Source organism: Spirosoma endophyticum (assembly GCF_900112365.1).
Taxonomy (GTDB): domain Bacteria; phylum Bacteroidota; class Bacteroidia; order Cytophagales; family Spirosomataceae; genus Spirosoma; species Spirosoma endophyticum.
The window spans coordinates 230,687-346,029 of record NZ_FOLQ01000007.1; the positions used below are offsets into that span (position 1 = coordinate 230,687).

The window sequence follows — 115,343 nt, forward strand, 5'->3', positions numbered from 1 at the left end:
TGTCCAGCGGAATATTGGCCAGCACACCCGTGCCTTTATCAGTGATGAGCGTATTGGCTTTGTTCAGGTCGGCCCGCACGGCGCCAACAATACGCCAGTTGGGCGTTGATGGCGCAAAGGCGCTTAGGTCATTGAGCGGCAGAGGAATACCAGCCAAGGGGGCAGGTTGTGCCAGCACCAGCCGGGTACCGATAGCAAAGCAGGCGCTCAGTAACCAGCGAAAGTGAGTTTTAGGTGATAGGTTTACCATATACAGAAGGGAAATTAAGGGGCGAAATCTACCATTTTTTCTCAGAAAAAGGACGTAAATCCACATTTGCTCTATCTTTGAATGTTTTACCCGCGAATTCAATAACCCGATTACATTTCTATGAAAAACACCCCGTTATCGCTTGCTTTTTGCATTGGTCTTGTTGGCTTATCGGTTGCGGCTGTAGCTCAGACGCAGCCCAGCAAACAAACCCCCGAATCCACCGAAATCTGGGAACCCGTTCCCCCCGTTGTTACGCCCGGCACAGCGTCTGCCAATACAAGTGGCACGACGCCCCCTTCTGATGCCATCGTACTTTTTGACGGTAAAAACGCCGACGAATGGGTCGCTATTAAAGGCTATTCACCAGCCAGTTGGGAGAACAAGAATGAAGGCCCACTGAAGTGGCCAGTTAAGGACGGTGTTCTGTATTCGACACTTGGTTTTTCGGCCCGTTCCAAAAAGGAATTCAATGATTTTCAGCTTCATGTTGAATTTAAAACCCCGGAGAAAGTAGAGGGTAAGAGCCAGGGTCGCGGAAACAGTGGTATCTTTTTACAAGGCCGCTACGAGTTGCAGGTGCTTGATAACTACAACAACCCAACCTACGTAGATGGGATGGTGGGTTCTATTTACAAACAGGCAATTCCGCTGGCGAACCCAAGCCGCCCACCGGGTGAGTGGCAGACGTATGATATTGTTTATCAGGCGCCCCGTTTCAACAAAGCAGGCATGATGACCGACTACGCCTACGTAACGGTATTGCTCAATGGTGTGCTGGTGCAGAACCACGCGGCCATTCGTGGCACAACCGAGTACATCGGTTACCCGAAAGTGCAAGCCCACGGTGCCGGTCCGATTCTGTTGCAGGATCATGGTAACCCGGTTGGCTTCCGTAATATCTGGATACGGTCGTTGTAATAGCAATTCGTTCTTTACTAACTAGTTGATAATCGCCCTCGGTATTCGCCGGGGGCTTTTTTGTCGTATTGCATTCTCGGATTTTAATCCGTAATTAAGTCTTCTTTAATTAAATCGCGGACGCAAAGTCGTGGATACGTAGTATGCGCTTTTACCTGTTTATTGTTGCTCTTATCACAGTCATGACGGCCTGCTCGACTACCACCGTTTACATCGTTCGTCATGGTGAGAAAGTAAACGAATCTGATACCACAAACCTGAGTCCGGCGGGTTATGCTCGGGCAGTCGCACTGGCTGATACGTTGGCCAATCGGGGCATTGACTCGATCTTCTCGACACCTTTTCGACGGACTCGTCAAACGGTTGGACCCCTGGCTCAGCGACTTGGGGTTCGTGTGGTGGATTATCCCGCCAAACCGAATGAGGCTATTGTCAACCGAATCCGTCAAATTCGGAACAAGACCGTGCTGGTGGCGGGGCATAGTAACACCATTCTGGAGATTGCCAGAGGACTGGGCGCGAATCCAACCATGACTACCATTGCATCGGGAGATTTTGATAACCTGTTACGTGTTCGCATTCACTATGGACCGTTTCGTAAGTCGGTCACGCTTTCGGAAACGACCTATGGCCAGATGACGCCCCCATAAGGTAGCTGAAATACAGTATATTCCGGCCTGTAGATTGTTTTCATCAACTCATGCAAGACTGTAGTAATGGTCGTGTTGAGGATGGCTATTTTTATGGAAGTTTATTCCTGTATAGGTTGTCAAATGAAACGATTACTCCTAAGCCTGCTCACCTTCTTGTTGGTTTCAACTGGACTGTTCGTTCGGGCGCAGGGGATTCGTGCCACGGCCATCAACGTAGCGACGGAACGGAAAACGGTTCCAGTTAGCACACCTGCTACGTATCAGGGTCGTCAGATTTTAGTGGGAAATGGCGGTGGTTTCACGGGTTTTACAACGACCTATTATCTGTTGGAAAACGGTAAATTGTTTGGCCGACGCAGCCGCGACACTACGTTCACCTTGATCCGACAGCAAACACAGGTAATGACAAAGCGAATGTTTAGCCGGGTTGAGATTATGTGTAAGATCAGGAAGACGACGTTTAGCAACCCCGGCAACAGGTACAAGTTTGTCCGGTGGCGAAAAGGTAAGCTGGCGTATGCTGTAACCTGGGGTGAAGCTGGAAAAACGGTGCCGGCGAGTTACCCCAAATTCTACGACTCGTTTATGGCTATGATTCCAACTGCATCGCGATTGAAATAGAGTATAGATACTACGTCCAACTCTGGGTCATCAAAAGGGGGCTGCTATACTTTAATGAGCAAACAACAAACTGAACTACTCAATGAAAACATCTTTTCTTTTCCTGACACTCCTGATTGCTACGTTCGCTCAGGCACAAAAGCCTGGCGCTGGCTTTGATCGTAAGCATAAAACTACCTTGCCTTCAGGGGGGCTTGCCCAGCGGTTAGGTGCGGTAGTCGTGCCGCTACCGAAGGACCAGACAGGTCGCCAAACGTTGACCGCAACGGGCGGAATAAGACCAACGCTGGACGCTATGAAATTGCGGGTGGTACGTGATTCGGTGACGGATTTGCCTATTTTCATTGAGCGGAAAGTGGCCCGATCGACTAACTCAACTCAACCTAATGGAGCGCGTCTTTCGGCGGCTGCGGCCACGCTGGTTACCTACAAGTTTATGGGGCAGGTACGTGAACTGCTCAAACTCGATAATCCTGAAGATAATTTCTCAGTTGCCCGTACCGAAACCGACGAGCTTGGACAGATGCACGTTCGCCTGACCCAAACCCACCGGGGTATTCCCGTACTCGGTTCCGTACTCGTTGCCCACTTGACGGATGGGGACGTAGGACTTCTGAACGGCCGTTATCAGCCCATCCCGAATGATCTTTCTACGACGCCAAAACTGGTGTTGACCGACGCGTCGGAACGGGCCTTGAAAGATGTCCGAAAAACGTCGACGGTTCGGTCATTTGGCGATAATATCCTGAATTTGAAATCGTCGGAAGGGGCGCTGTGCGTTTTTGCCGAAAAAGGAGTCGCTAAGCTCGCGTATCAACTAACCGTAAGGCCGAATATGCTCGAACGGTGGGAATACGTTATTGATGCCCAGACGGGCGACGTTCTCGACAAATATAATCATACCTGTACGTTCGTAGGGCCAACGCCTGCATCGGGTCGCGACCTGAATGGCGTGACCCGCTCATTTCAAACGTATCAGCAGAGTGGCAACGCGTATTACATGATTGACGCGTCGCGGCCAATGTTCAACGCTACAGCATCCAGCATGCCCGGCAAACCGGTTGGCGCCCTCTGGACAGTGGACGCGAAAAACATAGTGGGTGATAATCCCAAAGCCTATCAGATCACGTCGGGTAACAATACGGACTGGAACGCGACGGCTGTTTCGGCTCACTACAACGCGGGTGTCGTTTACGATTATTACCGAAATACGTTTAAGCGTAACGCCATCACGGGCACTGGAGAAACGATTATTTCGCTTATCAACATCGTGGATGATGACGGTAAAGGCCTTGACAATGCTTACTGGAATGGCAAGTATATGGCGTATGGCAATGGCCGAAGCCTGAAACCACTTGCCGGAGCACTGGACGTAGCGGGGCATGAGATGACGCATGGCGTTATTCAGAATACGGCCAATTTGCAGTATAAAAGCCAATCGGGAGCCATAAACGAGTCATTTGCCGACGTATTCGGTATCCTCATCGACCGGGCTAACTGGACCATTGGCGAAGAGATTGCTACGCCAGCCTTGTTGCCATCGGGTGCTCTGCGTAATATGGCAAACCCCAATCAGGGTGGTAAGAGTAAAGATCCCAATGGTTATCAGCCCGCTACAATGTCACAATATGACAACACCAGCGACGATAACGGTGGGGTGCATAGCAATAGCGGGATTGCCAATTTTGCGTTCTATAAATTCGCTACCGCTGTTGGGAAAGACAAAGCCGAGAAGGTTTATTATCGAGCGTTGACAACCTACCTGGTCCGCACGTCCCAGTTTCTGGATTTGCGTTTAGCGATCATCCGAGCGGCTGGCGATGTGTACGGCACGCCGAGTGCTGAGGTTACGGCGGCCATAAATGCGTTCGACGCAGTAGGTATTGTAGAGGGCACACCCACAACACCCGGCAAACAACCCGACGTACCGGTGGCATCAGGCCAGGATTTGTTGTTATTGTCCGATGAGAGTACGGCTAAACTCTACTCGACGGTTGTTGGCGTAACGCCCGCCAAGTTCGATCAGAAAACGGCATTGGGCTTGGTGCATCGTCCCAGTGTGACCGACGATGGAAAAACGGCGTACTACGTAACAACCGACAAACGGATTCGGGCCGTAAATCTGACCGGGACGCCAACCGAAACGGTGATTTCCGACGAAGCCATTTGGGATAACGTAGCCATCTCGAAAGACGGCACAAAATTAGCCGCCCTCACTGCCGACCGCGACGGCTCCATTTACGTGTATAGTTATGCCAAAAAGAAATGGGCCGAGTTTAAATTGTATAATCCAACCTACTCAGAAGGCATCCAGACGGGTGACGTACAATACGCCGATTCGTTTGAGTGGGATTTCACCGGCGAAACCCTCGTTTATGATGCCTTGAATGCCCTTCAAAACAACAGCGGAGCCAGTGTTGATTACTGGGACGTTGGGTTTATCAAAGTTTGGGATAACAAAACAGGCAACTTTGCTACCGGGGATATTGAAAAACTATTCAGCAATCTGGACGAAGGAGAAAGCGTAGGCAATCCATCGTATTCCAAAAATTCGCCGGATATCATTGCTTTCGATTACTTTAACGAGAACGACAATGTCTACTATGTGATGGCTACTGACCTGAGTCAGGGCAATTTGAAAAGCATATACAGAAACTATACGTTAGGATTTCCAAGCTACTCGCGTTTAGACAATAAACTGGTATTCAGTACTAAATCTTCTTCAAGTGAGGATATATCCAGTATTGATCTGGGCGCTGATAAAATCTCGGTATCGGGCAACGCATCGGTATTATATACGGGTGCCAAATGGCCGGTCTGGTATACGCAGGGCGCTCGTACAATACCTACCAAAACGGCGCAAACCATTACGTTCGAGGCTATTGCTGATCGCTATACAAACCAGGGTGATTTAGTCCTAAAAGCCACGAGTTCATCTAATCTGGCCGTCAGCTTTCAGGTACGAACTGGCCCCGCTACGTTAACCGGAACAACCCTGAAACTTACGGGGGCGGGTGCTGTTACGGTACGTGCTTATCAGGACGGTAATGATCAGTTTTATGCCGCAACTGCTGTTGATCGGACGTTTAACGCATTGATTGTTACGGGCGATGAACCCCTCTGGAGTGATAAGCTGTCGGTTTATCCGAATCCTGCCCATACTACGTTGCAGGTCGAATTGCCCGGTACCGCAATCTTTGAAAGTTTGTCACTCAAAACAATTACGGGGGCTACGGTGGTACAACCGCTACTACGTTCCCGCCAGCGGACCGCTACATTAGAAATCGGTCATTTGCCAAAAGGGTTGTATTTGCTGCAAGTTCAGACGCCCGACGGAACGGCTCATCGAAAAGTAGTGAAGGAATAATGATTGACCTTATTCACTTTTTGCGTCTTAGTAGATAAATCAAATAAAATGTATATTTGAATATGTATTTGGAAGAGCGCGTAGGGCAGTTAGAAAACCTGTCCGTTGATCACGGCCGACAGATTGAAATCATCGCTAAAGGTGTTGCGGATTTAACCGTGACGGTGAACGAGCGATTTGATCAGGTGATTAATGAAATGAATCAACGCTTTAATCAGGTAGATCAGCGATTTTCGGAGGTAGATCGGCAATTCGATAAGGTTGATCGGCGATTCGATAAAATAAATGAGAATATTGCCGAGCTAAAAACCGGTCAGATCCGGCTGGAAACTACTGTAACCGATATTCAGCAGACGCAACAACTGATTCTGACTCTTTTGCAGGATCGGCTGAAATAGAAACTTGGCCTTGCCAAGAATGGCATAAAATAAGGGCTTATAGATGACTTGTAATTAGTCACTATAAGCCCTTATTCGTTAGCGTGTGAAGTTATTTTGTTGTGATGATAATCTCTGCTTTCTCTTTATTAACGTCCATACGGGCGATTTTATCAGGTGAAAGCGCCGTTATATCCCCCTCTGTAACTTCTTTTCCATCAATAATAAAGTGCTTTATGCCTTTATACAGAGCTGCTTTTTCAGCTACTTTATCTTCCTCTAATTGAAAGTTAATCGGTAAGTTATATTGTACGTTCACCGCTTGCCCCCCTTGTTTAGCCGGTTTCCAGCGGGGCATGCTTTTTACAACACGTACCGCTTCTGCATCGGCTCCGTATCCAATACCTTTTAGAATCTGAACATCGGTAATGTCGCCTTCTTTGGTGACGATAAAACGAACGAATACTCTTCCTTCAACTTCAGCTTTTTGGGCAGCTTCGGGGTATTTCAGATTCTTTTGCATAAACGCCCCCAGTCCTTCCATCCCACCCGGAAATTCCGGTTGATTTTCGACCACGGTATAAACTTCTCCGTCTACTTTCACCGGTTTACGGACCGACGTTTGAGCGCTGGCCTCGCTCTGAGGTTGATCGCGTTCTGATTGGGAACACATGGTTAGCAGAGCCGCCAATGGCAGCACGAGAACATAGCCGAGAAGCGCCCGGCGATGGGTCTGTGGTTTGTGTAACATAACGATACGTTGTTTAAGGGTAGATTTAGAAACAAAAGGGGTAATTAAGGCTGTCGTTGAGACGTTGAGGGCGTAGGCAACCAACTGGCGTGGGTAATCGGGTTGGGGCGTTTTCAGAACCGCCCGGTCGGCCAGAAATTCGTGTACTTCCTGTAATGCGCGTTTGTACAACCACAACACCGGATTGAACCAGAAAGCAACCTGCACGATTTCCAGAAACAGCACGTCAGATGTGTGGTGCTGCCGGATGTGCGCTTCTTCGTGACGTAGGAGCACGTCGGGTTCAGTGAGTGCGTCGGCATGATTCAGCACTAAATACTGTCCGAATGAAAACGATGGTGTTAGATTCAAATCTTTGGGGAGCCGAACGAGCGTATAAGCCGATTTGCGTTCGGCTGTACCTCGTTTGATGAGTCGGAAAATGGCTCGCAGATTTAATCCCAGTCGCAGACTCATGACTACTACGCCGAGCCCGTAGATTAGCCAGAACCATTGGTCCTGTGACCACGTAGCGCGTTCGCTTTTAACCGCAAATGCAGGTAATGTAATCGTGCCAACGGGTAGCGATTCAGCCGTTCCGCTCGGTAGTTCGATAAACGGCAGCGTTATTGACAGCCCTATCGACATCAGCAAGTATGCCCGGTTCAGGCTAAAAAATGTGTTCCGGCGCAGGAGCAATACGTAGCAGCCATAAAAAAGCAACAGATACAGACTGGCTGTGAGGAAGTAGGGGAGGGCGTTCATTTTTTCTTCGTGGTTGTAACAACGACGCCATTTTTGCCTTTCTCGCCATATACAGCAGTTGCTGACTCACCCTTCAATACGTTGATATTCAGAATATCTTTTGGGCTAACTTTATCCAGAGGCCTGGGTGCATCCTTTGCTATTACAACGCTATCAATGATATAAAGCGGTTGGGGGCCTAACTCACCTAAAGGGCCTCTACCACGTATTGTTACGGCAGCGGTCGGTTTTGGCATCAAACCTGACTGAGGTAAGGTATCTGCTTTGAAGGAGCTAGCAGGCACGGATACTTTGGTCATTGTCAGGTATGGCTGGTTTGGGTAATTTGCATCCCGCATGGTCGGAAACTCACCAATCAGACTGCCGGTCGGTTTGAAAATAGCTGGATCAACCTGCCCCGTTCGTTTGTCTACTTTCTTTTCCAGTGAAAACTGAATGGGGATCTGATACCGAACTGCGACCGTCTTCCCATTTTGGGTAGCTGGAATCCACTTAGGCATCTGACTAACGACTCGGATCGCTTCCTCCTCACAGCCACCACCCAGTCGCTTTATATTCTTATTGACCTTCACATCGCCGATGGTTCCTGTTGGTTGTATAGTAAACATGACATATACATCTCCCTGAATATCAGTGGCCTTAGCCTTAGTAGGATAGCGAAGGTTTTGGGCTACATACTGCATAAGCCCTATTATGCCAGTTGGGAAAACGGCTGGTTCTTCGACCGCCGTAAGTACCTTTCCATGAACAGTATCTGATGTTGGTGGTGTTCTGACAGGCATAGCAGGATTTAGCTTGATTGCTTTATAAACTGCTGATGCACCCATCGGAGGAAGCTCGTCCTGTAGATTCGGCGTTAGCCTGGGGCTTAACGTTAACTGATTTTTTTGAGCGCGATGGCTCAATGCTTTCAGTAGCAAAATGTCTGTGCGATACCCGATATGGCTATAAGCCAGCGTAGCAGAAACAGAGACGTTCTCTAGCTTGTAAAATCCATTCTGGTCGGTTGGCGTACCCTCGCCTGTATTGGCAATCACCACGTTCGCGCCCGGCAACGCCTTTCCGTCCACGTTAGTCACTCGCCCCGATACGGTGATCGTCTCTTCTGTTACCTGACCCACGACCGCTGCAATCTCTTCCCGCGCGGTGGTCATGGCTAACAGCCCAAACGCGAGTGGAAGCACTAGTACGTATTTGCCCAAGGCCCAGCGGTTCGTGGCTCTCTGGTGCAACATCAAAATACGCTGCTTTAAAAGCGACGGATTGAAAAAGCCATTGGTCAACGTATCGGTTTGAGCACCAAACGTATACTCGACCAGAAAACGGGCGTAAACCGTAGGGTGACTGGCTTGTTTATCGGCCAGAAACTCGTGTACCTGACGTAGCATTCGGTCGATTAACCACAGCGACGGGCTTACCCAGAACACAGCTCGCAACAAGGCCAGGGCCAGTACGTCGACGCTGTGTCCCTGGCGAATGTGTACCAGCTCATGCCGGAGAATCAGCTCATTATGAACATCTTCTGGGCTAAGAACCAAATACCGGAAAAAGGAAAAGGTGGGTGTTGACGCTTCCGATCCGCTTGACATGGGCGCCTGAATCAGTACGTAATCGTCGTACACTTGCCGAGGTGATTTCTGAATAAATCGTAACAGGCGTCCAACCCGAATCGCCAGACGCAGCAGCAACGCAAACGCAATGAATCCGTAAGCGAGCAACGCGATTTGCTCCCAGTCGGGGCCTGTTTCGACGGGCATGGTAGCGATCGCCGTCACGGGTAAGGCAATGACACCCACGGGCACCGGCCAGTCGGCCTCGACGGTTTGCGCGGGCAGACTCGTTAATGGCAAGATCAGCGACAGGATGACCGAGGCCAGTAAATACGCCCGATTCAACGTAAAAAACGTATGCCGACGTAGTAGTAACCAGTAACAACTCACAAACAGCAAGCCGTAGAGGTTAGCTTTCAGGATGTAATCGAGGGCGTTCATTGATCTTTATTTTTGTTTAGGAGCTTAATGATTTCGTCGGCTTCGTTGAGACTGATGTTTTTGTCCTGCACGAAAAACGAGACTAACTTTTTGAGCGAATTGTCGAAGTAGTTTGCCATCAGTTGTTCCGTCTGGAAGCGCCGGTATTGCTCTTCCGTAATGAGCGGGTAGTATTCGTGCGTTTTTCCGTAAGCGGTATAACCTACCAATTCCTTTTTCTCCAGAATGCGGATGATCGTTGAGACGGTATTGTAGGCAGGTTTCGGCTCGGGCAACTCGGCTAATACGTCCTTGACGAAGCCTTTCTTGAGCTGCCAAAGAACCCGCATAATCTCTTCTTCGGCCTTGGTAAGTTCGCGCACCTGCATGATTTCTGTAGTGATTGTAAAATGATGAACGAATGTATGACTAATGATTTAGTTTTACAACTAATTTATTAGTTAATAGGTTTAAAAAAAACAGTCAGCTACTTAGCTGACTGTTTTTTTGCTAAATAAAAGGCGCAATTAATCCTCTACTACGTCTGATTTATAGCCTATTACTCCCAGGAAAATTTCAGCAAGGATACGCCCTGGCGTGGTAGGTCGAAGGTAAGGGTTGCTTTACCGTCTTTTGCCGTAATCCATTCGGGTGAGGTGAGCAGCTGCAGTTGCCCGGCCTTTTCCAGGTCGGCTATTTGCTCAGGTGTGGGCGTTTTTGGGGAGCCCATTTTTTTCCAGGCTTCATACGAATTACTGAACTGCTTATCGATGCGATAATGCTGAAGGAGAACGCGCTGATTGGGCAGCCCCTCTACCTGAACGGAAATGGGCGCATCAGGAGCCGGTACGTTGTCATCATGATAATTCCAGACCATTATGGCGGCCGTTTTAGCATCTTTACTGGCCAGGGCATTGATGTCGGCTTCGGCGCGCACACTCTGATCCCGAACACGGATATAATCGTAAGCAAGCCCATTTTTTACGTCGGCCCGATTCCCCTGCATCATCCCGAACATGCGAAATACGCTCAACACGGGCTTGTCAACGCCATTGGTGGCCAGGTCGCGGAACCCTCTGAACCAGGCCTGATCTTCGAACTCAAACGCCCAGGTAACGGCTCCTGCCAGATTTACACCGCGCGCAGCCGCCAGATCATACTTGCGCGCAAACGAAGCGGCCGTGTAACTCGAATACATCGTACCATTTCGATACGCATTTTGCGGACTCAAATCTTCTGAGCAGGCGGCACAGCCTTCCGGGTCCGATTCGCCAATGATGATGGGTAGATTTTTCAGGCTGGGGTAGGAGGCCACAATTTCAAACCCCTTGTCGATGTCGCGTAGTTGGGTTCCCATATTCATCTGCACATGGCCATCAACCAGTTTTGGCGCTCCTTTAGCGTGAAAAGTGATAAAATCAATGGGAGTGCCGGTTTTGCCAGTCGCATAATTCTTGCCGTTTACAACATGATCCATAAACGCCTTGAAGAAAACCGGTGAATTGCCACCGCCGGGGCCGGTCACTTCTGGCCCGCCCACTTTGGCCGTTGGCAACGCCCGCTTGACCGCATCGGCCGTGTAGTCGTACAATTTGATGTATTCGTCAACGGTGCCTTTCCAGTAGCTGATGTTCGGTTCGTTCCACAGTTCCCAATACCAGCTTTCCACTTCTTTCTGCCCATACCGGCCAATGGAGTGCTTCACCCACTGATAGACCAGTTCACTCCATTTTTGATAATCTTTGGGCGGATACGCCCAACCCGTGTAAATATCGTTGTAATTATCGCCGGGTTTCCAGTAATGCCGGTAAGGTTGCGGCTTGGTCGACATTGCTTCGGGCATAAACCCGATTTGTGCAATGGGCTTCATTCCCCGCTGAATATACGTGTCGAAAATCTTGTCGATAATGGTCCAGTTGTAAATGGGATTGCCTTTGCTATCTTCGGTATAGGCGTTGGTTGACCCCCATTTCAGCGCTGCCGTTCCATCCCCCGTTACCAGCAGACTATGCACCCTGACATTGACGGGTACCTTGCTTAACTGTGAGATTTCAGTAAGCAGTTTTTGCCCATCCTTCATGTAAGTATAGTTTGGCTCATCGTAGCCAAACCAGGCCCATATGGGTTTAAGCGGGCCTTTGCTTTTGCCCAGATCCACCTGAATCGTTACGGGCTTGGGTGGACTCGACTGCGCCAGGCAAGTTGGGCTAGCTAGTAAATTGAACGCACATAGACTGAGCACTGAGGTCTTCAGCCAGGAAATAGAATTACGTTGACTCATAAATGAAGTAAGTGGCTATAGGGTCAAGGCTGGTTTGGGGTTACATCTACTCTGTTGCGCCAAATTCGGAACTTATGCCGGTTTAAATGGCCTATAACGAAGTAGGGCCTATACCAACTAACTTTTACTTGGGTAATTGTGCAGAAAGTTATAATACTGTTTTGATAGTTTTTGCATATTACCCCCAACCCCCTAAAGGGGGCTCAGCTCGACTATTATCAACCTGAGCCCCCTTCAGGGGGTTGGGGGTAATATGCAGTAATTAGTATAACGTGACTAAAAACCAGACTGAATCGCCCATTCCTATAACGCAGTATATAATGAAGACCTGGCCAGATAATCGTATTCAAACTCTCTTTGGCATTGAGTTACCCATTATTCTGGCGCCCATGGCCGGGCCGGTTTTATCGGACATGGTCATTGCCGTTGCTGAAGCGGGTGGACTTGGATCGCTGCCCTGTGCGTTGCTGAATGCCGAACAGATACGTAGTGAACTTAACCTTATCCGGCAACGTACTGCCCGGCCCATTAACCTTAATTTCTTCTGCCACAAACCACCCAAAATTGACGCAAATCGTGAGAATGAATGGCGAAAGCGTCTGGCCCCTTATTACCTTGAACTGGGCGTTGACCCCAAAGCGCCCATTCCAATGTCCAACCGTACGCCATTTGATGCCGCTATGTGCGATCTGGTGGAAGAGTTTAAACCAGAAGTGGTCAGTTTCCATTTCGGTCTTCCCCATAGAAAACTGCTGGATCGCGTTGCTGCAACGGGCGCTAAAATTATATCATCAGCAACATCGGTAGAAGAAGCCATTTGGCTTGAGCAGGAAGGTTGCGACGCCATTATTGCCCAGGGCGCCGAAGCGGGTGGTCATCAGGCTACGTTTCTACGTGATGATATTTCCCGGCAGATCGGCACCATGGCACTTGTGCCGCAGGTAGTCGATGCGGTGAACGTACCGGTTATTGCTGCCGGAGGCATTGGCGATGCGCGCGGTATTGTGGCTGCCTTTGCGCTGGGCGCTTCGGCTGTGCAACTGGGCACGGCTTACCTCTTCTGCCCGGAAGCAAAACTGCCGCCAATTCATCGGGAAGCCCTGCGAAAGGCGAAGAGCGATGATACGGTACTCACCAATGTATTTACGGGTCGTCCGGCGCGGGGCATTGTGAATCGGCTTATTCGGGAAGTTGGACCCATGTCTGACGTAGCACCAGAGTTTCCGCTGGCGGGTGGCGCCCTTGCTCCCTTGCGATTTAAATCTGAACCTACCGGATCGGGCGATTTTATGTCACTCTGGTCGGGACAGGCGGCTGCTTTAGGTCGTGAGCTGCCTGCTGGCGAATTAACTAAACTACTTGCCGAAGAAACGTTGGCTAAACTTGCCGCTTGTTAGGCTGAAATCATCGCGATTTCATAAAATTCCTAGCTGTAGTATTCGATAAGAAAATGGGCGTTATTGACCCATCCGTGTCTCTGTAAACAATTCTTGTTATTTAATTTTGCCAAATTACTTACAACCTAACTAGTCATCAACACACGTATGAAACTCAATACGTATCAATTGATTAGCAAACAGCAAAAAACGATGGGCCTTGTCCTATGCCTGTTGCTGTCTTTGCTGTTGCACAAAGTAGCCGCTCAGGGGCCGCAGGTGAATAAAGAAGATTCGATCTACGTCCGGGAAAACTATACCAAAATGGAGCGGATGATTCCCATGCGCGACGGGGTGAAGCTATTTACGTCGATCTACGTACCGAAAAACACCGATCAGAAATACCCGATCATGCTGGATCGCACGCCCTATAACGTAGCGCCCTACGGTGAGGATAAATACAAAACATCCATCGGCCCGTCGATGCTCTTTGCGCGGGATGGGTATATCATTGTCTATCAGGATGTTCGTGGCCGGTATATGTCGGAGGGAGACTTTGTGGCGGTAAAGCCATACATTCCCAACAAGAAAAAGAAAACCGACGTTGACGAAAGTTCTGATACGTACGATACCATTGAGTGGCTACTCAAAAACATTCCGAACAACAACGGGAAGGTTGGTACGTGGGGCATTTCGGCACCCGGTTTTTACACGACTGAAACCCTGCTCGATGCGCACCCGGCCCTGAAAGCCGTTTCGCCACAGGCGCCCGTAACGGACTGGTTCATGGGCGACGACCGGCACCACAACGGCGCTTTCTTTCTGATGGGAACGTTCGCTTTTCTTTCCTCCTATGGTCAGCCCCGGCCTGTACCCACACCCAAGAATAGCCCTGGTTATTCGGCTTACGGTACGCCTAGTGGTTACGAGTTTTATATGAATCTAGGACCAATCAAAAACGCCAACGAAACCATTTTCAAAGGAAAGAATGCGATTTGGAATGAGATGATGGACCACGATACGTACGATGAATTCTGGCAGGCCCGTACGCCCGTGCCGCATCTCAAGAACATCAAACCCGCCGTCATGACCGTAGGGGGCTGGTTCGATCAGGAGGATCTGTATGGCCCGCTGAAAGTCTACGCGGGTATCGAACGTAACAACCCAAAGTCGCCGAATTCATTGATTATGGGGCCGTGGATTCATGGTGGCTGGTCGCGGTCAACGGGGGAAGCGTTGGGGAATATTCGCTTCGATTCGAAGACGGCCCCATTTTATCGGGAAACGATCGAATTTCCATTTTTTGGCCATTACCTGAAAGACAAACCCGATCCGCAACTGCCGAAAGCCTACATTTTTGAGACCGGCACCAACCAATGGAAAAAGTACGATCAGTGGCCGCCCAAAACAGCGCAGGAGAAAAAACTGTACTTCCATCCGAACGGAAAGCTATCGTTTGATGTCCCCACGACTAGTCCAACCCCATTTGACGAGTATGTGAGCGACCCTAAAAAGCCTGTGCCCTACACAGCCGAAATTAGGAACATTCGGGGCAGCGATTTTATGTACGAAGACCAGCGTTTTGCCGCGTCTCGACCCGACGTCATGGTTTATGAATCCGATACGTTGACCGAAGATGTGACCATATCGGGTAGCGTAATGGCCGATCTGTTTGTGTCTACGACGGGCACAGATGCCGATTTTGTGGTCAAGCTTATCGATATGTACCCCGGTAATGCTCCGAACAATAGTCCCATTGCGGGCACAAAAATGGGTGGTTTTCAACTACTGGTGCGGGGCGAAGTCATGCGGGCCAAATTCCGGAACAGCTTCTCGAAACCCGAACCGATGAAGCCCGGTGAGGTTACGGAGGTGAAGTTCGATATGCAGGATGCGGCTCACACGTTCAAAAAAGGCCACAAAATGATGGTGCAGGTCCAAAGCTCCTGGTTCCCGCTGGTTGACCGCAATCCGCAGAAATTTGTGAATATCTATCAGGCTACCGAAGCCGACTTCCAGAAGGCTACGCACCGGGTTTATTTTTCTCCCCAACAGCCATCCAGCGTGATGGTAAGCATCATCAAAAAAGACCCGAATTAACATCTCTGCGACTCAATACGTAGCGGTTTTTTAGTTGACACCTCTCCGGTCAGTAAAATCTTTTTACTGACCGGAGAGGTGTTTGTTTTAGCCAATATTTATCTCCTCCTATAAATTAGGCTATCTAATAACCAAACAGGCATAGCGTATGGACATTTAATGTATAGCGTTATATTTGTTCGGAAATAACGACGCGCTATTTATTTACCCCTCTCATATGCTTAATATTGCTCTACTTATTACCGCTTTATCTACTGGCATAACCCCTGCCGACACCTTGCCCAAAGTCGATTCGCTACGGTCTGTGCAATTGACCGAAATTGTGGTGTCGGCATCACGCGTGGCTGAATCGGTACTACGTTCGCCCGTAAGTATAGAAGTGCTCGACGCCCGTCGAATCCGGCTATCGGCGCAACCGTCCTACTTCGATGCCATTGAAAATCTGAAAGGGGTTCAACTACTGACCTCCAGTATGGGGTTTAAAGTCTATAATACCCGCGGCTTTGCCGCCACCACCAACGTTCGGTTTGTCCAGCTCGTTGATGGGCGCGACAATCAGGCTCCGCACATTGGCGCGCCCATTGCCAGCGCGTTGGCGCCTTCCGATCTGGATATTCAGCAGGTTGAACTGGTACCAGGCGTGGCGTCGGCCCTCTACGGCATGAACGCATTGAATGGCTTGGTCAACGTACTGACCCGAAACCCGTTCGATTCGCCGGGGCTAAGCATCGGCCAGAAAACCGGCGTCAACCATGTGGAAGACGCCGACGTATCAGCCAAGCTTTTTTCGGAAACCAGTATTCGCTATGCCCGTCGAATTGGTGACCGGTTCGCGTTCAAAGTGAATCTGGTGTATCAGGCGGGCTACGACTGGGTGGCTGGTAATCGGGATGATTTGAACCCCAATGGCAATTCGTCGCTAGGCTTGTTCGGCGCTGACAATCCCGCGTATGATCCCGTCAACGGCTACGGCAATGAAGCGGCCAACAGGCGCACACTGACCCTGGGCGGTAAACGATACAGCATTGGCCGGACGGGGTATTACGAAGCGGAGGCTACTGATTACAGCTTACGGAATCTACGGGGTGATCTGTCCCTGCATTATCGTTTTTCACCGAATGTCGAACTGGCCTACACGTATCAGGGCGCTACGTTAAACAACGTTTACCAGCGGACCAACCGCTTTCGGCTGGAGAATTACCGACTCGATCAGCATAGTCTAACCTTGACCACACCTTCGATCCAGTTCCGGGCGTATCGAAGCAGCGAAAACACGGGCGATTCGTATAACATCCGGTCGATGGCCGAAAACATCGACAAGTCGTTTAAAACCGATAATCAGTGGTTTACTGATTTTACCAGTCAGTTCAATAAGGATACCCAGGCTGGCACGGCGGTACCTGATGCGCTTAGGGATGCTCGGGCTGTCGCCGACCAGGGACGGCCTGTTCCCGGAACACCGACCTTTAACGACCTGGTGGCTAAACTCCGTGATATTAACAACTGGGATATTGGCGCAGCCTTGCGGGTGCAGTCCTGGATGTACCATGTCGAAGGACAAGTCGAACCGACGCGGGTTCTCTGGAAACGGTTTCGCGAGCAGACCGGTCTGACGATTCAGGCCGGATTCGATTTTCGGCGATACGTAGTGTTTCCTGATGGCAATTATTTTATTAACCCAACGGAACCGGGCACCAACCTGGTTTACGGCAAAACGGGGGGCTTTGTCCAGGCTACCCGGACGTTCTTCGACGATAAGCTAAAGGTAGCTGCGTCGTTGCGACTCGACAAAAATTACTATTTCGATGCCCGGCTTAACCCCCGGTTGTCGCTTGTGTATTCGCCCACGAATGATCACAACATCCGCGTTTCTTATCAGAACGGTTATCGGTTCCCTTCCCTATTCGAAGGTTTTACGAATATCAATTCGGGTGGTGTGAAGCGCGTTGGCGGCTTGCCGATCATGTCGAAAGGGATTTACGAAAATGCCTACCTGGTCACCTCCATCAATGCTTTTCAGGCGGCTATCACCACGGATGTGAACACTAATGGGCTAACCACCAACGCGGCTATCCAGAAAAATAAAGGATTGCTTAAACAAAGTCCCTACACCTATCTGAAACCCGAACAGGTCAATAGTTTTGAAGTGGGGTATAAAGGCTTGTTGTTCCGGCAACGGCTTTTTGTTGATATCGACGCGTATTACATGGCCTATAAAAATTTTATCGCTCAGGTGAATGCCAACCTGGCCAAAGGCTCGAATCCCGATTCATTAGCGTATTATTTTTCGTCGGCGAACACGCAGGACCGTTACCGGCTCTGGACCAACTCCCAGACAAAAACATTTAATTATGGCGCCAGCTTAGGCCTTCGCTATAGCCTGACAACGAACTGGTCAGTAGGCGGGAATGCTTCGTATGCCAAACTTGACCGCGCCGAAAATGGTGATGGGTTAGAGAGTTCGTTCAACACACCCAAGTGGATTACCAACCTAAACGTATCAAACGGCAATTTGTGGAATGGCGTTGGCTTCTCCGTAAATTACAAACACCAGGACGCCTTTCTGTGGCAGTCGGAACTGGCCACTGGCAACGTATCGGCCATTAACACACTGGACGCTCAGGTCAGTTACCGACTCCCGAAACTGGGTCTTTTGCTGAAAGCAGGCGGTACTAATTTGGCTAACAAGCCCTACTACACCTTCATCGGTGGGCCAGCCGTCGGCGGCTTTTATTACACCAACATTGTCTGGGAAATGTAGTCGTCTGGTTTTTTATACTTGAAGGGATTGCCTAGCGGTTCAGACTAGGCAATCCCTTCAAGTATAAATTCACTACGTTATTTAAACAGCGGTGCATGAATCTGGTGGAGGGTTTCGATGGGAATCTTGATGACTTCGCGGTCGTAGGTCAGGAGTCCGTTTACTTCCCCCTCTACGTCCGTTGTCTGGGTATAGACGGCCGCTGACAAAGCCTGTTTCTGATAATACTCAACGATTTTGGCGTATTTCTTCTGGTACGCTTTCAGCACGGCATCGGCCGATTGATACGTTTGGTAGCCCCAGTTGCGCATGCCAGGATTCCAGAGATGCCCTTGAACCGGCCAGCCAATGCCCCCAAACTCACCAATAACCACCACGCGATTGGCTGTGGGCGTCGGTGATTTGGGCTCTTCTTCGTAGGTGTGAATGTCGTAGAAATCACCGGCACCGACGTCATTCCAACCGCTACTGGCGTTTATGGTCCGGCTTGGGTCGAGCGCTTTCACCCAATCGGCCAGTCGTTTATTTTCATACTGACCCCAGCCCTCGTTATGCACGACCCACGTAACAATGCTGGGGTGATTATGCAGGCGATTCATCATCCGCCGAAGTTCCAGCTCAAACTGCTCTTTTCCCTTCGACCGACGTATCGGTTCCGACTGATCGCCGGGGTACTCGTTCTGTCCTTCCAGAAAGCCCGACGGCATATCCTGCCAGACCAAAATCCCTAGTTTATCGCAGAGGTAATAATAGCGATCGGGTTCAACCTTAATGTGCTTACGTAGCATGTTGAAGCCCGATTTCTTCAGGAAATCAATCTCAAACGTCATTGCTTCGTCAGAAGGTGGGGTTAGTAATCCACCCGGCCACCAGCCCTGATCGAGCGGGCCGTTCTGAAAGACAAATTTGTTGTTCAGCAGCAGCACAGGCTGGTTTGCTACCGGACCTTGCCCGACCGATATTTTACGCATCGCGAAATAGCCCGTTACCACGTCAAGCGGTGTGCCCGTCACTGTTGCTTTAGCGAAAGCGGTCTCAATGGCCGCGTCCTGGCGGGAGCGCTTGTTGCGGGGTGTATCGCCAAACGGGTCAGTCACTGTCACCAATTCAGCCTTGATGTCGTACAGAAATGGACTGTCGGGCGACCAGAGTTTGGGATTTTTAACATTTAGGTACCCGGTTCTGCCCGCCCGAATTAACGCTGTTGCTATGGTCTGCGTGCCATCTAAAGCCGTCAACCGAACCGCTGTTGTGTAATTGTCTGCCGGTTTGTCGAGCAATACGTCCACCCGAACGCGTCCTGAATCAAGTTCGGGCGTCATCTTAACTTCTTCAATGTACGTTTGCCTCGGTACGGGTTCCATCCAGACCGTTTGCCAGATGCCCGATACCGGTGTGTACCAAATGCCATGTGGATTGAGCAACTGCTTGCCGCGTGGCTGTTCTCCAGTTGAACTAGGGTCAGTTACGCCCAATACCAATTGATTCTGCCCAGCTTTCATGTAATCCGTGATATCGAAACTGAATGCGTCCGAGCCGCCCGTATGTGAACCGACCAGCCCGCCATTAATCCACAAACTGCACTCGTAATCTACCGCGCCGAAATGAAGCAGCACCCGTTGATCGCCCCAGTCTTTGGGCACGCTCATGGTTCGGCGATACCACAATCGTTGATCAGCGGTTAGCGATTTGTTGACTTTCGATACGGTTGATTCCAGACAAAACGGAACCAGAATCTGGCCGTCGTATTTGGTCGGTTGCGGGGCCGTTTTAGCCGTAATGGCGTATTCCCACAGACCATTCAGGTTCTGCCATTGTTTCCGTACCAGTTGTGGGCGTGGGTATTCACGCCAGGCATTGTCGGCTGTTACCTGTTTCTCCCATCGGCTCATGATGGGTGCCGGTTGAAGCTGGGGAGTGGGTGAAGTCTGCGCCGAAACGAGCCCAGTGGCAGTTAACGAAATCGAAAGGGTAATAAGTTGGATTGAACGCATGAAATTGCGGAATTGGTTTAGGATGTTACTTGCTCAATTTTCCGTCGAGCATTTTTATGAAATACCCACCCACGACTGACCGTGCCTGAAAACCGACCTGTTTGGCGTTGGTGGTTTCGTGCCAGTCGGAAAGAGGCACGCGGGATGGGGTTTCGTTAACGTAGCGCCAGACCGGCTTGATGAAATCCTTGAAGTCGCCGTTCGATTTGGCAAGCGTGGCCGTCCAGATAATCCAGTCGGACTTGGTGTAGGTTTTGCGGCTGTCTAGAGGCAGTCCATAGGGTTCCTGTTTCTTGAGGTAATACGCAATTTCGGTTTGCGCTACCTCTTTCGGGAAGATGTTCAGTCCCAGAATTTTATCCCACACCAGGTTGTATTTCTGGCTCCACGTATCACCCGCATTCTCGAACGTCAGATCGTAGTGTGGTTTGTCGTGGCCTTTGTCAATAGCCAGCTCCTGCCACTTCGTAGCCATGTCGCGGGCAGCTTTCAAATAGCTGTCAGCGGTTGCTTTATCGCCGAGCTGACCGGCCATTTTTCCGTAAGCGGCAATGCCCATAATCGCTTTTACCGACAGGTTTGCATTTCGGGCGATGTGTCCGGCGAAGTCATCAGTACATAACTGATTAGCGGGATCGAACCCATCTTTTTTGAGGTATTCTACCCAGGTTGTCAGCGTTTTCCAGTGTTTCCTGGCGTAGTTGGCGTTTCCTTCGGCTGCGGCAATGGCTCCGGTCAGAATAAGCATGTTTCCGGATTCTTCAACCGGCATATCCTCGCCGTAGGTTTGGCCATTGGCTTGCGGATACGTACCGACGTCATGCGCGGCAAAGGGCTTTTTCCAGCGACCGCTCTCCGAATATTGGAAAATGGGCTCCATCATTCCCTTCAGCAGGGTTGTATTATACAGCAAAAACAACGGGGCCGATGGGTACGTAATGTCTACGGTGCCGATGGAGCCGTTGGAGAAATTTTCTTTCGATAGAAAGAGTACCTCGCCCTTTGGTCCAGCCACAATCTTGTGGGCTGCAATGGCTTGCCGATACGCCAGAACGCATAAGTCGGCGTAGTCTTTACCTCCGGCTTTCTGCGCATCGGCGCGGAGCTGCGCATCGAAGGCCGTACACTTATGAAAAAGCCGGGGATAGTCTTTTTCGGCCGTTTGCAGCAACTCGGGCATCGATGTTTTCTCATCCCGACGCCACCACGGCCGTAGATTTTGCTTGAAATACTGCACGGAATAGATGTCGTCGTAGGCAAGCATCACGTGTTTGCTAACGGTCTTTGTGGTTACGTTGCTGAAATCCAGTACGGTAGCAATGGCAATATCGACGGCCGCCCGTGGCGATACGTTACCCCCGGCGGCTCGTAACTGGCCCGTCGACAGAAATGCCTTTTTTAAGCCATCGGCCATGCCCGATGCCGTTTTATTGCCTGCCTGCTGTGGCACCGCCAGGTATGCATACCCCCAGTCAATACGGACGTTATCACCTTTTTTGACCAGAATTTCCTGCGCCTGCGTACCCACCGTCTGATACGTTAAACCGGTTACCTGCCCGGCTTTCATGACCACTTCCTGCCCGATCGTGTTCGTGGCCATCGTGCCGGATTCGCTCAGAAATATCTGCACGGAATGCGGCTTACTATCGCCCGAATGAACATCGAACGAAACGTAGCTAATGGGTCGGGCAACTACTTCCAGTTCATCCAGCAACAGGGGCGACAGGAAATTCACCGCCAGCTTGATCGGCCCAGCCGTGAAGGTGTAATTAGTTTGCGTAGCCGACACGGTTACACCCGTTTGGATCGCCGTTTCCAAGGCCGATGGCGTAATGGGGTTGAGGATGCCCACATCAACGAATGAGCCGCCCCGTGGACTCACGCAATGGACGGCCAGTACGTTTTTTCCGGTACGTAGCGCTTTTTGCCCCGCTGCTGACAACGGCAGGTTAACGTATTCATTGACATAATCGGGTTTGTCTAAGATCTTGCTGCCGTTGAGGTAAACCACTACGTCATCGTCGTGATTGATAGACAGCAAGAGCTTCTCGGGATCAGATTTTCCGTCGTATGAAAACTCTCGCCGGAAGTAAATTCCGTCTTTCATACCTGCGTTGTCGCTGTTGGTCCACTTCGTTTTGGCCTCGGGCGTATCGCCAAATGGTCCTTGTCCCGATGACCAGCCAGCGGCATTATAGTCCGGTTTTTCCCAACCGGGACCGGGTTTATTCATCGTGTATTGAGCCGTGTAGGGATGTGTTTCGCCCGTCGCTAAAATGGGTTCGTAGGTGGTCGGTACGGCGCCGAGAAACTGGTACACTTTCCCATCAACCCGAATCATCCCTTCCAGCGATTGCGGCTTGCCCGTCCAGTGGCGCGTGGGCGAATCGGTCAATTTATCCGTCGTGCTCCAGAGGCTAAAATAGGGATCATGGGTGATGAGTGGGTAAGCCGGTGGACGTAGGTCCTGGGCGGAAAGGTGACCGAGAAAAAAGAGGGTAATCGAAACGCAAAGAGCCGTAATTTTTTGCATTGGGACTGTTGATTTGCAGCTATTGAGGAAAATATCCGTAATATAAACCAGATGACGGATAACCTTTACTTATTAAAAGCTGGTGGGCCGACATTTCTCACGCTGGATAATTACACGCACCACCATCGGTGTATTTAGTAGGAGAAGGGATTTGCCTTAAAAATTATCCCTGACTAGTAGAAAGATTCCTGACCCTCAGGAAGGGTAGAAGCATCTGGTATGCTCCTTATTTTATCCGAAACCTAAATCCCTTAATTTCTTGCTATTTTCTATGAAACAGGTAATGGTAGTCGCGGCTATGTTGTTGCTGGCAGGATCGGCAACGGTATCGGTCGCACAGCAAATTTCCAAGGAAGAACTCATTTTTCTAACCCCCGACTGGAAAGGCGAACGGTTTCCGGATGGGCGTCCCAAAGTGCCGGATGCCATTCTGAAACGCATGAAAAAAGTTACTCAGGAAGAAGCCTGGGCGGTGTTGAAAGGTGAAAATTACCGGTATCAGTTTACGGGCGACTGGCAGACGATCAACCCGGACAGCGTGCTGGTTGGCCGGGCGTTAACCGCTACGTTTATGCCCGGTCGGCCCGATGTTCACCGGGTGACGGATGACAAAGGACATACCAAAGATGGTCGGGTGAAATCGCAGAATGCCTGGCCGATCGACATGCTGGTCAAGGGCGATGTATACGTAGTGGATCAGTTCGGGATGCACGAAGATGGGCCAACGATAGGCGATAATTTGGGCAACTCCATTTATGCTAAAACCGGCAACGGTATTGTCTATGAAGGGGCCGTTCGGGATGTAGCTGGTCTGAAAGAGATTGGCGGGTTTACGTCCTATTTTCGAAGCTATCACCCATCGCACCACAATCCCGAAGGCAACCTGAACACTACGTTGGTGGGCATTAACCGCCCGACACGTATCGGTAAGGTAATGGTCATGCCGGGCGATATTGTGTTGGGCCGCGATGGCGGTGTTTGTTTTATTCCGCCCCATCTGGCCGAAAAGGTGGTCAAGACCTCCGAAATTATTCGCCTGCGCGACATGTTCGGGCATCTGCGCTTGCGCGAACAGAAGTACACGCCGGGCCAGATCGACACGCGTTGGTCAGATGAGATCGAGAAGGATTTCTCGCAGTGGCTAAACGCTCACGTCAGCGAACTGCCCGTTCCGAAAGAGCAGATACAGGAATACCTGAAAACCCGAACGTGGTAATTAAATGTGTTGAGCGTAGTCTGAGACTACGCTCAAGTGTTATCCGGTCTCCGACCGGTAATTATAATTCGTTCAATACCGGTCAGAGACCGGGTAACGCGCGAACGTAGTTTCAGACTACGCTCAGCAATTCACTAAATTCCATAGCCCCTTTTCCTTCAAAGTTATATGACAACATCTCGTCGTTCCTTCTTGACTAAGAGCGCTATCGCCAGTACCTTAGCCGCAACAACTTTTTCAACGTTCGGGGAAGGTCTCGAAACCGCCGTTCATAATGCGCCCCTATCCTCAGCACCATCCGATCTGAAAATCACCGATATCAAATGCGGTTATACGCGGGGTGGCCATAGCCTGTTCGTAAAAATCCATACCAATCAGGGCATTTGGGGGTGTGGCGAAGCCGTCGATGCGTCTGTTGGAACGTATCATCTGGTTAAGCTGATGGGCGAACGGATCAAAGGCAAAAGCCCGCTCAACGTCAATCGTTTGTTTGAAGATGTCCGGAAATCCGGCTTTTTCGAAGGAGCACAGGCGGGCATGTATATTTCGGTGCTCTCGGCGGTTGAAACGGCGCTCTGGGACTTAACCGGCAAAGCCCTCGGTATGCCGGTTTATCAATTACTGGGTGGCAAATTCAGGGACAAAATCCGCGTTTACTGCGACACGGGCGCGTATCGGGAAACGGATACCAGCGCCGAAGCCTTCGGTAAGAGTGCCAAAAAAGCCGTTGATATGGGGTTTACCGCCGTGAAATATGACATCGACGAACGGAATGACCCAAACAAATATGATGCCTACAACTGGACCGCCAGCCAGGGCGAACTGGAACGGATGTACAACCAGATTGCCGGTGTTCGCAAGGCGGTCGGTCCGAAAATCGACATTTGTGTCGACATGCACGGGCGGTATGACGTAACGACCGGCCGACGCGTGGCCAAGATGATGGAGCCGCTGAATCTGCTGTTTCTCGAAGAGCCCATTCCCGCCGAAAACCCCGAAGCGTACAAACAAATCCGGGAAGCGTCCAACACGCCAATCTGCGCTGGTGAGAATCATTATCTGGCGCATGGTTTCCGAAAACTCCTCGAAATTGGGGCTGTCGACATCATTATGCCCGACTTGCAGAAAGCGGGTGGTTTGGGCGAAGCACAACGGATTGCCAATTTAGCGAATCTCTACTACGTACCATTTGCCCCACACATGGTAGCGTCGTATCTGGGCGCAATGGCGTCGAGCCATGTGTGTGCATCGGTGCCAAATTTTCTGATTCTGGAGTGGCAGATTTATTTCCATGAGGAGCCGATGTTCAAAGAAATCGTTACGTTCGACGGACCGATGGTGGAAAAGGGATTCATACCCTTATCCAATAAACCGGGTATCGGCGTGGAAATTAACGAAGAGGGCATGAAAAAATATGCGCCGAAAGACGTACCATTCTTCGTGTAAGAACTGATTGCTGGTCATCTGAAACTACTTGACCGTTGTTCATCACGATGCGTTGAACAGTAGCTCGATGAGACTACCGTGTTTTAGTAGCGTCTATCTGACAAATTCATCACTCAATCTAATTCCTCCGTTACGTTGACGCCCAAATCCGCTCCCGAACCTGCCGAATTCACGAGTTCCGCCACGAACTCGCTGTTGAAGCAGACGAATTATCGCTGGGTAATTGTTGCCCTTCTCTTTTTTGCAACAACCATCAATTACCTCGACCGGCAGGTTATCAGTCTGTTGAAGCCCATTTTGGAAAAAGAGTTTAGCTGGACCGAATCCGATTATGGTAACATCGTAACGGTTTTCACCTTTTTCTACGGGGCCAGTACCCTGCTTGCCGGATACATTATCGACCGGGTTGGTACTAAACTGGGCTACATTGGCGCCATTCTGGTCTGGAGTTTTGCCGCTATGGCCCATGCATTGGCGGGTAGTACGTTCGGGTTCATGATTGCGCGGGCGTTTCTGGGTATTGGCGAGGCTGGCAATTTTCCGGCTTCCATCAAGACCGTAGCGGAGTGGTTTCCGAAGAAAGAGCGAGCATTGGCCGTTGGTATTTTCAATGCTGGTGCTAACATCGGGGCGGTGGCCGCTCCGGCGGTGGTGCCCTGGCTGGCGCTTGTGGCAGGCTGGCAAACGGCTTTCATCGTAACGGGCGCTTTGGGCTTTGTCTGGATTATTGCCTGGTGGTTCTATTACGAGATTCCGAGTCGGCACAAACGCGTCAATGCCGCAGAACTGGCACATATTACGGCAGAACCATCGGTTGAAGCGGCCACGGCTGGTGATGCGGCTTCGACCAATATGATTGATGGCGCTCCTGTTACTAAATATCCCATTTTTGCTAACAGAGCCATCTGGGGATTCATGAGCGGCAAGCTTCTGACCGACCCCATCTGGTGGTTTTTCCTGTTCTGGCTGCCATCCTACTTAGCCAATATCTACCACCTTGACTTGAAAAAACTGGGTGCTCCGCTGATCGTCATTTACCTGGCGGCCACCATTGGCAGCGTTGGGGGTGGCTGGTTGTCGTCTAAACTTATCCAGCAGGGGTGGCATCCAACACGGGCGCGGCAATGGGCGATGGCTCTGTTCGCTATCTGTGTTACGCCCGTTATGTTGATTAGCCAGATGGATAGCATGTGGCCGGTTATTGCGATTCTTTCATTAGCCGTGGCGGCTCACCAGGCATGGTCTGCTAATATTTTCACCGTAGCTGCCGACCAGTTTCCAAAACAGGTGCTCAGCCGCGTCGTAGGCTTAGGCACAATGGCGGGAACGCTGGGTGGGGCCGTTTTTCCGCTACTAGTGGGTCGGATTCTGGACCATTTCAAAGCGTTGGATAAACTGTCTGAAGGATACTATATCATCTTTTACATCGCTGGTCTGGCGTACTTAGTGGCCTGGAGTATGCTGTATATTTTTGTTTTCCGTCGGGTAAACGTCAAGTAAGAAATTCATGGAAAATCGTATGTTTTCGTTCTGGTTCAACCAGTCAATTGCTTGGGTTTGCCTGATCGGATGCTTGTCCATCGGCAGCATTCAGGCACAAGCGCCCGATTTTCAGAAAATGACACCGGCTGAACGAACGGCATATATGACTAAAATGCGGGAAGCCAGTCAGGCCGATTGGCAGGTGATGATGGACAAGCTCAGCCTGAAATTGCCGACGCTCCCTCCGCCCGCCGAAGATCCCAAACGCCCGCAGCATCTAAAGCAAAAAGAAGGCTCCACTAACTGGTTCGATGAGGCAGGTAATAACCATGTTCGGTCGGGGTGGGGCAACTGGACGAATTATGACGATGCCAAAGCGAACGACTACAAACTGCTCAATCCGCTGGTATTGAAAAACGGGAAGTCCGTAAAGGATGCCGCTACGTGGTGGAAACAGCGTCGCCCCGAAATTCTAAATGATTATCTGACCGAGATTTTTGGCAAGACTCCTGAAAACACACCAACTGTAACTTTTGCCCCAACGGGAACGGACAGTACGGTACTAGCCGGGAAAGCCATCCGAAAAACGATACTGGGACGAATTGATAACACCCGTTATCCGTCGGTAAACCCAGGTATTCCCGTTACGTACTACCGACCGGTCAATACGTCGGGGAAAATTCCGATGATGGTCATTGTGTGGGGTTCATTTCCGCAGCCCATGCCAAGTATCGAGAAACTGATCGACGCAGGCTGGGCCGTCGCTTTGGTCAATACGGGGAGTATCCAGATGGACAGCGGAGCTGGTTTGCACGAAGGAATTATTGGCCTTATGAACGGCGGTAAAGACCGGAAGCCCGATGAATGGGGCGTGTTGTCGGCCTGGAGTTGGGGATTAAGCCGGGTACTCGATCACTTCGAAAAAGATAACGGCATTAATGCAAAACAGATTGGTATTGAAGGCCATTCACGTTGGGGCAAAACCGCTCTGCTAGCGGGTGCGCTGGACGCTCGTTGGGCTATCGTATTTGCCAGTTGCTCAGGTTCGCTGGGTGCTTCGCTGGAGAAACGTAACTTCGGCGAAACGATTGACAACGTAGCAAGTTCGGGAGAATATCACTGGATGGCCGGTAACTTTCTGAAATACGGTGGTCATTGGGACGCTATGCCTGTTGATTCTCACGAATTAATGGCGCTCATTGCACCTCGTCCTTTGTTCATTACGGGTGGCACGAAAGACCTTTGGGCGGACCCAAAGGGCGAATTTCTGGCCTGTGTTGCGGCCAGCCCAGTTTATACCTTACTCGGTAAAAAAGGATTAAGTACGACTGAAATGCCTACGCCCGACGTAGCGTTAATTGATAGCGATATTGCGTTTCGCAATCACGAAGGCGGCCACGTAGACATTCTCGACTGGCCGACTTTTCTGGAATTCGCGCAGCGACAGTTTAAGTTAAAGAAGTAATTAAATTGTTGTCCACAAAGTGGTCCGCCGTTGCGGCACAGAGTGCACGAAGAAATATGTTTAGAAAAAAAATTTAAACTCTATGTACTCTGTGCCGCAACGGCGGACTGCTCTGTGGACAACTAATCTAGCATAAATGGGAATGTTACAAACCATGCGGTGGTTCGGGTCGAACGATCCGGTTTCGTTGATGGATATTCGGCAGGCTGGTTGCGCGGGCGTCGTGACGGCGCTTCACCAGATTCCGGTGGGCGAACTGTGGTCAGTGGAGGCAATCGAGGAACGTAAACGATTAGTGGAAGCGCAAAATGATACGTATTCGCCTTTGCGATGGGCGGTGGTCGAGAGTTTGCCGGTACACGAAGACATCAAAAAAGGTCGGCCAAGTCGTACTACGTATATTGAGAATTATAAACAGTCGATACGTAATCTGGCGGCTTGTGGCATCAGAACCGTTTGCTACAATTTCATGCCCGTGCTGGACTGGTCGCGTACGAACCTCAAGTATGAAATGCCCGACGGTTCACGGGCGCTTCGGTTTGTCTGGGAGGATTTTGCCGTATTTGATCTGTGTATCCTGAAACGACCCGGCGCTGAATCGGATTACGAACCCGAAATCATTGAATCGGCTCACCAGAAATTCGGGCAGATGACACCGGAGCAGATTGCCGAATTGTCGAACATTGTTCTGCTGGGTTTGCCCGGTTCAGAAGAGGCTTTTACGCTCGATACGTTCCAGGGATTATTGAACGAATATGCCACGATTGGCGATGCAGAACTTCGCAAGAATCTGTATTATTTCATTCAGCAGGTCGCGCCCGTTGCGCAGGAGGTGGGCGTTGACCTGTGTATTCACCCCGATGATCCTCCGCGTCCGTTGTTGGGCTTGCCCCGCGTGGTGAGCACCGAAGTGGATCTAGCACAGCTGATGGCCGCCAGCGACGTAACGGCCAATGGCATTACGTTCTGTACCGGCTCATTAGGTATTCGTCCCGACAACGATTTGCCCGGTATGATCCAACGTTTCGGCGAACGGATTCACTTTATTCATTTACGGACAACGAAGCGCGAAGACGATCAACGCAACTTCCACGAAGCGGATCATCTGGCGGGCGATGTCGATATGTACGCCGTTATAAAAGCCATTGTGCTGGAACAGAAACGGCGGAAACAAGCAGGTATTGGTGAAACATCCATTCCCATGCGCCCCGACCACGGCCACCAGATGCTCGACGATTTGCACAAAAAGACGTATCCCGGCTATTCAGCCATCGGTCGGCTGCGGGGACTGGCCGAATTGCGAGGGTTAGAATACGGTATCGAGCGAAGTTTGTAGCGCCAGAAAAAATGAAACGATTAACAATACTCTTTCTTCTTTTATCAAGCATTGGTTACGCCGACGACGGTTACCGCTTGTGGCTGAAATATGACTTGATTAAAGACGTAGCAAAACGGGAAGGTTATGCTCGTTCGGCGCAATTCATCGTTCTAAACGGTACAAGTCCTGTTCTCAAATCAGCCGCCAATGAACTACAAACAGGCTTACAGGGCTTGCTGGGAAAGTCTGTTCCGATTATTACGAACGCTGGAAACCGAACGGGCGGCATTGTATTAACGGAAAGCAAAGGTCCGGATGCTGATATACAGCAATTGAATCGGGAGGGCTATCGGATCATTAAAAAACAAAATAACATTACCATTGCGAGCAAGTCTGATGCGGGTGTATTGTACGGCGCTTTTGCGTTACTCCGGCAAATTCAAACGGGGCAATCGATTGATAATCTTGCCTTGACCAGCAACCCAAAAATTCAGTATCGGTTACTAAATCACTGGGACAATACAAACGGTACGATCGAGCGGGGCTATGCAGGTGGAACACTCTGGAAATGGTACGAGCTTCCCGCAACCGTTGACCCGCGCTATGTTGACTACGCTCGCGCGAATGCGTCGCTGGGCATCAACGGAACCGTCGTAAACAACGTCAATGCCAGCGCTCGTTTCCTGACAGATGAGTACATTCAGAAGGTAGCTGCCTTGGCGAATGTATTTCGGTCCTATGGGATTCGAGTCTATTTATCGGTGTACTTCCCGGCTCCGAAAACCATTGGTGGCCTGAAAACAGCCGATCCGCTCGACCCGGATGTGAAAAAATGGTGGGTTGATAAAACCAAAGAAATTTATAAAGCCATCCCCGATTTTGGTGGGTATCTGGTTAAAGCCAATTCCGAAGGTGAACCCGGCCCGCAGGATTATGACCGTACTCATGCTGACGGCGCGAACACGCTGGCCGAAGCGCTGAAACCCTACGATGGCATTGTTATGTGGCGGGCATTCGTCTACAAAGCCGATCCTAAAGCTGATCGCTTCAAAGCTGCTTATGAAGAGTTTACGCCGTTGGACGGTAAGTTCGATAAGAAAGTAATCGTTCAGGTAAAGAACGGGCCGATTGATTTTCAGCCGCGTGAGCCGTTTTCGCCCTTGTTCGGCGCGATGCCCAAAACACCCCTGTCGATGGAGTTTCAGATCACGCAGGAGTACACTGGTTTTGCCACGCACTGGGTGTATGAAGCTCCGATTTTCAAGGAATGCCTGGACACCGATACGTATGCAAAAGGCAAAGCCGGTGGGTCTACCGTCGCGAACGTTATTGATGGAAGCCTGCACGGATACGCCATGACGGCCATTGCGAGCGTGGCCAACACCGGTGCTGACCGAAACTGGACCGGAAATCCGATGGCCCAGGCGAACTGGTACGCGTTCGGGCGGCTGGCGTGGGATCATACATTAACGTCGGAAGGTATTGCCAATGAATGGGTTAGGATGACGCTCACGAGCGACCCGAACGCAGTTAAAACGATCACCGATTTGATGCTCAAGTCGCGGGGAATTTACGTCGATTATAATACGCCAATTGGTTTGTCGCGTCCCTGGTCGGGCATTCACTTTGCGCCCGAACCCTGGCAGGAAAAAAGCGCTCGTCCCGACTGGACCGCCATTTATTACCACCGCGCCGACTCTATCGGCCTAGGCTTCGACCGGACGGCAACGGGTAGCAATGCATTAGCCCAGTACAGCCCGGAAGTACAACGGAAATGGAATAATCCCGAAACCTGCCCACTGCCGTATCTGCTTTGGTTTCATCACGTTCCGTGGACAAAGAAACTAAACACGGGACGAACCCTTTGGGATGAACTCTGCACCCGTTTCTACACGGGTGCCGATTCTGTCGGCTGGATGCAGCAGCAGTGGGCGCAGGTTAAACCGGCCATTGATCCCGAGATCTTTGCGGACGTGACGGGTCGGTTGGCAACGCAGCGTATGGAGGCCATCTGGTGGAGGGATTCCTGGGTTTTATACCTCCAGACCTATTCTAAGAAACCCATTCCGGCTCCGTTCAAGAAGCCTGAACGCACCCTGGAAGATGTTAAACGCTTATCCGAAATTTACAAATTACGCTAGTGGAACAAACACAAACTGCACAAACCGACGCTCAATCGTCGCCCAGTAAAAATGTTTTCTCGCTCGAAGGCAAACTCGCTCTGATTACCGGCGGGGGCAGTGGTATCGGCTATGATATTGCGAAATGCATGATACAGGCCGGGGGCAGCGTAGTGATAACGGGTCGACGGGAGCAACCGCTTAGAGAAGCCACTGAGTCTCTTGGCGAGCGAGCGCACTACGTAGTGAACGACGTAACGGAACGCGACTCGTTAGACAGCTTGGTTGCCGGTATTGAAGCAACCCATGGGCCAATTGATATTCTGGTTAACAACGCCGGCATTAACATGAAAAAACCGGCATTGGAAGTTACCGACGCCGATTTCGACCGGATTGTGTACACCAACTTAAACTCCGTTTTTAGCCTGACACGCGTTTGTGCCCAGCGAATGATGGACCGTAAGAGCGGTTCTATCATCATGATTTCGTCGATGGCGGCCTACTATGGTATCGATCGGGTGGCCGCGTATGCTGCGTCGAAATCGGGCGTTGAGGGGATGGTGAAAGTGCTGGCGTCGGAGTTTTCGGGCAATGGTGTTCGCGTTAATGCCATCGCACCGGGATTCATTGAAACAGCGATGAGCAAAACCGCTATGGGGGGTGATCCTGATCGCTTCGCCCGCGCCATGCGTCGGACGCCCATGGGGAAATTTGGAAAGCCCGACGACATCGGCTGGGCCGCTGTTTTTCTGGCTTCCGAAGCCGCTAAATACATCACTGGTGCATCGTTGCCCGTTGATGGCGGCAATTCGATTGGGTTTTAAGGTCGTACTGTTAAACCGAATCACGTTTTTAACTCCCCCAAAACTTAGAGCTTTGGGGAGTTTTTTTACAAAGCGTATTATGAAGTTGTAAAATTATGAATCGACGCTTTATCCATAAGCCAGGGTGCACTTATTTTGAGCGCCATTCGGGTCTTTAATACGTTGGCCTATGTATATGAAACGGAATTCCATACTACAATCGCTTGTTACTTTTTGTCTGCTCTTTGCTCAATCCAGTTGGGCGCAGTCGAAACCTAAAAAAGCGATTTTTGTGATTGTCGATGGCATTCCGGCCGATGTCATTGAAAAGCAACCAACGCCTAATCTGGACGCGATTGCCAAAGAAGGAGGCTACGCACGCGCTTATGTGGGGGGACAAAAAAACACGTATTCCCAAACGCCCACCATTTCGGCCGTTGGCTACAACAGCCTGCTGACCGGTACGTGGGTGAATAAACACAACGTATGGGACAACAGCATCAAAGACCCCAACTACGCTTACTGGACTATATTCCGCTTTTTTGAAAGTCAATATCCGGCAAAGAAAAGCGCCGTATTTTCGACTTGGCTCGACAATCGAACCAAACTAATTGGCGAAAATCTGCCGCAGACGGGGCATCTTCGAATGGATTATTCGTTTGATGGCCTTGAACGCGATACGTTGCTTTTTCCGCATGATAAAGTCTCGGAATATATTCACAAGATTGACGAGAAAGTAGTGGACGAAGCTAGCCGTTATATTCAGGACGAGAGCCCGGATTTATCGTGGGTGTACCTGGAATATACCGACGATATGGGCCATAAGTACGGCGATAGCGAACCGTTCTACAAGGCAGTCAAAATAATGGACGAGCAGATGGGTCGTCTATGGAAGTCCATCCAATACCGTCAGAAAACCTTTGGCGAAGATTGGCAACTGTTCATTACCACCGACCACGGACGTAGCGCTGATACGGGTAAAAATCATGGTGGGCAATCGGATCGGGAACGTAGCACCTGGATCGTGACTAATGCCAAAGACCTGAACAGTCAATTCAAAACCAACACCCCTGGCATTGTGGACATTATGCCGACAATGGCCCGTCATTTGCAATTAACCATACCAAAAGAACAGGCCTTTGAGCTTGATGGTATTCCGCTAACCGGAAAATTATCTATTGCTGAGCCGGTAGCCAAAAAAGAAGGGAATCAACTAATGCTCAACTGGAAAGCCGTCGAGTCAGAGGGAAATGTGAAAATCTGGGTCTCAACAACTAATCATTTCGAAGAAGGAAAACGGGATGATTATCTTATGCTGGCAGAGGTTCCCACTAAAACTGGAACCGCTACGATTGATGTATCGAAACTTTCCTCTGGTTTCTTTAAGATTGTGCTGCAAGGGCGTTACAATAACTTAACACGCTGGATTGTGGAGAAATAAATTCCACAAAAAACTCCGATTTGAATTGGATCGCCGATACATTTCAATAAGTTAGGGAAGTTTCTCCCGCAGGAACTGCATGATGGCCTCTTGCCCAGGTTTCAACTCTTCATATTGGCGTTGGGTAGAAACAGTTAACTCTGAAAATTGACGTTGAGTAGAAACGGTTAAATCTGCCACGCCCTTAACCACTGTATCAACTTTTCGATCTACGACATCGACTTTTTGATCCACTATATCAACTTTTCGATCTACAGCATCGACTTTGCGATCTATTTTGTCGGCTTTACGATCTACGACATCGACTTTCTGGTCCGTATTAGTAGCTAGCTCAACAAGTTTTCCCTGTCCTTCAATAAGACGATCAATTTTTTGAAGTGAATCGGCCATAAGTGGCTCAAGTTGGTCAAGTCTGCGGTCTGGTGTCATGAAGCGAATGTAGTGATTGAAATCCGACAATTGGATACTTAGTTGGTGCAAATTCCAAATAAGCCACGTTCCGAAATGTTATCACTTTCTTTATGGCACCCGTGTCCAGATTTTGGATTTGCCCAGAAAACTTATGCCCATTACGTAGCCGCGCAAATCAATCGAGTTGGCATCTCGGAGCGACACTTCGCAGTTGTAGGTCTTGCCGTCTTCGGGGTTGTAAATCTCCCCATCTCCCCAGGTGTTGTTGCCCTTATAGGTCAAATTAGTCACTAATACGGTGTACATAAGTGGACGGGAACGCAGCTTTTCATCGGGGTTTTCTTTATCAAGTTTAGGCTTATTTGTAGCTGGGTCGTTTGGTTCCAGCATCCAGACCAGTTTGCCAAAATACTTGGTTCCCTGCTTATAAATCAGCACCTGATTTCTCTTTTTGGAACTGAGCCACTTACCCACTATAGCGTCGGGATCATCCGTAGTAGCGGCCATTGAGCTTAGGGTGACACAGACTAAGCAGAGAAGAACGATAAGGCGGGACAGGTTCATAAAGGGCTATACAACAGTTAATGCATTGGTTTTGATATATAACGTTTTACTAAGCGTATTGGTCGAATGGAAGCTAAAAAATCACCGGACCGATCAATAGGTAACGAATCGAGCGATCTTTTTATCGTAGAAGTAAACTTTGTCGGATTGACCCTTTTGCAACCTGTTGTTTGTCCATATTACATTCCCTTTTTGCTTTATGCCTATTTATAAACAAGTTAATCGCCTATGTTTTAAGTTGGGCCTATGCGTACTCTCTATAGTATGCCACGCTACGTTTGCACAGCAAAAATCTGTTGGTGTTTTTGACGGACAGTCCGACATTGGCGCTGTGTTGCATCCTGGTTCATGCACGTATAAAACGACTACCCATGATTACGAAATCAGCGGATCAGGCACGAATATCTGGGCAAATCAGGATGAATTTCATTTCGTCTGGAAGCGAATCAAGGGAGATTTTATTGTTTACGCACGGGCTGATTTCATAGGGAAAGGCACCGATCCGCACCGGAAAATTGGCTGGATGGCCCGTAGTAGTTTAGATGAAAATGCCGCGCATGTAAGCGCTGCTGTGCATGGCGATGGGCTTACTTCGTTACAATTTCGTCGGGCGGCCGGAGCCGTTACAGAAGAAAATCGGGCGACGATTACGCATGCCGATATTATTCAGTTAGAACGGCACGGTACTACGTTCACCATGCGAGCCGCCAAATTTGGGGAGCCATTTCAGACACGCGAAATCGCGGATGTTACGGTAGGAGACGACCTCTACGTCGGTCTGTTCATTAGTGCGCATAACAAAGATGTGGTCGAGAAAGCGATGTGTCAGGATGTACGGATTAGTGTGCCTGTCAGTCCAGGTGAAAAACCGGGTCAGATGAATCTGGCGAGTCGTCTGGAACTGCTGGACGTAGCCACAGGCAAGCGAAATGTGATTCATACTGAACCGTACTCCATTCAGGCACCCAACTGGACAAAAGATGGCAAAACGCTCATCTACAATGGTAAGGGCTTGATTTATGCGTTCGATTTAGCCAGGCGCCAACCGAAAGAGCTGAATACCGGCGACATCAAAAACAATAATAACGACCACGTACTGGCCTTCGATGGAAAAATGCTGGGCCTGAGTAGCGGTGTCAGTGACTTGGGTGGGTCAATCATTTACACCGTTCCATTAACCGGGGGCGTGCCTAAACAGATTACGCCCAAAGGACCATCGTATCTACACGGCTGGTCGCCGGATGGTAAGGAGCTGGTATTTTGTGGAGCACGTAACAACGAGTATGATGTGTACAAGGTACCTGCCAGGGGTGGGGAGGAAATCCGCCTGACCGATGCCAAGGGCTTAGATGATGGCCCGGAGTACACGCCTGACGGCAAATACATCTATTTCAACTCCAACCGAACCGGCACCATGCAAATCTGGCGTATGAAACCCGACGGGAGCCAGCAGGAGGCCGTTACCGATGGGGAGTTCCACGACTGGTTTGCGCACGTTTCTCCCGATGGCAAATGGATTGTGTTCCTATCGTTCCTGAAAGACGAAGTGGCGGCTGGCGACCATCCGGCCTACAAGCATGTGTACCTGCGCCTGATGCCTGTTTCGGGCGGGAAGCCCAAAGTGATCGCCTACATTTACGGCGGTCAGGGTACCATCAATACGCCATCCTGGTCGCCCGATAGTAAACGTGTCGCCTTCGTGAGTAATACCGATGTCAGCGTGTTAAGCCCGGTTGATATAAGCTCTAAATGAGCGGTCAATGCATTTCCTTCGACGACACCCAGTACAGACCCGCAAATAACATACTGAAAAACACGCCGAAGGACGTATTGAGGGCGACAAATCCTACCAGCACAACAGGCAGCACTAAACCAACGGCAATGCCAGCCACATAAATCCAGAAGCCAATCTTTCGGAGTCGGAACATCAGTATAGCTCCGAGTAGCGTCAATAAGGCGTAGGCAAGCTGCGCAAAGGCTAAGTTTCGCACTACAACAGGGTCGTTTGGCATGGGCGCGTCGCCGGACGAGCGATCTTCAAAATACTTTTTTTGTAGTTTATCCTCCTGGTTCTTTTCGGCGGATGGCTTTGGTTCGACGTATAGCGTCTCCGAGACGGCATCCGTTTGTGTAAGTGAAACAACGGCATCCGAAATGCCTATTGCACAACTGACAAATGTGAGGATGCAGAGAACGGTTAAAAATTGAGAACGCATGTGTAGTGCGGGGAGCCCGCATTTTTATAAGTCTGAAGCAGGTTTCCACCCGCACTACTCCTTTAAAAAACCTTATTTTAGCGGCAGAGTTTGCTTTCTACAACTAAAACCAAGCAAGATGACCCTGCAAGAACTAACGGAACAGATCCGCTCCAAAGTTACGCATGCCGACAACATTAACGCCACGATTAAACTGGTGACGGATAAAGGAGCCATATTTATCGACGCTACTCAATCGCCTGCGCTGGTATCCAACGAAGATAAAGAGGCCGATTGCGCGCTTCATGTGAGCGTAGATAACCTGGTCAAAATGGGTACGGGAGACCTGAATCCGATGATGGCCGTTATGACGGGAAAGCTCAAAATTAAGGGCGATATGGGTATTGCCATGAAAATGGGGCAGGTGATGGGCTAACGTAGCGCTCCAATCCGTAACGAATACACGAATCTCCCTTCAGCTACTGCCTGAGGGGAGATTTTCTTTATATTGCCCTTCCTCCTGAACACGCCAAACGCTTCCGTAAATGAGAAACAAATACGACCCGTTCGTAAATACGCTTGCGCTACTGTATGGTTTAATTCCGATCACTATCTTCTTTATCGGCTGGCTGCGGCCCACAATTTCAATTCCTGCTACGTTAGTAGTGGGCTATTCGGCCTTCGTTTACACAAAACGAGCGGACCAATCGGGCGCTGTATCCAATTTGACAATAAACTGGCTGAAGACAGGGTTAATTGCCCTGCTTGGTTTTGCCTGGGTTTATTGTTCGGGAATTGGTGGCTACACCAATCAGGATTGGGATCACCACGGGCGCAACGCTATATTTTACGATTTGATTACGTTTGACTGGCCAATCTATTATGACTTTTCCGCCGACTATCATTTTCGGGAATTGGCGGGTAAACACTCGTCCCTGAATTATTATTTTACGTTCTGGCTACCGGCCGCCTGCGTCGGAAAACTCTTCGGTCATAAGGCGGGCGGTGATTTCTTACTGCTTTGGTCGTATATCGGCATATTGCTTTCGTTTTATTACCTGAATCGCTTATTCGAGTTTAAATACTCCCTGATCTGTGTTGGGCTTTTTATTTTCTGGAGTGGGTTCGACTTATTAGGTTATCTGCTTATCCGACAAACACTTCCGCCAATTGACGCGCTCTCCGAGACGTATTATTACTATTTCTACACCTCGTTTACGGCCGATTTGTTTAACCCGTTTAATCAGGCTATTCCGGCCTGGCTTTTTATTCTGTACGTACTGAATGCGGGTAAAAAAATACAGGTTTTTCCGGTCGTCATTTTGTTCGCGTATTCGCCATTTGTGTTCATCGGACTGGTACTGGCGCACGGCCTTCACTACGTCTTCACTACGTATCGACCGGACAAAAAACTGCTGGATTACGGCCATGAATTCGGTCAGGCCATCTGGCGACCCGACCTTATTGGGGCGTTGCTTATTCTGGTAAGTTATGGTTTGTTTTATCAGGCACACTCGGGTTCGGTCCAGAATACGTCGTTTTGGGATCGTTACCTGACGCGCGGCCCCAGACTGAATACACTGTTGGTGATTAGCTATTTCGTGACGTTTTTTCTGGAAGTTGGCATTTATCTATCCTTCATTTATTTCCTGGCCAGACGCACCTACGAAACTAATAAACTATGGTTCTGGCTAATTTTCAGCGTACTGCTGGTGCTGCCACTTTGGATCATTGGAACGTATAACGATCTGGCGTCCAGAGGGTCGATGCCTTTCCTGACCGTGCTTTTGATTTTAATGCTAAAGGCGCTCATTGAACTGTACGAAACACGTAGCAGACGACCGCTATTTTATGCCGTTGTGCTGGTGCTGCTCATCTCGTTCCAAACACCGGTTTATAGCCTGATTCGGAGTCTGTCCTTTACCGATAAACCCAGGATTCTGAATGGGGTGGGTTCGCTGGCTGATCCGAAAATTGACGAATTGCATGACCCGGATAATATGCTGAGCAGCGTAAATAATTTTTACTCGCACGAGCCTCAGCACTATATTTTCTATCGGTATCTGGCGAAGCAGTGAACTGGACATTAACGTGAATAAGTAGTACGCAACGTATCTGAGCTTACTACGTTTTATTCATAACTCTTTCGCTCTTGCACCTCTATGTCCAGGCATTCTCGTCGTAAATTTCTGAAATCCAGCGCGCTAGCGGCAGCTGCCGTATCTACAGGAAGTTTTTTCATTGTACCACGGCATGTTCTGGGTGGTAGATCGTCGGATGGTTCACGCATCATTGCCCCATCCGATAAACTCAACATCGCGGCTGTAGGTTGTGGTGGTAAGGCCGATGTCAACATTCGACTGGCGTATAATAACGGTTCCGATAACTTCGTCGCTTTGTGTGATGTCGATGACCGACAAGCTAAAAAATTCCGGGCCCAGTTTCCCAATGCACCCTATTTTCAGGACTATCGGGAGATGTTCGATAAGGCAGGTAAAACCTTTGATGCCGTCATCGTCAGTACGCCCGATCATATGCACGCGCCCATCGCGATGGCGGCTATGCAACTGGGTAAACACGTTTATGTTGAAAAACCATTGACGCACGACATCTACGAAGCCCGCATGATGACACAGGCGGCACAGAAGTACAAGGTCGTGACGCAGATGGGCAATCAGGGCAGTTCAGGCGATGCTACGCGAGTTATCGAGACGGCTATCCAGAACAAACTGATTGGCCATGTCCATACGGTTTACTGCTGGACCAATCGGCCGGTATGGCCGCAGGGTGTCAGGTCGCCCAAAGATAAAGGCGAGTCGCAGCCCGTTCCACCGGAGGTCAACTGGCCGCTCTGGCTCGGTACGGCTCCTCCTCGTCAGTACCACGAAGCCTACATGCCAACCCGCTGGCGGGGTTACTGGGATTTCGGCACGGGTGCCCTTGGCGATATGGGATGCCACTTCATGGACGTACCGTTTCGTGCGCTGAAACTCAACTACCCAACGTCGGTAGAATGTAGTGTGGGATCGGTCTATTCCGATTTTTTCAAAGAAGCTTTTTACGATGATGTCTGTCCGCCGTCGTCGGCTATTCACCTGACCTTTCCGTCCGACGATAAAAAGGTGAAGGAAATCAAATTTTCGTGGTTCGATGGTGGTATCCGGCCGCAACTTCCGGAGGGCGTTGAGTACAGCGACGTATTCCGCGAAATTGACGGGGGCATCCTGTTCATCGGTACGAAAGGAATGCTGACGGGCGGGTTGTTCGGGAACAACCCGAAATTGCTGCCGACCAGCAAATTTGCAGACAAAGCCTTGCCAACTCCCGACCGACCGCTGGTTGAGGGCAAAACCGAAGGTCATCAGCAGCAATGGGTCAAAGCCTGCAAGCAGGGATTTGGTGCCTACACGTCTTCGTCGTTCGATCAGTCGGGACCACTAACTGAAACTGTACTGATGGGTAACCTGGCGACACGCTCCTACCTGGCTCGTGAAGATGGCAAATTCACCGGCCGCAAAAAGCTCATATGGGATGGCGACAACATGAAAATTACCAACTTCGATTACGCCAATCAGTTTGTGAAACGGCAGTACAATGGGGGATATACGTTGTAGTCGTTAGTCAATAGTTGATGGTCGTCAGTTACTAATCACTTGCGACTATTGACTGACGACTATCAACTATTGACTTATTTATTTTACATTAGTGGCTCACCCGTCTGCTGATGAGACGCTTTTTCCAACTCGTACTGCTGATTTTTCAACTGGCACTGCTCAGCAGCGGTCCATGGGCGATGCGTGTGGTGGCTCAGCCACTACGTAACCAGCCGGTTGTTGTCTTGCCTGATGATAAAGACGATAAGTCTCTGGAAGGAAGTATGGCCTATTTCCGGGATTCGTTGGGGAACCGGACCATTACGGATATCAATAAACTGGCTGGCTCATCGGCTTTTCAGCCCATTACAACACCCACGCCTAATTTTGGTGTTATCGGGGGCATACAATCGGCTAAGCCTGTCTGGCTACGGTTCCGGATGAAAAATGCGACCACCCAACCGCAGGAGTGGTATGCCGAAATTGACTTCTGGTGCTTCGACGAACTGCAACTGTTTGTGGTGGACGAAACCGGTAACGTACTTTCTACGTCACCGGTAATGGGCTGGAAAACGCCCACGTCGCAACGTTTTCGGCAACACCGACATTTCTGGTTTCCATTTACGGTATTCGCCGGGCAGAACGTAACGGCCTACCTGCGTATGCTGAAACACCGGGGAACCCAGATTGTACCCATTCGGCTCGTTCGGGCATCGGCCTACGAGTCAGCCGTTCAGAAGGGGTATTTATTTTGGGGGGGCGTTTTGTTCACGCTGACGTTCGTGGCCATTATGAGCTTGATTTTCTTCCTGATAACCCTTCATCGTGTTTACTCAAAATACATATTCTGTTTGTTGGGCCTGGTAGGTTTTTTCGTCATCAATGATGGGTTCCTGAATCAATTCGGGTTTTACGAGCAATTTCTAATGCCCCGGCAGAATGTTTATTTTTTGTTTCCACTCATTCTGTTTTACTCTCAGCTAACGTTCATCCGCACGTTTCTTTCGCTACGTAATACCCCATCGCATCGCTGGCATACGGTTGGAACCGTGGTGCTCTATTGTGGGCTGCTTTGCCTGCTGGCCCTGACGGCCGAGTGGTTCATCCCCCTAACACCCACTCTGGAACTGATTCTGACCCGAATCTTCGTTGTGCTGTATTGGTTGCCCATGCCGGTCATTATCGCATACATCGTGGTCAATATTATCCGGAGGTATCATCCGCGCGAAGCCTGGCTGTATCTGGTTGCCATCTTACCCTTCTATGCGCTGAATCTGGGACTGGTGTTTGCCAATTTTGGTCTGCTTCCAACCTATAAAGCGCTGGCTGATTTCGCCTATTATGCACCAGCAGCCTTGTTTGAAGTACTGGTGCTTACGGTTGGGATAGCGTACCGCTACAAAATAGATCGGGATCAGACAGAGCGGCTCATTAAGGAACGAAACGATCAGCAGCAGCGAGCTTACGAAGCTGAAGTGCAGACACTGGCCCTGACAAATAGTCTATTGGTCGAAAAGGGACGTATTGCCCGCGATCTGCACGATAACGTGGGGGCACATCTGGCTTTTATCGTAACCAACCTGACGCACATCAGCGATCAGGCCGAGAAACATCCGGTTAAAGAGGGCAAGCATTGGGCCAGTCAGTTACGTACCTTAGTGATGCACACCCGTGAGGCCGTCAAGCTCCTTCGCGAAACCATCTGGGCGATTCATCAGGAGAGTTTTACGGTCGAGGAGTTTGCCGAGCGGCTCAATCAGTACATCAATCGCTACGTTCACGAAACCAACGGATTGCACGTTGATGTGGACGTGACGGGTTCACAAACGCAGCGACTCACCTCCGCACAGGTCCTGAATCTGTTTCGGATCGTTCAGGAAGCGCTCAACAACGTTATTAAACACGCTCAGGCTACACACGCCAACGTGCAACTCAATGTACATTCCGACAGGCATATCAACCTGCGTATTCACGATAACGGGCGAGGCTTCAACTGGTCTAACGGTGCTGTTTCGGAACAACATTACGGCCTTAAAAATATGCAAACCCGCGCGCATGAGCTCGGTGGTATTTTTCGGGTTTTTGCCGAGGAGGGAACAACCGTAGAAGTTGACGTCTGACCTGCTGGGGCGTCAGCCAGAGCAACGTAGCGAATAAACAATTCCGTTCTCTTTTTTGCTCATTCCTAACACATACCGGGAACTGCTTGTTGTCATCCTAACCTCTTTTCTCAAGGTATGAATCAAGCAGTAATCAATCAGCGGACGCTTGGCGTTACGTTCTCGCCCGATGGCGCAACGGTGCGGGTCTGGGCACCTCTGGCGCAAACGGTCGCTATCCACCTTTTTCATCAGAATCTGACCATTCCACTCCAGAAGGATGGTTATTACTGGCAGATAACCACCAGCCAGCTTCAACCGGGCGATACGTATAAATTTATCCTGAATGACACGGCCGAACGACCTGATCCGGTTTCGTTGTCGCAACCCGAGGGCGTTCATGGGCCATCGCAGGCTGTCGATACGTCTCGGTTTGTCTGGACGGATGCCAACTGGTCTAACCTGCCGCTGGAAGATTACCTGCTTTATGAACTCCACACGGGTACATTTACACCAGAGGGGACATTTGCGGGTATCGAAAATCGACTGGATTATCTGCTCACACTGGGTGTCAATGCAATTGAAATTATGCCGGTCGCGCAGTTTCCCGGTACGCGTAACTGGGGCTACGACGGCGTATTTCCCTATGCCGTGCAGCATTCCTATGGTGGGGCTGCCGGACTTCAGCAACTGGTCGATGCCTGCCATCGTCGGGGGCTGGCCGTAGTGCTCGACGTCGTCTATAATCACATGGGTCCGGAGGGGAATTATTTCGCCGATTATGGCCCGTACTTCACCAATAAATACATAACCCCCTGGGGAAACGCCCTGAACTTCGACGATGATTACAACGATAGCGTTCGGCGGTATTTCATCGAAAATGTGCTGATGTGGTTTCGTGATTTCCACATCGACGCGCTACGTCTGGATGCCGTTCACGCTATTCACGACGCCAGCGAAATCCATCTGATGCGTGACATCAAACAACACGTCGATCAGTTGATGCTGGAAACGGGTCGGCAGCATTATTTGATTATTGAGTCAGACCAGAACGAAACGAAGTTCATTCAGCCATTGACCGACGAAGGCTACGGCATGGATGCGCAGTGGAACGACGAATTTCACCATGCTTTGCGCGTGACGGCCGGCGGGGAACGTAGTGGGTACTATGCTGACTACGACGGCATTCAGCATCTGGCGAAATCGTACCGCGATGCCTACGTGTATGACGGGACTTACATGCCCCGGCGCGCCCGGATTGTGGGCAAATCGACGAGTGGTCATGCGGGGCGGCAATTTGTAGTTTTCTCGCAGAATCACGACCAGATTGGCAACCGGATGCTGGGCGAACGACCAAGCCAGCTGGTGAGCTTTGCGATGCAAAAGCTGATGGCGGGCGCGGTGATGAGCAGCCCCTATTTACCGATGCTGTTCATGGGGGAGGAGTGGGGCGAGCTAAACCCGTTTCTCTATTTCGTGAGTCATTCGGACCCTGATCTGGTGGAGGCCGTGCGTCAGGGGCGGAAAAAAGAGTTTGCGGCCTTTCAGACAACCGTAGAAGCACCCGACCCGCAGGACGAACGGACCTTCGAGCGGTCGAAACTCCAATGGGCGCGGCTAACTCAACAACCTCACAGTACGCTTTTTCGCTATTATCAGACGCTGCTGGCACTACGTAAACAATCGCCCCTGCGTCACCCGAATCGTGAGTCGGTGGCGGTAGTCGTTGATGAAGCGAAGCAAACACTTACCCTGTTTCGCCGGCCTAAACAACCGGCCACACCCACGCAGCTATCAGATGGGTCTGTGGCCGAAGGAACGGTCGTTTGCCTGATGAATTTCTCCGCAGACCCGCAATCCTTCGTCCTGCCAATCAATGACAAGCCCTGGCAAAAATTAGTAGACTCGGCTGATCCACAGTGGAATGGTCCCGTTGCGGCCGCTTCGTCAGTCGACGGTAACGGGACCGTTATTGTGCAGGCCGAATCCATTTTAATCTATACCAACACGCATGTATAATCCAGTATCAACGTATCGTATTCAATTTAATAAAGAGTTTACGTTTACCCATCTCGACGCGCTGATTCCCTACCTACAGAAGCTAGGTATCCAGACCATTTATGCATCACCAATTTTTGCGGCTGTCCCCGAAAGTGTGCACGGATACGATGGGGTGAATCCTAACCGGATTAACCCTGAAATTGGCACGGAGGAGCAACTTAGAACAATTAGCCAACGGCTTCAACAGGCAGGTATGGGTTGGGTGCAGGATATTGTGCCGAACCACATGGCCTATCACATCAATAATGAGTGGTTGACGGATATGCTCGAAAAAGGGAACCTGTCGCGCTATGCCTCATTTTTCGATACGTCGTTGGCCAGCTCGTTTTTTCACGGACGTATCGTGGCTCCGGTTTTGCCCGAACCCCTGGATGAAGCATTGGCGAAAGGGGATTTGACGCTGGTTTTTGAAGAGGGGCGGTTTATGATAAAGACCGGCGAAAATCTGTTCCCCTTAAAAGCGGGGAGTTATGCGACGGTTCTGCAAGCGACTACGGACGTTCTTAATGACGCCATTCGGCAACTGCTGGATCAACTCGATCAGGTCCACCGTCTTGATGAGCCGGAAGCGTATGCTCTGGCCTGGGATGAATTTCGGAATCAGTTGCTGGCGTTGACAAAGAACGCTATGATCAGTGAATATGTGCAGAACTGCATTAAGGCAGTGAATACTGACCTGACCCGACTACAGCAACTTGCCAGTGAGCAGCATTATCGGTTTTGTGACGAACCAGAAACGCGGCAGGCGATCAACTATCGTCGGTTTTTCGCGGTAAACAGCCTGATTTGTCTGAACATCAATGACGAAACGGTATTTCAACATGTGCACAGCTTAACGAAATCGCTGGTAAACGACGGCGTTTTCCAGGGTCTGCGCGTTGATCATATCGACGGTTTATTTGATCCTGAACGCTATGTGGACCGACTTCGTAAACTGGTCGGTGACGATACGTATATCGTGGTCGAGAAAATTCTTCAGGCGGATGAGGACCTTCCCGCATCGTGGCCTGTGGAAGGCACTACGGGGTACGATTTTCTGGCCATGGTCAATAATTTGTTGACTGACGGACGTAGTGAACATCTATTTCGAGATTTTTATACGAAACTAATTGATAGTGATACGTCTCTGCCCGATCGTATTCGGGGGCGGAAAGCCTATTTTCTAGCTCAATTTATGGGGGGCGAACAGGCTAACCTGCATCAGTATTTTTTAGACCTGAATCTGGCGGAAGACGATCAACTGACTGAGCTGTCGGTGGGTGAATTGAAAGTCGCCATCGGTGAACTGCTAGTGGAGTGCCCGGTCTATCGATATTACGGGAATCAATTTCCGCTGCCAGATAACGAAGCGAAAATTATCCGGAAACTGCTCGAAACGATCCGTAAGGCCAATCCCAACTTAGCAACAGCTGTTGATGTATTGGAGGATGCGCTCATCCGCAAACCGCCGGTGGCCGATGAAGCCTATAACAGCCGGGCATTACGTTTCTACCAGCGGCTGATGCAATTCTCGGGACCACTCATGGCCAAAGGCGTGGAAGATACATTGCTGTACACATACAATTGCTTCATCGGTCATAATGAAGTGGGGGATTCACCCGAGCGATTTGGCTTGTCAGTCGATGATTTTCATAAAGTGATGCAGACGCGCCAGCAACACTGGCCACTGGCCCAGAACACAACCGCTACGCACGATACCAAACGGGGCGAAGACGCCCGCGCCCGGCTCAACGTATTGACCGATCTGGCCGATGAATGGCTAACCGAAGTGCAGCACTGGCAACAGCTGAATGGTACACTCAAACGCAACGACACGCCCGACCCGAATGATGAGTATTTTATTTATCAGAACCTTATCGGTACGTATCCTATGTCCGGCGAATCGAAACAGGACGAAGACGACTTCGATCCGCGATTTCAGCAGTATCTGGAGAAGGCATTACAGGAAGCTAAACGACATACGACAGGCTGGACAGTTGATGATTCTTACCATGAAAATGTTCAGGTCTTTACGGCCCAATTGTTAGATAAAAAAGGTCCATTCTGGGAGCGTTTTCAGGCCTTTCATCGAGCGGTTGCTGATTTCGGGGTAGTTAATTCGCTCGTGCAGGTACTGCTTAAGTTCACCTGTCCTGGTGTTCCAGACGTGTATCAGGGCGGGGAAGGCTGGGATTTTAGCCTGGTTGACCCCGACAATCGTCGTCCCGTTGATTTCAACAAACGGACGGAGTGGCTGGCGGATGAAGTCAACTGGGCAGACCTCTGGCAGCATCGTTTTGATGGACGTATCAAAGGCAGGCTTACGCGGGCATTACTTCGTGAGCGTCAGCAAAATCAGGCCTTATTTGCTGAAGGTCAATATATACCGCTGACGGTTGAAGGTGAGTTTCGCGACTACGTCATGGCGTTTGCCCGGCAACATGATTCCATGTGCTACGTAGTGATTGTGCCTCTCCATACAGCGCAACTTTGTCGGCAACAAAATAAAAACGTGCTTGCCCTCGATTGGCAGGATACACGGGTTGTACTACCAGCTTCGGCGCCAACGTCGTGGACCAGTTTGTTGCTAGGAACGAGCGGTGACAATACGTCAAGCTTACCCGTCCAAAAGTTTTTAACTCACTTGCCGCTTGACCTGCTGAGGCTGGGTTAATTATACCAATTTTTATATAAACATAGGAAACTAAGGAACGAGTCGTCTTTGCGGGCTACATCACTGTAGCCCGCAAAGACGACTCGTTTTGTTGAAATGACTACAGGCATTAGTATATATACTACGATTAAGTAAAAATTATTTAGTGACGTATCGGAAGAAAATATGTCTTAATACGATGGTAAAGCTTGAGTTTAACAAGTGGTATTAACGTAAACAAATTCCAGGGAAAAGTAGCAATGAATCAGGCGATGTATCGGCATACTGAACCAGATGCCGTCATCTTGACTAGTTACGTTTAAATGAATCCGTGAATTGTACTAAGACTATGAGAAAACTTTATTTTTTTGCTGTATTTATCTACTTCCTGCTGGTAACGCCGATCACCCTTTGGGCCCAATGCACTATACCTCCTCTGCCAAGTTGCGGTGGCTGTATTGCAGTTACTGAAAATGGTAACAAGAACCTCAGCTCAGGTACTTATTGTATTACTACAGCTATTACGAATCTAAACGTAAGCGGCTCTGCAGTGGTCTGTATATCGGGTGACGGTCAAATTGTTAGCGGAAACCTGAATGGCGGTACGATTATCTACAACGGCGGTACGGTTAGCAATCCCATCAACGTGGGTAATCTTGGGGGAGGTACGTTGCGTATACGAAGCAGTGTTAGTTTAACTAACATGACGACCATTAATTCCAGTTCAACGCTCATTGTCGAAAACGGCGCGACGCTAACCGTTAATAATCTCGATGTGAATGGTACATTAGTCGTTGACCGATCTGTTTTATATGTCAATAATGCATTTGCCGTGAACAATGGGGGACACGTATGCTTTAATAATGGCCTTGTCAATACGTCTCAATTTCGTTCAAACGATCAAACAAACTCGTCTGGTGTGACTAACGCGACGGCGAAAGGCTGTTTTGCCGTTCGGAGTAGTTTCAACGGATTTAACAATTCGTTGACGAATAGCAGCAACGTATCTATTTGCCTGCCGGGTGCCAGCATACCCAACAATATAGGTAGCGCAACCGTTAACACCAGCTGCTCGGGTGCTTCACCCGATGGGGGCTGTTACAAAGCGTTGCCTGTACGATTGATTTCTTTCCAGGCTCGGTCGCTTGGCGAAGGTATACGCCTGGATTGGGCAACCTCGCTGGAACAGAATTTCGATTATTTCCTGGTCGAGCGAAGTCTGGATGCGGTTGGGTTTGAGGCTGTCAGTCCCCGTATCGCTTCCCTAGCAGATAAATCGGGCAATCGTCAATACACCTGGACGGACATTAACGCTAAAAACGGTACGTTCTATTACCGTCTGAAGCAAGTTGATCTGGATAATACGTATTCCTATTCCAAAATTGCTGGCGTCGTATTTGCCAGCGAGGATAAGGGCGTTACCATAAAACCCAATCCTTTCTCCAACGAGCTGGCCATCACGATCAATACGCCGATCGCCGGGACTTACGTCATTCAGCTTTACTCAGCCTCGGGCAAACTGCAACTGGCGGCAACGGGAGAAAAGAGCGAATCAGTGGTAACACATACGCTGGCAGCGGCCAACCTTCCGGCGGGTATCTACTTTGCCAATGTTCGACTTGGTGATCAGCACTTTGTGCGCAAAGTGATCAAACCCTAAGGAGGATCTACTTTTTTGAATGAACAAAAATCCCTCTGTACGGCGTATGAGGGATTTTTGTTGATCTGATTTTTCATTTCATCCGAAAAACTTAACTCATCTGGATAAAGGAGCAGCTCGGTTATATGACCGAAACAAGACTTTCTACTTAAATGATACGTAGTTATCCTGCTTGATCACGGACATCGTGGATAAATTTAATAATTTGGTAATGAGATAGACCTGTCCTGGCGGGTTATAAGAACACGACTAGTCAAAACGATCTGATTAGTTATACCCCATGAATGATGGAAGACCACAATCAGTACACAGACCGGGATTTGAGTTGGTTGTCGTTTAATTACCGCGTCCTGATGGAAGCCACAGACCCAACGGTTCCTCTAGCAGACCGGGTCAAATTTCTGGCTATTTATTCCGCCAATCTGGATGAATTCTTTCGGGTACGCGTAAGTTCGCTGCGGAGTTTGATTTCCCTGCATAAGAAAAAAATAACCAAACGACTGGGTAGCGATCCTCAGCAGACACTGACACAGGTGCTGGAGGTGGTAGATCGGCAGCAGAACTACTATAACAGGCTCTTTCAGGAACAGTTACTGCCTCAGTTGCAGCAACACGGAATCATTCTCTATCAGCAACAACCGCTCCTGGAAGTCCATCGGCTGGAAGTGGATCGGTTTTTTCGGAGTACGGTAATGGCCTATCTACAACCGGTATTTATTGGCTCCTGGCAGTCTGCAAAAGGTAAACGTCGACTCCCGTTTCTTGATAGCCATGCCCTGTATTTAGCAGTGATCCTTCGACCTAAAGCAGACGGGTTTACCAGCCAGCGTGATCAGGTTGAGGAGTCTTTAGATGGCCATCAGTTTGCCTACGTAAATATTCCGGTCGATAAACTCGCCCGGTTCGTGACCCTTTCGGTCATCGACGAACAACACTATTTCACCTTTCTGGATGAAGTAATCCGAGCCAATCTGTCCGTTATCTTCCCCGGTTATGAATTACTGGGCTCTTTTAGTTTTAAGCTCAACCGGTCAGAAGACATTGATATCAAAGATGAATACCGGGGTAATCTGGTCAAAAAAATTAAACGACAACTAAAAAAACGGCAAACAGCCCCACCCGTCCGGTTTTTATACGATGGAAGTATAGATAAAGATTTACTGAATCCGTTTACCCGCCTTTTCAACGTGCTGCCCGACGAACTACAGGCGGGTGGCCGCTACCATAGCCTCAGCGCCTTACTGAAATTACCTTTACCCGCAGGACCTGACATGGTGTCTCCCGCCATGGTACCCCTGCTAAGGCCTGAATTGGATCAACAGGAGTCTATGCTAGCGGCTATCAACCTGAAAGACCGTATCCTGCATTTTCCTTATCAGTCCTACGAGTATGTTCTTCGCTTGTTCAATGAAGCGGCCATCGATCCACTGGTGCATCAGATTGACGTAACACTTTACCGGATTGCCGCCGATTCGCTCATCGCCAACGCCCTGATCAGTGCCGCTCACAATGGCAAGCGGGTGAGTGTGTTTGTGGAAGTCAAAGCCCGGTTTGATGAAGCCAATAATTTGCAGTGGGCTGAGCAGCTAAAAGCGGCTGGTGTCCGTATTTTCTATAGCCTGCCAGGCATAAAAGTACACGCTAAGATGGCGTTAATTAAACGACGGCCCCAGACGGCAACGGACAAGCCGACCCAGTACGCTTACCTGGCCACGGGTAATTTTAATGAAGTGACGGCCGAAATTTACGCTGACCACGGTTTGATGACCAGTCATAAGCCCCTGGTACGGGAGGTGAAAAAGGTGTTTGATTACCTGGAAAAACAGAAACCCATCGGAAAATTGCGCCATTTGCTGGTGTCTCCCTTTACGCTTCAGGATCGTTACCTGGACCTTATTGATCGGGAAATCAGCTTTGCCAGAAAAGGACGTACCGCCCGACTCACGCTTAAGGTAAACGGCCTGGAAGAGTCCGTGCTGATCGACAAGCTTTACGAAGCCAGCCGAGCTGGTGTCGTTATCGATCTGCTCGTTCGAGGAATTTGTTGTCTGGTACCAGGTGTCCCAGGCATGAGTGAAACCATTCGGGTGATTCGTTTGGTTGATCGGTTTCTGGAACATGCCCGGGTGGCGATCTTCCATAACGATGGCCAGGAGGAAATCTTTCTGGCGTCCGCCGATTGGATGACGCGCAACATCTACCACCGCGTGGAGGTGGGCTTTCCCATTTATGATCCTGAGGTACGAACGGAAATCCGGCAACTCATTGCTTTCCAGCTAGCGGATAACACCAAAGCCTGCCTGATTGACCAGCAGGGTACTAATCAACCTATTCGGAACCCGGAAGCAACTCCTGTGCGCGCTCAATACGCTAGTTACGATTGGCTAAAGCAACGAGCATCACCGGAAAGCGAACCGGGCATACGTGAATCTACAGCGCCTTCATAAACGCTACTAAGGACTTCTTTTCTGCGCTTGTGAGATGCAATGAATCGAAGGGCAACGTTTGATTCTCAAGGCCGAACCCTAACCCATTTCCTCCTCCTTTATCATAAAAATCCACGACCTCTTCCAGCGTCCTATACACCCCATTGTGCATATACGGTGCCGTTTTTACTACGTGGCGAACGGTTGGCGTTTTAAATGCATAACGGTGTGGCTCCCGTTTGGTCAGGATGAATTTGCCTACATCGGTGTCCACGTGTCGACCAGCCGCTGTGGCGGGCGTTCCAATGACTTCACTTTCGGTTTCCTGATAGGCGGGGGGAACTGTTCCATTAAACAGTGGAAAGAAGTGGCACGTAGCGCACTTGGCTTTGCCCATAAACAAGTTGAATCCGAGTTTTTCGTCGGCTGTCAGTGCTACAGTCTGTCCCCGCAACTGCCGATCAATTCGAGAGTCCAGGCTGGTCAATGAGCGAATATAACTAGCCAGGGCGTTCTTGAGGGAAGCCTCACTGACGCCTTCCGGGTAAGCTTTGGCGAAGAGAGCCTGATATGGCGGATGCTGTTGTAATGCCTCGACCGCCTTGGGCAACGATCCGTGCATTTCATCTTTATTTTGAATCACATCGCTGGCCTGATCTTCCAGGAACACGACCCGGGAATCGGCAAATTGAACGGCTTGCAGAGCCGCGTTGAGCAATGTTGGCGCGTTACGAGCGATTCTCCGACCTGCGAAACCAACGGCCAGGCTCGCAGGCTCACCGTCCGTAAACGCGCGCGCTGGCTGATGGCAGCTGGCGCACGTGCGCCCTGGGTGTCCGGATAAAATGGGATCAAAAAACAGCAACTTTCCTAACGCAGTCCGTTCTGGGGTGACTCGCTGCTGACTAAAGTTGACAAAATAGCTGGGATCAAAGGCCCCGGAATCGGTCAGTGTGCGTGCCGACGGATTCAATAACCGACTCTCCGTAAATGTGGTAACATTCAATACGTTCTGAGCATCCAGCAGTAAGCCACTTAGTACATTGGCCTGCTGAGCAATGAAGCTCAGCCGGTCGAACCGATCGAAATCGGGTGCTGAGGAAAGTGTATGCTGAGCCATATTGAACGCCCGATCGAGACGACTGGCCAGATTGGCATCGTGCGTGTCAAGATCATAGTGGCCAACCTGCTTTTGTAAGCTCTCAATGGCGCTGGCTGTCTCAGGAAGTGAATAAAAGGCTACCGGGGAGTCGAATCCAGTAATGCCCAGCGTAATCAGGCGAAACACCTCCAGTCGCATCGCATCGAACACATGACTGTCGGTTACCTCGTTGCCCTGCGAAATCAATCGAAGGCGGTTGACGTTCGAACGCAAGACAGCCGCATGCTGCACCGCTTCTGCCTGCCGGGCCGAATCAACTATGGGAAATAGCAACTCTTCCAGCACCTGAAATCCCTCCGGCGCATTCACGCGCAAATCGTCGTCGACTTCGGGAATGTTCGCTCCATTGAGGGCTTTGGTGGTCTCGGGACTGTAATAGGCCGACAAGAATTCGACGCGCTTGTAGGCTAATCGGGCTCGCCGAAACGCAGCCTGCTGGATGGGACTGGTTTGCCTGGCCAGGATGGCTCGTTGTAATTGATTGACTGTGCTGTCGAGCAGGTCGGTATCCTGCATGAATTGCACCTTAACGGCCTGGGCGGGCGTCGGTCTGGATTGTAGCCAGAAGTATACACCAAGACCCAACCCTACTCCCAACAAACACCCGATCAGCAGGCGAAGCCAGTTTTGCTTTTTGGGTGAGGTGTAGATAGAATCGGAAACCATTTTGAAAATGGAGTTAGTATAGAAAGCCTGACCGGAAACGTTTCCGGTCAGGCAGGCAAAAGCACGTAGTGACAGTTAACGGGGTAAGCCTTCAATCAGAATAAGTTGGCTAGCCTGATTTTCGGCCTTCCGAACCGAGCCACCATCAACGCCCAGGTATTTATCCCCTCTCCAGGTATGCGCCTGAATGCCCAGCATGAATGTATTCGGACGACCTGTTACGTCGGACACGTCAATCATGCCACTACTTTCCCACGAGCCAAATTTCGATACACCCCCCACATTGTACTTAGCTGCGTCAGCTTCGGTCCGGCGATGGTCCAGCACCAGAATCGGTGTTAGTTTGCCTGAACTCAGTTCGTATTGATACACATAAGCATCGTGTTTCTCATCCCCGTATTCGTTGGGATCTTCCATGATATAGGCATAATTGGTAGTGACGCAGATGTTGTCCGGGTCCTGGAACATATTCGCGGGACCAGTACGATCGTCACCATTGAGTACTACCTCCAGTTTCCCCTTTGTAGGATCAGCTGCGTCCAGTGTCAACCGGTAGATACGGCCATATTTCGACCGTGAATAATCCGCATTGACGCCTGTATTATTCTGCCCGGTCACCGTAAAAAATACTTCCCGGCCATTTGCTCCACTCCCTTTGCGATAATCCACATCTTCTACACGGCCGAATTTAATGGCTTTTAACTCGTTCACTTTCCCGTTGATCTGGGCTCCAGTCAGGGTTTTGTGGTTATCGATCTTGACGAATTCGACGTCGTATTTTACGCCCGTTGTCATATCCATTTCCCGTTGATTGCCATCCGTACGTTTGAGCATGTGTAGAGCACCATTTTCCAGGTCACCTACCGTATTGGTCAGATATAGCGCTACCTGTCCACCATTCACATCCGAATCATCATCCCCGATGACAATGGCGGTTTTGCCCGGATAGGCGGTTTTGGGGAGAGGTAATGCATTCTCAGCGCTCCAGCGTCCTAGCGCTGGTACTTCCCGCGAGATGGCAGCCTGCTGCGCATCCGCGTTCACCGGCAGGGCATGCGTACGGGATTCCTGACCGCTTTCGCCACAGGTCAGAAAGACGGGGCCAAATCCATGCTCCAGCGGGGTAACTAACGTAGCAGAGCAAAGCCGCCAGGTTCCCCCATCTGAGTTAAGGATGTATTCACCCTTGACCGGTTTAAAGGACGCATCGAGCTTGATACGCTAAACCGCAAAATTGTCTTCGTTGTTCACCAGGACCGTGTAGGTTTTATCGGGATTCTGAAAAATACCCGCTCCATCCGCCGAACCACCAAATACGTAGCCTGGCGACTGCTCCAGTTGATCGTCACTGCTCAGCAGCGAGTATAGTTTAATGCCGTCGGCGGCCAATCGGCCACCCGCCCCTGGCAGTACTTTAGCTAGGACGGGAGTGACCGAGCGGTTTTGAACGGTGATGGCCGGGCTATCGGGTGCCCGATGATCCTGACAGGCAGCCAGTGCCAGTACGGAAAATGCCGATGTAGCCGATAAGAACAGGTGATTCAGATTCATAATTTGTGTTAGTAGATTATTCCACAAAAAAACGAATATGCTTTGGGCTGACTGAATCAATCGGATTACGATTCTGCTACCAATTTAACGGCGTATTAATACAATTTTAATATCTCTGTAGTGGGTCAGACCAATAGGTTCAGTCCAATGGTAATTGCCAGAAAAAGAACTACGAACAGCACAAACCGGAGTTTAGCCCCCCGGTCGTAGTGGACATAGACACTATTACCCGCCAGTAAATTCATGAGTTCATTGATCCAATGAGTCAACATAGGTAAACAGACACACGACTGAGTGAGAAGGACCGCAAATATATTAGATGGTACGGCTTCCCAGATTACCTAATTATTATCTTCCTGAGTAAGAAACTGAATTCGCCAGGATACGCCATTGGCCTGGACCAGAAGGTCGACAGAAACTCCGTCCGACTATTGAAAACGCTACTACTGTCTGAATGAATTGTTACGTAACGTCCTCACAATATAACAATTAGGTAACAAAAAGGAGGAGTGGGCTAAACTAGCTTTGTGCCTGAATAACTCATTACTCTTTCATGAAAAAAACGTTACGAAAGCCTCTCTTCCGGCCCTTATCCATATGCCTGGCTCTACTGCTCAACTGGGCCTTCCTGTCAGGCGTACAGGCACAGACAACGGTAGTGCAATGGAATTTTAACTCGCCAACGCCAGATGCCAATACAGCTACCGGCACAACAACGCCCTCGACAGGAACCGGCTCCCTGACAACGGTGGGCGGAACAACCGCTTCCTTCGCCAGTGGCGATGCGAGTGGGGGCTCTACTGACCCCGCCACCGGTGATGACAGTGGGCTTGGCATTACCGCCTTTTCGGCTCAGGGAACTGGCGACAAGACACGTGGCATCGAATTCAGTACCAGCACGACCAGTTTTCAGAGCCTTACTGTTTCCTGGGATCAGCGGTTTAGTAACACAGCGCCAAACCTGGCCCGGCTCCAATATTCCGTTGATGGCGGGGTTACCTATCTCGATACGCCAGTGGCCGTTACGGCCACTTCTGGTGATACCTGGTTCAACGCCCGTTCAGTCGACCTGTCAGCCATCACGGCTCTCAACAATCTTGCCGTAGTACGTTTTCGAATTCTGGCTGAATTCTCTCTGCCTGCATCATCTCCCAACAGTTACGCAGCGGCTGGTCCTACTGCCACTTACGGTACCACCGGTACCTGGCGATTCGACATGCTTACCGTTCGAGCTGCTTCCTTTGTGGCTCCCCAGCCTGACCTGACGGTTTCACTCAGCGCACCCGTTTCGGCGACACTTAATCAACCATTCAATTACTCGCTGGTGGTGAGCAATCCGGGCAATGCCAATGCGTCGGGAATTTTGGCTCAGTTTGAGCTTCCGGCTCCAACCAGTCTAACCTACAGTTCGGCAACGGAAGCCAGTGGTTTTACGGCTAGCCAGACGGGGAGTATCATCACATTTTCAGGTGGCTCCCTAACAGCAGGTACCAGTACGACGCTGACGATCAACGTAACACCCATCATAACGGGGAATGTAACCAGTGGCACAGCACTGGTTGACCCGTCAAATACGGTGGCCGAAAGCAACGACGTGAATAACTCCGCACCGGCGGTAACGGTCAATGTGGGCGTAGCGCCGGTTGGTCAGATGCGGATCACCGAATATGCCTACGATGGCGCAGGAACGGGTGGTGAGTTTATTGAGCTAACTAATGTCGGGACGGCCGCTGTCGATCTGACGGGCTGGAGTTTTGACGATAGTAGCCGCCAGCCTGGCTCATTCGCGATAGGTGGATTGGGCGTCGTGCAGCCGGGTGAATCGGTTATTATTGCTGAAAATGCAGCCAACGCCTTCCGTACCGCCTGGTATCTGCCCGCTACGGTCAGGGTGATTGGTGGAAATGACCAGAATTTGGGACGCGGTGATGAGATCAATATCTATGACGCATCGAACGCCCTGGTTGATCGATTGACGTATGGTGATAACGTAGCGGGAGTAGGTGGACCGCGTACGCAAAACATAAGTGCCTGGACAATGCCCGGTAACCTCGGTGCTAACACCGTCACTAACTGGCAGTTATCGACTGTAAACGATGCCCAACATTCATATGCCTCCGTGTCAGGCAACGTAGGTAATCCGGGTGGCTACAACGTTCCGCTCAATCGGGTTATCGTGCGTGAATCGGGCAATACGACCAACATAGCGGAGGGTGGCGCATCGGATACGTATACGATGGTGTTAAACAGTCAGCCAACGGCCGACGTCGTGGTGACCCTTGCGTCCGGTTCGCAACTGGCAACCAACCCGACTACCTTGACGTTTACGCCAGCTAATTACAATGTCACACAAACCATCTCCGTTTCGGCGGTGGATGACAACGTAGTGGAGGGCATTCATTCAGGCATTATTACGCATAGCGCCATCAGTTCGGATGCAGCCTACAACGGGATTACCATCAATCCGGTTTCTGTAACCATTACCGATAACGACGTAGCAGTGGGTACTTCGCCCACGATCGCTGTTGCCAGTACGACAACGGCTTACCTGAGCGCATCGGCTGTTAGTGGCATTATCAGTGACCCAACCGATCCCGCCCGTACGCTCGGTATTGATTTCATCATCAATGATACCGACACCCCCGTTAGCAGCCTGAGCGTAACGGCCAGCACCAACAACACCAGCGTTGTGCCGACGGCTAATCTGAACCTGACGGGGAATGATGCCAGCCGAAACCTCAAAATTACACCCACTGGTATTGGGTATGCCACCATCACCGTGACGGTTACAGACGGCAGTAACGCGACCTCCTATGTAATTAACTATGCCGCTTCGGCCGCGTCGACCAGCACCAGCCGTTTCCATACGGGCTCTAGTGATGCATCGACCGCCGTTGATGCCGGTGGAGGCTACATGCTGGTGGCGGATGATGAGAATCAGGTACTTCGACTTTACAACCGGACCAATTCAGGGTTGCCCGTCAATGGATTTGATTATACGTCCTCGCTGGGGTTGACCGATATATCGGGTGGTGTCCCCCGCGAAGTGGATATTGAATCGTCTGTGCGGGTTGGCGACCGGATCTACTGGCTTGGTTCGCACAGCAATTCGTCGGGTGGCGCCAACCGTCCTAACCGTAGCCGCCTGTTTGCTACGGACGTAGTAGGCAGCGGAGCCAGCACGACTCTTAGCTACATCGGTCGATACGATGGCTTGAAAACAGACCTGATCAATTGGGATGTCAACAATGGGCATGGTCTCGGAGCAAACTATTTTGGTTTACAGGCGAGCGCGGCAACGGGTATAGCGCCGGAAGCCGACGGCGGTACTGGGTTCAATATCGAAGGGCTCACTATCGCACCCGATGGCACCACCGGCTATCTATCGTTCCGTGCTCCCATCTCGCCCGCATCGAACCGAACAAAAGCGTTGATTGTGCCGGTTACAAACTTTACCTCGCTGGTGTCAGGGAATCCATCCAACACGCTGGCTACGTTCGGTGCTCCCATTTTATTCGATCTGGGAGGGCGCGGCATTCGGGAAATCAAAGGGAATGGTAACGGACAGTACCTGATTGTGGCAGGCCCATCGGGCGGTGCCGGCGCGGACCCGAATGCGTTTAAACTCTATACCTGGACGGGTAACGCGGCCGATGCGCCTGTTCTTCGGGCGGCCGATCTGAGTGGATTGAGCGGAACGAGTGGCAGCAGCAGCATCGAGTCCATTGTAGAAGTACCGGCTTCACTGGACGAAACCAGCTCGATTCAGTTCGTACTGGACAACGGCGATCAGGTCTTTTACAACGACGGCACCATTGCTAAAGAGCTGTCGCAAAATACATTCAAGAAGTCTCGCAGTGACTATGCCACGGTAGGGGCGGCTATCCTGCCCGATCTGACATCCATTCTATCTACGCTTCCCTCTACCGTCTACGCTACGTCGCCCGTGACGTTGGTGATGGATGTATTTGAAGTGAACAACGTAGCCACCAGCGGACCAGCCACGGTTTATATCACCAAAGATCTGCTGGTCAGCTTGAGCTTCGATCAAACGGCGACCTTCGTTGGAGGCAAAATGGTGCAAAATAGCAACTGGACTTTCGATGCGGTATCGAACAAAAACTTTTATGTATTGACCACAACCCAACCAATAGGGCCAAAAGGCAAAGAGTCGGTCGGGCTAACGGGCGTGCTGAGTCCTGGTAATACTAAGGGTAGCCTGACCCTGAGTTCGCTGGTTGTTGGTGGCAATGAACTGAACATCACCAACAACGCCGATGCCGACAAGATTGACTATTTCAATAAGTAAGGTGCTGATTGGCAGGCTAAAAAATAGTAACGGCACTTAACCTACAATTACGCGGACTGGAGTTGGGTGCCACACCCCCTTACTACAAAAATAAACTCTGAACCTAACTGCCGACTCTATCAGGGTCGGCAGTTAGGTTTTACAAATCGGCCTGTTGATTGGTTATCTTCTTATAATCTTCCTGCGCTTTCTCCAGAAATTTCCTGGATTGATCAAGGCCTGTCATCATAGTTTGACGTAACGTAGTAACCGCTTCATCTTCCTCCATTCGGTTCACTTTTTCTAGCTGAACCTCCATTTTTACAATTACCTTTTCGTACGTCCTGATTACTTTTTGCAGTCGTTTCTTTAGTTTATTTAAAACCTGGCGCTCCGGTAGTTGGGTTGTTTTCATGGGTTGGGAATACGACTAGTTCATACTAAAAAGACCGGCCAAATCAAGTAGCCGATCTTTCGTTGTTTACTGCAAGTGTCTGGAATTGAAACTCAAATGTAGATGTTCACGCAAATAAATTTACCCCAGAACGGATTAATAACCTTTTGATAATATGCTCTTTTATAGCCTCAATATAAGGCAAAAATCTAGAAGGATAGATCTTAGAATGAGCGGATGGCTACGTTCATTGGCTAGTTGCCGGCGGGATGGTATTTCTGCAAAATGGTCATGATTTTATGCTGGATTTCGGTGTTTTCATAGACGCCCCGAAAATCCAGAGAATGCGGCCCGTACGCGAAAACGGGTACCATGATTCCCGAGTGATCGTTGGTGCTGAAGCTGCCATCGACATAACCGCGTTTCAGGTCACCATCTAGCAGACTAAGTCCGCCCGTTTCGTGGTCGGCGGTGATGATGACCAGCGTTTCGCCGTTTGAGTCGGCAAACCGTATGGCATCCCCAATAGTCCGATCGAAGTCCAGCATTTCCTGAACGACGTAGCGCACATCATTGGCATGACCACCGTAATCAATCTGGGCACCCTCCGCCATGACAAAAAAGCCTGCTTTGTTGGGCTGAAGCTCATGAATCGTTTTCTGAAGGCTTTCTTGTAAAAAGCCCTTCCGTCCCTTGCTGACCGCCACTACTGACGAGTCGTCGAGCAGCACAAAGGGGGATTTCAGACTTTCCAACTGGTTGAACGTAGTACTGATCCGATACCCACGCTGACGTAGCGTATCCAGCACTTTTTCTTCCTGAAAATACCGATACCCGCCCCCAATCAGAATGTCTACCGGATTGCGAAGAAAGTCGGATGCAATTTCCCGCTCGAACACGCGGTCGGGTTGGTGGGCATAAAAAGCGGCTGGCGTGGCGTCAGTAATCGCACCCGCCGAAATGAGTCCGCTACCCATGTTCCATTTCTTGATCAGTGCCGGAATTGCCGGGAGTGATTTACCCATCGAGTCGACACCGATGGCTCGATTATTCGTTTTTTGACCCGTAGCCATCGCCGTTCCTCCGGCTGCCGAATCGGTGATATACGTATCGGCTGCACTGGTTTTGGAAAAGCCAATGTTCAGAAGTTTAGCCAGATTTAAATCACCCCGGTTCGCCGTAAGGCCAGCATAAATCTGGGCCAGGCCCATGCCGTCGCCAATTAGCAGAATCACATTCTTGACGCGGCTCCGGCTATCGTTATTGCGGTACGTTGGCTGGTACGGGGCATGGGGCGCTGGATTCTGGTATTCAGCCGTTTGGCGCAGGCTGAGAAAATGCCCGAGAGCGGCAATCTGATCGGTATTGATGTAATCGACACCGAGATTCATCAGGGATTTCCAGGTATTGACGTTATCGGGCGTTGCCCAGAACCGGATTTTCTTGCCCTGTCGATGCACCTGCTGAACGACCTCCTGAATCTTCATCCGCTCTTTTTTGACAATCAATCCTTTGCCATTCCAGCGGGTATACTGTTTGAAGTCCTGACTGATCAGGCCGACATGCGTCAGCTGGTCGGGCGTGTAGGCAACAGCAGGCCGACCGTCGAACTGAAGCCAGGTTGGATAAGTAGCAAACTGGTCAGGTGATGGTACATTGCCACTCACAACAACCTTTACAACCCCGCCAGTCCCAAAAATGTCTGGATAGGCGCTTAAGGCACGTACCAGAATTGGTAATGACAGGCTGGCTGGCGTTTTTAAGTCGATCAGCCATTGTAGTCCATACTTGCCATCGGCGTAGATTTTCCCTTTGTTAGCGCGTACTTTTTCGACGATGGGCTTGACGTACAACGCTTCCAGTGTCCGGGCGGGCGAAATGTCGGCGGAGTCGTGAGCCACATAAAGCTGACCGTCACGAGCGTATATGTCCGCTTCGATGGACCCAAATCCCTGGTCGTAGGCTTGCCAGAATGGAATCGTCTGTTCATAGTCGTTGTGTGAATGCGCCTGAGCAGGCGCATAGGCAATGCCCGTCTGGGCCTGGCCAATAGACGCTGAGATAAGCCAGGCGATAAAAGATACAAGAAGTTGTTTCTGCATAAACTTATCAGAAAAATGCCCGGCTGAATGGCGTCACTCAGCCGAGCATTTGGGAAGTTCGTTTTTCTGCGCAAAACTAGGTGTGGATCATCTGGCAGGAAGGTGTATCCGCATTCTTAATAGATTGATAATATGACGATGCCTGTTTTATAGCTGGCTATTTTATCGTTCGCTGCGCTTCCCGTTTATAAAGTTGTAAACGGCCTCTGGCCACGCTCATCGCCTGATTCAATTGCTTATAGAGTTGATTCTGGGCGAATTGCATACTGCGTAATTTTTCTGATTCAACCATTGCCTGTTGCGATAGCGCATTGAACTGACTGGCCCGCAGCCGAAGTTCGTGCAGGCAATAAGCGGAGCGAACGGGCGTAAAATTGATCATTGGCAACAGATCAACCAACCAGCTAAAGTACCTGCCCAGCAAGGCGTAGGTATCCTCGTGCAGGCGAACGTCTTTATGAAGTACCGGTTTTCGTTTGTCAATCGGGAAGGTGTGGAGTGGTAAGCGATTAATTTTTCGGTGCAGGCTCTTGATCAGGTCGTTGGTTAACGTACCATCCTTAAACTGGTAATCAATGTCTTCCCATAGTTTATCCGTCAACTGTTTTATACAGCCATCTGTTCCGTTCGACAGTCGCATACGCTTTTCATAAAGGTCCCGGTAACGAAGCAACTGATTGTCGAATTGTTGATTGGTGGCTTCAATCTGTCTGATAAGTGCCTGTAGAATTGGCTCTTCGTCAACAGTCTTATTCCCGATTGATTTCACCAATGTCGACAGGTTGTCGGTAAGTTCAATTGCCTGCGTGAGTTTCTTCGACAGGACGCATTCGTAAGGTGTCATGTATTAACAATTTTCGCGGGGTACAGCCTGCCTTATTCTCGCAACAGATTTATAGTTTTTCCTTTATTGACAGAAAGACTTGCTGATCCGATTTTCATATTTTCCTGTATTTTTAGTGTTATCTATCAGATTAATAGCTAGTTAACGTAGTGAGGTGGCTACTGTGGGTCAACTGATCAACAAATTAACGGTAACAAGTTTGAGATTAAAACCAGATTAAAAAAAGTTAACACAAATGACCTATGAACATAACATTGGGGTAATCCCGGAGAAATCTCGGGCCGGTAGTTTTGCGGTGCGAAAGCGACATCCGAGCTACCATGATGAATCGAAGTATTTTATTTCTCCTCCTTTTTCTTTCATATGTTGCCGCCGTTGCGGCTAAAGATGCGCCCCTGGGCACTGTTCGTGGCACCATCCGGGATGAAAAAACGAAAGAAGCCCTCATCGGCTGCACAGTACGTATTGATGGTACGCAACTGGGCGTCACCACTGATGTTGAGGGTAATTTTGTCATCCCCAACGTACCCGCTGGAACCCAGAAAATTGTCATCTCCTACATTTCCTATAAGACGAAGGAAATTCCGAATGTTCGTGTCGAATCCGGGAATACAACGGTTGTTGAAACGGAATTAACGGTGGAAGGGCAAGCTCTTCAGGAAGTGGTTGTTCGGGGGAATCGAGCTACCAATACGGAGATAGCCGTAATTACCGAAATTAAACAGTTGAAGCCGATTGCGGTGGGGATTTCAGCCATGCAGATTCAGAAATCGCAGGATCGCGATGCGGCTGCCGCCATCCGCCGGGTGCCGGGCGTGAGCATTGTCGACAACCGGTTCGTGCTGATTCGTGGTTTGGGTACGCGCTACAACAACGTACTGATCAACGATGTAATCGCACCCTCCACCGAGGTGGAATCCCGCTCCTTTTCATTTGATATTGTGCCCAGCAACATCCTCGACCGGATGATTGTCTACAAGTCCGGCTCGGCTGAACTGCCGGGCGATTTTGCGGGTGGAGTGATCAAAATTTATACGAAACGTCGGCCCGAACAAAACTTTACGGATGTTGGCGTAACGGTTGGTTACCGGGCGAATACTACGTTCCAGAACGTTCAGACGCATTCGCGGGGCGGGTTGAGTTTCCTGGGCTTATGGGATGCCAAAAGTCAGTTGCCCAGTAGTTTTCCCGCTAAAGCGAGTGAATTTAACGGCTTAAGTTCGGTACGTCGGGCTTCCTACGCTCGTCTGTTGCCAAACGATTGGGCCTTGAAAAGTATATCGGTTGCCCCCGACGTACGGATTGCCGTTAATACCGGTCGTCGGTTCGAGCTGGGCAACGTACGTGTGAGCAATCTGACCAGCATCAACTACGCACTGACCAATCAATTCCAAGACGTCAACCTACGGCTGTATGAAAATACGACAGCCAACGACGTTCAGCAGGAATACAATGATGCTACGTATGCTCAGAATACCCGGTTAGGTATTTTACATAACTGGACTTTTCGATTCTCTCCCCGATTTACATTGGAATGGAAAACGCTGTATAATCAGTTAGGTGCAACGGAAACGGTTGTACGAAACGGAAGCTTTGTCATTGACGGAGTCGATGTGCGAAGTTATTCCGAGCGTTTCGAGAACCGTAGTATTCTGAACACACAGGTGTCGGGAGAGCATTCCCTTAGCGAATTAAGCAAGGTAAACTGGATTGCCAGTTATGGCTATTCGGGTCGTTGGGAGCCGGATTGGAAGCGGGCTCAATATACCCGGCCCGTTGGCGCAACGGGTCCCGATGGCCAGCCGGAACCCTTCCGGCTCAATGTCCCTGTTCAGCCAAGTCCGCTCAACCTAGGCCGATTCTACTCAAAGTTGAATGAGCAGGTGGTTTCAATGATTGGTAATTATGATCACACCTTCGGGAATCCAACAGACCGGGAGCCAAACCGCATTAAAGCGGGTTTCTACGGGGAGCGCCGTAATCGGGATTTTGCCGCCCGTTTCTACGGCTACGAACGGGTTGGGCTGATTAACAATATCAGTGGCCTGGCAATTGGACAGGCGTTAGCGCCCGAGAATGTAACGGGTCGGGAGGGTAGTTTCAGTCTTCAGGATGGCACGGTTGATAATGACTCCTATAATGGCCAGACGACCTACGCGGCTGGCTATGTATCGGGTGATGTGAATATCGGGTCACGGGCCAACCTGACGCTTGGTTTTCGGGGTGAGTTCTATAACCAGACCCTTCGGTTAACATCGGCGGTTAAACCGTTGGTAGACAATAACATTTTCAGCCCGCTACCGTCGGTTAACTTTACGTACAAACTGACTGAACAGCAAAATCTGCGATTTGCATACTCCTCTACGGTCAACCGGCCTGAACTGCGGGAGTTAGCTCCTTTCCGGTATTACGATTTTGCCCGACAGATTGAAGTCATAGGGAATCCGCGTCTCAAAACCGCTACCATCCAGAACTTCGATGCGAAGTATGAATTCTACCCGACTCCGAATGAATTAATCTCAATCACGGCTTTCTATAAAAGCTTTAAAGACCCAATCGAATCATTCCTGATTCCAATTCCCGGAAACTTCATATTCACCTTCACCAACGCACTGGCCGCCCGGAATTATGGGGTAGAAATTGAATTCCGGAAAGGCTTTGCCAACTCTGGTAGCACCTTTCTCCAGAATCTTCAGATCGTTGGGAATGCCTCCTACATAAATAGCCGGGTTACAACGGCCGATTTCATTGAAGCGCCGGGCGCGGGTGGCGCTATTGAGCTTGTCGGTAACAGTACCGACCGGAAGCGAGCGTTGGCTAATCAGTCGCCATACCTCATAAACCTGGGTTTGTACTACGCTAATCCTACATCTGGCTGGCAGTACAACCTGCTGTACAATGTAGCGGGACCACGTATTTTCCTGGTGGGTAATATTGAAGACCCAACCACTTACGAAATGCCCCGGCACGTAGTGGATTTCAACATTAGCAAGACTATCAAACAGCAATTTGAAGTCCGGTTAGGTATCCAGGACATCCTTAACGCCCCTTTCCGTTTCGCTCAGGATTATAACGGCGATCGTAAGATCGGTAAAGACGTAACGTCCCGCAGTGCCGATGCGGACCAGAACTACATCAACTACCGACGGGGTCAATACGTAACCCTGACGGGTGTGTACACCTTCGGCCGACGAACCGTAGTGCCCTGATAATAACTACTCAACAAAAAATAATAATCAAATTAAACCAATCAACTTATGCTTTTTATCAAACGCTTCCAGTACATACTGCTTTGCGCATTGGGCTTGACGATGTTCATCTCAGCCTGTAAGAACAACGATACGCCAGGACCTGATCCACTTTCTATTACGAGCATCAATCCAACACAGGCTCCGGTGGGTGCGTCAATTGTGATTACCGGAACGAGTTTTAATACCACACCCACCAGCAATTCGGTTGTGTTTACCGGCAACGCCGTCGCGCAGGTAACGGCAGCTACGACAACCTCGATGACCGTGATTGTACCGACAACTGCACAGAACGGTCCTATTTCGCTTTCGTCGGGAGGTACGACGGTACAGTCACCATCTTTCACTATCTCGAATCGCGAGGTTGTTACGTTAGCTAATTCGATCACAGCCAGCCAGACCTTAACGGCGAACAAGATTTACGCGCTGAAGGGCTACGTTTACGTATCGAACAATGCCGTGCTGACCATTGAGCCAGGGACTATTATCCGGGGGTACAATGCCAGTCAGGACCCTGAAAATCAGAACCACCCCGGCACGCTGATCATTGAAAGAGGAGCGCGTCTGGAAGCCAAGGGAACAGCGGCTGCTCCCATTATTTTTACGTCGTCTCAGGCAGTAGGTGCTCGTAAATATGGCGACTGGGGCGGTATTGTCCTGATCGGTCGTGCACCCGTCAACCGAGGTAGCACAATTGGCTTCGAAGGAGGTATCCGAGGTACGTTCGATTCAAACCTGAATACGGCCAATGACAATTCGGGTACATTGCAATACGTTCGGATTGAGTTTCCGGGAGTTGCTTTGTCCACTACGGCCAATAGCGAAATTAACGGATTGACAATGTATCAGGTTGGCTCGGGTACGACCATCGACCACGTGCAGGTTTCGTATAGCGGTGACGATGCGTTCGAATGGTTTGGTGGTACGGTTAACGCCAAATACCTGGTTGCGCTACGTACGTTCGATGATGATTTCGATACAGATTATGGATACTCAGGTAAAGCGCAGTTTGGTGTTGCCCTGCGTGACCCGAATGTGGCCGACCAATCGGGTTCAGAAGCGTTTGAATCGGACAATTTCGATCCGGGTGTACCAGCCCCTGCCGGGCTTCCTCAGACAGCCCCAGTTTTCGCTAACTTTAGTGCGTTTGCATTCAATCCTGGCGTGCCCAGCAGTGCCAATACGGCGGGTGGTTCAGGCGCTTACCGGGCGGCCATGCACCTGCGTCGGAATACGTCGATCAGCATTTATAACTCCGTCTTTACCGGATTTCCAGAAGGTCTACGGCTGGAAGGTACGACGGCGGGTACGTTAGCAAACACGGCGAACGGCGGTCTGGAGTTACAAGGCATTGTATTGGGCAATTCTGAAATTCCAAATTCAACGACCGTGGTACGTGGTGTTGGCGACATTACGACGGACGTTGCTCAGACGTATTTCAATCTGGCTGCTCGTAAGAACCTGATTATAGGTACCGACATCACGTCGTTACTATTGAACGCGCAGAACTTCAACTTAACCGCCCCTAACTTCCTGCCACAGGCAACTTCCCCTTTATTGGTGGCGGCTAATGCGGTAACCGGTGGTAAACTGGCCGACGCGTTCTTCACGGCGGCTCCTTACCGGGGTGCTTTCAATACGGAGAACTGGCTGACTGGCTGGACTAATTTTGATCCACAGAATACGAATTACGATAAGTAATCTGCATAGCTAACCTTCAATAAAGACAGGAAAAGGCCGGGGCAATGCTCTGGCCTTTTCCTGTCTTATACTGCTATAAGTTGTCAATTTTGGATGAAAATTGACAACTATGCAAGACCATATTCACAACCTGCTCAATCGTTTCCAATACAGTGAGCAAGGGCAAGAAACCGCTGTCTTTCGTGTTCTTTTCAGTTATGAAGATCCGAGTCAGGTAATGTCTGATCTGGATATTCATAATGGCTACACACTTCGCAACCGGGTTAGCGTTTATTCGCCGGGTTTTAACCCGGCGATTCATCAACGCTAGAACGTAGCTCGTATAGAAACAATCAGGTTTCGACCCGGTGCCACCAGCCCTGAGCTATAAGGCCGGTATCGTTGATCGGTCAAGTTTTCCAGCCCAGCGTTGATCGACAGGTAATTCAGGAGCTGGTATTGAGCCTTTACATTGAGGGTGTACCAACTTGGCGAATACGGCTTTCCATCAGCGTCTATAGCATACATGTAATCTTTGCCCTGTTCTTCCTGCGCTAATCCTTTGTTCGTCACACCGCCGTTATATACGCCATATAGCTCAGCCCGTAGCCGGTTCGCTGTATAACTGAGCCGGGTAATGCCAAAATAAGGAGCCGCGTGCCGGATGGGGCTGGTTGTGCCATCATCCAGTTCTTCGTCGCCTTTCTGATACGTAAACTGCGACGCTAACCGGAAACCATTTCGCAGGTTGATTTCGAGACCGGCCTGCAACCCATACACCCTGGCTTGCGCTGCGTTCTGGATCGCCTGTACCTGACTGAGTTCACCATTGTAGACGATGCTGTCGCGACCGTTCAGCGTAAAGTTGCGTCGTACCAGCGCATTGTCCAGCAAGGTATAATAGCCCGTTACGTCCACTTTCACCGAATTGCCAATTGTTTTGGCGATGCCAATCTCCGCGTTATACGCATACTCGGCTTTTAGTGACGGATTGGGAATCACGACCGAACCGGGTGCCGAATCGAATACTTTGCCGATGTCATCTACGTTTGGTGAACGGAAACCTGTCGACAAATTGGCACTTAGCATCCAGGATTCCGACGGGCTATAAACGAGTCCGGCGCTACCCGTAAGCGCTCCGTTATTGAGTTTCGCCGAGGTAAATGGGAACGGATAGAATGTAGTTTCAAACTGAGAATTCAGGACAAACTGGTTATACCGGGCACCCGCCTGAAACGTCAATTGATCACTGGCTTTCAATTGATACGTCAGATAAGCCGCGTAGGACGCCCAGTTCGATTTGGGATAACGGGGAGCGCCGGGTGTCGTAACATTGGTAACAATATCCAGATTGGTAGCGGTGGAAATAACATCGTTATAGATTGCTTCAACGCCATAAAATACGCGCTGTTTCTGGTCAACTTGCTTATTGAAATCAACGCTGGCCGAGAAGGCATTGACTTTCTCCAGCGTAGTCCGGCGCTGGGGCGTATTTAAATCGCGGTCAATCCGGCTTTCTTCAAAAAACTGATGGGCCAGCCGAATCGCCATCTGATCGTAGATACCCGCCGATTTGGTGTGCGTCATCGTTAGGTTGTTCATCATCCATTCCTGCGGCCCGTAATTCCATTCGGCACTACGGGGTAGATTACGCCGGTAACGCAGTAAACGGTCATAGCGTGCATAATCGGAGGTGTTCGAGTAATGAAACCCATAATCAAACGTCCACTTTTCGTTTGGTTTGAAGCGTACTTTCTGAGTCAAATTGATCTGTGAATATCCACTTGGACGCTGTACCTGAGGATCGGGATTAGTAATAACCACATCTTTCCCATCGATTCGTTCCACGTATTCCTTCCGCAGGTACTCATTCGGGCCGTTCGTGCCCATGCGCAAATCGCCAAAATTGTTGTGGGATATACTGGTGGCGATAGCCCACTTTTGCCAGCCGACATTCACATCAACATGACCCGTAAGTTCACTATTAGCCGACGAATAACGACCCACGGCAGAACCCGATACGAACGTTTTGGCACCCGTTGCTAGTTTGGGCGTCAGCGTGTAAAAGCTCATCACACCCGCAATGGCGTCGCTCCCGTACATGACCGATCCCGGCCCAAACAGTACTTCGGTATTACTGATTGCGAACGGGTCGAGTGAGATCACGTTTTGCAGGTTACCACTCCGAAAAATAGCCGTATTCATGCGCACACCATCGACGGTGATCAACAGCCGGTTGGTCGAAAAGCCCCGAATCATGGGACTGCCGCCCCCTTGCTGACTTTTCTGGATAAACACCTCGCCCGACATACCCAACAAATCAGCCGCCGTTTGTGGATTCTGAAAGGCTACGTCCTTAGCTGAAATCGTAGTGATTTTAGCGGGAATATCACGTCTCGACTGATTCCATCGGTTGGCTGTTACCACCACCTGATCCAGCGAAACATAGGTTGGTTTTACGTAGATAGACCCGTTAGGTTTGGCTAACTCATCATACGTCAGGAGTTGTGTTTCGTATCCAACTGTCCGAACCTGAATTTGGGTAGCGCCTTTAAATGCCGAAATATTTACTTTCCCATTCGCGTCCGTAACGGCTGACGCCTTGGGGTTTTCGCTCGTAAGCGTTGCCCGTTCGAGCGGTCTGTAATCCTGTTGATCTTTCACAGTTATCTCCTGAGCGTAGCTTGTGAGGCATGCGCCCAGCAAAAAGCCGAGAATTATATGTTTTTTCATCTCTCCTGAATTAGTTTCATAACATGCAGATAAATAGAGGCTTAGCTGGCTTCATTTTCAGACGCTAGCAAGTGTAAATCCAGTACATGAAACTATACTTCCGGCGGGAGAAGGGGCGGAGCCAGAGCGATACGTATTAGCGGAAGGTTGGTAAAATCGTAACGAACGTGGGCCATATACAAACAAGCCGACCTTGCCTGCCAATGGGTGAGTTCCTGATAATAGAGCGGCTTCAAGAAAATAAACTGCTCATCCGAGCCACCTGTTTCGGCAGTGGAACCGACCACCCACGTCATTAACTTTTCGAGTTGCCTGTTCAGGCGGGTTTCTTCTTTATCCCACAGGCATTTATACCAGATACTGTCGCCTTTTACGGTTGTTTCGATCAGGTCATACATCTGACCTTTATATTCAAATTCCCAATCGTGTTCCCAATGAAGTTGTTTTTTACTGGCTGAAACCGAAAATTTAAGCAGCACAAGTTCATTGGTATCGATGCCCTTGCTAAGCTGCTCGGTAACCTCCTCTTTGACCTCTTTTTTTTGGGCTTGCAGAATCGTGTACGTTCCCCAGAAAGGAACGCCCAGCGAAAATAACAGCAGTATGATAATCAGGATTTTCAATCCGTATGATTGAGTTGATAAGGGAGGGTTGTGGATATTGGTTATCCAAATTGCCCATTAGCTCGGTATAACCCCACCGGGGTTATACCGAGCCGAAAGCCATCCACTACGTTCAATAAATAGTTTAAACCAGCAGGCTATTTGTAACCGTCGTTCTGAACCAGTTTCTTGTTCGAGTCGATGTCGGCCAGGGGAATTGGAAAGATTTGCCGACCAACATTGCTCAACGTAACAGGTGGCCCGTTTTTCCGGCTTACCTGCACCAGTTTCGTCAATGCCTGGTTCGTACGAACGAGGTCAAAAAAGCGGTGACCTTCAAACGCCAGTTCCAGTTTACGTTCCTGCCAGATGGCTTCCAGGGTTGGCTGGACGCCCGTAACCGTCAGACTTTCAACACCGGCCCGGTTTCTGATTTTATTCAGATCGGCCAGCGCGCCCGGTAAATCGCCCGATTGCGCCCGCGCTTCGGCCCGGTTCAGATAAATTTCCGCAATCCGAATGATGTGGGCGTTGTCGATATTGCCCGCCTTTTGATACTTAGTTGAATAATAGACGTTTACGGTATTATCTCGGGCCACCATTTTTCCCCGAACGTCCTTTGGGTTGGCGATCAACTCCTGGTAAAAACTTTCGTGGATGGCAATGTCACCCCGACCGCCCAGACTCGATGGGAAATACCAGTTACGCATACCACTCTGGTCGGTACTGCCAAAGTTTAGTTCAAAGATAGATTCTGCGGTGAACTTCCCTGAGAAGATACTTTCGTAGGATGTTTGCAGTACGTATTTCGGGTCGGCAATCACTTCATTTGCGTATTGCAAAACCTTGGCAGGTTGCTTAAGGTACAGATAAAGCCGTGAGAGCAGGGCTTTGGCCGTGCCTTTAACCGCCTGTGCCCGTGTGGTGATATCCGACGCATAGGCCTCCGGCAGCAATTCAAGCGATTTTATAAGATCGCTTTCCACCTGATCGTAGGAGGCTTTCAAGGTAGGCCGACTTGGATACAACGTTTCATCGACCGTTTTGGAGGGCGTCAGAACAATGGGAATTCCCAACGTACCTACGACGTCGGGCACGCCCGCATACACCCGGGTCAGGTCGAAATAAACCAGTCCTCTCAGGAAATATGCCTGGCCCAGTAACGCATTTTTTTCGGCAGTGGTCAGGTCTGCCAGGTTGGGCACATTGGCGATCAGTGTATTGGCAATGTTGATGGCCCGATAGCCGCGTGTCCAGAGCGCTGCGTTTTCCCGATTGGCGGGTGCCGTTACGTAGGTATCCATTTCCCGGTAAAAATCCCAGGTGCCCACACTCTGCGAAATGTCGGACGCTACGTCGCTGATCAGCTGAAAGTTACGGCCGTAGTAATTGCCGTCCTGAAGCTGGTTATACAAGCCCGCCAGAGCTGCATTGGCTCCCTTTTTGTTCGTTACGGCAATCGATTCGGCGACTTCGGCCTGTGGCAACTGATCGAGTACGTTGCAGGCAGAAAATACGCTGACCAGCCCTGCCAGTAAAAGTGTATTAATAGGTTTCATGATACAAAGTCGGTTAGTGAATGGCCTGATAAAGAAGCCATTCATAAAAAATAGCGTCAATTGGAGTTAGAAACTAACATTGAGTCCAGCCATGTATACCTTCGGTTGTGGCATCGTAAAGAACTCGATTCCCTGAGTCAGATTGGTCGATGCGGTACCGGTCATTTCGGGGTCCAGGCCGGTGTATTTCGTAAACGTGAGTACGTTCTGCCCCGACACGTAGATCCGCAAATTCGACAGGTGGATTTTATCCAGCAGCGGTTTCGGCAGTGTATACCCCAGCGAAATATTCTTCAACCGCATATACGACCCATCTTCCAGAAACCGCGATGGACGAAGGTTGCCCGCGTAGTTTTCGGCACTCATTTTAGGGATCATTGTCTGATCGCCCGACTTCTGCCAACGGTCGAGCTGGCTGGTCATGAAGTTCGTGTTTCGTGTTCCGCCGTGCTCGCCAAAGAATCGGTTCCAGTGCAGTTGTTTATTGCCCGACGAATACTGGAAGAAGAACATCAGGTCAAAACCCTTGAAGTTCAGCGTATTTGTGATGCCCCCGAAGAATTTAGGATTGGCATTGCCCACAATTTTTCGGTCAACGTTCGCGTCAAACTTGCCATCGCCGTTTACATCGGTCCAAATGGGTGCGCCTGTTTCCGGATTTACGCCCGTTTGCTCGTGCAGGTAAAACGAGTACATCGAATAGCCTTCCTCGTAGCGGTAGATGTCCCGGTTATAGACCGTAAACGGGGCCGCCAGTTTGGTTAGTTTGTTCGTGTTGGTGGCAATGTTGAAGTTCACATTCCAGCCGATTTTTCGGTCATCGCCTTTTAAAATGTCAGCGTTGATACCCAGTTCAAACCCTTTATTTTGAACGGCACCGTAGTTCTGCACCAACGTGTTGAACCCTGATGTGCGCGGCACCGGAACGGCCAGCAACAGATCGGTCGTGTTTTTAACGTAGTAGTCGGCGGTAATTTTCACCCGATTCTTGATGATACCCAAGTCTAAACCAACGTTGGTTTGGGTCGTTGTTTCCCATTTCAGATCCTGGTTGGCCAACTGGATAGGCGCCGTGCCCGGCAGATCAACGTAAGCTGATGAACCAGACGGCGCACCCAGATCGTCCAGATTGCCCCCCCATAAGCCAATCGACTGGAAGTTGGTGATACCGCTCTGGTTACCGGTAAGCCCATAACTCCCCCGAATTTTAAGCACGTTCAGGAACGACATATCCTTCATAAATGACTCTTCGGAGAGTAACCAACCTACAGCCACCGATGGGAACGTACCCCAGCGATTGTCGCGGCCAAAGCGGGAGGAGCCATCACGCCGGACATTGACCGTTGCCAGGTACCGGCTTTTGTAATCGTAAACGATACGTCCAAACAGCGAAGAAATGCCCCAACTGGTGCCCTCAGATGTACCCCGTTGCACAGCCGCCGAAATAATGCGGGTGAAGTCATTGCTGGGAAACTGCTCGCCAGTGGCCGTAGTACGCTCAAAGGTTGATTCCTGCATAGACGTACCAACCAGCGCATTGATGGAATGATCGCCAAACGAACGCTGGTACGTCAATACGTTCTCCTGAATCCAGTTGTTATCCCGCGAGTTAAGCGATTGGCCAAACCCGTTACGGGAAGCGCCGTTATTCAGAAACGTGTTGTCGTATAGGTCTTCCTGAATGTTCGAATAATCAAGGCTAAAGGTACTGCGTAGATTCAGGCCGGGTAGAATATCATATTGGGCATATACGTTGGCCAGAAACCGATTCGTATTCATCTTGATATTGTTGTTCTCAACGGCGGCAATGGGGTTCTCGAACGTACCGAATTTAGTGTAGGAGCCGTCGGCCTGATAAAAGGGCAGATTCGGTGGCAGGAAGAATGCACCCGACAAGGCACCGGATATATTATCGTCGCTTCGGATGAGATTGCGCGTGCTTCGGGCGAACAGGACGCTCGTTCCTACCTTGACCTTGTCAATCGGTGTAAAATCAAGATTGACACGTCCACTGGTTCGTTTGAAGTCTGATCCCTTTACGACCGCTTCCTGAAAGAAATTATTGGCCGAAACCAGGTATTGCACTTTCTCGCTGCCCCCGGCAATTGACAAATCATAGTTACGAAGTGCGCCATCCTGAAAAATGCGTTCGCTCCAGTTGCTGTTTGTCGTACCAGCCGGATTCGCATACGTGGGCCGTTGCCCGTTGTTTACGTTCGCTTCGTTAATGAGTGTTTCAAACGTAGGACCGTCAACAACAGCGGGTCTGCGCCACAATTGTTGCGTACCCTGATACGTACCGAAACTGATCTTTGCTTTTTTGTTGGCACCGCGCTTGGTGGTAATCAGCACGACCCCGTTGGCTGCCCGGGCGCCATAAATAGCGGTTGCCGAGGCATCCTTGAGGATTTCCATCGAGGCAATATCGGCCGGGTTGATATCCGCGATCGGATTCGTGGTACTACCGCCCAGCCCAATACCAGACAGGTTATTAGACTGTATAGGAATACCATCTACTACGTATAAAGGGTCGCTGGAGCCATTGATGGAGGTAGTCCCCCGTACGCGTACCTGCATCCCGCCACCGGGCGTACCGGAATTGGCGCTTACCTGAACACCGGCCGCGCGCCCTTGCAGAAGTTGATCGCTGCTGGGTGCCGGGATGTTTTCGATGGATTTACCACTCACCGACGCGATGGAGCCCGTTAACGTTTTCTGCGCTTGAGTGCCGTAGCCCGTGATGATCACTTCCGACAGTTGCTTGGTGTCGGGCAACAGTTTGATCGTCACTTTACTGAGGTTGCCAATAACTACTTCCTGCGCCTGAAATCCGATCGATGAGAAGAGTAGCGTTCCCCCCTGATTTGGAACGGCCAGCTTGAACGCCCCACTGGCATCGGTGGTTACCCCCGTACTTGTCCCTTTCAAAACCACGTTTACGCCTGGCAAGTCGGTGCCGTCTTCGCTGTTGGTTACGTTGCCAGTAAGCGTACGCGTCTGACCAAACAGGGACATGGTTGACAGGCACAATAGGAAAATGAGTAGAGATGTTTGTCTCATAATGTAGACTGCTGCCATAAGGCGATTTTTAGATTAAAACTAGATTAAAAAAGGGTGATATAAGCCGACGATTTTTAGTCCACACTAGTTACAGTTTGGAATTTGTCTAAAAAAGAATAAGCGCACTATTAACACGTAGTATCGAGGGTAGTGCAAAACCGTATTGCCCTATTCTTATCCAAGAATAGACATAAAACAAGAAAATACTATTTTATGCGTAGGCAAAATAGTATTTTGCTAAATGCGGAATGGCAAAGGATTTTCGCTTGCTAATGTAGGGACTCGCCGTAGGTAACGCAAATTTTATCCCACAAAATCACTTAGCCTTCTTCAGAAATGCTGGTCGTATTTATCGTCGATTATACTGTTAAAAGCAGTTGTAATTAATGCTAGAGTAATTTCTAGTTGTGGTTGTTTTAGAACTATTTTATTTATTTATATAATTTTTACTGTCGATTGGTTTTAATATTAGATTAAATAATTATTAAAATTGGGTTTACTGAAAATAGTAATGAATATTTGAATCGGGTTTGCGGAAGGTGTAGATTGACGTATTGGTATAAGTAGATTTTTTGGACCCATTTCCCAAAAAAGGATCACAATGACCGTTTCCAGTCAAGCGGAGTCAGGCATGGCGTTTCGCCTACCCAAACCTGGCTTGTGTGCCCTATGCACAAGTAGTTAACGTACAGCTATACCCAGCGACGATAGTAATTCTGTAACTCTGGAGGTACTGCTGAGCCTGGTATGCTTGCCAATAGGAATACACTTTTTTTTCTTGTACCATAAGCCAAACTACGCAGCCCTGTACATGAACTCTCCCTAACAATTCCTCAACAGGAAGTTCTCAACCACTCCAGGTATCCGAGAATTTAATTGCTGATCAAGCCCCTCGCCCTGCCGCGGGGAAATTACTTAACCCAATCTCTATGTCTCATTACTTTACTTCCTTTGCCGGAGCTGTGGTAGCGGCCCTACTGCTTACCGACCCTGCACTGGCTCAACGAAAACCTAAACCGACGGCTGCGTCTGTTCAGCCATCCTCCGACAGTCTCTTTAATGGCTTGAAATGGCGGAACATTGGTCCGTTTCGGGGTGGGCGCTCGCTGGCAGCAGCGGGTCATTCCGACCAGCCACTTACCTACTACTTTGGCGCTACGGGCGGTGGCGTCTGGAAAACGACCGATGGCGGTGCCAACTGGAACAGTATTTCAGATAGTACGTTTAAATCCAGTTCGGTAGGCGCTATTGCCGTTGCCCAGTCTGACCCAAACATCATTTATGTAGGTATGGGTGAACCGGATATCCGTAGCAACATCGCCAACGGTGACGGTATCTACAAGTCAACAGATGCCGGAAAAACCTGGAAACACGTGGGGCTGAAGCTGGCCGATGCCGTGAGTAACATCGAAATACATCCTAAAAATCCTGATATCGCCTATGTCGGTGCGCTGGGAAACCCATTTGTGCCAAACAAGGAACGGGGCGTTTTTCGGACCATCGACGGGGGTAAAACCTGGAAACATATTCTGGCTAAAGGCGACAGTATAGGTGCGGCCTGCATTGAACTTGATCCCAATAATCCGTCGATTCTGTACGCGTCCATGTGGAAGGCGTACCGGAACAGCTACATGATGAGTAGCGGTGGAACGGGCGGTGGCTTGTATAAATCAACCGATGGGGGCGATACGTGGACCAGCCTGCATGATAAGCCAGGTATGCCGAAAGGCTTGCTGGGTAAGATTGGTATCACGGTTTCGCCGGTTAACTCCAATCGCCTGTATGCCATGGTTGAAAATGCGAAAGGTGGTTTGTATCGCTCCGATGACGCGGGCGAGAACTGGCAGTTGATCAACGAAGACAAAAACCTGTGGCAGCGCCCCTGGTACTACATGATGCTGGCCGCCGATCCGCAGAATGAGAATGGCCTCATTATTCTGAACGTGAATGCGCTGAAGTCGTATGATGGTGGGAAGACATTTAAGACTATAGAGGTTCACCACGGTGATACGCACGATATCTGGTGGAATCCAAAAAATGCCCAGAACTTCATTATCGCCGATGACGGTGGTGCCGAAGTGACTTACAATGGCGGTGCTACGTTCTCGGACATCGACATTCCGACGTCGCAGTTTTACCACGTTTCGCTGGATAATGATTTCCCGTATAATTTGTATGGCGCTCAGCAGGATAACTCGGCCATTCGCATTGCCAGCCGGACAACGGAATTCTCCATTGGGCCAAGTGCCTGGTATACAGTGGCGGGTGGTGAGTCGGGTTACATTACACCGGACCCCAACAACTCACAAATTACATTTGGTGGTAGCTACGACGGATTGATTACTCGATACGACAAGGATACGGACCAGAACCAGCGGATTAACGTGTACCCTGATTACAGCATGGGGGCGCCTTCATCCGATCGGAAGTATCGCTTTCAATGGACGTTCCCCATTGTGTTCTCTCCGCACGACAGTAAAGCGCTCTACGTTACGTCGCAGTACGTACACCGGAGTATGGATTATGGGCATTCGTGGGAGGACCTCAGCCCCGACTTAACCCGCAACGACCCCAAAACGCAGGGTGATACGGGTGGCCCAATCACGAAAGACAATACGGGTGCCGAGACGTTTCCAACGATATTTACCTTCGCCGAATCACCGGTGGAGAAAGACATATTCTGGGCGGGTTCTGACGACGGCTTGATGCACATCAGCCGCGACGGGGCCAAAAGCTGGCAGAAAATCACGCCCCCAACGTCCATGCTGCCGGAGTGGGCCATCATGAGCATGGTACACCCGTCCGATCATGTGAAAGGCAAGGCGTATCTGGCCGCTAAACGCTATATGTCGGGTGATCGCAAACCGTATATGTTCAAGACTACGGATTATGGTAAAACCTGGACGTCGATCTCGGCGGGTATACCTGCTGATGACTATTGCCACGTTGTGCGCGAAGACCCGAACAAAGCTGGCTTGTTATATGCCGGTACCGAACGCGGTATTTACGTTTCCTTCAACGATGGAGCGTCCTGGCAAAAGCTGAGTTTGAATTTACCGGTTACGCCGGTCCGCGACTTGCAGGTTCACAAACGCGATAAGGATTTGGTCATTGCTACGCACGGACGTTCGTTCTGGGTTATGGATGACGTAACGCCGTTGCACGAAATCGCTGATCAGCAGCCCGCGCTAATCAAAAAAACGGCCCATTTATACAAACCCCGCCCGGCTTATCGCATGGAAGGTGGTGCGGGCGGTGGCCGGGGTGGCCCGATTCTGGACGAAGGTGAAAATGCGCCGAATGGAGTCATTGTTCGGTATTACCTGAAAAAGGCACCGACAAAAGAATTGAAGTTGCTGTTTATGACCAGCACGAACGATACAATCATTACGTATTCGAGCACGAAAGACAAAAAAGGACAGCCGCTGAAAATTGCGAAAGAGTTTTACAACGATCCAGCCATGATGCGCCCCGGAACGGCTCCGGCGGTGGCAGGTATGAATGCCTTTGTGTGGGACATGCGCTACCCGGACGTAACGGCCGTCGATGGCATCAACGTCATGTGGACGGGTCGGGGCATTGGCGCGAAGGCCGTGCCCGGAAAATACAAAGTTCGGCTGTTGCTGGGCGACTCGCTGGTGGCTGAACAACCAGTTGAAATCTTGAAAGATCCACGTCTTAAACTGACCGACGCTGATTATAAGGAACAGTTCGATCTGTTGATGAAGATCAACAATAAGTTGTCGGAGACGCACAAGTCGATCAACAAACTACGCCAGATTCGGAACCAGATCAGCAGCTACATGAAAGAGGTTAAAGACACCGTAACGATCGCTAAGTTCAAGAAAGTGACGCAACCTATTCTGGACAAACTGGATAAGCTGGAATCGACCATGATGCAGCCCAAGTCGAAAGCAGGTCAGGATGCATTAGCGTATCCAATCCGGTTGAACGATAAAATGTCAGGTGTTAGCTCGGTTGTGTCTTCGGCTGATACGAAGCCAACCAAGTCGTCTTACGTAGTGTATGAAACGCTGGAAAAGCAGGTTAATACATCAATAGGACAATTGAAGGAAGTTATCGAGCGAGAGGTGCCTGAATTCAACAGGCTTGTAACCGAGCAACATATACCGGCAATTATCCCATAAACAAACATTTTCGACGTCACTCTACGTTACATGAGGTTGTCTAAACCGCTGATCAGCGGTTTAGACAACCTTTTTTGTTGTTCTGAGTACCTGAGCGGCCGATGCGCCAACATCGTAGGTAGCTAGTTTGATACTACTTGTTATTTTTAAGAAGCGTCCACTGAGCTACCATTTTTTTCAAGGTAGTCTGTGCTTCGTTGACAGCCGCTATCGCTTGCGTGGTTGGTGGCATGTCGGCATCCTGAAGCACGCCAAAGATAGAGTTGAATGCCCGATTCAAACTTGTTAAACTGGTTTTGAGGGCATTGAGACTTTTTTTCTGCGTGTCAGAAGCAGCAGGGGTTTGTATTTTCTGCATTTCGCCCAATAATCCAATTACCTGTTTCCGGCCTTCGTAGGCAGCTACCGACAGGTCATGTTGCTGCTTCAATACAACCGGACTTGCCTTACTACGCGGGTCCATTGTGATGGTAAGCGGTTGGGTATTTACTTTACCATTGACTGTCAGTTTAACTGTATAGGTTCCGGGCAGCACCCAGGGCGATGTAGGGTCGGGAGCCGTCTGATGATACGTAGCCGAAATTGGATACGAAGGTGGCATATCCAGCGGGGTATAATGCATATCCCATAGAAAGCGGTGGGCACCCGCCTTGCCCGATAAAATTTGCTGCGGCCGAATCCAGTACGACGGCAGATTCACATCCGGTACGTTGTAGGGCTTTTCATCACTGCGGTATTGACGAATTACGTTACCGCCTGCATCCAGGATGTCCAGCGTAACAATTGAGTTAGCCTCTGTAGCGAGGTAGTAATTAATGATCGCCCCATCTGGTGGGTTTTGCCCAGCCGGTTCTTCCTGCGGGAGTGGTGTATCAGTGTTCATGTTCCACCGAACGCGGTAAGCCCGTTGAGGTTTATAAAGAATAGTAGCATTTTTTGTCAGATCGGTAGTCAACTGGCGCAAAGGGCTAATATCGTCCAGAATCCAGAACGACCGGCCGTGGGTGCCAATTACCAGATCATCGTCTTTTATGACCAGATCACGAATCGACGTAGCAGGCATATTCAGTCGAAGCGACTGCCAGTGATCGCCATCATCAAACGAGATGTAAACAGCGGTTTCTGACCCGGCAAATAACAAGCCTTTACGGACAGGGTCTTCGCGAACGGTATTAATTGGATCGTTGGGTAAACCGACTACGATCTCTTGCCACGTTTTACCCCCATCGTGTGTCCGATAGATGTGTGGACGCATGTCATCACACCGGATGCGATTCACGGCGGCATAAGCGGTATTTACATCGAAATGCCCAGCCTCCATAATTGACACTTTACTCCAGGAACCAACACCGACAGGAGTCACATTCTTCCAGGCTTTACCTCCATCGCGGGTGACCTGAATATAGCCATCGTCAGTGCCGATCCAAATCGTATTCACGTCCTTGAACGACGGGGCTATAGTATAAATAACGCCCCGTTGAGGCATAGTTTTCATAGCCTCGGTTCTATATGTTCCCACGCTTTCGGGAATGTCAGGATAGGTCTCGCGGGTGAGATCGGGACTGATTACCTGCCAGGCGTTTCCACCGTTCTGTGTTTTAAACAGTACGTTGCCTGCAAAATAAAGCGTTTTTGGATCAATGGGCGAAAACAGAACTGGGGCCGTCCGCACAAATCGGTACTTACCACTACGTACCGCTTCGGGCGCGATGTTCTGCACCTGGCCGGTTCGTTTGTCGAATCTGGTGATTTTTCCCCCATAAATAATATTGGGGTTGAGTGGGTCGGCGGCTACGTAGCCATATTCTTCGACACCTACTGGATGCCACTCCCGAAAGGTAATCTGCCCATCGTTGCCCCGGCTGGCAATGCCTACCGATCCGCTTTCCTGCTGGCCACCAAGTACGTTATAGGGGAAACTGTTATCGGTGCTCACGTGGTAAAACTGCGCTGTTGCCTGGTTGTACCACGAGCTAAATGTTTGGCCGCCATTTACTGTAATGATCCCTCCCTGATCGCCAGCCAGCAACATCATGTTGGGGTCGTTCGGATTGATCCAGAGCCGGTGATAGTCGTCGCCACCCGGTGCGCCCCGAAAATCATTCCAGGTTTTGCCCCCATCTTCAGATTTCCACGCAGATACATCGGCAATGAATAGGATATCGGGGTTGGTAGGATGCGCTTTTACTTCGGCGAAATCGCTGCCACGGCCCCATAATCGAGGATCTTTATTGAAGCGTGTCCAGGTTTCGCCTGCATCGTCCGATCGATAGACCCCGCCAAGTTCGGGCGCATCGACGGTAGCGTAGAGCCGATTGGGGGCGCTGGGCGCGATACAAAACCCAATGCGCCCCAGTCCCTGCTCAACTGTGGGCAGGCCTTTGGTAAGTTTTTGCCAGCTTGTGCCACCATCTGTTGATTTATATAGACCGCTTTCCTTTCCCTGCCAGGCACCATTTTCCCATGGGCCTTCCTGTGCTGTCCAGAGATCAGCGTAAACAATCGCTGGATTTTTGGGGTCGATGGTTACCTGAATGGCTCCCGTATCCTGGTCTTTATACAGTACTTTTTCCCACGTTTTACCGCCATCTGTGGTGCGATAGACACCCCGTTCGGTATTCGGACCGTAGGGATGCCCCAATACAGCGGCAAAAACACGGTTTTCATTAGTGGGATCTATGGATATACCGCCAATTTGCTGACCATCGCTTAAGCCCAGGTGCGTCCAGGTTTTGCCCGCATCGGTCGATTTGTACATCCCATTGCCCACTGATAAATCCGGGCGATGGAGCCCTTCGCCACTCGCTACGTAAACAACATTGGAGTTTGAGGGTGCCACCGCTACGTCACCAATAGAACCGGTGGACTGATCATCGAAAATGGGAATCCAGGTACGTCCATAATCCGTTGTTTTCCAGACACCCCCATTGTTGACACCGATGTAAAAAACATTTGGTTGTTGCGGCACGCCCGCTGCCCCAACCGTACGGCCACCCCGATGCGGCCCAATCATCCGCCACTTCATGGCATTAAATAGATTGGGCGTGAAGGGTTGTGCCTGAAGGTTAGCCAGTGAAACGAATAGAATAAGCGACCCCAATAGACGCTTTGTGCCCATGAAAATACCCATTAGAAAACGTGCGGTTAGTTCCGCTTTAGAAACCAGATGATCAGACCTGTAACTGTAACGACGGCTGTCGCCAGTGCCAGAAGAATATAGATTATCTGAGAAATCCAGCCACCGTAGCGGCCGAAATGCAGTTCTTCGAAAATGTGTTCGGCGATGTATTCCAGATCGGCGTCCCGCGCGTTGAAGCCGCTCACATATTGACCGGTTCGAGCATCCATCGTAGCCGAAACATTGTACTTACCCAGCATACGGATACTACCTGGCATATTTCCGCGAATCACTAACGTAGTGTCGCCTGGTTTAGGAAAATCAATTAGCTCAGGCTGGAAATTAGCAATGGACGCCCTGGCAGCGGCAAGGGCAGTATCGACTGAAATTGCTGAAAGCGGGATCGATGAAGATTGGGATTGGTTTTGTGGAGCGCCGTCACCGAATTTGCGTTCAATTTGCTCCCAGTGAAAGAAAATACCCGTTGCACTCATCATTAGCATAAAAAGAAGGGCAACTACGCCAAGCCATTTATGAATGTCAGCATATACGATACGTGCCGATTTATTCCATCGAACGCCGATTTTGAAAACGCTCAGTAGCGACCGTCGATAATACCAGGTTCCCGTTAGTACAGATGCCAGTAAACAAATGCCCGCTAACCCCATAACAAACCCGCCAACGGGCTCCAGAAGCAGATTTTCGTGAAGTTCCCGCGCTCGTCGGACAAGCGTGGCATCGGCATTGCGCGTACTGATAACAGCGCCGGTATACGGGTTCAGCACCACCCATTTCCAAACACCCTGATCGATCAAATCCACTCGGGTAGCCCTTGTTTTATCCGTATCGGCTACTTGGAGCCTAAGCAGTTGAGCTGAGGGATATTGCTGATTCACTTTTGCCAGCAACTGGTTGTAGGATAGGCGTTTGCCAACGACTTCAATATTGACCTGATTCGGGTTCAGTAAGTTATCGAGCTGTTTATCAACAACCAGGATTGAACCGGTAATGGTAATGATCAGAATAAATAGGCCACCCACCAGACCCGAAATTCGGTGTAGGCTATAAACGGTTTTGTCGGAAAGCGAGAACATAGAAAGAAAAGTGACGATAAATAGGGCGTTTTTAGCGATTGGAAACCTTCTCCAGAACAATTGAATAAAGTTGCCTGACTTAGTAGGGCTAAATTAAAGGGGCCACGACGGTTGTCAAATTTACTGTAAAAAAATCCACTGATTCAATATATTATTTCCCTCTAATGTCTCATTTTAATTCAAATAACGAATAAATGATAATTAGTTTAAATTAAAATTTGGCATATTGTAAAAAATCAGAATACATTTCTTTGCTTATCCGTACCGTATTTGGATTGGACTTCCCTAAGTTTGCTTGTTCTATCCCTATCTGATCGATACGCATCCGTCACCTGATGTGCTCATTCCGCCAAAGGCGCTAAATGATCAACTTATTGTCATACTAATCCTCTTCTAATGAAGCATTTTGCCTTTATTCTTTTCGTTGTCGCTGGCAGCACATTTGTAAACATTCAGCTTTGGGCACAGCAAAAGACGGTTGCTGATACGGCAGTTAATCCTGTATTCAAGGGCATGTCCTGGCGTAATATTGGACCCACACGGGGTGGGCGATCGCTGGGAGCCGCAGGGTCGCCTGGTCGTAAACTGGAGTATTATTTTGGTGCCGTGGGAGGAGGGTTATGGAAAACAACCGATGGTGGCCAAAGCTGGGCGCCAGTTACGGATGGACAATTGAACAGTTCATCAGTGGGCGCTGTAGCCGTCGCCGAAACTAATCCAGACATCGTCTACATCGGAACTGGTGAAACCCAGCTTCGGGGCAACATCATGCAGGGTGATGGGGTCTATAAAACAACGAACGCGGGGAAAACCTGGACCAATATCGGCCTGAAAAACACACAGGCGATTGCCCGTGTCCGTATTCACCCGACAAACCCGGATATTGTCTACGTAGCGGCTCTGGGACATCCTTACGGCCCGAACGAAGAGCGGGGAATTTTCCGAACGACCGATGGGGGCAAGACCTGGAAAAAGGTGCTCTATAAAAGTGACAAGGCGGGCGGTGTCGATATTATCATCGACCGAAAGAACCCAAACACCCTCTATGCTTCAATCTGGGAGGTCTATCGAAAACCCTGGAAAATGTGGGGCGGGGGTGGTGCATCGGGCCTGTTTAAATCAACCGATGGGGGCGATACCTGGACTGAACTGACCCGCAAACCCGGCATGCCTAAAGGAACGGTCGGTAAAATTGGCGTGACCGTTTCACCAGTTGATCCAAACCGCGTCTGGGCCATTGTCGAAGCCGAAGACGGGGGCGTCTACCGATCCGATGATGCCGGCATGACCTGGAAGCACGTCAATGACGAACGGAAACTCCGCCAGCGGGCCTTTTATTATTCCCGTATTTATGCCGATCCGCTCGATAAAAATGGCGTGTATTGCCTGAATGTTGGATTTTATAAATCGTCAGATGGCGGGGTGAAATTCAATAAAACCATCACCGTTCCTCATGGCGATAACCACGATCTCTGGATCGACCCCGCCGATTCAACCCGTATGATCACGTCCAACGACGGCGGTGGAGCGGTGTCGGTCAACAGTGGCAAAACCTGGACCGACGAAAATTTCCCGACAGCGCAATTGTATCATATCACGACCACCAGCGATTTTCCCTACCACATTGCCGGTGCCCAGCAGGACAATACGACGGTTGCGGTGGCCAGCGAGGGCTGGACGAATCAGGTAGTGAAAAGCAACAGCATCAAAAAAAGTGAATGGGGGTACGAAGTAGGTGGTGGCGAAAGTGGCTACATTGCTCAGGACCCGAAGAACCCTGACATTTTTTATGCGGGCAGCCAGGGGGCTTTGTTAACACGGTATGACCGGTCGACGGGTCAAACCCGCGATGTGCAGGTGTATCCTCGCTTCTTTTCTGGTGAACCGGCCAGTGCGCTGCCCGAGCGGTGGCAGTGGACATACCCCATCGTGTTCTCGCCTAAAGATCCGAACCGACTCTACGTTTGTTCACAACACGTTTGGGTATCGACCAATGAAGGCCAGAGTTGGGCGAAAATTAGTCCGGATCTGACCTTAGCCGATACGACGACGCTAGGCAAAAGTGGGGGCGTCATCACGATGGACATGAACGGCCCCGAAATCTACGCGACCGTTTTTGCCCTGGCTCCTTCCTACCACGATGTCAACACGATCTGGGCCGGTTCCGATGATGGACTCATTCACATCACCCGAGACCACGGTAAAAGCTGGCAGAATATCACCCCGCCGGATTTGCCCAAACATACCCGCGTGAGCATTATTGAGGCATCGCGGCACAAACCCGGCACGGCCTACGTAGCGGCTAAACGCTACCAGATGGACGACCGGACGCCTTATATCTATAAAACGAATGATTACGGCAAAACCTGGAAGAAGATCATTACGGGCCTGCGGTCAGATGATTATGCGCATTCGATCCGGGAAGATATTACCCGTCCTGGCCTGCTCTACGCGGGTATGGAACATGGCATTTGGGTATCGTTTACGGATGGCGACACCTGGCAACCGCTGCAACTAAAATTGCCCGATACCCAGATCGCGGACATACAGGTTACGGAAAAGGACGTAGTGATTGGTACGCATGGCCGGTCGATCTACGTACTGGACGACATCGCCCCGGTTCGCGAATTTACACCCGATCTGGCCAAGAAAAGTGTCCATCTGTTCAAGCCGTACTATGCCGTTCGTCGGGTGCAACCGGCTGTTTTTCAGTATTATCTGGCGAAACAGGCCGATAGCGTGAAAGTCGAAATTCTGGATGCTGCCGGAATGGTTATACAGAGCTTTACCGGTAATAAACCAACGAACCCGAAAATTGGCGAGGACGATGATGACGATGAGCCGGGCAAGCCTCGGGTTAAGCTACCAACAACAGCTGCCGGGCTGAACCGGTACGAATGGGATCTTCGCTATCCGGGTGCTACGTATTTCAAAGGCATGATTATGTGGGGTGCACGTCCAACCTCTGGCCCGCTGGCCTTACCCGGCCAGTATCAGGTCCGGCTTACGGTGGGCGGCCAATCCAGTACACAGCCGTTTGAGATCAGACTTGACCCCCGCTTGAAGGGCGTCACGACGGCTGATGTGCAGGAGCAGTTCAAGATGGCCATGAAACTGAGAGATGAGACCAGCAAAGCCAACGATGCGGTGATTCAGATTCGGGCCATGAAGGAGAAACTGACGAAGCAACCCGAAAATCCCGCCAACAAGAAGCTAAAGGAACAACTAAGCATCATCGAAGAAAATCTGTATCAGATTCGGAATCAGAGCGGGCAGGACCCGCTGAACTTCCCGATCAAACTGAATAACCGGCTGGCAGCCCTCTGGCGGAGTATAGAAAACGGTGATGCCAAGCCAACCGATGGTTCCTACAAGGTGTACGAGGAGTTATCGGGCGATCTGAGCAAGCAATTGACTGAGTTAGATAAGCTTACAAAAACCGCCAAGATTGGTATGTAATCTAGTGCCAATGTATTTTTACCCACTCGCGTTATGTTCATATTTGTTGATCTTACTATACTGACAGACAAAGGCTTTTCACGTCAAAGAGAAACACTATGTATGCTTTTCGCTGTAGTTGGTCTAACCCTATTTTTAAGCAGCTTCCAGGTAACGGCGCAATCAACGTCCGTTAAAACGACTCAGGACCCAACGTCGGTCAACGTATCGGTTATGAAAGCTATGCAGTGGCGGAACATTGGTCCATTTCGTGGCGGACGTTCGGTGGCCGTGGCGGGCCATCCCACCGAACGACTGGTGTTTTACATGGGCACCACCGGCGGGGGCGTCTGGAAAACCGAAAACGGGGGCATTACCTGGCAGAATATATCGGATGGCTTTTTCAAAACAGGTTCCGTTGGTGCCATTGCGCTGGCGAAATCCAATCCCAATATCATTTACGTTGGGATGGGGGAGCATACCTTGCGGGGAAATCTGGCCCACGGCGATGGCATGTACAAATCGACGGATGCGGGCAAAACCTGGACCCACATTGGCCTTGCCGATACGTACCACATTGGTTCAGTCATTGTTGATCCAACGAATCCCGATATCGTTTACGTAGCCGCCCTAGGTCATGCCTTTGGCCCGAATGAAGAACGGGGCGTCTTTCGCACAACCGATGGTGGAAAAAGCTGGCAAAAAGTCTTATACAAAAATCCGAACGTCGGTGCTATCGACCTGACGATCGATCCGGCGAATCCTAAAACTTTGTATGCCTCTACGTTCGAATTTCGCCGTTTCCCCTGGGGCGTACGTAGCGCCGGACCGGGTGCGGGCATTCATAAATCGACGGATGGCGGCACTACCTGGACCGACATTACCCGGAATAAAGGGTTACCCACCGGCACCAATCGGGGACGTATCGGACTGGCACTTTCGCCGTCAAAGCCCGACCGTATCTGGGCGATTATCGAAGCCGAAAACGAACAGACGGGCGTCTACCGAACCGACGACGCGGGCGCTACCTGGCAGGTCGTCAGTCAGTTTGCCGACCTGTTCCAGCGGCCCTGGTATTATCATCACCTTGCGGCCGATCCCAAAGACCCTGAAACACTTTGGGTGCTCAATATCGATATGTGGAAATCGAGCGATGGCGGGAAAACGTACAAAAAAGTAGACCCTCCGCATGGCGATAACCACCAGCTCTGGATTGATCCGAACGACACCAAACGAATGGTGCAGGCCAATGACGGCGGTGGCACCGTTACGTTCGATGGGGGGAATTCGTGGTCGACCATCTACAACCAGCCAACGGCCCAGATGTACCATGTCATTACCGATAACAAATTTCCGTATCGGGTTTATGGCGCACAACAGGACAATTCAACGATTTCCGTTCCCAGCCGCTCGGATTATGGTGCCATTTATCCCAACGAAAACTACGATGTGGGTGGGGGCGAATCGGGCTATATCGCTTTCGATAAAAATGATCCGTCGATGATTTTTGCGGCTAATCACCACTGGCTTACCCGCCTGAATCAGAAGACCAACCAGCTCAAAGACGTATCAGTTATTCCGGATGATATGTACGGCTACGGGTCAGCCGATCTTGCCTATCGCTTCCAGTGGACGTACCCCGTTTTGGTGTCGCCCCATAATCCCAAAATACTGTATGCTACGTCGCAGTACGTTCACCGGTCAACCGATCAGGGCGCGAGCTGGCAGGTAATCAGTCCCAATCTGTCGCGTTCTGATCCGGCCACACTCGAAAAAACACCCACACTGGACGACCAGTCGATTGGGAAAGACTGGGGACCCATAAAACGGGACAACACGGGTGTGGAGTGGTACGGAACGATTTTTGCGCTGGCCGAATCACCGAAAAAAGCGGGTGTCTTATGGTCGGGATCGGATGATGGATACGTGCAACTGTCGCAGGATAATGGCAAAACCTGGAAAAATGTTACGCCGAAAGACATGCCAGCGTTCGCCCGGATCAGCATCATTGATCCTTCGCCACATGATCCGGCTACGGCCTACGTAGCGGCACTGAAGTACAAGCAGGATGACTTCCACCCGTACGTTTACAAAACCAGCGATTACGGCAAAACCTGGGCAAAAATTACGCAGGGCATCCCCGACGATGATTTCGTTCGGGTCGTTCGCGAAGATCCCAAACGGCGGGGATTGCTGTATGCGGGTTCCGAAAAAGGCATGTATGTTTCGTTCAACGATGGCGGACGCTGGCAATCCCTCCAGTTGAACCTGCCGGTGGTACCTATCCACGATCTGGCGATTCAGGATAATGATCTGGTGGCGGCCACGCATGGGCGTTCGTTCTGGATTCTGGACGACCTGACCATTTTGCATCAACTGACCGATGACGTCCAAAAATCAGCCGTTCACCTGTTCAAACCCCGGCCAACCGTACGGTTTAAAGCGGGCCTCGACCCCGCCATAAAACCCGTGCCGAATGGGAGTACGGAATTAGGGAAAAATCCACCCAATGGCGTTAAGGTCGTTTATTATTTGCCCGAAAAACCGAAGGGCCAGATTTTACTCGATTTCTTTGACTCCAGCGGACTGCTCATTAAATCTTACAAAAGCGCCGTTCCCAGCACCACGACACCTCAGGCTATTTCGGCAACGACCCCGAAAGATTCGTCCGGTTTAGCGGAAATGCGTCAGCCGAAAGCGCCAGCCCGCAAGGAAACTATGTTGCCCGCCGAAGCAGGCGGCAATGCGTTTGTTTGGGAGGATATGCGCTATCCGGACCCGATTGCGTTGCCCAATTCGGTGACGCACGGACGTGCCAGAGGCCCGCTGGCCATGCCGGGTACGTATAAGGCCCAGTTGACAGTGGATGGGAAAACATACGTCCAGAACTTCGAAATCAGTAAAGATCCGCGAATCGAGACGACACCGGCCGAGTTTAAAGAACAGTTCGATATGCTCATCAAAATTCGGGAACGACTGAATGAATTACGTAACGGCGTCTTAACGATTCGGCAGATGCGCCAACAGTTAGACAGCACAGGTCGATCCGATGACCAGTCGATCAGGGAGTTAAACGATAAATTGCTACGTATTGAAGATGCTTTGTACCAGTTTCGGGCGAAAGCCAATCAGGATTTAACGAATCACCCCGTTCGGCTGAATACGAAGTTTACGGCACTGGGTGGGTTTGTTGAGTCCGATGATTCGAAACCGACCAGGCAACAGATTGATCAGTATAACAGTTTGTCGAAAAGCCTGGCCGAGCAGTTGAAAGCGCTGAATGCGCTCAAACCGGCGATTCAGAGCAAGAGGAGGCCAAATTAAAAACCCACTTGCCTTGTCAAGAAAAGGACCTAACAAAAGCAAATGTCTATTGGGCGTATCACTCTAACGCGTATCCTGCTGGTGACGGCGATATTGGCTCTGATAGGCCTTTACGGTCACTACTATGCCCGGGAGTTTATGGCCAAATGGGCGTTCACCCATCAAACGTACTTCCCTTCCGACAGGCTGATACGTATCAGCGTTCCTAAAGCCGAATTATCTCACCAAACCGATTTCCTGGCAACGGAGGGTGAATTTGAGTGGATGGGTCAGATGGTCGATGTGCTGTATCGCGAGATTCGCTCCGACACGTTGTATGTATATGGCTTTCGCGACGATGCCGAAACGGAGCTAAAACAAGAGGCTCCCTGGCTGTATGAAGAAACGGCTCATGCCGATCAGACCCTCGGTTCCAGACCCGTTAGCAGACGTAAGCTGATAAAATGGCGAACCATTTTCGATCTGCCTTATCTGACCGAATTTAGCCAGCTTCCGGTGGCTATGATACGCGATCTTCAGCCGACTTTTCAGTACTGTCTGGTTCGGGCAGCACGTCCGGAGCTAGACGTACTTTCCCCTCCGCCTAATTTGTAGAATCCAACTTTTTCCGACTGTCTAATTTCCCGCTAACAGGAGAGGTACGCCCTTTCCAACAGGATTCTACGTCTAATTTTATTGAACTACTCATGAAATTTCTATATAAAAAATTTATTCTCACGCTGCTCCTCGCTGCCTCCGTTTGCCCGGCGCTTTATGCCCAGATGACCATAACGGGCCGGGTTGTTGATCCGACTAATTCTCAGCCTATTACCGGCGCATCGGTACTGATTAGTGGTACAACACGTGGTACAACAGCCGACGATAAAGGTCAATTTAGCCTGTCGGCCAACGAAGGGGATCAACTCCAGGTTTCAGCTATTGGCTACCAGACGCTTACGGTCGGTGTCAAAGCAACCACAAGCCGACTGACAATTGAGCTGGACCCATCCAACACCGACCTGAACGAAGTAATCGTGGCGGGTTACTCAACGCCCCAGACGATTCAACGTACGGCCGGAGCGGTGGGGCTGATCACCAGTCGGGATATTCAGCGAACCAGCGGGATTCACCTCCAGAATTATGTGAACCTGATTCCCGGGGTGAAAGTAGAGATGCGGACCATTGCCGCCGGCAACCGGATTGTTATTCGTGGATATGGCAACCAGACCAACTTCAACGGAGTTGGCTATAAAGCCTACCTGAACGACATTCCCCTGACAGACGGCGACGGCACTACGTTCCTTGATGACATTGATTTTACGACCCTTAGCCGGGTTGAGGTATTGAAAGGACCCGGATCGAGTGCGTATGGTAATGCGATTGGTGGCGTCGTTAACTTCTATACCGAACGGGCGCCAATTGGTAAAACGAGTATCAGTCAGCAGGTTTTAGGCGGATCATATGGCCTATTCCGGACAAACACATCTATAAAAACAGGATCAGATAATACCAGTCTGAACATCAACTATGGCCATCAGAAATACGATGGGTTCCGGGTGCACGGCGGTTCACAAAAAGACTTTTTGAGCATCACCAGCGACACCTACATGAGTGCCAAACGGTCGATGTCAGTCTTTGTCGGGTACACCAATTCGTATGACCTGCTGGCTGGAGAAATAGATAGTGTGGCTATCCTGGAACAACCGGAAAGCTCCGACCCGGCCTATGTCAGCAACAATGCCAGCATCAAAACGGAAAGTGCGCGGGTTGGCCTGAGCCACAACTATCAGTTTACAGACCGGTTCGCTAACAAAACAACTCTGTTTGTTGGTGGACAGATCATTGACCAGCCCTTTGCCGCTGGGGTGAACAAGACAAACAAATTCAAGTTCGGAGGCCGTACCGTATTCACGTACAGTAACGACGCCAGCCCGTTCCGGCCAACGATCAGTTTTGGGGGCGAGTTTTTAAAGAACTTCAACTACGCCAAAGGATATGGTCTTTCGAATGGTGTTCTGGGCGCACTCCGCTCTGATCTGGAAGTACAGGCCATGCAGTACAGTGTGTTCGCTCAGGCCGCCCTGCAAATAGCGCCCAAACTGACGTTATCGGCAGGGGTGGGGCTTAATTACGTCGAGTATGGTATTACCGATATGCGGGCCGCCACCACAACACCTCTATACGTCAATGTATCTGGCTATAAGCGATTTACGCCTATCGTGTCGCCAAGGGCTGCGCTGGCTTACCAGATCACTAACAATGTGTCGCTGTACGGCAGTGTCAGTCAGGGATATTCTGCACCGGGGACTAATCAGGTCGTTGTCGCACAAACGGGCGTCGTCAATTATGATCTTCGGCCCGAGTTAGGCACCAACTACGAAATTGGCAGCAAAGGGAGCTTCCTGAATAAATCGCTCACTTACGAAGTTGCTTACTTTACGATGGCCGTAACGGACAAACTCGTCCCGCAGGGATTTGCGGCCACCCCAACCGTACCGGCCTATTCGATAACGACCAACGCCGGAAAAGTGCAGCACAACGGACTGGAGCTGGCTATTCAGTACGTCTACCGCCCAACTGCCGGAGCTGTTTCCCTGATTCGTCCGTTTGTGTCGTATACCTATAGCGACTTTTACTACAAGGAGTACAAAAGTGACAACAACAGCGACAGCAGAACGGTCGATTACACCGGGAAGAAAGAGTCGGGTATTGCGCCAAACCTGCTGAATGCCGGTGTTGATCTGGAAATCCGCTCGGGGTTCTACCTGAACGGAACCATGATGTATGTCGATAAAATGCCTATTAACCTACCCAATAATCATTTTGCTCCGGCTTACACGCTTGTTAACGGGAAACTTGGTTATCGTAGTGGCTTAGGGAGTCATTTCAACCTGGATGTGTATGTGGGTTCGGACAATATGCTGAGTAGTACGTACTCCTCATTGGTTTTTCTGAATCTGGCTAACCCCGCCAACAACCGGCCCCTGGCCTACAATCCATCCCCGAAGATTACATTCTATTCAGGCGCCATGCTGAAATACATATTTTAATCCTATGTAGAGACGCAATACCTTACGTCTCTACATAGATCACTATTTAATCATCTACGAATCAATGAAAATTATTAAAACAGCTCTTTTACTAGCGCTCGTCACCCTTGGTATCGTGGCCTGTACGTCTAATAAAAAAGACCAGACAGAAGCCACTACCAAACAGCGTATTGTGTGTGTCGCCAAGCAACTGACCGAATTGATTTACGCTCTGGGGGCCGGTGATCAGTTGGTGGGCGTTGATTTGTCCAGCACGTATCCACCAGCCGCGCAGAAGCTTACGAAAGTAGGCTACCACCGCCTTCTGAATTCTGAAGGGATTATTGCCCTTAAACCCACGGTCGTTTACCACGATGGCAACGTAGCGCCGGAAGCGGTGATGGAGCAGTTGAAAAAAGTGGGCGTGCCGATGAAGGTATTCCCCGATGCACACACCATTCCAGAAGTCAAAGCTTTGTTTGATTCGCTGGCTGCCCAGTTTGGTGCTCAAAAACAGGCTGATAGCCTGAAAACAAAGCTGGATGCTGACTTGGCCAAAGCCGCTAACGATGTGAAGCAGTACAAAACCACCCCCAACGTCGCGATCATTCATTTTGGACGGGTAATCAACAATTACCTGGTTATCGGTAAGGCCGGAACCGCTTCATACATGCTCGGTCTGGCGGGTGGTAAAAACGTAATGGATACGTTGAAAGGCATGAAACCACTCAGCCCCGAAATCATCAGTAAAGCCCAGCCGGACATCATTCTGGTGACGGATTTTGGCTATGACCGGCTGGGTAACGCCGAGAAGTTAGCGACGCTTCCTGGCATCGCGCTGACGCCCGCGGGTAAGAACAAAAAGATTTACCGGATCGAAGAACACGACCTGATTTATCTTGGACCGCGCACGGGCGAAAATGTACAGATGCTCATGAAGTTAATTCATCAGTAATGAAAGTATCGTCGCTCACATCGGGAAGCTGGTATGGATTTTTAGCCGTTCTCCTGCTTCTGTCCATCGTGGCCGCTTTGCGAATTGGGGCCGTCGACCTGTCGTTCGATGATATCGGACATATTTTGCTGAATGGCATCGGCTTCTCAAACGAAACCGTCGACCCGATTTCGCAGGGCCTTTTTTTGCAGATTCGGTTGCCCCGTGTGTTACTGTGCGCCACCGTTGGGGCCGGACTGTCGGTGTCGGGCGTACTGATGCAGGCATTATTTCGCAACCCCATCGTTGAGCCGGGACTGGTTGGAACCAGTTCCGGCGCGGCCCTGGGTGCCGCTCTGGTTTTTGTGCTTGGCAAGAACATTAACTGGGCCTTTACCGACGCGCTGGGGTTGTTTTTGCTTCCATGTGTTGCGTTTACGTTTGCCTTTCTAGCGACATTTCTGGTGTATCGAATTGCGTCAATGAGCGGCAAAGTAAACGTAGCGACCATGATTCTGGCGGGTATCGCCATTAACGCACTGGCAGCCGGTGGCACAGGTTTTCTGTCGTACATCGCTCGCGACCCGCAGGCGAGATCCATTACGTTCTGGAATCTGGGCACTTTTTCCGGGGCCGACTGGACCCAGTTTGCCATTGTGCTGCCTGTTACGATGGTTGGTATTCTGCTGGCCCTTCGCTTTACCAAAGCGCTGAACATCCTTATTTTAGGGGAAGATGAAGTGCGGCACCTTGGCTACAATATCGACCGACTCAAGATTCAGGTGTTGCTATTAAACACCCTGCTGGTGGCTGTTGGAACAGCGATGGTTGGCGTAATTTCATTTGTTGGACTAGTGGTGCCGCACCTGCTCCGATTACTGAAAACATCCGATAATCGATTTCTGGTCATCGCTTCGGCGTTACTGGGTGGGTCATTACTCACGATGGCCGATACCATTGCCCGCAGGCTGGTGGCACCCGCCGAATTTCCAATTGGTGTCATTACCGCATTCGTTGGCGCTCCCGTGTTTATCTGGCTGCTCGTCCGCAATGCCCGGTCGTTTCAGAAAGGAGGTTTTTATGCTTAGAGCCGAACATCTTTCATTTAAAATCGGGGGTAACCTTCTATTAACCGATGTGTCGCTGACACTGCTGCCCGGCGAATTTACGATGGTATTAGGCCCGAATGGAGCGGGGAAAAGTACGTTGCTGAAGCTATTGACGGGAACAGAGATGCCCTATCAGGGTCAGGTCTGGTATGACGATCAACCGCTGAAGTCGATACCGCTGCCTACGTTGGCCCGGCAGAAAGCGGTGCTTTCCCAATTGCTGTCGTTGCCGTTTGACCTGAGTGTGACAGACGTAGTGATGATGGGCCGCTATCCATATTTTGATCTCAATCCAACCCGCCAGGATAAACAGATTGCTGATGATTGTCTGGAAGCGGTGGGCATGTTTTCGTTCAAAACCCGTGCGTTTGCCTCATTGTCGGGTGGGGAAAAACAGAAAGTTCACCTGGCTCGGGTACTGGCTCAGTTGTACCGGCAACCGTCGGATCAGTCTGTCAAGTATCTTTTTCTTGACGAGCCAATTTCGGCACTGGATATTCATTACCAACATCAGATTCTAAAGCTGGTACGTAATTTAGCATCGCAGAATATGGTCGTGTTCGTTATCGTTCATGACATCAATCTGGCGCTACAGTACGCCCAGAAAGTGATCCTGATCGATCAGGGAAGCATTTATGGCATTGGTCATCCCGACGACGTACTGACTCAGTCTGCTATTGAAACGGTGTTCCAGCTCACTCCTTATTTCATGACGCACCCTGAAACAGGTCGGCGCGTTATGATTTGCTGATTTTTTCTATCAGGGTAGACTATAATGAAGTAAAGCTGTCATTTGTTGAAGGTGACACAAATCACGATCCGTATCTCAGACAGTCACCGAATCCGACTCAAATCGGATTCAGCGATTCCAGCTCTGCCCTGGATTGTCGATTACGTACAGCTTAGGACTTAATCTGCTTTTGGGCGGTACTTTTTAAAAACCGGGTACTTCTCCCGAAGACTACCGACACAAACAGTAACCTTTGAGCCATATCGCAAACTGGCGCTCTTTTAAAAGGCGTTAAGTACTTGGTATTCCATCAACCCAACCAGAAATCAATTACTTGATTTGACGCCCTTCCTGTTTTCTTACGCTGGTTTAGTGATCGTACTACGCCAGTGACATGGCACTTACGAGTTAGTTAGCCGGGACCGTAAGGGGGGACTCGACGATCCAACTGGCTTGTCCGTAGTACGTGTGTCGAATTTTTCTGCGCGCGCGCATAAGCTTCATCTTCACCGCAGAGACTGTCAGGTTATGGGCTTGGGCAATGGCACTGACGCTAATCTGGTCTTCATATTTCAATTTCAGCATTGTTTGCTCTTGCTTGGAGAGTTGCTTCTGTGACCATTCAAGCTGGCGTGCTACCAATTCGGCGATGTCTGCGGATGTATCGTCTGAGGCTACGTCTATTTGATCCCAGTTGCAATCCAGAAATAGCTTTTGGCTTTTCTTTTTCGCCTGTACATAATTGCGGCAGAAATTAAGGGTGAGCACGTAAATCCAGGTGGAGAACTTTGACTCGCCCCGATAACTGCCTAGCTTATTCATTAGCTTTATGAAAATATCCTGCGTCATATCCTGCGCTTCAATCGGATCTTTACTAAAGGACAGACATTTGCTATAAATATTGGAACGGTGGCGGATAAACAGCTGTCCCAGATAGACAGACTGCGTATTTTTGAGGTACAGATAAACTAATTCCTCATCAGATAAATATTCCATATCGGTTCTTATAAATACTTGTACTGTAGAACATATGACATATCCTTTGCCATTAACCAGCGACGTAAAGCAGGGTGAAAATGGTAAGGGTGAACGAAACGCTACGGAATACAGGCAATCGAATAATGATGAATGCCAGCTTTGCTTCGGGGAGAATTTGTCGTGGTTAACCGACCTTTTAGATGTGTAGCCGGAGATCGCTACTTAGTATTAATAAAAAGGCTGTCAGTAAGACTAGCAGCCTTTCTAAAACTGAGCAAGTTAAGTAGGTGAATAGCCAGCTCCTGACTGTTTGTTGTCAGGAGTAGCCTTCACTGTGCCAGGGAAAAGAATACCCATTAACTCGAACGGAGCAGGATGACTAACGCTTTTTTTAAAATGTCCCGCTCTTCCCGAAGCTCCTGGAGCTGCTGGCTTAGATTGTCCGTAGTTGGGGACCCAGTCTCCCCGGTGTTTGACGCAGCGCGCGACCCATCCTGGGCGTCTGGTAGTGGGTCGTGCATAAATTGATAGAGGTGACTTTCCCGATCCATTAATTCCTTATTTTTCCATTTATGGAGCGTGACCTGCGAGACGCCCAACTGGAGCGACAATTTCCGAACGCTAACACCCTGATTGAGTTGCCTGATAGCATCCTGCTTGAAAGCATCATCGTAAAGCCGTCGTCCATCCATTTTCATAAAATCAGATGTTGTTAGCCGACGCTGCCAGCGTTTTACCAGGGTTTTTGAAATTTGCAACAGCGCCGAAATCTGAGCCACACTTTGGCCTTTCGTGAGCAACTGAAGGATGTTTTCGCCCACATCACCTGTTAAAGGGAACGTAGCGGATTCTTCTGTAGGCTCCATGATCAGATCGGGCTTGGGGGACGTGTCCGACCATACGGGCGGATCGGATAACGAACTGTCCGGATTGGGTGAATATCTGGCGTTAACGGGTACCAGGTGGTCCTTATCCGGCAGATCCGTCTGCGGTTGACTTTTCCCACGAAGCAGTGAAACGGTCGAGGTATCCAATGAATTCGGTACGGTACGAATACTCGCTTTCTGGAATGACGGGAGGGCATTCTGGGACGACTCGCCGGGGTAGGCGGGTCGCAGCATGGACGTAGTATGATCTGTACTCATAAAATAGATTAGAGAATGTCGGATACCGACCGGTGGTTGCAAAAACAAATGAACATTTGCCCAAACCAGCCTATTCGGGCCGCGCCGGGCGTACGAATACGCTGGCGGGCAAACGCAGGAATCGGTTAAGGCACGACCAGCCTATGGGTACGAACCTGACCGCGCTCCTCAACCGTTAGGACATACACGCCCCCTGACAGGCTTTCCGTAGACTTCAGCTCGATCGTATTTGAGCCGCTGGCCCCTTTTTCCAGGGTAACCGCTTTGCCCGACGCACTGTAAAAATGCAGGACCGCCGTGGTCGGCTCATCCAGCGACAGGGTAAAGCTCTGCGTCCGAACGGGGTTAGGATACACGCCATACTGGCCGTCGACCACCACCGCTACGGCTGGATATGTTCGCGAACTGCCATCCAGATCGATCTGCCGGAGCCGGTAGTAGCTGGTGCCTCGATACGGATTGCGATCGACAAGCTGGTACTGGCTTACAGTCTTGCTCGTTCCCGCTACGTCCGTTACCCGCCCGACTTCTTCATAGCTGGTGAGGTCTTTGCTGTGCTCGATCACGTAGGCTTTATTGGCCTGTTCCCAACTGGTGCTCCAGTTCAGCAGTACGGAGCGATCCGGTTGCGCCTGAGCCGTAAAGCTCACCAGCGAAACGGGCATCGGTGCCTGGGTTGAGTAGGTATAAATGGCGGCATTATCGTTACCCGCTGGCTGGTTATTCAGCGCCGGGGGCGGCTGAATATTGCACGAAGCCCCGATGTCCTTGACGGCCGTCGTTGAGGAGGCTGTCGTTACGGTGGCGGCAATGACCAGATCGTAGACCGATACAGGTCCCAATACGACGCCGGTTTTCTGCTGTGCCAGAAACGAATTGATTGACGCCACATACGTAATATCGAAATAGTTCAACAGCGGACCCGACAGCGCGCCCGTACCCACGGGGCTGGGGGCACAATTCCCTAACGTAATGGCGAATCCCATTTGGTTGATGACATTCGCCCCCGAAATGGGCACGGCCCCGTTGTTGCCAATAGTGAAGGTGAGCGAAAGGGGGGACCCCACTCCCCCAATAATCGGGGCTGGTAGTAAGTTGCGACCGGTAACGGCCGGATCAGCCTGCCCAAAACTGCTGCTCAGGTGCAACAGCCAGAGTGCCAGGCCCAGCAAATAAGGTTTAAAATTAATCATATGTCTAGTGAATTTGGTGGTTCTGGCTGGATCGCCAGAACCACCGGATGAATGCACGATCGCTTAGTTAGAGAAATAATTGATCTTCTCCGAGTCGGTATTGTTGGCGCCATTGGTTTCACCCCCACTGCTGCCAATAATGGTCACGCTCATCGTTGCGACCCCGGTTGTAGCACCGGGTGTCATCACCGCATTCAAACCAAAGGAGAGTTTTCCGCCCCCTGGTATCGTCTGCGTGCTGGTCAGGATGTAATAGCTGCTATTGCTGGTCATTGTCCAGGCACTGTTCTGCACGGTTTTGCCGTTTATGAACGTAGCGGAACCATTGAACGTAACCGTCAGGAGCGGGTCCTTCGATACATAGACCGTTATCGGACCCGTAGTGGCTACGCTGTTGATCTCGTAGACGTCGGTTACCAGCGTGATGTTCGTCGTACCGTAGGTGGTAGACGGTAGCACCGTCATGATCGGCGTCAGATCAGAAGGGCTGCAGGTCGTGATGGTCACGGTGATGGCGGCACTGGCCGGACTGTAGCAGCCGCCTGTCGTGTTCACGTAGAAGGCATAGTACGTTCCGGCACCAATGGCACCGGGTGTGCTGACCAGGTTACCCGCGGTTGGCGTCGCCGACGTATGGAACTCCAGGGTGCTGCCGGCAGGTGTTGTGCTGGTGACCAGCGCGCTAAGACTAGCCGTAGTAACAGAACAAACGTTGGTCGTCGACGTGGCGCTCAGCGTTGGCGTGACGGGGGTAACGGGGGCCGCATTGATGGTTTGGGCCGCGCTGGCAGGCGAGGTACATCCACCGGCGTTGGTTACCGTATAGGTGTACGTTCCGGGAGCCAGTCCTGTGTTGGAATAGGTCGTGCCCGTGCCCGTAATGGTGGCCGAGCTGGTGCCCGTCCGATTGAGCGTCCAGGTTCCCGTGGCGGGCAGGCCCGTCAGGTTGATGGTGCCCGTACCGACGGCGCAGGTAGGTTGTACCGATGCGGCAAACGTTGGAGCCGATGGCGTTGCGGGTTGCGAATTAACCGTTTGGGCCGCGCTGGCAGGCGAGGTACATCCACCGGCGTTGGTTACCGTGTAGGTATACGTGCCTGGGGCCAGCCCCGTGTTGGCATACGTAGTGCCCGTGCCTGTGATGGTGGCCGAACTGGTGCCTGAGCGCGTTAACGTCCAGGTGCCCGTGGCGGGTAAGCCCGTCAGGTTGATCGTACCGGTGGCTACGGAACAGGTAGGTTGCGTAGTCGTGGCAAACGTTGGGGCCGATGGCGCAGCCGGTTGTGGATTAACCGTTTGGGCCGCACTGGCTGACGACGTACAACCGCCCGCATTCGTTACCGTATACGTGTACGTTCCCGCGGCCAGATTGGCATCGGCGTAGGTCGTGCCGGAGCCCGTTAGCGTGGCCGAGCTGGTGCCCGAGCGGGTCAGCGTCCAGGTGCCCGTGGCAGGCAGGCCCGTCAGGTTGATGGTGCCGGTAGCCACGGAACAGGTAGGTTGCGTAGTCGTGGCAAAGGTTGGCGCACTGGGTGCAGCCGGTTGCGCATTGATGGTTTGCGCTGCGCTGGCAGCCGAGGTACACCCACCGGCATTGGCCACCGTGTAGGTGTATGTGCCTGGGGCCAGACCGGCATCCGCATACGTAGTACCGGTGCCTGTTAGCGTTGCTGAGCTGGTGCCCGAGCGGGTCAATGTCCAGGTGCCCGTGGCGGGTAAGCCCGTCAGGTTGATCGTTCCTGTGCCGACCGCGCAGGTGGGTTGTACCGATGCGGCAAAGGTTGGCGTCGATGGCGTAGCGGGTTGCGAATTAACCGTTTGCGCTGCACTGACAGGGGAAATACAGCCACTGGCGTTGGTTACCGTGTAGGTGTACGTGCCTGGAGCCAGCCCCGTGTTGGCATACGTAGTGCCGGAGCCCGTTAGCGTCGCCGAGCTGGTGCCCGAGCGGGTTAGCGTCCAGGTGCCCGTAGCGGGCAGGCCCGTCAGGTTGATCGTGCCGGTGGCTACACTACAGGTAGGTTGCGTAGTCGTGGCAAAGGTTGGCGCACTGGGCGTTGCGGGGGCCGCGTTGATGGTTTGGGCCGAGGTGGCTGGCGAGGTACACGTAATGACGGTAACGGTATAAGTATACGTCCCTGGTGCCAGACCGGCATCGGCATACGTAGTGCCCGTGCCCGTGATGGTAGCCGAGCTGGTACCCGTCCGATTGAGTGTCCAGGCTCCGGACGGCAGACCCGATAGATTGATCGTGCCCGTGCCGACCGCGCAGGTGGGCTGCGTAGCCGAGGCAACCGTTGGCGTTGATGGCGTGGTACAGGCCGCAACGACCAGGCAGACATCGCCTACATTATTATCCATATTGGTGCTGATGGCCGTAATGTTAGCCGCGCCATTGGTGAAGGCCGCCGGGTTCGCTCCGCAGGAGGCATTTAATTGACCCGTTGCGTTGGTTACGTTGACGGTGATGGTGCCCGTTGCACCCGCAGCAATGCTGTAGCCGGATGCTGCAATGGACGTACCACCGGCCGTAGCGGCCACACTGCCCCCGGTTAAGCCGGAAACCGTGACCCCCGGCGTAGCGGCAATGCGCAGGCCACTTGGTAGGGCATCCGTAAAGGACAGGCCCGACTGGGCAAAATTGGTGGTGCCTGTGTTCGTGATTGTGAAGGTGTACGTAGCTGTGCCGCCTGCTACAATAGTACTCGGGGAAACACTCTTGGTAAGACTTGGTGCGTCAGGTACCATACCGGCAGAATAACGGAAGCCATTAAAACCACATTTAGTATAAAGAATACCGTCGGTACCGACTGAAACAGATCCGTTATTGACATTAAGGTACCCCCAAATACCCGTGCTCAGCGCTGGGCCCGATATACCCCCGTTGTTATTAACTACGGTTCCGGCAGTTCCATCCGAATTGTTGCCGATAACATGGGTCAGGATGCCGGTAATTGTATTAACCCTCGATATATAGGCACCTTGTACGCCTATTGCTGCAACTCCTGGTGTGGATAAATATAAATTATCAAACTGGTCTATAGCCATCGACCTGCCAACGCCAGTTGCCCCATTACCTACAGTCCCCATACGCGTTGTATTAAGAGGAACATTATCGGCGAGACTTGGCGAACTACAATTATTACAGTCAATATTGGTCAGAATGCCGGTTGTCAAATCCAGCTTTTTAGCGCCGGAATTAAGGGTAGAGCCAGTAGAGGTATTGAGGTTAATATTATTAAAATACAATAGAGTTCCGGTGCTGTTTATACAAAGGCCTCCAACATAGGCTACGCCTGACGAAAGTGCATTGGCACCGTTTACATTTGTCAGTGTCCCGTTACCGGCTACAATGGTCTTTGTATTGGTGGCCAGTACATATTTATAAACGTATAGCTCAGTTCCGATATACAAAATACCGTTCTTAGCTGCCACTGAGGTTGGCTGGTCATTACTACCGAACGTGGTGACCGTACTGACTATGCCTGTAGCTATATTAATTTTTCGAACAGCCGAATTGTCAAAATCGGCAATAAATAAATTCCCGGCACCATCATATTGGATGTCAAAGACAAGACCGCCAAATTTTGCACTGGCTACGGGCCCGTCTACCAACCCAACACCGGTAGAATTGTTGGTATAGAGATCAATGATTCCGGTAGCCTTATTTATCCGCCGGACGGTTGCAGACGTAGTTGTGCTACGGTATTGCATAAAATAAAGGTAAGTCCCATCATCCGCAAGGCCTGTATGACTGATTGTAAACGCAGCACTAGCAAGCCCCCCATCACCGGAACTACCACCGCTATTAACGCGAGTTAATGGGTAAACATAATTTTGTGCCCCTACCTGCCCGGCAGCGAACAGGCAAAACAGCAGCATGAGGAGGAGCCATCCCGGCGTTTCCCGTTTGTGTGTAAAGTGATTCGTCATAGTCATTTTTTGGGTTACATTTTTGTTTTCTGGTATAAGCCCTTCACCCGGTCGGGCGGAGAGCCGGTTCGGGAAAGGGGGGTGGGTACTCCCGTGCGTTCGGGATAAAGGCATAGGCGCTGGCAGCCCTGGCCAGGTAGCGTTTGGATTCATACTTGGAGATGTTTAGTAAAAAAATTGGCAAAAATCGGCTGTAACCCCTGGTAGTCGTAGGTCTACCACCGGGGGGTCAAAAATCCTGATACAGTTACTATTGATACGTATCCGGCAGGTACAGATGCCCCGCCGGATGATTCGGTAAAAACTAGGTTACGTTTATAGAAATGCTGGTAGGCCCTTATGACGCCACTTTCGGGAAAGGGTCTCGCGCAGCACGTTTTTTTTTCTACTGATTTTATCCCAACGTCAAAAAGCGGCCATACGTCATAAAGGGCCTGATCATGGGAAAATGGACTTGATCATTTTAGCCTCTACCGGGGTAAACTGGCTACCTGTTGAGCATCCGGTCGAGTGAGTCATTCAATAGGCTGACCTACTTAAACCAATAGGAAAAAGGAGATGCGCTGCTTCATAGCCATGCGGATTTAGAGTTAATGTTCGGTGTATAAGTCTACCCCTTGTCTGGGGGGACGGATAAGTGCACAAAGATTAGATGCAATCCAGGCAAAAAATAGAACGTTGCGGCTAATGTTACTACTAATTAGTTCTTATCATACCGTTTAAAATACTTGTTAGCTCAATTATTTAAAATATATAATGTATGCAGGCTACATCGGCTCATCATTAACATATACGGCTCCGTAATGTCTTGTTTTCAAATATAGACATACAAATAAACTAGTCAACTTTTTATAATGTGTATGTTGACAACATGCCCACAGGGTATAAGTAGCCTGATTATTTTAAGTTAACGGCTAGATTATCCGATAGTTATACATAATACATCAATATGGTATACTTATTTGTAGCTAAATAATAATCATAAATTTACTAAAAATAACGCTCGTCTATATACGTTTCTAAAAGAACCTATACCTGTAATGACCGGGTTGCTATAGTTTTTTTTGTCGGTAATTGCTTTATAAAGGGGTAACAAAAGCATTTCACCGACGTACAGAGACCTAGTAGTAGCGCGTTTGTCGGTGAGGCTATACAATTAACTTCCCGGTAAGACTGTATCCTGGATCGATAACTGTTAGTCCCTTTAGCCATTGCTCCCATTGTTTAGGGTAAGAAATTTCCGCCCGGATAAAGTGTACTGTTAAGTTTATCACGTCTCACCCGGCAGCAGCATCACCCGTTATAGTTTATAAAAGCACCGGAATGCAGCTACCCGACTAAATTATAGTTTAGCCAGGGCGAATGTATGTTAACTTATAAGGTAAGGGTCTATATAAGAGATTGTTACGTATGTTAATTAATTAATAAAGAAAACGTAGTTTACTAAATAATAAGATGTCAAGCGTTAGGTATACCGTTGTTGATCCTACTTAATACATAGGCGATAATTAGTTTATAGCCATTTGTTTCGCCTACTCAGGAACGAGCGACCGTACCCCTACCGGTTGACTGCGTTAAGCCAACGGAGAAACGGCTACCCCAGGGTTAACTCCTTTCAGGAAGTAATCGTATGAGAAAAGCAGGTGAATGGACGGTAGAGGGCATTTGCAAACCGTTCACCGCGCACCGCTTACCGTGGCCAGTAAGCGGATAAATCAACCGGCAAACCATGCGCTTTCAGGACATGAGGGCCAACGAATGACGTCAACGCTACAGGTCATACCACGTCTACACGCCTGGCTTACCCATTGTCAAAAAAAAGTTGATCGAAGGCGAAGGAATCTAACGCATATCTATATACGTTAACTACAAACCAATTAGTCTTCAAATTTATGGAGGCTGAAATCGATAAAATAGAATGTAACGGCTAAAACCAAAAAATAGTCAAAATCAGAGAGCACTTTGTGAGGAAACAGGCCGCAAGGCGATACGCTTTACCTAACCAGGCAATGATAAAGGCTGCTGTTTCAGGAAGCCGTCGGGCCAGCCATACACCTAAAATTTCTTTTCCCAGGCAGGCATTCAACCGACGTGCTGGATGGGGAACATCCGGGAATTATTACTTCTCAGTAAGGCCTTGAAATTTGTCCCGAAGGCTCGCTTAAACATCCGGTCAAAATGCGATTGGTCTTTAAACCCATACTGAACGGAGGTCTTTCCCAACGGGCTACGCTGGCGAAACACGTGTTGAATCACCCGTTTCATACGCGTCCAGATCAGGTATTGACTGAACGACATACCTAGTTGCTCCCCAAACAGATGCCTGGTCCGTTCGACCGATAGCCTTAACAACGGCGCCAGATCCGATAAGGTCATTGGTTGCTGAATGTGCCCATCGATATAGTTTAGCAATATCTGGATTCGGGAATCAAACCGGAAACCCTGGGAGTGGTCAGGAAACCCAAAAAGGAGGCCCAGTAACTCTTGCGCGCGTGTCGGAGGGGTATTCTCCGGTTGGACAAACGACCATTCCGGGTTTAGGGCGGAGACTTGCACCGACAAATCCAGCCAGAGTTGACCATTGAGCAACGTCAGCAGGCGGTGATACAGGGGAGAGAGAAGATCGATGTAATAAATGAGTAGGGTGGCCTCGGACGCACTCAGAGCGTGAACGGTATTGCGATTGACCAGGATAGCGGTTAGTCCGGGCACATGCTGGTTGTCGAGTTGGCCGCAAAAGGTACCCTTGATACTGACTACGAGTTTAAGGCCTTGAAACTGATGGGGGGCGAAGGAGGGCTTATGAGCGACAAAGCAAAGGAGATCGTTAGCGAAGTTCAGCACGGTCGGAAGGGGCAAATAGTACTCCCGCAAATAGACGGTATAACCAAATCTATAAATAGAACTTTACGGCTAAATGTTTAAAAAAATTTAATTTTTTAAACTACAACTACATGTTTAAGAATTTAAGTTTAAAAATTATCTATAAGATTCAATAATTGACATCTCTTATGTTTACCATTTGGGTATTAGTCAACAAATGGAATAAGAAACTGAGTATGAATATTCTTCTTCAGCAGATACGCCGGATTTGACCCGAACATGCGTTTAAAAATCCGGTTGAAATGCGACTGATCCGCGAATCCATAGTGATGAGCGGCTTTGCTTAACGTAAGGTCTTCGTTCACCACGGAATGGATAACCAGTTTTATACGTTTCCAGAGGACGTACTGCCGGAAAGGCGCACCGATTTCTTCGTCAAATAAATGCCGGGTACGATCGGGAGAGAGGGAAATGAGTTCGGCCATTTCCACAAGAGACAGCGTCTTTTTATGCAAATGCTCATCCACATAATTGACAATTTTCGTAACCCGTTCATCGATCGCCAACGTATCATCGCGCTGAAACAAGGGGAATAGCGCATTCATTACGTCAAAGGCAAGGCCTGGAGTAATATTTCCCTGCAGGTTCTGCTGCCCCTGGTCAAGTATCTGTCTGAGCGGTTCGGCAACCACCTGGTCACTAATGTTTACCCAGGCACGTTCGCCTAAAAACGTGAGGATGGTTCGCCCCAGCAGACTCCCCGGATCAATGCAGTAAACCAGCACGCTCGCCCCTACGGCCTCACAGGCATGGGGTGTACTTCGGTTCAGGATGTGACCAGAGACGTTGGTCAGTTTCTGACCATCCAATAAGCACGAGTACGTTCCCTTAAAACTGACAACCAGTTTCAGGCAGTGGTAGAAATGCTCGCTCATGCTGGCGTCATGCGCCACAAAACAGATTACTTCATTGGTGAATAGAGGGGTCATAACGAGGGCGCTGTTTGGTCAACCTGGTTGGCTGCCTACAGGCAGGACAGCCGTCAGATCGTTGTATGGCGCAAATGTTAGGACAATTGATCCCTAAAAATAGAACGCAGCGGCTAAAATTTGGGGCATACCCCTCTTTTCACCCACCGGGTTGGGCAGGCGTTTAGCAAGTGTTGGCTTAGTTTACCCCACCCCCGGCCCCTCCCCTTGAACTAAGGGGAGGGGTGACTTACTAGCCCCTCTCCTTCGTTCAAAGGAAGGGGTGACTTACGGACACTAGCCCCTCCCCTTCGTTCAAAGGAAGAGGTGACTTACGGACACTAGCCCCTCCCCTTCGTTTAAGGGGAGGGGTTGGGGTGGGGTGAGTACGTATTACCCTTAGGAAGACAGGCTGATGTACTGATTGGTGATCGGAAACAATTCGGCTCGTTTGACCAGAAAATGAGCGACATCGGCCCGGCTGATCTTCCCGATCTGCATGCCCTTCACCAACCTGGTCTCTACTCGATACAGGCCCGTAAACGCATCGTCGATAAGCCGCCCCGGACGTACAATGACCCAGTTCGGATAACGCGACGTAATCAGTTCTTCCATGGCTGTTTTATCGGCATAAACGGCTTTGAGCAAAAAGCGCATGACCAGACTCATCAGAAAAGACTGATAGTGAGCACTATCGCCCGCACCAAAACCGGTAACGACCAGTAATGGCGGCTGTACGTTCAGTTCCGCCAATGCCTGGAGGAGCACCCTGGCCGACTCGGTATAGAGCGTCGTGGCTTTGGTGCTGCTTCCCGTTCCAATCGTTACGATAATAACGTCTGACCCCGCAACCGCCTTTTTCACATCGGCAAGTGAGGTAGATGATCCCTGAAGGCTGATCAGGTTGGGTTGATCGGGCAACGTGTCTATATGACGTGATAACGCAACGACTTTGTTTCCATTTTTTAGCGCCTGCTGAACCGTCAATAGCCCTACCCCCGCCGATGCTCCGATAACCGTAATTTGTTTCATTGATGTACTGACTTGCTACGTAAGAACCCGGTCTGAAAACCGACCCGTTGGCTTTCAGACCAGGTAAGAAATAATTTTCAGACAGTTTTTAAGGAAAAAGGGTTTTTCATTCCTTGAACGACACCGCCCAGTAGATCCAGGAAATCACATTGGCACCAATACCTAACCAGGGATTGACGAAAGACAGCCCAAAACAGATCAGATTGATCAGCACCCCAATCTGATAGCTTTTACTAACCGTCGCTACGACTTCGTGCGTTGCAAAGGCGTGCAGCAGCCCTTTGGATTTGGCAGCGGCTATTCGCCAGACGAGCAGAAAGGCAAAATTGACCAGCAGAAAATACCCCGTATAAAACTCGACGGCAACATTCCGGGCTTCCGTGTCAATAAACTGCCCGACCGTTTTGGTGGGAAAAGGAACCAGGGCGACAATGAGCAATAAAAGACCATTGGTCAAAATCAGGCTGCTGTTGGGCTTTTTGATGAATTTAAACATCTGGTGATGGGCGAGCCACATCAGCAGGACCGTCGCAAAACTATTGATGTAGGCCAGGTATTTGGGCCATAATTCGGCAATATGGGCCAACAGACTGGCGTCCGTAGCGCCCTGGTATTCTTCAACACCGATTTCCAGGGCCAGTAACGTAATAGCGACCCCAAAAATACCATCGCTAAAGGCCTCTACCCGGCCCGTGCTTTCATCCCGTTCGGCCAGTTCCAGGGATACAGGTTCAGTCTTCATCGATTTCTTCGGAATGGTTTTTAAATATATTCGTAATGGTCAGGCCAAAGGAGACGATAAAATCGTATTTGGATTTCTCCACCAACACTACGTTTTCGTGGATATACTCCAGGTTTCCCCGTAAGGCCACTTTCCGGCTAATGGGTACCTCAGCACCTGCCAGAGCATATACCCGGTTGTTTGGTCCCTGAAAAGCAGGCTGCCAGTTTACCTCGTAGACCAATCGCACCCGGCCACCCGGCAGCGACTGGGTACCCGCCACGAAAGCCTGCAGACGCCATTTGGTGATCACATCGCTGGTGCCGGCGTAGTTTTCAAAGTGATCCCCTTCGTATTTGCTCCGTTCGTAAATGACGGCGCTCCCAACCCGTAAGTAACTGTTCTGATTACCGAAAACCCGGTAGGCAGCGCCAGGCCCTACCTGGTACTGAAAGTCGATTCCCCGTCGCAGGCTTTTAGACAGGGAGACAATGACAAACGGATACAGGCGCCGTCGCTGACCGTAGGAGAGGATATTCCGGGACGTAACATCATTCGTTGTTATTTCATGATCGCGGTTCTTGTAGGTATACGAGGTGCCGGAATAAAGCCCCCATTTGGGACCATTGTGGGCTATTTCCGCCCGGGAGGAGGAGATAAAATCATTTACGTTACCGCCTAAAACAATACCGGTGGCTGTAATCCGGTACTGCCACCGGGTGGTATCCACTTCATTAATTTGTGCGAAAGCTGAACATGTTACTACTAAAAGTAATGAGGTAATTGTAAATCGCATGAGTATACTGTTTAGCCTGCCGAAGACCATTTTTAACGGGCAGGCATCGTTTATAATCGACCGCAAAATTGGCCAACTCAGCGACGGGATAATTGAACGTTGCGGTCGTTTTTAAGTCAGACAACCTTATACAATACCCTGGAATGGCATTGTTTAGCCTTTTTCAGCGCGCTTTGTGGGTGACACAAGCGTTTGACTAAAGCCGGTGATGCTGCTTTATCGTAGACACAGGACGTTGCCAACGGCCGATTCTATAGGCGACGGCGTCTTTTTACTTAATGACCTTCAACCGTTTCTGTAGGGGACAAGGGCGGGTTGGCCCCGTTCGGCCAGCTAAGCGTAACTGTCGTGCCCTGCCCCATGTGACTTTCCAGCTTTAGCTCACCCTTATTGTAGCGCATCAGCTCGTTCGATAAGGCCAGACCTAGTCCTGTACCCTGTTCAGGGCTGGGCTCCGGCTTGCTCGAACCCGTCAGATCCATCCCGATGCCCGTATCCGCAATGCGAAGACGTGTCATGGCAGACGCCTGAAAACTATCAATGTGAATAGCACCACCCGGCGGGGTAAACTTAATGGCATTGTGCAGAATGTTGCGCAGCACGAGTAGCGATAGGGTTTCATCCATCCAGACCTCGGCGGGTGACAGATCGACCGTAACCCGTAGTTGCTTTTGCCGAATGAACTCCCTGAACAGGGCCAGTGTATCCTCGACCAGCTCACCCAGACTCACCAGCTGTGGCCGTAGCTGTAGCCCCTGCTGCTGCTGGAGCGACCAGTAGAGCAGATTGTCCAGCGTATGGGACAGGGCGTCTACTTTCTGTTCCAGCCCGCTAAAATCATCCTCTGATAAACGCTCACTTTTTTTCAAGCGTGAAAAGCTGAATTTCAGGCTGGCGACGGGACTGCGTAAGTCGTGGCCCAAAATAGAAAAAAGCTTGTCTTTGAGTCGATTGGCTTCTTCTAACTGAGTGGCCTGCGTCTGAATTTCCTGCTTTTGCCGGATTAGTACGTTCTGGGTGAGGTAGGACCGCCGGAGAAAGTAACTGATGATACCCAGGCCAAGAACCAATGCAAACATACCCAGCACGAGCTGACGTTTCTCCTGAGCTGCCTTCAGGTGTTGAATCTGGGAATTTTTATTCAGCAACTGAATGGCATTCTCTTTTTTATCTAATTCGTAGCGAGCCTGAATCTGGGCGATCTTTTCATTTTTTTCCTGACTAAATACACTGTCTTTCAGAACGACATACGCCTGGTGGTTGTGTAGTGCCTCCTGATATAGCCCACTGGCTTCCTGGATGGCCACGATCGTGGGCAGGACCGACATGACAATACTGGGTAACGTACTTTGGTGCGCATAGGCTAACGCTTTGGTAGCCGCCTGCAGGCTATGCTTGTCAAGGCCCTGGCTTTGATAATTCTGGGCTAGCGCGTTCCACACATTAGCTAACCCTGGAATATCACCAGCCTCCTCATTCATTCTGATTGCTGTTTTCAGTAACAGTGCCCCCTCCCTGAACCGATTGCGGTGGCGCAGGTTATTTTCCATGGCGGTAATGACCACAGTTACATAATAGGCCCTGTTTTTGCTTTTTGCATAAGCGAGTTTAAGTGCTTTTTCATAATAAGGCCAGGCTTTGTCATAGAATTTCTGCTCCTCATACTGGCTAGCCTTAAGCATGTACACATTCACTAAAATACTGTTGTTCCCTGTCTGACTGGCAAAATGAAGTAATTGATCCGTATAAATCTGTTGAAAACGGATATCCTTCATGGTTTTATAAATTTCAATCAACAACGTATATGTCGCACCGATGACAAAATTATTGTTACTATTTTTTGCAAATGACAATGTATAAAGGGATTGCCTGATCGCTTGTTCGTAATCCGACTGAGCGGCATACTTTATTGCCAGGGCGTAGAGACATCTTCCCAAGCGGTTCATATCCTTCGCCTGACGTAAAAACACTATCGACTGCTGCAAGGCGTTAATGCTTTTGTCGAGTAGCCTTTTCGAGCCATAATAAAGCCCTAAATGATTATAAAGCCTTCCCAGATAAGCGGAAGACTTAGCTTTAGTCGCTAGGGGTAATGCCTGTTGCACGAGAATGTATACAGAATCGACCTTATCTTGCTGATAAAGTGCGTCGATTTTCTCACAATAAAGCCGAAGCCGGGTTGTATCGGACTGTGCCGATGCAGTCTTAGCCGTTTGACCATAGGTACAAACGACCAGGAGCCACAGCAGACCAATCAACGTGGAATTTCTGACCATTCGGGTGCAGTTAGTTTATAACGTTTTACTAAAAGAATCTTGTCCAGCTACCTCCATCGAACCCGTTTACAGGGTTATGGTGGTGCTGGAAACTGTAAATGAATCAATAGAATGATTGACTGGACACGCCAGACAAAATCAGTCTTAAACCAGCTTGGCCAGCCGCCCCTAAACCTATGCGGCCATGTTACGACTCCAGGGCAAGATGATACTGCCTGCCAGTAAAAGCCATTTTACAATAAAAATAGACGTGTAAGCACCTATACCGTTACGGCCAGCCTGCTACATACTTAGGAATAATCAGTAATGAAAATGCATTTTGTTTACTTAGTGGTCTCCCTGTATAAACTGCCGGACTTTATCTGCATACTGAGTGCCCACCGGAAGTTTGATTTTATTGACCCACACACTTCGAGACTCAATAGCTGTAATCCAGTTCAGATTGACAATGAATGACTTCTGGATACGCATGAACGTATCAGCAGGTAGTTGCATCTCAATCCAGGAGATCGTATGACTCACGATCGTTACGGTTTGTGGGCTATGTATTTTAGTATAGTCTCTGTGGGCTTCAACAAAGCAAATGTCTTTAAAACGAAAGGGTATTGTTTGCCGGTTTGCCTGGAGAAAAATAAGGTTCTGACTTATTTTTTTTACCGCTGTTGGGGTTTTATTAAACGCTCGTTTGATGGATCGAAGCAAACGTGACGGCTCAAATGGTTTGCTCAGGAAGTCCGCTATCTCAAGGTCATAACAGGGCAAAGCATAACTTACGTTGGCAGATACCACAATGACCGGAGGCCGATTTTGGGTTTCTCGCAGAAAGTCGATGCCAAGTTGATCTGGCATCTGCATATCCAGGAAAATGAGATCATAGTGAATGGTTGCTAATCGACTCAAGGCACTGGTGGCCGTATTACTGACGTCAATCTGTTGAAATATAAAAAGCGATGCCAATGTATCCTTGAGAAATTGAGCATCCTCATCCGTGTCTTCAATGATCAAACAGGAAAATTTATTCATATGAATATATTTACTATTATATAGTATGCGTGGGATTTTAACAACGGTTTCTATTAAGTATGAATCAATGTTACTCCTGCTGCCATCAGTTGGGAATTTTGGAAGCTACAATGGGGTCTCCTGTACAGTCAAATATACTCGACAAACTTATTAGTCATAATTTTTCCAGTAAATTTTCTATCAGTAAACGTTAATTTTTGTCAGGACAACGTAGCGTTTCGTCAGCCGAAAATAGCTTTATAACCGGAGCGATCCATTTGACGGGTACTGTTGGCGATAAAATCTGTTGCCTCGATACCTAAAGTCTGTCTAACCTTTAGATGCAAGATGAATTTACGCAACTATAAGGTAAACGAAACGTATATGCAAGGTTTTATACTATGCCCACATGCCATCGGACTGTTAGGTAGGGTATCAAGTGACAGACGCTAGTTGCCACGCGCCTAGCTATCAGAACCAGATCCTCTTGAAAATTCGCCCGAATAAGAGTCTGGAACAGTCCCCTTTCTGGTATCGAGCGGGGTGTTTTGTCATGCAGTTCGTTCACCCTTTCGGTTAAGAAAAACCCGTAAGCATCCGATGATCGACGTTTATTCAAACGGGGTAGCTCGTCTGACGTAAGCATCCGTAACACGATCCGGGTATTATTTTCCACTCCCCTTCATGACATATCCCGCCGACGATCTACTTTATTTTGTGGCCCATCAGGCCACATTTGCCACCCACCAGTTTCAGGGTGTCAAGCTTATAATCAGCATTAAAGAGCCCTTTTATTGCCACCTCGACAACCAAGATTTGCCGCAGCTTACCGCGATCCTGATCAACCAAAACATTCCACATGCTCTGATTGGAAACGAGTCCACCCTACTAATTTATTACATTGATGTCCACTGCCCCCTCTATCCTGTCCTAATCGCTTATCTGGGCCAATATGCCTGGCTGGATATGTCCCGGCAGTTCCAGTCCCTCTTCCCGGAATGGGCGCCCTTACTTCACCGGAACAGTTTACCTCAACTGGCTGACCAGTTGCTGAGACTTCTGTTCCCCTTTCCTGGGGAAGGACTGACGATAACACCTGATGAGCGGATGCAGAAGCTGATGGCTTATATTGATGCGAATCTGGCTTATAGCATTTCCCTGACGGACCTGGCACGGGTAGCCTCCCTCTCAACCGAACGGACCAGGCACCTGTTTGGTGAGCAATTGGGCATGTCACTCAGTCAATACCTGATCTGGATACGCCTGAAGCGGGTGATCCAGCATGAAGTGCGTCAGCGGAGTCCCTTAGGAGAGACAGCCCTTCACTATGGCTTTACGGACCAGTCCCATTTTAGCCGTACGTTTAAACGGTTCTTCGGTGCTGTCCCTTACTACCTACTCAAAAACAAACAAATCAATTGGGGTAAGGTCAGGTAGGACCTGGGTTTAGATTTAATTTTTATGGTTTTAAATTATAGCCGCTACGTTCTATTTTTTTCAAAAAAAGTAATCCTTCCTACTGAATATCTGCCTGAAGCGTATGGCGTATATACGGTATCGTTAGAGCCTTTTATGTTATTTTCTCTGGTATGTAGCGCCTGATTTAGCCAGAATATTGGGTATGCCAGGCATACGCATTTCAGCATAAGACCATTTTCTGGCTGAACTAAATTGATGACGACTGACGCACCGTATTAACCTGCATGGATGTCAAGAATAGCCTTATCGTTCAATTTTTTTAGCACCTGAATTATCAACTTTGCCGCTTACTATTACTAAGTAGCTGAATCGTAGCTTGCTTTACTAAGTGGTAGAACGTAACCAGGCAGGCCTGTTAATAGCCTTTACGTAATTTGAAGAAGCAGGTAAGAGTCGATGTCCATTCCAGTCGAATGTAGTACGAGACCCAACCAGAGCTATCAGGATACTTGTTTAATCTGTTACCTTTTTTTAGTACACCGTCTTATCAAACCTACAAACCTAAGTATAATCATGCCGACAATTCATTTAAATGGACAGGAAAGAGAGGTGACTTCCCACCCGGATATGCCAC

General features: G+C 50.0%; 74 protein-coding genes (2 of these 74 running past the window's edge). 40 read left to right on the forward strand and 34 right to left on the reverse strand.

From position 1 onward, the window contains the following. Window positions 1-250: the start of a 3-keto-alpha-glucoside-1,2-lyase-like domain-containing protein gene (locus tag BM202_RS19250; protein WP_093829084.1), read on the reverse strand. 1,637 nt of this gene lie to the left of the window's left edge; 250 of the gene's 1,887 nt are visible here — the first part of the coding sequence; the start codon lies at window positions 248-250; its stop codon lies beyond the left edge, outside the window. 120 nt (window positions 251-370) lie between these two features. Between BM202_RS19250 and BM202_RS19255 the strand changes: the two genes are divergently transcribed. The 5 genes from BM202_RS19255 to BM202_RS19275 all read left to right on the forward strand — a co-directional run bounded on the left by BM202_RS19255 (window position 371) and on the right by BM202_RS19275 (window position 6,210). Continuing rightward, window positions 371-1,171 (forward strand): 3-keto-disaccharide hydrolase, encoded by an 801-nt coding sequence (locus BM202_RS19255; RefSeq protein WP_093829086.1) that lies wholly within the window; start codon window positions 371-373, stop codon window positions 1,169-1,171. Between the two features lie 143 nt (window positions 1,172-1,314). After that, window positions 1,315-1,821: a SixA phosphatase family protein gene (locus tag BM202_RS19260; RefSeq protein WP_093829088.1), complete on the forward strand. Its 507-nt coding sequence runs from the start codon at window positions 1,315-1,317 to the stop codon at window positions 1,819-1,821. Window positions 1,822-1,944: 123 nt separating this feature from the next. Then, window positions 1,945-2,445, forward strand: coding sequence for a hypothetical protein (locus BM202_RS19265; RefSeq protein ID WP_093829258.1), 501 nt, complete (start codon window positions 1,945-1,947; stop codon window positions 2,443-2,445). Window positions 2,446-2,527: 82 nt separating this feature from the next. After that, entirely contained in the window at window positions 2,528-5,812 is a 3,285-nt protein-coding gene (locus tag BM202_RS19270) for a M4 family metallopeptidase (protein WP_093829090.1), read from the forward strand. 56 nt (window positions 5,813-5,868) lie between these two features. Beyond that, window positions 5,869-6,210, forward strand: a complete 342-nt coding sequence (locus tag BM202_RS19275) for a hypothetical protein (protein WP_143100714.1) — start codon at window positions 5,869-5,871, stop codon at window positions 6,208-6,210. Between the two features lie 91 nt (window positions 6,211-6,301). Here BM202_RS19275 and BM202_RS19280 read toward each other — a convergent pair whose 3' ends face one another. The 4 genes from BM202_RS19280 to BM202_RS19295 all read right to left on the reverse strand — a co-directional run bounded on the left by BM202_RS19280 (window position 6,302) and on the right by BM202_RS19295 (window position 11,935). Further along, window positions 6,302-7,684, reverse strand: a complete 1,383-nt coding sequence (locus BM202_RS19280; protein ID WP_093829094.1) for a M56 family metallopeptidase — start codon at window positions 7,682-7,684, stop codon at window positions 6,302-6,304. After that, on the reverse strand, window positions 7,681-9,675 hold the full coding sequence (locus BM202_RS19285; RefSeq protein ID WP_093829096.1) for a M56 family metallopeptidase: 1,995 nt from the start codon (window positions 9,673-9,675) through the stop codon (window positions 7,681-7,683). The genes BM202_RS19280 and BM202_RS19285 overlap by 4 nt, the downstream gene beginning before the upstream one ends. Then, window positions 9,672-10,043, reverse strand: a complete 372-nt coding sequence (locus tag BM202_RS19290; RefSeq protein ID WP_093829098.1) for a BlaI/MecI/CopY family transcriptional regulator — start codon at window positions 10,041-10,043, stop codon at window positions 9,672-9,674. Before BM202_RS19290 ends, BM202_RS19285 begins: the two co-directional genes overlap by 4 nt. Window positions 10,044-10,213: 170 nt before the next feature. Next, window positions 10,214-11,935, reverse strand: a complete 1,722-nt coding sequence (locus tag BM202_RS19295; RefSeq protein ID WP_093829100.1) for a GH39 family glycosyl hydrolase — start codon at window positions 11,933-11,935, stop codon at window positions 10,214-10,216. A 320-nt stretch (window positions 11,936-12,255) separates the two neighbouring features. Here BM202_RS19295 and BM202_RS19300 point away from each other — a divergent pair, with 320 nt between their 5' ends. From BM202_RS19300 to BM202_RS19310, 3 genes are all read left to right on the forward strand, one after another. Next, window positions 12,256-13,332 (forward strand): NAD(P)H-dependent flavin oxidoreductase, encoded by a 1,077-nt coding sequence (locus BM202_RS19300; protein ID WP_093829102.1) that lies wholly within the window; start codon window positions 12,256-12,258, stop codon window positions 13,330-13,332. A gap of 147 nt (window positions 13,333-13,479) precedes the next feature. Then, on the forward strand, window positions 13,480-15,411 hold the full coding sequence (locus tag BM202_RS19305; protein ID WP_093829104.1) for a CocE/NonD family hydrolase: 1,932 nt from the start codon (window positions 13,480-13,482) through the stop codon (window positions 15,409-15,411). A 217-nt stretch (window positions 15,412-15,628) separates the two neighbouring features. After that, on the forward strand, window positions 15,629-18,172 hold the full coding sequence (locus BM202_RS19310; protein WP_093829106.1) for a TonB-dependent receptor: 2,544 nt from the start codon (window positions 15,629-15,631) through the stop codon (window positions 18,170-18,172). Window positions 18,173-18,249: 77 nt separating this feature from the next. On the opposite strand, the gene BM202_RS19315 is transcribed toward BM202_RS19310, so the two are convergent. Both BM202_RS19315 and BM202_RS19320 read right to left on the reverse strand, forming a co-directional pair. After that, entirely contained in the window at window positions 18,250-20,166 is a 1,917-nt protein-coding gene (locus tag BM202_RS19315) for a glycoside hydrolase family 2 protein (RefSeq protein WP_245776714.1), read from the reverse strand. Window positions 20,167-20,191: 25 nt separating this feature from the next. Further along, window positions 20,192-22,699 carry a glutaminase family protein gene (locus tag BM202_RS19320; protein WP_093829110.1) on the reverse strand — a complete coding sequence of 836 codons (2,508 nt, stop codon included), beginning with the start codon at window positions 22,697-22,699 and terminating at the stop codon, window positions 20,192-20,194. A gap of 271 nt (window positions 22,700-22,970) precedes the next feature. On the opposite strand from BM202_RS19320, the gene BM202_RS19325 reads away from it, so the two are divergent. From BM202_RS19325 to BM202_RS19360, 8 genes are all read left to right on the forward strand, one after another. Continuing rightward, on the forward strand, window positions 22,971-23,915 hold the full coding sequence (locus tag BM202_RS19325) for an RraA family protein (protein WP_093829112.1): 945 nt from the start codon (window positions 22,971-22,973) through the stop codon (window positions 23,913-23,915). A gap of 168 nt (window positions 23,916-24,083) precedes the next feature. Next, the gene (locus BM202_RS19330) at window positions 24,084-25,361 is read left to right on the forward strand and encodes a mandelate racemase/muconate lactonizing enzyme family protein (RefSeq protein WP_093829114.1); all 1,278 of its coding nucleotides are present in this window, start codon (window positions 24,084-24,086) and stop codon (window positions 25,359-25,361) included. Window positions 25,362-25,556: 195 nt separating this feature from the next. Next, window positions 25,557-26,861, forward strand: coding sequence for an MFS transporter (locus BM202_RS19335; protein ID WP_177236631.1), 1,305 nt, complete (start codon window positions 25,557-25,559; stop codon window positions 26,859-26,861). 7 nt (window positions 26,862-26,868) lie between these two features. Then, the gene (locus tag BM202_RS19340; protein WP_093829118.1) at window positions 26,869-28,308 is read left to right on the forward strand and encodes an alpha/beta hydrolase family protein; all 1,440 of its coding nucleotides are present in this window, start codon (window positions 26,869-26,871) and stop codon (window positions 28,306-28,308) included. Window positions 28,309-28,444: 136 nt separating this feature from the next. Then, the gene (gene uxuA, locus BM202_RS19345) at window positions 28,445-29,644 is read left to right on the forward strand and encodes a mannonate dehydratase (RefSeq protein WP_093829120.1); all 1,200 of its coding nucleotides are present in this window, start codon (window positions 28,445-28,447) and stop codon (window positions 29,642-29,644) included. Between the two features lie 11 nt (window positions 29,645-29,655). Further along, entirely contained in the window at window positions 29,656-31,767 is a 2,112-nt protein-coding gene (locus BM202_RS19350) for an alpha-glucuronidase family glycosyl hydrolase (RefSeq protein WP_093829123.1), read from the forward strand. Next, window positions 31,767-32,570, forward strand: a complete 804-nt coding sequence (locus BM202_RS19355) for an SDR family NAD(P)-dependent oxidoreductase (RefSeq protein ID WP_093829126.1) — start codon at window positions 31,767-31,769, stop codon at window positions 32,568-32,570. Before BM202_RS19350 ends, BM202_RS19355 begins: the two co-directional genes overlap by 1 nt. 175 nt (window positions 32,571-32,745) lie before the next feature. Beyond that, complete coding sequence (locus BM202_RS19360) at window positions 32,746-33,990, forward strand: alkaline phosphatase family protein (RefSeq protein WP_093829260.1); 1,245 nt, start codon at window positions 32,746-32,748, stop codon at window positions 33,988-33,990. Window positions 33,991-34,041: 51 nt separating this feature from the next. Here BM202_RS19360 and BM202_RS19365 read toward each other — a convergent pair whose 3' ends face one another. Further along, window positions 34,042-34,419 (reverse strand): hypothetical protein, encoded by a 378-nt coding sequence (locus BM202_RS19365; RefSeq protein WP_093829128.1) that lies wholly within the window; start codon window positions 34,417-34,419, stop codon window positions 34,042-34,044. Between the two features lie 90 nt (window positions 34,420-34,509). After that, entirely contained in the window at window positions 34,510-34,965 is a 456-nt protein-coding gene (locus tag BM202_RS19370; protein ID WP_093829130.1) for a DUF2147 domain-containing protein, read from the reverse strand. A gap of 199 nt (window positions 34,966-35,164) precedes the next feature. Between BM202_RS19370 and BM202_RS19375 the strand changes: the two genes are divergently transcribed. Further along, window positions 35,165-36,718, forward strand: coding sequence for a TolB family protein (locus BM202_RS19375; RefSeq protein WP_093829133.1), 1,554 nt, complete (start codon window positions 35,165-35,167; stop codon window positions 36,716-36,718). A gap of 4 nt (window positions 36,719-36,722) precedes the next feature. Here the strand turns inward: BM202_RS19375 and BM202_RS19380 are convergent, their stop codons facing one another. Continuing rightward, a complete protein-coding gene (locus tag BM202_RS19380) occupies window positions 36,723-37,181 on the reverse strand; it encodes a hypothetical protein (protein WP_093829135.1) in 459 nt (152 codons plus the stop codon). A gap of 118 nt (window positions 37,182-37,299) precedes the next feature. On the opposite strand from BM202_RS19380, the gene BM202_RS19385 reads away from it, so the two are divergent. The 8 genes from BM202_RS19385 to ppk1 all read left to right on the forward strand — a co-directional run bounded on the left by BM202_RS19385 (window position 37,300) and on the right by ppk1 (window position 51,652). After that, window positions 37,300-37,596: an SCP2 sterol-binding domain-containing protein gene (locus tag BM202_RS19385; RefSeq protein WP_093829137.1), complete on the forward strand. Its 297-nt coding sequence runs from the start codon at window positions 37,300-37,302 to the stop codon at window positions 37,594-37,596. Between the two features lie 109 nt (window positions 37,597-37,705). Beyond that, a complete protein-coding gene (locus BM202_RS19390; RefSeq protein ID WP_093829139.1) occupies window positions 37,706-39,238 on the forward strand; it encodes a hypothetical protein in 1,533 nt (510 codons plus the stop codon). Between the two features lie 84 nt (window positions 39,239-39,322). Further along, window positions 39,323-40,774: a Gfo/Idh/MocA family protein gene (locus BM202_RS19395; protein ID WP_093829141.1), complete on the forward strand. Its 1,452-nt coding sequence runs from the start codon at window positions 39,323-39,325 to the stop codon at window positions 40,772-40,774. Window positions 40,775-40,884: 110 nt separating this feature from the next. Beyond that, window positions 40,885-42,873: a sensor histidine kinase gene (locus BM202_RS19400; protein WP_093829143.1), complete on the forward strand. Its 1,989-nt coding sequence runs from the start codon at window positions 40,885-40,887 to the stop codon at window positions 42,871-42,873. Window positions 42,874-42,990: 117 nt separating this feature from the next. Continuing rightward, on the forward strand, window positions 42,991-44,871 hold the full coding sequence (treZ, locus tag BM202_RS19405) for a malto-oligosyltrehalose trehalohydrolase (RefSeq protein ID WP_093829145.1): 1,881 nt from the start codon (window positions 42,991-42,993) through the stop codon (window positions 44,869-44,871). After that, entirely contained in the window at window positions 44,864-47,566 is a 2,703-nt protein-coding gene (treY, locus tag BM202_RS19410; protein ID WP_093829147.1) for a malto-oligosyltrehalose synthase, read from the forward strand. The genes treZ and treY overlap by 8 nt, the downstream gene beginning before the upstream one ends. A 328-nt stretch (window positions 47,567-47,894) precedes the next feature. Continuing rightward, window positions 47,895-49,205, forward strand: a complete 1,311-nt coding sequence (locus BM202_RS19415) for a T9SS type A sorting domain-containing protein (protein WP_093829149.1) — start codon at window positions 47,895-47,897, stop codon at window positions 49,203-49,205. A gap of 284 nt (window positions 49,206-49,489) precedes the next feature. Then, on the forward strand, window positions 49,490-51,652 hold the full coding sequence (ppk1, locus tag BM202_RS19420) for a polyphosphate kinase 1 (RefSeq protein WP_093829151.1): 2,163 nt from the start codon (window positions 49,490-49,492) through the stop codon (window positions 51,650-51,652). Here ppk1 and BM202_RS19425 read toward each other — a convergent pair. The 4 genes from BM202_RS19425 to BM202_RS37290 all read right to left on the reverse strand — a co-directional run bounded on the left by BM202_RS19425 (window position 51,636) and on the right by BM202_RS37290 (window position 55,282). Continuing rightward, entirely contained in the window at window positions 51,636-53,459 is a 1,824-nt protein-coding gene (locus BM202_RS19425; protein ID WP_093829153.1) for a cytochrome c peroxidase, read from the reverse strand. The genes ppk1 and BM202_RS19425 overlap by 17 nt on opposite strands. A gap of 75 nt (window positions 53,460-53,534) precedes the next feature. Continuing rightward, window positions 53,535-54,503 carry a PhoX family protein gene (locus BM202_RS19430; protein WP_245776715.1) on the reverse strand — a complete coding sequence of 323 codons (969 nt, stop codon included), beginning with the start codon at window positions 54,501-54,503 and terminating at the stop codon, window positions 53,535-53,537. A gap of 177 nt (window positions 54,504-54,680) precedes the next feature. Next, on the reverse strand, window positions 54,681-55,010 hold the full coding sequence (locus BM202_RS38255) for an ATP--guanido phosphotransferase (protein WP_245776716.1): 330 nt from the start codon (window positions 55,008-55,010) through the stop codon (window positions 54,681-54,683). Between the two features lie 125 nt (window positions 55,011-55,135). Then, window positions 55,136-55,282, reverse strand: coding sequence for a hypothetical protein (locus BM202_RS37290; RefSeq protein WP_177236627.1), 147 nt, complete (start codon window positions 55,280-55,282; stop codon window positions 55,136-55,138). Window positions 55,283-55,563: 281 nt separating this feature from the next. Between BM202_RS37290 and BM202_RS19435 the strand changes: the two genes are divergently transcribed. Next, window positions 55,564-59,319 (forward strand): lamin tail domain-containing protein, encoded by a 3,756-nt coding sequence (locus tag BM202_RS19435; RefSeq protein ID WP_093829155.1) that lies wholly within the window; start codon window positions 55,564-55,566, stop codon window positions 59,317-59,319. Window positions 59,320-59,458: 139 nt separating this feature from the next. Here the strand turns inward: BM202_RS19435 and BM202_RS19440 are convergent, their stop codons facing one another. The 3 genes from BM202_RS19440 to BM202_RS19450 form a co-directional block, all read right to left on the reverse strand. Then, the gene (locus BM202_RS19440) at window positions 59,459-59,713 is read right to left on the reverse strand and encodes a hypothetical protein (protein WP_093829157.1); all 255 of its coding nucleotides are present in this window, start codon (window positions 59,711-59,713) and stop codon (window positions 59,459-59,461) included. A gap of 233 nt (window positions 59,714-59,946) precedes the next feature. Next, a complete protein-coding gene (locus BM202_RS19445) occupies window positions 59,947-61,794 on the reverse strand; it encodes an alkaline phosphatase (protein WP_093829159.1) in 1,848 nt (615 codons plus the stop codon). A 157-nt stretch (window positions 61,795-61,951) separates the two neighbouring features. Next, window positions 61,952-62,638 (reverse strand): hypothetical protein, encoded by a 687-nt coding sequence (locus BM202_RS19450; RefSeq protein ID WP_093829161.1) that lies wholly within the window; start codon window positions 62,636-62,638, stop codon window positions 61,952-61,954. Between the two features lie 323 nt (window positions 62,639-62,961). Here BM202_RS19450 and BM202_RS19455 point away from each other — a divergent pair, with 323 nt between their 5' ends. The 3 genes from BM202_RS19455 to BM202_RS19465 all read left to right on the forward strand — a co-directional run bounded on the left by BM202_RS19455 (window position 62,962) and on the right by BM202_RS19465 (window position 67,897). Next, entirely contained in the window at window positions 62,962-65,847 is a 2,886-nt protein-coding gene (locus BM202_RS19455; protein WP_093829163.1) for a TonB-dependent receptor, read from the forward strand. A 48-nt stretch (window positions 65,848-65,895) separates the two neighbouring features. After that, window positions 65,896-67,587: an IPT/TIG domain-containing protein gene (locus BM202_RS19460; RefSeq protein WP_093829165.1), complete on the forward strand. Its 1,692-nt coding sequence runs from the start codon at window positions 65,896-65,898 to the stop codon at window positions 67,585-67,587. Window positions 67,588-67,696: 109 nt separating this feature from the next. Then, on the forward strand, window positions 67,697-67,897 hold the full coding sequence (locus BM202_RS19465; protein ID WP_093829167.1) for a hypothetical protein: 201 nt from the start codon (window positions 67,697-67,699) through the stop codon (window positions 67,895-67,897). On the opposite strand, the gene BM202_RS19470 is transcribed toward BM202_RS19465, so the two are convergent. The 4 genes from BM202_RS19470 to BM202_RS19485 form a co-directional block, all read right to left on the reverse strand. Continuing rightward, window positions 67,894-70,299, reverse strand: a complete 2,406-nt coding sequence (locus BM202_RS19470) for a TonB-dependent receptor (protein WP_093829169.1) — start codon at window positions 70,297-70,299, stop codon at window positions 67,894-67,896. The two genes, BM202_RS19465 and BM202_RS19470, sit on opposite strands and share 4 nt — an antisense overlap. Before the next feature lie 92 nt (window positions 70,300-70,391). Then, a complete protein-coding gene (locus BM202_RS19475) occupies window positions 70,392-70,922 on the reverse strand; it encodes a hypothetical protein (RefSeq protein ID WP_093829171.1) in 531 nt (176 codons plus the stop codon). A gap of 137 nt (window positions 70,923-71,059) precedes the next feature. Next, window positions 71,060-72,460, reverse strand: coding sequence for a RagB/SusD family nutrient uptake outer membrane protein (locus BM202_RS19480; protein ID WP_093829173.1), 1,401 nt, complete (start codon window positions 72,458-72,460; stop codon window positions 71,060-71,062). A 66-nt stretch (window positions 72,461-72,526) separates the two neighbouring features. Next, window positions 72,527-75,520, reverse strand: a complete 2,994-nt coding sequence (locus BM202_RS19485; RefSeq protein WP_093829262.1) for a SusC/RagA family TonB-linked outer membrane protein — start codon at window positions 75,518-75,520, stop codon at window positions 72,527-72,529. Window positions 75,521-76,449: 929 nt separating this feature from the next. Here BM202_RS19485 and BM202_RS19490 point away from each other — a divergent pair. Then, on the forward strand, window positions 76,450-79,668 hold the full coding sequence (locus tag BM202_RS19490; RefSeq protein WP_093829175.1) for a WD40/YVTN/BNR-like repeat-containing protein: 3,219 nt from the start codon (window positions 76,450-76,452) through the stop codon (window positions 79,666-79,668). 133 nt (window positions 79,669-79,801) lie between these two features. Here BM202_RS19490 and BM202_RS19495 read toward each other — a convergent pair whose 3' ends face one another. Both BM202_RS19495 and BM202_RS19500 read right to left on the reverse strand, forming a co-directional pair. Next, a complete protein-coding gene (locus tag BM202_RS19495) occupies window positions 79,802-82,798 on the reverse strand; it encodes a WD40/YVTN/BNR-like repeat-containing protein (RefSeq protein WP_245776717.1) in 2,997 nt (998 codons plus the stop codon). Window positions 82,799-82,812: 14 nt separating this feature from the next. Continuing rightward, window positions 82,813-83,880 (reverse strand): PepSY-associated TM helix domain-containing protein, encoded by a 1,068-nt coding sequence (locus BM202_RS19500; protein ID WP_093829177.1) that lies wholly within the window; start codon window positions 83,878-83,880, stop codon window positions 82,813-82,815. 396 nt (window positions 83,881-84,276) lie between these two features. Between BM202_RS19500 and BM202_RS19505 the strand changes: the two genes are divergently transcribed. From BM202_RS19505 to BM202_RS19535, 7 genes are all read left to right on the forward strand, one after another. Further along, a complete protein-coding gene (locus tag BM202_RS19505; protein WP_093829179.1) occupies window positions 84,277-87,339 on the forward strand; it encodes a VPS10 domain-containing protein in 3,063 nt (1,020 codons plus the stop codon). A 102-nt stretch (window positions 87,340-87,441) separates the two neighbouring features. Then, window positions 87,442-90,642: a WD40/YVTN/BNR-like repeat-containing protein gene (locus BM202_RS19510; RefSeq protein ID WP_143100715.1), complete on the forward strand. Its 3,201-nt coding sequence runs from the start codon at window positions 87,442-87,444 to the stop codon at window positions 90,640-90,642. 42 nt (window positions 90,643-90,684) lie between these two features. After that, on the forward strand, window positions 90,685-91,236 hold the full coding sequence (locus BM202_RS19515; protein ID WP_093829181.1) for a hypothetical protein: 552 nt from the start codon (window positions 90,685-90,687) through the stop codon (window positions 91,234-91,236). A 92-nt stretch (window positions 91,237-91,328) separates the two neighbouring features. Continuing rightward, a complete protein-coding gene (locus BM202_RS19520) occupies window positions 91,329-93,671 on the forward strand; it encodes a TonB-dependent receptor (protein ID WP_093829183.1) in 2,343 nt (780 codons plus the stop codon). Between the two features lie 64 nt (window positions 93,672-93,735). Then, window positions 93,736-94,605 (forward strand): heme/hemin ABC transporter substrate-binding protein, encoded by an 870-nt coding sequence (locus BM202_RS19525; RefSeq protein WP_093829185.1) that lies wholly within the window; start codon window positions 93,736-93,738, stop codon window positions 94,603-94,605. After that, a complete protein-coding gene (locus BM202_RS19530) occupies window positions 94,605-95,672 on the forward strand; it encodes a FecCD family ABC transporter permease (RefSeq protein ID WP_093829187.1) in 1,068 nt (355 codons plus the stop codon). Before BM202_RS19525 ends, BM202_RS19530 begins: the two co-directional genes overlap by 1 nt. Then, window positions 95,665-96,444, forward strand: coding sequence for a heme ABC transporter ATP-binding protein (locus BM202_RS19535; RefSeq protein ID WP_093829189.1), 780 nt, complete (start codon window positions 95,665-95,667; stop codon window positions 96,442-96,444). Before BM202_RS19530 ends, BM202_RS19535 begins: the two co-directional genes overlap by 8 nt. Before the next feature lie 387 nt (window positions 96,445-96,831). Here BM202_RS19535 and BM202_RS19540 read toward each other — a convergent pair whose 3' ends face one another. Further along, window positions 96,832-97,419, reverse strand: coding sequence for an RNA polymerase sigma factor (locus BM202_RS19540; protein ID WP_093829190.1), 588 nt, complete (start codon window positions 97,417-97,419; stop codon window positions 96,832-96,834). A gap of 34 nt (window positions 97,420-97,453) precedes the next feature. Between BM202_RS19540 and BM202_RS37295 the strand changes: the two genes are divergently transcribed. Further along, window positions 97,454-97,609, forward strand: coding sequence for a hypothetical protein (locus tag BM202_RS37295; RefSeq protein WP_177236628.1), 156 nt, complete (start codon window positions 97,454-97,456; stop codon window positions 97,607-97,609). A 148-nt stretch (window positions 97,610-97,757) separates the two neighbouring features. Here the strand turns inward: BM202_RS37295 and BM202_RS19545 are convergent, their stop codons facing one another. The 10 genes from BM202_RS19545 to BM202_RS19595 all read right to left on the reverse strand — a co-directional run bounded on the left by BM202_RS19545 (window position 97,758) and on the right by BM202_RS19595 (window position 113,311). Then, entirely contained in the window at window positions 97,758-98,546 is a 789-nt protein-coding gene (locus BM202_RS19545; protein ID WP_093829192.1) for a transposase, read from the reverse strand. A 125-nt stretch (window positions 98,547-98,671) separates the two neighbouring features. Beyond that, window positions 98,672-99,739, reverse strand: a complete 1,068-nt coding sequence (locus BM202_RS19550; RefSeq protein ID WP_093829194.1) for a T9SS type A sorting domain-containing protein — start codon at window positions 99,737-99,739, stop codon at window positions 98,672-98,674. A gap of 63 nt (window positions 99,740-99,802) precedes the next feature. Next, a complete protein-coding gene (locus tag BM202_RS19555) occupies window positions 99,803-103,825 on the reverse strand; it encodes a beta strand repeat-containing protein (protein ID WP_093829196.1) in 4,023 nt (1,340 codons plus the stop codon). A gap of 1,929 nt (window positions 103,826-105,754) precedes the next feature. After that, window positions 105,755-106,516 (reverse strand): helix-turn-helix transcriptional regulator, encoded by a 762-nt coding sequence (locus BM202_RS19560; RefSeq protein ID WP_143100716.1) that lies wholly within the window; start codon window positions 106,514-106,516, stop codon window positions 105,755-105,757. A 185-nt stretch (window positions 106,517-106,701) separates the two neighbouring features. After that, window positions 106,702-107,484 (reverse strand): helix-turn-helix domain-containing protein, encoded by a 783-nt coding sequence (locus tag BM202_RS19570; protein WP_093829202.1) that lies wholly within the window; start codon window positions 107,482-107,484, stop codon window positions 106,702-106,704. A 378-nt stretch (window positions 107,485-107,862) separates the two neighbouring features. Then, on the reverse strand, window positions 107,863-108,495 hold the full coding sequence (locus BM202_RS19575; protein ID WP_093829204.1) for an NAD(P)-dependent oxidoreductase: 633 nt from the start codon (window positions 108,493-108,495) through the stop codon (window positions 107,863-107,865). 106 nt (window positions 108,496-108,601) lie between these two features. Further along, complete coding sequence (locus tag BM202_RS19580) at window positions 108,602-109,237, reverse strand: TMEM175 family protein (protein ID WP_093829206.1); 636 nt, start codon at window positions 109,235-109,237, stop codon at window positions 108,602-108,604. Further along, window positions 109,227-110,012, reverse strand: coding sequence for a DUF481 domain-containing protein (locus BM202_RS19585; protein WP_177236629.1), 786 nt, complete (start codon window positions 110,010-110,012; stop codon window positions 109,227-109,229). Before BM202_RS19585 ends, BM202_RS19580 begins: the two co-directional genes overlap by 11 nt. Window positions 110,013-110,287: 275 nt before the next feature. Beyond that, window positions 110,288-112,288 carry a tetratricopeptide repeat-containing sensor histidine kinase gene (locus BM202_RS19590; RefSeq protein WP_093829210.1) on the reverse strand — a complete coding sequence of 667 codons (2,001 nt, stop codon included), beginning with the start codon at window positions 112,286-112,288 and terminating at the stop codon, window positions 110,288-110,290. Window positions 112,289-112,615: 327 nt separating this feature from the next. Continuing rightward, the gene (locus tag BM202_RS19595) at window positions 112,616-113,311 is read right to left on the reverse strand and encodes a LytR/AlgR family response regulator transcription factor (RefSeq protein WP_093829212.1); all 696 of its coding nucleotides are present in this window, start codon (window positions 113,309-113,311) and stop codon (window positions 112,616-112,618) included. Between the two features lie 663 nt (window positions 113,312-113,974). Between BM202_RS19595 and BM202_RS19600 the strand changes: the two genes are divergently transcribed. Further along, window positions 113,975-114,727, forward strand: coding sequence for a helix-turn-helix domain-containing protein (locus BM202_RS19600; RefSeq protein WP_093829214.1), 753 nt, complete (start codon window positions 113,975-113,977; stop codon window positions 114,725-114,727). 555 nt (window positions 114,728-115,282) lie between these two features. Beyond that, window positions 115,283-115,343, forward strand: partial view of a (2Fe-2S)-binding protein gene (locus BM202_RS19605; protein ID WP_093829216.1) — the beginning only. It continues 425 nt past the right edge of the window; only the first 61 of its 486 coding nucleotides appear in the window; it begins with the start codon at window positions 115,283-115,285; its stop codon lies beyond the right edge, outside the window.

Excerpts from the sequence above, each read along its gene's own strand:
- BM202_RS19255 (WP_093829086.1), top strand. The coding sequence starts at position 371 with ATGAAAAACACCCCGTTATCGCTTGCTTTTTGCATTGGTCTTGTTGGC.
- BM202_RS19260 (WP_093829088.1), top strand. The coding sequence starts at position 1,315 with ATGCGCTTTTACCTGTTTATTGTTGCTCTTATCACAGTCATGACGGCC.
- BM202_RS19265 (WP_093829258.1), top strand. The coding sequence starts at position 1,945 with ATGAAACGATTACTCCTAAGCCTGCTCACCTTCTTGTTGGTTTCAACT.
- BM202_RS19270 (WP_093829090.1), top strand. The coding sequence starts at position 2,528 with ATGAAAACATCTTTTCTTTTCCTGACACTCCTGATTGCTACGTTCGCT.
- BM202_RS19280 (WP_093829094.1), bottom strand. The coding sequence starts at position 7,684 with ATGAACGCCCTCCCCTACTTCCTCACAGCCAGTCTGTATCTGTTGCTT.
- BM202_RS19285 (WP_093829096.1), bottom strand. The coding sequence starts at position 9,675 with ATGAACGCCCTCGATTACATCCTGAAAGCTAACCTCTACGGCTTGCTG.
- BM202_RS19290 (WP_093829098.1), bottom strand. The coding sequence starts at position 10,043 with ATGCAGGTGCGCGAACTTACCAAGGCCGAAGAAGAGATTATGCGGGTT.
- BM202_RS19295 (WP_093829100.1), bottom strand. The coding sequence starts at position 11,935 with ATGAGTCAACGTAATTCTATTTCCTGGCTGAAGACCTCAGTGCTCAGT.
- BM202_RS19300 (WP_093829102.1), top strand. The coding sequence starts at position 12,256 with ATGAAGACCTGGCCAGATAATCGTATTCAAACTCTCTTTGGCATTGAG.
- BM202_RS19305 (WP_093829104.1), top strand. The coding sequence starts at position 13,480 with ATGAAACTCAATACGTATCAATTGATTAGCAAACAGCAAAAAACGATG.
- BM202_RS19310 (WP_093829106.1), top strand. The coding sequence starts at position 15,629 with ATGCTTAATATTGCTCTACTTATTACCGCTTTATCTACTGGCATAACC.
- BM202_RS19315 (WP_245776714.1), bottom strand. The coding sequence starts at position 20,166 with ATGCGTTCAATCCAACTTATTACCCTTTCGATTTCGTTAACTGCCACT.
- BM202_RS19320 (WP_093829110.1), bottom strand. The coding sequence starts at position 22,699 with ATGCAAAAAATTACGGCTCTTTGCGTTTCGATTACCCTCTTTTTTCTC.
- BM202_RS19325 (WP_093829112.1), top strand. The coding sequence starts at position 22,971 with ATGAAACAGGTAATGGTAGTCGCGGCTATGTTGTTGCTGGCAGGATCG.
- BM202_RS19330 (WP_093829114.1), top strand. The coding sequence starts at position 24,084 with ATGACAACATCTCGTCGTTCCTTCTTGACTAAGAGCGCTATCGCCAGT.
- BM202_RS19340 (WP_093829118.1), top strand. The coding sequence starts at position 26,869 with ATGGAAAATCGTATGTTTTCGTTCTGGTTCAACCAGTCAATTGCTTGG.
- uxuA (WP_093829120.1), top strand. The coding sequence starts at position 28,445 with ATGGGAATGTTACAAACCATGCGGTGGTTCGGGTCGAACGATCCGGTT.
- BM202_RS19350 (WP_093829123.1), top strand. The coding sequence starts at position 29,656 with ATGAAACGATTAACAATACTCTTTCTTCTTTTATCAAGCATTGGTTAC.
- BM202_RS19360 (WP_093829260.1), top strand. The coding sequence starts at position 32,746 with ATGAAACGGAATTCCATACTACAATCGCTTGTTACTTTTTGTCTGCTC.
- BM202_RS19365 (WP_093829128.1), bottom strand. The coding sequence starts at position 34,419 with ATGACACCAGACCGCAGACTTGACCAACTTGAGCCACTTATGGCCGAT.
- BM202_RS19370 (WP_093829130.1), bottom strand. The coding sequence starts at position 34,965 with ATGAACCTGTCCCGCCTTATCGTTCTTCTCTGCTTAGTCTGTGTCACC.
- BM202_RS19375 (WP_093829133.1), top strand. The coding sequence starts at position 35,165 with ATGCCTATTTATAAACAAGTTAATCGCCTATGTTTTAAGTTGGGCCTA.
- BM202_RS19380 (WP_093829135.1), bottom strand. The coding sequence starts at position 37,181 with ATGCGTTCTCAATTTTTAACCGTTCTCTGCATCCTCACATTTGTCAGT.
- BM202_RS19385 (WP_093829137.1), top strand. The coding sequence starts at position 37,300 with ATGACCCTGCAAGAACTAACGGAACAGATCCGCTCCAAAGTTACGCAT.
- BM202_RS19390 (WP_093829139.1), top strand. The coding sequence starts at position 37,706 with ATGAGAAACAAATACGACCCGTTCGTAAATACGCTTGCGCTACTGTAT.
- BM202_RS19395 (WP_093829141.1), top strand. The coding sequence starts at position 39,323 with ATGTCCAGGCATTCTCGTCGTAAATTTCTGAAATCCAGCGCGCTAGCG.
- BM202_RS19400 (WP_093829143.1), top strand. The coding sequence starts at position 40,885 with ATGAGACGCTTTTTCCAACTCGTACTGCTGATTTTTCAACTGGCACTG.
- treZ (WP_093829145.1), top strand. The coding sequence starts at position 42,991 with ATGAATCAAGCAGTAATCAATCAGCGGACGCTTGGCGTTACGTTCTCG.
- treY (WP_093829147.1), top strand. The coding sequence starts at position 44,864 with ATGTATAATCCAGTATCAACGTATCGTATTCAATTTAATAAAGAGTTT.
- BM202_RS19415 (WP_093829149.1), top strand. The coding sequence starts at position 47,895 with ATGAGAAAACTTTATTTTTTTGCTGTATTTATCTACTTCCTGCTGGTA.
- ppk1 (WP_093829151.1), top strand. The coding sequence starts at position 49,490 with ATGATGGAAGACCACAATCAGTACACAGACCGGGATTTGAGTTGGTTG.
- BM202_RS19425 (WP_093829153.1), bottom strand. The coding sequence starts at position 53,459 with ATGGTTTCCGATTCTATCTACACCTCACCCAAAAAGCAAAACTGGCTT.
- BM202_RS38255 (WP_245776716.1), bottom strand. The coding sequence starts at position 55,010 with ATGAATCTGAATCACCTGTTCTTATCGGCTACATCGGCATTTTCCGTA.
- BM202_RS37290 (WP_177236627.1), bottom strand. The coding sequence starts at position 55,282 with ATGTTGACTCATTGGATCAATGAACTCATGAATTTACTGGCGGGTAAT.
- BM202_RS19435 (WP_093829155.1), top strand. The coding sequence starts at position 55,564 with ATGAAAAAAACGTTACGAAAGCCTCTCTTCCGGCCCTTATCCATATGC.
- BM202_RS19440 (WP_093829157.1), bottom strand. The coding sequence starts at position 59,713 with ATGAAAACAACCCAACTACCGGAGCGCCAGGTTTTAAATAAACTAAAG.
- BM202_RS19445 (WP_093829159.1), bottom strand. The coding sequence starts at position 61,794 with ATGCAGAAACAACTTCTTGTATCTTTTATCGCCTGGCTTATCTCAGCG.
- BM202_RS19450 (WP_093829161.1), bottom strand. The coding sequence starts at position 62,638 with ATGACACCTTACGAATGCGTCCTGTCGAAGAAACTCACGCAGGCAATT.
- BM202_RS19455 (WP_093829163.1), top strand. The coding sequence starts at position 62,962 with ATGAATCGAAGTATTTTATTTCTCCTCCTTTTTCTTTCATATGTTGCC.
- BM202_RS19460 (WP_093829165.1), top strand. The coding sequence starts at position 65,896 with ATGCTTTTTATCAAACGCTTCCAGTACATACTGCTTTGCGCATTGGGC.
- BM202_RS19465 (WP_093829167.1), top strand. The coding sequence starts at position 67,697 with ATGCAAGACCATATTCACAACCTGCTCAATCGTTTCCAATACAGTGAG.
- BM202_RS19470 (WP_093829169.1), bottom strand. The coding sequence starts at position 70,299 with ATGAAAAAACATATAATTCTCGGCTTTTTGCTGGGCGCATGCCTCACA.
- BM202_RS19480 (WP_093829173.1), bottom strand. The coding sequence starts at position 72,460 with ATGAAACCTATTAATACACTTTTACTGGCAGGGCTGGTCAGCGTATTT.
- BM202_RS19485 (WP_093829262.1), bottom strand. The coding sequence starts at position 75,520 with ATGAGACAAACATCTCTACTCATTTTCCTATTGTGCCTGTCAACCATG.
- BM202_RS19490 (WP_093829175.1), top strand. The coding sequence starts at position 76,450 with ATGTCTCATTACTTTACTTCCTTTGCCGGAGCTGTGGTAGCGGCCCTA.
- BM202_RS19495 (WP_245776717.1), bottom strand. The coding sequence starts at position 82,798 with ATGGGTATTTTCATGGGCACAAAGCGTCTATTGGGGTCGCTTATTCTA.
- BM202_RS19500 (WP_093829177.1), bottom strand. The coding sequence starts at position 83,880 with ATGTTCTCGCTTTCCGACAAAACCGTTTATAGCCTACACCGAATTTCG.
- BM202_RS19505 (WP_093829179.1), top strand. The coding sequence starts at position 84,277 with ATGAAGCATTTTGCCTTTATTCTTTTCGTTGTCGCTGGCAGCACATTT.
- BM202_RS19510 (WP_143100715.1), top strand. The coding sequence starts at position 87,442 with ATGCTTTTCGCTGTAGTTGGTCTAACCCTATTTTTAAGCAGCTTCCAG.
- BM202_RS19515 (WP_093829181.1), top strand. The coding sequence starts at position 90,685 with ATGTCTATTGGGCGTATCACTCTAACGCGTATCCTGCTGGTGACGGCG.
- BM202_RS19520 (WP_093829183.1), top strand. The coding sequence starts at position 91,329 with ATGAAATTTCTATATAAAAAATTTATTCTCACGCTGCTCCTCGCTGCC.
- BM202_RS19525 (WP_093829185.1), top strand. The coding sequence starts at position 93,736 with ATGAAAATTATTAAAACAGCTCTTTTACTAGCGCTCGTCACCCTTGGT.
- BM202_RS19530 (WP_093829187.1), top strand. The coding sequence starts at position 94,605 with ATGAAAGTATCGTCGCTCACATCGGGAAGCTGGTATGGATTTTTAGCC.
- BM202_RS19535 (WP_093829189.1), top strand. The coding sequence starts at position 95,665 with ATGCTTAGAGCCGAACATCTTTCATTTAAAATCGGGGGTAACCTTCTA.
- BM202_RS19540 (WP_093829190.1), bottom strand. The coding sequence starts at position 97,419 with ATGGAATATTTATCTGATGAGGAATTAGTTTATCTGTACCTCAAAAAT.
- BM202_RS37295 (WP_177236628.1), top strand. The coding sequence starts at position 97,454 with ATGACATATCCTTTGCCATTAACCAGCGACGTAAAGCAGGGTGAAAAT.
- BM202_RS19545 (WP_093829192.1), bottom strand. The coding sequence starts at position 98,546 with ATGAGTACAGATCATACTACGTCCATGCTGCGACCCGCCTACCCCGGC.
- BM202_RS19550 (WP_093829194.1), bottom strand. The coding sequence starts at position 99,739 with ATGATTAATTTTAAACCTTATTTGCTGGGCCTGGCACTCTGGCTGTTG.
- BM202_RS19555 (WP_093829196.1), bottom strand. The coding sequence starts at position 103,825 with ATGAATCCAAACGCTACCTGGCCAGGGCTGCCAGCGCCTATGCCTTTA.
- BM202_RS19570 (WP_093829202.1), bottom strand. The coding sequence starts at position 107,484 with ATGACCCCTCTATTCACCAATGAAGTAATCTGTTTTGTGGCGCATGAC.
- BM202_RS19575 (WP_093829204.1), bottom strand. The coding sequence starts at position 108,495 with ATGAAACAAATTACGGTTATCGGAGCATCGGCGGGGGTAGGGCTATTG.
- BM202_RS19580 (WP_093829206.1), bottom strand. The coding sequence starts at position 109,237 with ATGAAGACTGAACCTGTATCCCTGGAACTGGCCGAACGGGATGAAAGC.
- BM202_RS19585 (WP_177236629.1), bottom strand. The coding sequence starts at position 110,012 with ATGCGATTTACAATTACCTCATTACTTTTAGTAGTAACATGTTCAGCT.
- BM202_RS19590 (WP_093829210.1), bottom strand. The coding sequence starts at position 112,288 with ATGGTCAGAAATTCCACGTTGATTGGTCTGCTGTGGCTCCTGGTCGTT.
- BM202_RS19595 (WP_093829212.1), bottom strand. The coding sequence starts at position 113,311 with ATGAATAAATTTTCCTGTTTGATCATTGAAGACACGGATGAGGATGCT.
- BM202_RS19600 (WP_093829214.1), top strand. The coding sequence starts at position 113,975 with ATGACATATCCCGCCGACGATCTACTTTATTTTGTGGCCCATCAGGCC.